Consider the following 115343-nt stretch of genomic DNA (forward strand, 5'->3'; position numbering starts at 1 on the left):
TGCAATATTTGCTCACAGCAGACTTAGGTCGAATTCATCATTTACTGCGTCATACTGAATCAGAATCTCTGGTATCCGATAAAGTACAAAAGACTGCTTTAAATGTGAAAACCGTAATGGCTACTTATTTAAAATCCTTACTGTATTTGAAAGATGATGGGGACATCTTTTCGATTCGCGACTGGATTTTGAATGAGCAGAATAATTCCTGTTTGTTTGTCAGTTCTGATGGGCGCAAACACCCAACCATCAGACCACTAATTTCGGCCTGGATTAATACTGCTACCAAAGAACTCTTAAGTTTAGCGCCTGATGATAACCGCCGTGTTTGGTTTATTTTGGATGAGCTGGCTACCTTGCATGCCTTACCTTTTTTAGCCGCAGTTAAATCAGAAAGTCGCAAATTTGGTGGTTGCTTCTTATTAGGTCATCACGGTGCATCCCAGTTGCGTACCATTTATGGTAACGATGGTGCCGCGTCCCTTTCAAATCTGTGTTCGACTCGATTGTTCCTACGCTTACCCGAACATACTGATGCGGAGCACGCCTCCCGCAATATTGGTACATACGAAATTGAAGAGGTGAATGAGTCCATCAGTTATGGGGCAAACACCATGCGTGATGGGATTTCAGTTTCTCGTCAAACTAAAGAAAAACAATTGGTTTTACCAACCCAAATTCAGGTAATCAATGATCTACAAGGATATTTGCGCGTCAAAGGGGAATTTCCTGCGGCAAAAATAAAGCTTAATTACGTTGATTATCCTCTCATTCATGAAGAATTTATTGCACGAGACATTGATCCTGATCCACTTCGTCAAAAAGTAGAGCAATTGGTGGACACCTACAGCGATCCCATCCTTGCCGCATCCCATGATGATGCTTTAGAGGCTGCAACTTCAACAAAAAAAGATATCACAAAACCAATTGCAAGAGAAAAAAAGCTTGAGGAAGAAAAAGAGCTTGTTGAGTTTTTATAAGAACAAATTGGGGGGTAAGCATGTTAAGTCTTCAGCCATTAGACAGTGCCGATGGAGCCGCAGCCTACTATCTAGATGTCGTCAATTATTATGAAAACGATTCTAAAAGTGTTCGTTGGTTAGGAGATGGAGCGAAAATTCTTGGGATCCACGGGCAAGCAGTAGAAAAAGAACAGATGATTGCCCTTCTGAAAGGCATATTACCTGATGGTACTCAACTCGGTCGAATCGATAAGGATGGTATTCATCATCGCCCCGGTTTTGATATGACCCTTACTGCCCCAAAGTCTTTTTCAATTTTACTTGAAAGTGGTGCTGATCCAAGGCTTGGAGAGGTGTTTGATAAGGCCGTAGAATGGTTCGTTGAAGAAATGGAAAAGGAGTTTGCACAAGCCAGGCAACTTGTTGACGGCAAAATTGAATATATTGATACCAGAAATTTAGTCATTGCAGCATTTCGTCAACCAAGCTCTCGTGCCAATGATCCTAATTCACATACGCACCTTGTAGTTCAAAATATGACCCACTGCCCAGATGGGAAGTGGCGCTCGCTTGCCAGTGACATGGATGGTCAAAAAGGCGTGGTTGAACAAATCATGAAGCACCATATCTATGGCGGGCTTAAATTTCGTAACAAATTAGCGAATTTAACCAAAGAACTTGGCTATCAGCTGGCATCTGATGGTGATGGTTTGTGGGAAATCCAGGGTGCACCTGAGCAGGTATTAACTCATTTTTCAAAAAGAAGGGAATCCATCGAAGCATTACTTGACGAAAAAGGCTGGAGTGGTGCTAAAGCATCCTCGATTGCGGCTCAAAAAACAAAATTGGATAAAGAAATCATTGATTATGAGAAATGGAAAGAAGACATCATCAAAGAATGCCAGGAAATGGGCTTTGATCCACATCAACTAGTGGCTTCATCGTATAAGCCTCAGAAAAATCTCTTTCAAACTTTAAAGGAAAACATTGTTGAGCGCTTTTATGGTAAGGATAACATCGAAATGACTCATGCCAGAGAGTCTGTGTATGTGGCCATTGAATCAATCAGTCAACAGCATGCGGTGTTTGAGGAAAGGGAACTTAAAAAAGAAGCGCTAAAATATGTAATCGCCAGCAATAAGATAATCGATGAAACCTTAATTAATAAAGCCATTGATGAAAACATTGCAAATCAAAACCTGTATACGGCAAGACACCCCTTCACACAAAAGCCTTTATTGACAACGCCCTGGCAACTAACACTTGAGAGCGAGGCCATCCAGCGTATTGAAAATGGTAAAGGTGCTGTTTCTGCTATTTGTTCGAAACAAAAAGTCAGTGAGTTTATAAAAGCAAAAGAACAGGAGATGGCATTTGCTTTATCCCCTTCACAGAAAAAAGCTATGACAACCTTCCTAACCTCAACAGACCGATTTATTGCCATTCAAGGGTATGCAGGAACTGGTAAAACCACGATGCTACGTTTGACTCGTGAATTAGCATCTCTTCAGGGCTATGAAATTCGTGGTATTACCGCAGGCTCGGCAGCCGCCAATGAACTGCGCCATAAAGGAGGGTTAAATGCTTCTACCTTTGCAAGAGAGTTAGGGAGATTGCAAAATCAGAAACAGGACTTAAGTAAAACCATATTTGTGGTGGACGAAGCCTCTATGTTATCTAATCCACAAGGACATAAAATCATCAAACTGGCAGAACAGTTTAATACCCAGTTAAAGATCATTGGCGATAAAGCCCAGCTTCCTTCCCCATCCAGCGGGAAATTATTCTCTGTCATTCAAGATTATGGGATTAAAACCGTTGCCATGACGGATAATCTTCGCCAGAAAGACTCAGAATTAAGGGAATCAGCAATTCATGCTGGTAGAGGTGAAATCTATGATGCCGTTGATAAGTTAACTCATGTGGAAACGCTTGATACTTATTTAAAACGGGTTGATTATATTTCAAGTAAATGGTTGTCATTAACACCAGAAGAACGCCAAAACACACTATGCTTTGCCCCAACGCACAGAAATCGCCAGGATATAACTCAGATTTTACGAAACGCTTTAATTCAAGAAGGGACACTAACCGGACAAGAGCATCTGCAACCCATATTAAAAGAACGCAATTTAACTGGAATTAAGCTCAGAAATGCAGCTTATTATAGTCAAAACGATATCATTCGTTTTAATCATACTATTCAGCGGTATAACATCAAAGCAGGAGATTATTTAACTGTTGGGCAGGTCACTAACAAAAACAAGCATAATAATACACTGATTCTTAAGCATGAAAATGGTCAAGCCATAAAATTTAAATTGTCCTCACTACCTGAATTTAGAACTGAAAACAAAGATTTGGAACGGCCTGTTGAAGTATATCGGCGAGAACAATTGAGTCTAATGGCCGGTGATCAAATTCAATGGAAACGTAATTCTGAACACAATGGTATTCGCAACTCTGAATTGGCAACCATCAGACAAATCAACAATGAGGGAATAACAATCATAACGGAAGACAATCAAACCCTACACTTACCTCACGGAGCAAAAGAACTACGACATCTTGATCATGGCTATGTACTCACGACCTATGCTACCCAGGGAAAAGATAAAAAAAGAGGTCTTGGCCTTATTGAAAGCCAAAACCGATTTGCATCAACCATCCAAAACTATTACGTGGAAACAACCCGTGGTATTTGGGAAATGATAGTAGTCACGGACGATAAAGATCATCTGGTTAAAGCCATTACCACCAATAACAGTGACAAGTACTCCTCAATGGATATGGTTGATTCAGATACTCTGAAAGCTCATGAAGCACGTTTTAAAGAGCACAAAAACAGCATAGTCTTACAAAATGCCATTGAAAAAAAATTATCGAAAGAACAGGACTGGAAGGGCTTGGAACAGACAGTAGAAACCTATGTTCAATGCAAACAACAAGGGGAAGATCGAAAAGCGGCAAAATTAGCATTTGCCATTGTGAATGATCCCAAATTGTATCGCCTTGCCAAAGAACGCTTGGGTTTTGGTGTTAGTACCTATCGGCGTGAAGCCCTGCGTTTCCAAACCTCGAAGTTATTACATTCACTACCCAAATCAGAAAGGCAGGATTTTTCTACTGTCAGGCAGTACGTGTTTTTAAACCAACAAATCCTTAAACGAAGTCAGCATATCAATGCCCAATCGTTGGATAATGGAATTTCAAATCAGAATAAACAAGCTCTGCAACAACAGTCCGCTAAACGCAATGCAGTAGCTTTTGTAATTAGTAGGGATCTGGAGCGTTATAAACCTTATTTGCAGCATTTTTCCATCGGAGAACTAAACCGAATTGGATTGCCACAGCATGAATATGGCAAGGAATTTAAAAAAGCACAGATGCGCCTGGAATCACTTGGCAAGCAGGCAACAAGGGACTTAATACGTACCAATATTTCGCTTTATTTAAACGCACAAGGCGAAGAGAAAGAAAGGCTTGCAGTCCAAATTAAAAGAGAATCCAAGTTATCACATTCTTTTGTTTTAACCCATGCAAAAGAATTGAATCAAAAGCCTGAATCATTATGGCAATCCATACATAAAGATGCGCGTTTGCATAGCGATAAATTGTTTCGAAATGGATTAAGTGCTGAGGGAAGATTGGCGTTCGATAACATCAAAGCCTATAAAGCATTACAGCTTGAGCTTAGAGAAAATTGGTCAGCAAGTTTAAAAGAAGCGGGAAACAGTGAAGGGAAGAGTAGTAATCCAAAATCTATTGAGTTACTCACCCGCCGCAATGAGTTAGCTCACGAATTGATGCAAAACAAAGCCATGCCTGAAATAGCCTCTTATTTCAAGCTGGATTTGGCAAAGTTAGCAGTACAAACAGAAAAACAGCAGTATCGGGAAAACATCAAGCAATTTACGGCAAGTAAGTCTAATTTCAAAACACGTCTTGCAGTAATTAATGAGATTAAAAATGATATCACTGGCCATTATCCCTTTATTAAAGAAGCAAATATTGAATCTAAAACCCTTAGTAAATATCTACGAGTTACCGACAGAAAGGAACGATTATCTAATATTTCTTCACCTGAGAAAAAAGACTATCAATGTTTCCTGACTTACAAAAAAGCCAGTATGCAAACTTACAGGCTTTGGCAGCAGGCGCACCTTAATAAAGCTGATGGCAATGTACAAAATAACAAGCTGATATCAGCAGCAATCAGTCAGTCATCAAAACGTGATGCATTGGCTCATCAATTAAAAGGCTCAAAGTACCTTGATTCAATTTTATCCTATGAAAAAGGCAACAAAGAAAAGCTGTTAGCCCAGGCTAGCAACCACCAAATAAAATTGCGTGAAATTAAGGAGCTAAATGAAGTCGTACACACACTATCAATGCAGTTCCCTAGCGTCACAAACTCTAATTCTGCAAAAGAAATATCAGCCTGGAAAAAGAACTGGTTATCTCTTTCCAGTCATATGAAGCAAATTGAAAAGGGCAGCGGTTATCAATTAGCTTTGCAAGAATATCCATTGAATGTGTCATCTGTAAATACAATTAATAAGGAATTAGAAAATAACTACGATTTTAAGCCAGAAACGATCACCCAAAAATCATTGCAATCAACCAATCCGGTCTTACAAAAAATCCAACAATCTGCACAATTTTTGGATGCCAGAATTATTAATGAAGCTCTGATGGCCGACCCAGAAACTACCTATAAAACAATCTGGGGTGAGCCAAAAACACAAAACTCCAGAGAGTTACGTTATTCTGGTGGCTTAATTGTAAGCTTGAAAGGCAAGGACAAAGGCTTATGGCATGATTTCAGTGACGGAATAGGAGGCGCGCCGATTCAAGCGATTATTGCTAGAGATAAGCTGTCCTTTAAAGAAGCACTCTCTCAAGCTGCGTCCATGGTAGGCATAAATCAATTAGAAAACCTTTCCATATTCATAAAAGCCCCCATTTCCAGTAAAAATGAATTACAAAAATTAAATGACCTTGAAAAGAAGAACAAAGTAATTTCTGCAAAAAGTATCTGGGATGGTTCTATTCTTGCAAAGGGAACATTGGCCGAAAAATATTTAAAACAACATCGGGGCATAGAATCCATTGATAAAATGGATATACGTTTCTGGCCCACTGGATCTCAATGGAAAAACTGCAATGAACAAGGATTATTGGAAGATAAAGTTAATAAAATCCCAGCATTAATCATTGCTGCAAGAAATGAAAAAAATGAACTAACAGGCGTTCAACGAATTTATCTGGACAAGCAAACAGCCAGTAAAAATAAATTCATGGACAACCCAAAGCTATCCAAAGGAATCATAGACGGCAGTTGTGGCGTTATTCAAAAAGGAATGCAAGGATCCCGCCTTTATATCGCCGAAGGTTTTGAAACAGGTGCTTCCATCGCTCTCGCGGACAGCAAAGCCACAGTTTTATGCTCCTTTGGCGTTTCAAACATGAAGAACTTAAGCCCAATCATCAAAAAATTCCATTCAAAAGAAGTTGTTATTGCAGGAGATAATGATGGAGAGTTCGCTAAATCACAACAAGCCATCGAAAAAACAATTAATGCCTTTAAACAAGATAACTTAAGTGCCAGAGCAGTATTTCCCGATGGGTTGCAGGGAAAAGCAAAAACAGACTGGAACGATATTCATTTAAGCAAAGGGATTGCAGAAATCCAAAAGCAACTAATGAGAAAGGATATAGGAGCCATTTCCTCAATCGTTGATAAGCCAATTGAACTACCAAAAACAATTGCCGATTTTGTACAAATAAAGTCCATGAAGTTAAGCGGCAGCCAAATCATTTCCATTAGAGACAATGCTGCAACCATTGACAATAAAAGAGACTTAAATCAATTAGTCGCAGCTTACAACAAAAGTCAACAAGCATTAGAAAAATCTGGCTCCTTCACTCCTGAAAAAACACTGCCCACAAAAACAAGGAGTGAAATAGAAATGGATCGTTAGATACACCAACCATAGCATAGCGTATGCTCACACTGAAAATATCTGCCATTGATACTAAATCAGGTGTTCATATTATTTTTCTGTTTTAAACACATAATCTTAGAGAACCCCCAAAGGATATTGGGACAATCAAGGGACATAACCACTTCGGTAATTCAGTGCCTCAGACTCAAAAAATACCCGTTTGAACTATAATTAAACACATCGGGTCTTATTTATAGAGGGCAAAGGATGGCCAAACTAAATCCAATTTCGTTTGAAGAAGCATTAGAGAATTCAACCAACAAAAATAGATCCATATTGTTGGGTAATGGCTTCAGTATTAGTTTATGTGAAAATTTTGATTATAAATATCTATACAAACAAGCACAAAAGTTAGCAGATGAAGGGGAGATATCCATAAGTAAGAGCATCAAAAATCTATTTGATGACATCAATACCTGCGATTTTGAGAAAGTGTTGGACCATTTAAATATAACTATAGAAACCATAAAACATTATCCTAAAGCGGAATTACTCAACAGAACTCTCAATAAGGATAAGGATAATCTAATTGCCGCTTTCTACAATACAATAAACTCTGTTCATCCCAAATTCCAAAGCGACATTTCTCCTGGTACTTTCATAGCATGTTTAAAAATATTATCAAACTTTAACAAAATATTTACTACAAACTATGATCTTTTACTGTATTGGATAATTATGAATAGGACTAATCAACATTTAGACCTGTTCAATTTACATGATTTTGACTTTTCATCATTACCACATGACGATGGATTTACGCGTGATATGAATACCAATGATTTTCCAAAATGGAATAATAATCTTTCAAGGGGTCCGCAAGATGTTTTTTACTTACATGGAAGCTTATTCATTATTAATGCTATAGAAAATTTTATTAAGATTAATAACGATAGCAAAGACGGGCGCATTTTAGAACAGATAGATAAATGGTTGAAGGATGACCAGCAACCATTAATTGTTTTAGAGGGTAATTATAAAGATAAGGCTAAAAAAATTTATAGACACTCATACCTTCGATGTTGTCTAAATGCTTTATCTACTTTAAAGGGTGATCTATTTTTAATCGGCTTTTCAATAAACGATGAAACGGACAAACACATCATTGAAAGCATTCAAGAATCTGTGATTGAAAGGGTTTATGTTGGGTACTATAAAGAATTAGATAAAGATTTTGAAAAAAGAATAAAACAATTATCGTATACAAATGACCCAAGCAGAGAAAGAGAACTATTTATTTTCAATACAAATGAAGCAATACAATGGAAAGCTATTAAGCTAGTTACTAAAGGTAAATAGTTATCTACAACTGTCCCATATGTGTCCCATAATCCGGATGGTGATTTTGAAAACAACCTATAACCATTGGTATACCTGGTGCCGCTGCGCGGAATCGAACCGCGAACCTTTTGAATATTAATCAGAAGAATTGAGTTCATATATATATGATAAAACTCAATATTTGAGTTTGTATTATATATTCAGGGGCAATTATGGGGTACTGCATTTTTGTCTGTAAGCAAAAACAAACTTATTTGTTTGATTTTTTGCCTCATTATTTTACTTTTAGCGAATCGAAATGGGTGGCGCAAATGCCTTTAGTAGAGTTTACCTACTAGGAGGTGACCGCCAGTAAGACCGAACATAAATGGGATCGCTGTATAGCTTTCTCCAATGTTGCCTTACAAAAACGGTTTTTTTGCTATGTAGCATCAAGTACTCCTTCAGTTACTTCCCTAGTAAATCCTAGGTTTTGAGCTTTATTGCCCTGTTCCAATAGCAATTTTCTCAAAGTGAAATAACATAAGGCGGAGCGCCACTGTTTAATTATAGAGCATAAATGAGTCCTAATTTTCTAAACTAGGCTAAAATTAGATAAAAAGGATAAATAATGATAAAAAATAGTGAAAAGGAATCAATAATCCGCATTAGACCATTTTTAAAATGGGCCGGCGGTAAGTTCCAGATAATAAATAAAATTCGTGCGAGCCTACCTAAAGGGGCTCGTTTGATTGAACCGTTTGTAGGTTCAGGAGCAGTTTTTTTAAATACGAACTATAACAAGTTTATACTCGCTGATATTAATGCTGATCTAATTAACTTGTTTGAACATTTGAAGTTTGAAAAGCATGATTTTATCCATTTTTGTAAGCAATTTTTTACTGCTGAATTTAATAAAAAATCAACCTTCCTATCATTGCGTACAGAATTTAATTCAACTACAGATAGCCACTTGAAGGCTGCACTATTTATTTATCTCAATCGTCATGCTTTTAATGGCCTCATGAGGTACAACAGTTCTGGCATGTTTAACACGGCTTTTGGGGATTATAAAAAACCTTATTTTCCAGAAAATGAAATGTTGGTTTTTATTCAAAAAGCGGAAAAAGCAGAATTTAAATGTGCTGATTATAGCGTAATTATGGGAGAAGCTATTAAAGGAGATGTAGTTTATTGCGACCCCCCATATGTTCCATTATCTGCATCAGCCAATTTTACAAAATATCATTCCACAGCTTTTGGACAAGAAGACCAGAGACGATTAGTTGAGTTAGCTAAAGAACTGGCTGCGAAGGGGATTCCTGTAATTTTATCTAATCATGATACGGCTTTTACTCAGAATTTATATCAAGGATCAAGCATTATCAGTTTTGAGGTGCAACGGAATATCAGTTGTAACGGGAGCACAAGGGGACGAGCACGTGAAATGCTTGCCCTATTTAATTAGGGGTGTTGCCATGAAGCAGGGTGGTTCATATGCAAATAGTAGCGGAAAGGTTCTTGAGGGATTAGTAGAGTTCGCTCTAACAAAAAAGGGCTTTACTGTAACTCGTTATAAGGATTGGAAATTAAACCCTTCGAATTTTGGCGAAGAGCTATTATTAAAAAATGTGCCATATGAAGGAATTTATAAACATGCCAGTACCACCGAGTTTGTCTTAATATCTAAGGCATATAACTTAAATACAAGAATTGAATGTAAATGGCAACAAGTTTCTGGGAGTGCTGATGAAAAACTACCTTATTTGTTTTTGAATTGTTCTGAAAAAATGTTTGAGCCCCATATTATTATTTTACTTGACGGGGGTGGTTCAAAGACTGGAGCAGTAAATTGGCTACGTGAGGAGTGTGATAAATTTAATTTAAGCCAGTCAAATGCTTCAAAACGGCAAATAGACTTAATGGATATGACCGATTTTGTTAAATGGGTTAATACAGTTTTTAAATAGAGATGAGAATATTGAATAAGAGAGTTTCCATGCAATATCAGCCAATTATGAAGCAAATAAGAGCGGCCATCTCCAAAAATGATGCTGATCAATTATTGAATATTACTTCAGCAGATTGGGTAATGGTTTATTTATATACAGATCATATTTTCCTAAACTCATTTACCGTTGAGCAAGAAAATTTTGATTTATATGATTCAGATGAGATTTTGTCCTTAGATTTTCCTTTAAAAGAGTCTTCGATTTCTTGCTTCAAGCATAGCGAAGATGATGGTTATAGTAGTTCAATGGAAGTTTCACACGAGTTTGGTTTAGATAATAGCTTAATGTGGCCACTTTTCTTCAGTCGTGCAAACTATAAAGATGGGAAATTAATTACCCAATATGAATTATTACAACATTTTGTTCATGCTAATGGTTTGTATTTGGATAATGAAAAGGGTACTTTCAATTTAATAAACGAGGATGGTGATGTAGAACCAAGGGCATTAATAATAGTTGAGCAGAATTTTAATTTAATACTTTTTGAAAGAAAAGCATTAGATTATTACTTGGGTTATGCAAATCATTTTTTAGTACGTTTTTTTGAGTTAAAAGAATTAGAGAGTCCTCTGCAATGGAGTATTAGTAGTTTACAAACTTCAAGAATCAAACGAAGAATTTATGAATATGAAGATATACCACGGTTTAAAGGTGCAGAGGTAATCCAAACAGTCTATTCAATTGAGCAGATTGAAAAAGGCGATCCTAAGAAATACGAGAATTTTATTATTACTGATTTTAAAAATAGTAAAATAGTCGAATGGTCTTGTGCTCCAGAAATGCTTGATAATTACTATAAAGATACTGGTAAACCTTTTCAGACAAGCCCAGCATTTTTTAATCCAGAAGTATTGTCTAAATATAAAAATAATCATGAGAAATATGAGGTCAGAGATCGGGGAATTCATTGCTATGGAAGTTGGAGTTTGAAGTCTTACTCAATAAATGATGAAGGACAGGTGCACGCTTATATTTATTGTTTAGGGCAATTACCCCATAAAGAACAGCTTCATTGGAAGCAGTATAATGAAGAGCCAAAAGCGGGGATTTCAAAAGTCGCTTATAACACGGATTTTTTAGCTGAATTCGATGAAGAAGAAAGTTCTCTTAGAGCGATAAAACAAAAATTAGCCAATTTTCCTCCTTATTCTTTAGATAAGGAAAAATTTGTATTATGGGCTCCTAAAGGGGGTGATATTGATATGCTATTAAAGCAGATTCACCCAGTTATTACTGATATCAAAAAAGAGTATTTAGATTATTTGTTGAATTTGACTATTTTAGTTATTGATGGATTACAGGAAAAGGTCATTCGTAGATTAGTAAATGCTGAAGAGAATAAGAGGAGCCTTGAGTGTTTGGAGATACTTTTGAAAAACTGGGGTTCTCCAAATGCAGATAAGATAATGAAAGCACTAAGGTGCTTGCAAGCTAAAAGAAGTAAATATGCTGGCCATGGTGGTGGTAAAATTGATTTTGATATTAAAGAGGATTCTTTGGCAATTACTTATGAAATTAATGAGGCTATACACTTGTTAAGTGAGGAAATTGATAAAAATAGCAGGTAAAGGAATTTATTTTAAATGCCCCATGTTATTGGGATGAGTTGCTATTTGTTATTTCTGAGTGCCCCATCAGTGCCCCTCAGACCGTTTCAGTTTTTACTACTCGTAACTACTTGATTTTATTGGTGGGCCCACTAGGACTTGAACCTAGGACCAACGGATTATGAGGAGTATGTTAAAAGTCTAAGGGCAAGATAAAGCTATAGTGATTCCTGTTGAATACCTTTTAATTTATTAAATTTGTTTAAGGTATCTTTGGTTATTTGAACGATTTTATCATCATCAAAATTAAATTTATCAACGGCAATTTCTTTGATGATGCCATTAATTTGAATAATGAGTTTTTGGCAATACTCTTCAATGTTTGTAGTCTTCTGCTCATCTTTATTATCAGACTTACTGTTCATCACCATCAGTCCAATTTCAACAAGCCGTGTTGTCGTATAAGAGAGTGAATCATTCTCCTTACCGGCTATTTTAATTATTTGTTTATGAAGATTGTCAGGTAAGGTCACGGTGATTCTAGCCATAATATAACCTCTTTTTCGATTGTGTTGGATGTCTGGCTGATGCATCCATGCACGCCACCCCTAATTACAATTAGATCATATTAGGCTATATATTTCAACTGGTTACGAGTGTCAGTATGCAGATCTGCATCAGATAAATCTGACAAAATATTTAAAAGTGATGCACATTTGCATACTGGTTTTTGATTGCTATTTAGCAAATATTTAGTGTTTCGTAGCCGATTCTTGCAAATATGATTTTATATTGAATAAATACAATGAGTTACACACACAGCAACCAGTTGCGAAAGGTGTGGTGCGACAAGATAAGTCGCTGTTTTGAGTTGTTAATCGGAAGGAATTTCGAAAACCATTTGTATCGTCAGATGAACCTACGGGAGTTAATAAAGCCTCCCTGACAATGTAGTGAAACTACAGCTGAAGGGCTGATAGTGAGATGTTAACATCCGAAAGGAAGTAAATCTACCTGATAGCCAAAATCGGGATAGCTACTAGGTAGCTGGTATGGTGAACATAAGTGAATCTGTGATAAAGGTCGTAACTCGCAACAAGCGCAATTGGCTGAATCGCTTGAACCAAAAGGTACGAAAGGTAGCTGGGGAAATCACACGAACCCCACACGATTACGAAACTTTCCGGCCGAGAGCAGACACCTAACCCGGCATTACTTGAACAGCGGAACTTGGAAACCCTATATTTCTCTTCGTAAGAAGACAGTAGCCTGCAAAGGCTGCCTATGGAAGTGTAGGCTTGGGATATCGGAAAAAGCGAAGGCCAATTTGTAATGAGTTGGATACGGGTTTCAATGTCACCCGGTCTGAAAAGAAGCCCACGTCCGATTGGTCTTTCATTGCGAAAGAATTTGCAGAATTTGTAGAAGTGAGGAAAGCAAATGACGGATAATTTATTATCTGGTGCGCCTGACGCATTCATCTTAAATACAAAGTGGGATCAGCTCGACTGGCCTAGTATTGAGAAAAATGTATACAGACTTCAAGTGCGTATCGCAAAGGCAGTGAGTAATAAACAGCACGGAAAAGTGAAGTCATTGCAATGGCTGCTGGTTAATTCCATCAGCGCAAAACTTCTTGCAGTGAGACGAGTAACGACAGCAAAAGGAAGCAAGACGCCTGGTATTGATGGTGTTGTTTGGACAACATCAGAAGAAAAATGCGAGGCGGTGCGCAACCTAAAAGCAAGAGGGTATAAGGCAACTCCGCTTCGAAGGATTTACATCCCGAAGAAGAATGGAAAAGAGCGTCCACTAAGCATACCCACTTTGAAAGATCGGGCAATGCAAGCACTCTATTTGTTAGCATTAGAACCCGTTGGAGAGACTACAGCTGATCTAAATTCCTATGGATTTAGACCAAAGCGAAGTACTCATGACGCGATATACCAGTGCTATGCAACCTTGGCACGGAAAAATTGCGCTCAATGGATTTTAGAAGGCGACATTAAGGCCTGTTTTGATGAAATTGATCATGGATGGCTCAAAAGTAATATCATAATAGATCAACGAGTGCTAACACAGTGGTTGCAGGCAGGCTACATGGAAAAGAATCAATTATTTGAAACAGCACGAGGTACTCCGCAAGGTGGTCCAGCCTCACCACTGCTCGCAAATATGGTTCTAGACGGACTTGAGAGGGAAATTCACTCCGGCTGTGGGCAAGGCAATAAAATAAATTATATTCGTTTTGCCGATGATTTCATCGTAACTGCAAACAGTCCTGATATCCTCAAAGAAAAAGTGATGCCGATAATTTCAAACTTTCTTGCACAACGAGGTCTTTCATTGTCACAGGAAAAAACCAAAATTGTGCATATCGAGGAAGGCTTTGATTTTCTCGGATTTAATGTCAGGAAATATAAGGGTAAGTTCTTAACTACGCCCTCAAAAGACAGCATTAAATCCGTACAAATGAAAATCAAAGAGACCGTCAAGAAAGGATATGGTTGGAAAGGCTCGGAGCTTATCTCAGCGCTGAATCCTATCATAAAAGGATGGGCTAACTATCATCGAAAAGTCGTCTCAAAAGCAACATTTTCCGAACTGGATAATTACATATATCAAGAAACATTCCGTTGGACGATGAGGAAGTTTAGTGGTCATAATCGCTATAAAGCAATGGATCGTTATTTTCGAAATCGTAGCCTTACAAGGCGCTGGATTTTTAGTGACGTGGTTAAGGCCAAGGACGGTACGAAGAAGTATGTTTGTATTAACAAAATGATGGATATAAAAATACAACGACACGTCAAAATTAGGTCGAGCGCCAACCCCTATCTACCCGAGTATGTTAAATACTTTGAAGATAGAAAAAAATGGGCTAAAGACTGCTCCTTTGTTCAACGAATAAAGGACAAACAATTGAATGTTATTGGTAGCGAATACCTGCTGGGTGAATAGCTTCAGAAAGGCTTGAGCGTAGTGCGGTGAAAGTCGCATGCTGCGTTCTTAGGCTTACTATTACCCATAACTAAGAAAGAGCAAGATTCCAACCTTCCGCAAGGTCGACTAATCTTTTCCATCCTCTCCACAATGTTATAGGACCAGGTTCCCCATCGTTTTTACGGGCTAAAAAGCCGCCTAGCTGAGCTATCCATTTCACGGCTTCTTTTATTGTGGGTGGTGTTTCAGGATAGTGTTTTGTATGATGTATTTTGGTATACAAGACGTTCCATTCCTCATTAGCCAATAAGAACGAACAAGGAAGATCGGGGCTTTCTCTAGCAACTAGTGTGATAAAAAAAATTCGCCATGCAATGACACTCATTATTGTAAGAAAGCGAACTAATCTATCGGCTGCACCGAGCCTGCATTCTTCAACTTTAAAACCAGATTTTAAGATTTTGTGAAAAATTTCTATCCTCCATCTTAAGCAATACCATTGTATTTTTTCTACTGCCTCTTCAAAATTATTAATGTCTATGTTGGTCAACAACATCCAATTCATAGGCTCTTCGCCCAGAGGAGGAGATTGTTCTATGACATACACTGCATTTAGTTTTAAATCAGGGAGTGTTCTGGTTTTACGTTTCACGTTATTTTTAGGAGGGTTCATCACAAAATGATCAAACCTTACTTCTAATGTTGCTGTTCTTTTAGGCTTATTATCTCGAGCAGGAATAGTGACTTGAATTTCCCCCCGACAAGGCGAACCACTCACCAAATCCCATAATTTTTCACCACTTTTTTTAGAGTAAATTGATGTCTTATTTACTGTTCTATCTTGACGTGCCCTCACTACAAAAGGACATTGATTTGTCGATGCTACTTCAAATAAATCATAAATATCTGCCTCTCTATCACAAACAGTAACCACCTTAGCATTTTTTAAATCCGGATAATTATTAGAGTGTTCGAGAGACTCGATCCAACGCATACTTTCTTTTTCCTCTATAGGAAGAGCGATATTATGACTTCTTTTTTTCAACTCCTTTACTGTCTCATCTAAAAGCGGTCTAGAACTAATTTTTTGATCCAGTAATCCTATAGGCAGGCCTTCTGTAGTTACTGCAAATGTGGTATGCATTACCAATCCATGAGTTTGAAAATTAGTTGTTTTAGAGCGAACTCTAGCTGCTATAATTCCTAATCCTTCAGTCTTTTTATGATTTTTATAAGAAATATAACTCGTATCCTGGATGGCTAAAATAGTTGGATAGTTCTTGGCTCTTTCAATAGTTTTAGTGATATGACTATCAAGGATTTTTCTTTCCGATACAGCATCATTTTGAAAAAATCTATAAGCTGCTTTACTTTGATGCCAATCGTCACATGCTCGATTTATTGAACATTCAGGGGAGTTGGCAAAGCTATCTGCTATTTTTAGAAGTCTTTTACTTAATCGTTTATCACCAAAATTAACTATTCCGAACTCACTCTCTGCCCATCCAGAAGATGAGTTATTTTGATTCCCTTTTATCATTTGCTCTCATTATCAGTCAAAATACTGCCCTTATTTATAACAGAGAGTTAAATTAAAGAAAAAGTTTTTCTTATAATTTATAGACTTATGGGTAATAGTAAGGTTCTTAGGGGACGGGATCGGGGCAACTCGATCCTGTTACCCGACCTGTCTTCTTTTTATAGGTTGATTTTATTCATTAATTTTGTACGGAAATTTATGCGAGCATGAAAATATTTTATCAAGCGCAGGACAATTGCGCGTTTGTGATTTTATGCTGAATCTACATTTCGGCTACCCAATTTACAAGTCATGCTCACCCAGCGTTAACCTACTCTGCTCTTTGCTTGTTTCCAGATAGACATCAACTCATCAAAAGTTTGTCCTTCCAAATTAATGAGTTTCATTTCATGAGCAATCATTTTGACAGCGCGGAGCCGCCGCTCAAATTTTTCCACGGTTTGTTGCAGTGTATCTTTGAGATCTAATTTACAAAATACACACAGTGAAAACACGGCATGCAATAGGTCACCTATTTCTTCCTGCAAAGCAGATGAGTTATCATTAATTCCTGCTTTTAAATGCTCATCGACTTCAATACACTCACTTTGGATTTGAGTCATAATCTGATCGGTCGTTTCCCACTGAAAACCAAATTCAGTAGCTTCATTTTCTAATGCTGCAATTTTTTCTAATAGATTCATTAATTATTTCCACGTTATTCTTGTCTACCACGTAAATATAAAACTTTTGTGTTCGATCCAGGATTGACTCGTTCTTCCGTTTCAAAAATCTCCGGTTTTCCCTTAACCAAATCACTCAGCTTTTTGAAACCATAAAGCCTGGAATCAAAGTCTGGTTTTAACTTAGTTAAATAGCCACCAAATGTTCCTATGTATGCCCAACCAGTATCATCGTATGAGTTATTTAATGCTTCTAGAATAAATTCTTTTGGAAATTCTTGTGCTGAGGGTTCATTAGCTTTTGCTTGTTTAACAGGCTGCTTTCTCTTTTTTGACTGGCTAATTAATTGATCAGGTGGTGCTACAGGGCGTAGTACTTCAGTGAAAATAAATTTATTGCAGGCATTACGAAATGCCTCTGGTGTTTTTTTTTCTCCAAATCCAAAAACTTGCAACCCTTCTTCACGAATACGGTTAGCAAGACTTGTAAAATCACTATCACTTGACACGATACAAAAACCACCAAAACGATGCGTATAAAGTAGATCCATAGCATCAATAATAAGTGCACTATCTGTTGCATTTTTTCCAGAAGTAAAAGCAAACTGCTGTACTGGTTTTATAGCGTATTTATGCAATACCTTTTTCCATTGTGCGCTAGATGGTAAGGTGAAATCGCCATAAATTCTCCTTACGATAGCATCTCCATAACCAGCAATCTCAGTTAAAAGACCATCAATAATAACTGCTCGAGCATTATCAGCATCAATAAGTACAGCTAATTTTAACGCGGCTTCATCTGTTGTAATTTTTGTCATGCTAATTGACCTGTTTTATAAATTATTTATTTTTGGAACGATAAAATTTACACTCAACACCATGACCAAGTTCATCTTTATAATATTCCATACCACACTTCTCCATTACTCGATGTGATGCACTATGTTTGAGTGGCGCAAAAGCAATAATATAATCAGAATTGATATTTATTTTACTCCATTCAAGAAGTGCCTCTAGTGCTTCAGATGCATAACCCATACCCCAAAATTTTCTTACAATAAGGTATCCAACTTCAATTTCCCCTGTTTCAATTGGCCCAAATCCACATCGTCCAATGAATTCATGAGTCACCTTATTGAATATAACAAAACCAGGCAATCCTTTATCTCCATAAAGGTTCATAATCTGTTTTATTCTTCGCTTAGTCTGCTCGCGATCTTGTGTTCCATCAGGAAAGAATTTTCTAACTTCTCGGTCTGCATGAAGCTGAGCAACTTGATCTAAGTCCTCATCCTTAATTAAACGCAAAAGCATCCTTGGTGTTTCAATTTTAATGGTCATATTGGTTCACTTATAATCCTATATTTTCTATATATTGAATTTCTTCTTGTGTAAGCTCAAAGTCATATATGTTTAAATCATTATCCATGTGTTGTTGATTTGTAGTGCCGGTTAAAGGCAATATCCCCACTTGGTTTGCAAAGCGAAATATAATTTGCGGGATGGTTTTATCATATTTTACAGCAAGTGATTGCATGTGAGGGTTTAATAAATACCGCTGATTCGCAGTGAGCAAAGAAAATCCTTGATAGATAATCTTGTTTTTTTGACTAAATGTCCTAACGTCTTGATCCCATTGTGTTATGGCGAAACATCTATTTTGTATAAACGACGGCTTTATAGAGACTTTTCTATATAGTTCTTCAACTTGTACCATATTAACGTTAGAAATGCCGAGAAACTTTACCTTTCTACTACACACCAGCTCTTCCATGGCCTGCCAAATTTCTAAATCTGCATCGATTATTCCATGAGATAGTGAAGGGCCATGAAGTATATAGGCGTCAATGTAGTCTGTCTGTAAATGTTCTAGTGAGCTTGCAAAGGATTGCTTGACCTGGTTGGTCAATGAATCAAATTCATCATAAGGTTTTCTATGATCTTGGCCATGTACAGAGGTAAATTTTGTTTGTAGAAATAAATCACTGCGTGTTTTTTGACTAGTTGTTAAAAATTGATCAATTGCATCACCCACGGCTTCTTCAAAATAATGCCTACGTTGATTGGCAGTATCAATCCCTCGAAATCCTGAGTTGAGTGCCTGGAGCACCAAACGTTTTGTGTCATCTTCTTTCCATGCTGTACCATATAAAATAGGGGGAGTGGTTGATGTGTCGTTTTGTTTTATATTCATAATGCCGCCTCCATTGGTGTCACAGCATAACCAAGCATTATCCTCCTCAAAATATAGAGGTATTTTTCGGAGGATAATGAGCTAAGGAACAAAGCCATTAATAGACCCTGTGTCAATTTTATTTTGACTTTGAGCTTTCCACAATTGAGCATAGGCACCATTTTGATTTAGTAGTTCATTGTGGGTACCTTGCTCAATAATCACACCTTTAGCGAGTACCAGAATATTATCTGCATGCGTTACTGTAGAAAGTCTATGTGCAATAATAAGTGTTGTTGTGTTGATCGATATCTGTTTGAGACAGGTCTGAATGTCTTTCTCTGTTTTCATATCCAGTGAAGATGTTGCTTCATCAAAAATAAAAATTTTAGGTTTTTTAAGCAGCATTCTAGCGATGGCCACTCGCTGTTTTTCGCCACCAGACAATTTTAATCCGCGCTCACCAACTCTGGTTTCTAACCCATCAGGCAGTTTTGCCACGAACCTGTCAAGATGTACTGCTTGTATTGCATCCGCCAATTCATCATGAGTGACATGCGGATTTCCATATATCAGGTTATTTCTTAAGGTATCATTGAATAAAGCAGTTTCCTGAGGAACAATACCGAGTATTGCTCTGAGTGATGCATGTTGGATATTGCTAATATTTTGCCCATCAATCTGAATACTCCCCGAATTCAAATCGTAAAGCCGAAAGATTAATCTTGCGAGAGTGGATTTGCCGGATCCTGAGGATCCAACGATTGCAGTAGTGGTACCGGGTTCAACTATAAAGCTAACGTCATCAAGAATTTTTCGATGTTCATTATAAGTAAAATGGACGTGATCAAATTGGATTTTTCCTTCTTTGTACTTAAGTGTTCTGGCATTGGGTTGGTCTTGAATATCGATAGGAATTTTCAGCAACTGAATCGCGGTTTGAAAACGAGCTAAATCATCTCGGGTAACACGAATTCGATAGCCTAGCATGGATAATGGCAGCATGAACATGAATAAATAGCCATGGACCAGTACAAAATCTCCGACATTCATGCTCCCTGCAATGACTCGGCTGCCAGCAAGTAAGAGCATAATAATAACACACATACCGACAATGACATTTTGCATAAGATGAATTTTTGCATCGGCATTTAATGCTCGAGTATCTGCACAGGCCTTTTCTTGTAATTTTTGAGCAGCTGTATTGATTTCATCCTGTTGGGTATTAAAATATTTCACGGTATCCGCATGCAACAGGCTTTCCACCAGATAGGCGTTTGCAGATGCATCTTCATTGTTTTGCTTCATTCTGCATTTTACAATCCATTGAGCGGTGTAATAGCTTAGCAAGATATAAGAAACCAGCATCAACAATAGAACCAATCCAAAAAAAAGATCATAAAAATAGCTCAAAAAAATCATAGCAAAAATTATTTCTATAAGAACCGGCAATATCATCACAATAGGTCGACCAATAAGATCAACAGCAGACGAGTGTGAACGTTCTATGATTGTAAGAATTTCGCCTGATTTACGTTCTCTATGAAATTTTGTGGAAAGCGCTTGTACGTGATCAAAAAGTTCTAAACAAAATTTTCTCGCCCCTTCTAATTCTACAGGAAAAGCTATTACTTGACTGAGGGTGATACAAGCTTTGGATGCACCCCAAACCGATGCATAAGTCAGAATGATGACTAAAGGGGTGCTGTTTAAAAATAGGGCATGTCCAGAGAGTGCATTAATGGCTTCTTTTAAAAAAATGGGGACACACAAATTTAGTGCAATGGAAATCAATATAAATAAGAGAGCCAAGACAACGTGAATTTTTCCTCTTAGGCTGTTCTTTGTCCAAACGCAAGGCCAAAGATAGTAGATAGTTTCTTTAATGCTGGGTAAACTTTCATTCATCATGATGCACTCTTTTGCTGCTGGCTATTCCACATGGAGTAATATAATCCCTTTTTCTCGATTAATTCTTGATGCGTTCCAGCTTCTACGATTTCTCCGTCTTGTAAAACAAGAATGTTGTCAGCATGAATAATCGTACTCAAACGATGTGCAATGACTATACTGGTGGTATGTTTTGTAACTTCCTCAATATTTTCCTGGATATTTTTTTCAGTCTGCGTGTCGAGCGATGCGGTTGCTTCATCAAATAACAAAATACTCGGGTTGCGTAATAAACATCTTGCTATTCCAATCCTCTGGCGTTCTCCTCCTGATAATTTAAAACCCCCTTCACCGATGTTGGTTTCAATTCCTTTGGGGAGGTTTTTTACCATCTCTTCCAAGTGCGCCAGTTGGATTACGTTATTGATTTCACGCTCGGAGATATTTAGAGCACCGTAGCAGAGATTAAACCTCAACGTATTGTTGAAGAGTAGAACTTCTTGTGGAACAATTCCGATTTGTTGGCGTAATGAATGCTTGCTCACAGCAGTAATATCCTGGTCATCTATGAGTATTTGTCCCTGAGTGACTTCAAATAATCCCAGCAATAATCGTGCAATCGTTGATTTACCCGATCCGCTGGGTCCCACAATAGCTGTCATCTTTGCGGGTGGAACTTCGAAGCTTACATTTTTTAAAATGGGGTGTTCTGGTTGGTAACCGAAAGTGACGTTTTTAAAGTGAACATGCGGGCCGGTAATGAATAAAGGTTTTGCATCAGGATGGTCTTGTTCAACTTCATCGGTTTGATCTAATAAATAGGCTGAATATTCTATTTTGGATAAATCATTTTTGGTATCTCGCCAACGCACACTAGCTTCGCTTAAAGGTTCAAATAACTGTAATAAATAGCCATTAATCAGGACAAAGTCACCAATTTTTAACTGTCCAATTAAAATTTGGTACCCTACTTTATAGGACAAAAAGGCAAGACCCCCCGCAATAATGAGTGTTTGTATCACCAAAAATGTACCGTTTCCACTAAATAATGCTGTATTTGCATGAACGCTTTCTTGTAAAAATTGGTCTATTTTTTTATGTTCTACGGTTTGACTGTTGTAGTATTTTACAGTTTCTGTGTTGAGTAGGCTGTCGGTAATTGCGGAACTTACATTTAATTCAGCAATGCTACAATTTTTTTGCAGGACTGTGGATTTTTTTTGAGTGAGTCCATTAAAAACAAGATAGATTCCCAAAATAATAATTAGATAGAGGCCATAGCTTAAGCCATAGAAGTGCCAAATGATTAAAAAAGCGAAGAGAATTTCTAAAAAAACAGGCACAATCCGAAACAATATGTTCGAGATAAGCATCGCGATTGCAAGCTGTGCGCGACTGATAGCGCTGGTTATTTTTCCGGTTTCCTTATCCAGATGAAATTTGTAATTTAAAGCATGAAGGTGTGCAAAGACATGAGTACTATAATCCGCAATTGTTGTACTTATGTTTACAAAAGAAAGCATCTCGCGAATTTTTTCACTGCATCTTGCCAGCATCCAGAGTAATCCATAACAGCAGATCAGCGAGATAATCATCATGCTCGATGTCCTTATCGTACCGGATAATGCAGTTACTATATCTTTAAAAAAAATGGGTACAATTAAATTTAAGGCGAGTGTTGTGAAAACCAAAAATAATGAAAATATGACCCGAAACTTTTTTTTAAAATTATTTTTCGGCCAAAAAAATGGAAAAAAATGGGATATTATCTGTAAACTCGTCAAATAGAGTCCTTATTGATTATTATCATATGATTGAGGAGGATAACATTAAATAATTTAGGAAGTAAAAAAACCGTAGACATTGAGGCAAGCGCAAAATAATTTGTGTTCAAAAAAACATACATTTGTGGAATAATATGAGTCAATCCGTAATGATATTCTATGCACGGACATGTTATTTGAAATAAAAGATTTCTTGATAATGATTGATTTTTGATAGGATAATGATTTAAATTTTTATAAAATAAATAGTGCAAAATTTTGATTGCCAAATTTTGGAGGGACTATGGAATTATTAGATGCAGTTGAGGCATTGGTGAAAAATCCACTCCTTGATACAGTGGCTTTAGAGGATTGGGTTTTAAGTAAAAGCTTGGTTGAATCATATAAAAACTCAGATACACATAAGATCAGGGAGTTAATCACTGATAAAAAGAATTTTTCGGATATGAGCCATGTGATCCCGTATCCGGATATGAGCCATGTTTTTCCAGTGACCAAATAAGGATTTAAGTGAAAGTTGTAGCGTTAGTTGGTACTGGAATTAAAACAATAGCTCATATTACAGAAGAAGCAAAAGGATATATTTCTACTTGTGATAAGGTAATCTACTTAGTTAATGAACCCTTGCTAGAGCGCTATATTCGTAAATTAGCGAAATCATCAGAGTCACTGGATGAAATATACTTTAACTCTAAATCAAGAGAAAGTGCTTATAATAATATTGCACAATATATTTATAGCGCGATAGAAGATGTACGATCATTATGTGTTGTTATATATGGTCATCCATGTGTGTTTGCTACTCCTGGCTTGCTCGCTTTGTCTATGCTTGATGATAGCATTAAAACAGTGGTGTGCCCTGGTATTTCAACTCAAGATTGTTTATATGCCGATCTTAGGTTTGATCCCGCATCTGGAGGTATCCAATCCTTTGATGCTACGGAATATCTTCTATATGATAAAGTAGTAGATCCTTCTTCTCATGTAGTAATTTACCAGATTGGTATGGTTGGAAATCTGGGTTTACCAACAAATAAAATCAATTTTGAGGCTCTTAATTTTATTAAAAAAAAATTAATCGAACTCTATAAAAAAGAAAAAAAAGCGGTTATTTACGAAGCCGCTCTTTATCCTGGTACTCATCCAAAGATATCTGAATTTGATTTAGAGCAACTTGATAGGCAAGAGTTAACAACACTGTCTACTTTGTATATTCCTCCCGATAAAATACAACGAATGCCGAGTTCTGATGCATTAAGGTTATTAAATCAAGTGGCATAGTTTAGTGGATGTATCTAATTTTTATTTAATGTGAGGGATTACAATGAGCTCAACAGTCAGCTCTTCTAAAGTAGGGTTCTCTTTTAGTGATTTACCAGTCACTTGTAAATTATTATTGGCTCTTTCTTTTATAGAGGCTATTGGAGGCGGCCTATCTTACCATATTGCGTATTTTTTTAGTGTAAGCACCAATTTTAATAAATTAAATATAGGCTTCTTAGGCTTTTCAATGGGGATTGGAGCTATTTTGGGCAGTATATGTGGTGGATACGTTACGGGAAAAGCACAAGCAAAGGGTATAATTGGGGCAAGTTTCTTACTCATGGGCGTCGCATTTGTTATTCTAGCAAAAGTGAGTTCTTTTCATTTATCTGTTGTCTTTGTATTGTTAATGGGATTTGGGATCAACTTGTTCATCACTTGCAGTAACTCATCTTTCTTGCAGATTTCAAAAAATACCAATCACAGTTTAACGATTGCCCAATCCTATAAAAATGCACTGGAAAATACTGGTGGTATTGTGGCAATGGTTTTGATAATGCTTTTAGCGCAAAATCATTTTAAATTAGCAATGACTTTGGTCGGCGTTACTTTGATATTGTTTTCAATAGTTATTTTTCTAAAATTAGAAATCAGTAATCAGGATGTGGCCGCAAAACCCAGTAATAAAGAAGAAATTGAGTCAGTCTATAGCTCGCTTATTCCAATGTTATTTTCAGTATTTTGCATCGGTTTAACTTATGGGATACAAAAAACAGTACTAGGCATTCACTTAAACGAAACAATAGGAAATTCTTTAATCATTGGATTTTTTTTCGCAACTGATCCCATTTTAATCGCATTATTTCAAGTAAAATTATCAAAAAGGATTGAGCGATTCAATAAACATATAGTTGCTTGTATCGGCTGTATTTTATTAGGGGTGTCAACGTTTGCTATGGGCCTGTCTTCTACAATACAAGGAATGTTTTGTTCGCTTTTAGTATTTACTCTTGGTGAAATGTTGTTTATGGCGTACTCCGTTGCATTATGTCATCAATATGGAAGCTCTAACCACAGTGGCCTAGGTATAGGGGCGTGGCGCAGCGCATATGCATTAGGCATGATGATTGGCCCTCTCATATCAGGAGTAGCAATGTATTATTTCAATGCCCAAAGTGCTTGGACAATATCTTCTTTGCTTTGTTTCATGAGTGCCTTCTTAGTATTTAATTCTAAAAGAGCACAGCGATTAGAAGCTGTTTATTGAGATGCATCCTTTAAAAAAAGGCGCATCTTGACAAAAAGTGTCATTGCTTAAATGATGCACTCCAGAATCATTTTTTAATAAATGATGAATGTCCGAAAGCCAATTTTTTTTATTCTCAAACCCATGGTAATAAACAAATTGAGCTTTTTTGGCTTTTTCTTCAAGAATTGTACCAGCCCATTCTTCATGATTAGAGGAAAATAGTTCTTTATATTTATTTGTAACGATTTTCATATTTTCAAGCTCAGAAATTAGAGTCGCTCTTTTTCTGGACAACCCTTGATATGGTCGAAAAATAGGATGTTGAAGCGAAAAATATACTGGATTTTTTTCAACATGTTTTTTAGGTATTAATATAGACGGTTCTGTTTTTAGCTTATAAATGTCTTTTAAAACGTAGCCTATCCATGATGCAGGCAAGAACTCATCGGTATTGGTAAACGAAAACCCATATTTTTCACCTATGAGAATTTCAAAGATATATTTAGCGGTATCTTGAATAAAAAAATCTCGTTCTAAATTTGACTTATCAAAAGCAACCCTAAAAATATGTTGATAATAGTCCCCATAGTAGGTGTAAGCATAATAATGTAGATAATACTTAAAGAAATATTTATTAATATTGATCCACTCAGGATTATTAACAATGTTATCTATCCATTTTTCAGAGAAGTAAACAATAGAGGCCCTCCATTTACTTTCAGCAGGGCAAGATTGGTAAATTCGTTTAAAAAATTCACTGTGATCATGGTATGAATTGGGGATGGTGCAATCAATTCCAGATCGAATAAGACGATTATGGCTTCTTTTGCATCCAATATTTTGTATTACAAGAGTGGTTTGTGCCCCAGCTTTTACAGACAGTATGCCATTAGGCAAGTATCGTTTAAGTGGTTTTATCTGGGTTACATGTCCAATGTTAAAAAAATCCCCTTTCTTATCTATGTAAACAGGATGCGTTTCATTTTCTGAATCACCTCTTAAGTACCATTCAAAGCACTTATCTAATACAAGACCTAATGGACAACTGTGAAATCCATAAAAGAGGTCTTTAGTAATTGGTTCTTGAGATGAAAAATTATTAAGAGTTTGAAGCTTTCCTTGGTGCGGAATATAAAAGGTTTCAGAATCACCAATTAAATCACCATATCCAAAGTTAAAAACATATAGTGGGAAATCTTTTCCTGGCGCAATTTCATCAACTAAGAAAAAAAACTCAGGATTAGAGCGTTTTACTTCCTCTCTAATTTCATCCCAACAAACTCTAGTAAAATTCCTACAAAATTCCATATTAGTCTTTTTGTTAATTAATTTGCTTTTTATTTTGAATTAAAATGCGTATTTGCCAAAGATTTTAGTGATATAAATGACAAACATATTATGCTCTAATCAAATCAAGCTTGTCAAATAAGTAAAGTACGTTGTTGTTGTCGTAATAAGGATTTTAATCATGAAGATTGTAAGTGAACAGGTTATTAATGGAGAGCGTATTGCGACTCAGGTTATTGATACAATCTTAAGCAGTACAGAACACAATCTTGTTACATTATCCGATATATTTGGGATATCTTTAAATAAGCTTGTTCTGAAAAAGGGGTTTTCAAATGATGAGATCTTAATGATTGTAAAGATAGGAAATTCTTTATTCATTAATTAATAAAATACTTTAGCCCCATTCTTTACCCAACCTATTATTTGAAACATTGATGCTGATTCAAATCGAATTTGTGGCCAGTCCGGATTGATAGGTGAGCATATAAACGTATTGTCTTCTGAGCTTATTTTTCTAAATAAGTTCTCTTCTGTAGCGTTAATATGAATCAGTACTAAATCGCAGTGGTTCTGTTTTTCTTTACAGAAAGTAACTAGGTCACCTGCATTATAAATAGGAGACATACTTTTATCGTGCACAATAAAAGCAAAATCATCATGCGTTATGTTGTCTTGAATTGATGAAGGTATTGGGAGGTAACCTTCAATTTTAGATGAGGCATTGATTATAGGGATCGTTTGGAAGGGATGATCCTTCATAGGTTTGTGGTCAATATCTAAAAATAATAACCATGTTGGAGAAACACCCAATGCACTACCGAGTATTTCTGCATCTTTAAACCTGGGCGTTCTTGTTCCTCGTTCCCAATTACTAATTCGTTGCGCTGAAAAACCAGTGACTTCAGCCAACTGCACTGCAGTGAATTTTTTGTTTTTTCGCGACTCTTTAATTCTTAACCCTATTTTTAATTTTATATCCATATAAATACCTTGCAAAATAAACATAATTGTTTATTATAAACGTTATCGTTTATATTTGTGTGTATTGTTTACCTAGCGTTTATTATACACATAAGTTGAATGAACAGTAACAAATAAACAAACCGATTTAGATAAAAAAATATGTTTAGGCGTTTTCTGTAGCTATCTACAGAATAAGTTGAAAAGGAGTATTCGTTGTGGAAAATAACTTTAGGCTACAAATCTGTAAGAACATCATTAATTATCTATTAGAGTCAACTAACTATACTCTAAAAGACATTGCTGCTTTACTAAATTGCTCAATAAGACAATTACGTTCTATTTATTTCGATGAGTTAATGCCAACTAATCTATATTGCGAACGGGATCTTGTGAGGCTTTATCATTTAATTCTTGAACTCAATACTAATAAATATGTGCACCAGGGTTATAAATGGGGTTGCTTATGAATACTTTTAATATTGAAGAGGCTTCAAAGTTTCTAGGCGCCCACAGGGAAACTATCCGACGAATGGCTGCATCAGGTGAACTACCTGGAGTAAAGATAGGGCGAGGTTGGCGTTTTATAGAACAAGATCTTGCGATGTATATGCGAAACAAGTACTCTACTTGCGATGCATCGTGGGGTGTCGATATAGGAGATAATAAATGGCACTCACGAAAAAAAATGGGTTTTGGTGGATCGACGTCACCTTCGGTGACAAGCGTATACGCAGAAGCACTAGGACTAAAGTAAAACAACAAGCGCAACAATTCCATGATAATTTTCTACAAGATCTATGGAGTAACAAGCATACCAAATTACCCCAACAGAAATCGTGGGTAGATGCTGTTGTGCGATGGTTAGAGGAATCAGCGCATAAACGAAGTTTAGTTACGGATAAATTTCATTTGGCCTTTCTGGACCCTTATCTTGGCCAGAAAACGTTAGATGAAATTAACGCCGAATTAATTGAATTTATTGCGCAAGAAAAAGAGCGGACTAATGTTACTCCAACGACGGTCAACCGAATGTTGGAAATTATACGTGCTATTTTAAACAAAGCTCATAAGGAATGGCAGTGGATAAACACCATGCCATTATTCAGAATGAGAAAAGTTGAAAATAAACGTATACGTTGGTTGAGTAGGGGACAGGCTAATAAATTGATTCAGGAGCTACCAAATCATTTGAAAGATATGGCAGCTTTTACTTTGGCAACTGGTTTACGCCAATCTAATGTTACTCAATTGCAGTGGAGTGAAGTGGATTTAATTAGAAAACATGCACTCATTCACCCTGATCAATCTAAAACAAAGAAGGCTATCCCTGTTCCTTTAAACTCTCAGGCAATTGTCATTATAGAAAAACAAGTGGGCTTACATCCCACATTTGTATTTACCTATTTTGGTAAGCCTGTTACGCGATGTAATAATCATGCTTGGCAAAAAGCGTTGATTCGGGCAGGAATCAAAGATTTTCGCTGGCATGACTTGCGTCACACTTGGGCAAGTTGGCATGTGCAAAATGGTACCTCATTGCAAGAATTACAGCAATTAGGTGGATGGTCAGAATATGAAATGGTGTTACGTTACGCGCATCTTTCAAGTGACCATTTAAAGGTGGCAGCGGAAAGAATTACAAAAAATTCTGGCACGTTTTCGTCACTGTAACTTGGTTTTTACGGCACGTTTCGATCCAGGCAACCGTTAACTACCTGATTTTAAAGGGTTTAAATGGTGCGCTCGGAGGGACTCGAACCCCCGACACCTTGGTTCGAAGCCAAGTACTCTATCCAGCTGAGCTACGAGCGCAATGGGGTGTGTCTGATCATTTTATATTTCTGGTCTTTTTATTCAGGAGGGAGACCAGAATGGTGGGCCGTATAGGATTCGAACCTATGACACAGAGGTTAAAAGCCTCCTGCTCTACCACCTGAGCTAACGGCCCTTTCAGGGTATAACCAGCAAAATACAATAGTTGATGGTATAGGTTTATTAAAAACTGGTGGGCCGTATAGGATTCGAACCTATGACACAGAGGTTAAAAGCCTCCTGCTCTACCACCTGAGCTAACGGCCCTAAAGAGGCTGAAATCATACCGGATTAGAGCAGAATTTCAAGTCTTTTTAGAGATTATTTTTTGTTTAACAAACAAGATGTGTTATTTATATACTTTTTTCAAACAAGGAATTATTATTCCTGACAGTTAGATTACCTTCAGTAGCTAAAATTAACCAGTTTCGATCTTGAACTTTATCTTTGAGAGATTGTAAGTCTCTTTTATCAGTAAGAATTAACAAAGTATCAGCCCCTAAAGCACCACAGCCTTTTATTGCCAAGGTTTCCGGATAAGATTTTATAGACTGAATAAGAGGCAGACTATGTTGACTCACCAGATTTAATTCTGTCAATTTTTGAGCATATAAGTTAATACATTGGATTAAATGGTGGCTATGAGCTAAATCAAAAGCTTCTTTTGCTTTGATAACCAAAGAGGCTAGGTAATCTATTTGAGATGGTAGGGCGACTTCTTGAAGATGATGATGCGTCGCCAATTTGTTGCCAGTGTGAATGATCAAGAAGGATAAATCTTTGAATGGCCAGGAGAACGAATTAACCTGATTTTTTTGTTTATCAATGTAAACACAACCTTGCTGTGACTGAGCAATCACATCATAACCACTGGGTCTTAAGCCCAACCCCGACCAGGACGATTGGTAATAAGCTTCAAGCATATGGTTTAATCGAGGGGTAATCTCTTGCAGTGAACAAGTTGCCAAATAACAGGCTAAAAATTGCGCGCTGGATGCGCCCAAACCGCCTTGGCCATGATAAGGGTCTTGCCAGGATAGACCAAAGGGATGGCATTGATTTTTTTGCCACCATAATCCAGCAGGTGACTCCGGATGAATTCCTTCTAATTTTGCATTTTCAGTTAATGTAAGAGTAAAGCAAGGGCTTGTCGTTAATAGGATAGCTGGTTCTCCCGCAATAGCAGCGTATTCTCCTAATAAAAATGTTTTAGCGGGAATTTGCCATTTCATACTGCAACAGGAGCTTGTCGGATTTCAGCTAATAGGTCATAAGCGTTATTCAAGCTGACTCGTTTGTTCATGTTAAGCCATTCTTGCAATTTTTCTTTGAGCACGGGCATTTCATTTTCATTAGCCCCTGCAACTAATAGCAAATTATCAATATGCAATTTCATATGGCCTTGAATGATCCCGTCAGTGCATAAAGCTTTGAGTGCGCCAAGATTTTGCACTAGTCCAACTGCTGCGATCACCTGGGAGAGTTGATTGGCAGAAGTGATATCCATCATTCGTAAACACATTTTAGCCGTGGGGTGTAAAGAGGTTACGCCTCCAACAGTACCTACTATGATAGGAGCAGTTAACTCTCCTGTGAGTATTTCATTTTGATACCGCCAGCGAGTAATCGCTTTGTATTGTCCCGAACGTGCCGCATAGGCGTGTATTCCAGCTTCCACAGCTCGCCAATCATTCCCTGTAGCAATTAAAACCGGATCAATTCCATTCATAACCCCTTTATTATGGGTAGCAGCGCGATAGGGATCTATTTCTGCAAAGAGTGAGGCCTCTTGCAATTTTTGACCTAGGATGGGGTCAATATTACGAATGATGACTTGAGCGGTCGTTAATTTTTGATCGTTTAAATTGGATAAAATACACATGGTGACTTCTTCACCAGTTATTTGTTCTATGGGTTGTTTTAAATATTCAAGTACTTGATTGATGATATTGGCACCCATAGCATCGCAGCTATTCATCGTTAAATGAATTACTGCCATATCTTGCCCATCTTCTCTCTTTAAATGACGTACTTGCAAATCGGTAACACCGCCGCCTCGTTTGACCATATTGGCGGCAACGTCTTTATTCGCTATTTCTATAAAATATTGACGATTTTTATTAAAGAGGTCAGAGAATCTTTGAAAGTCCTTTACTTTTGCCAGTTGAATTTGCCCAAGAATACATTCTCCGTGAACCCAGGTATTGATTTCACCATGCTGCCTAATCCATTTCGCTGATTTGGAAAGAGCAGCAATAATAGAGGTTTCTTCAACTGCCAAAGGTATTACATAATCACGTCCATCAATATTAAAATTAGTAGCTACGCCTAATGGAAGCTGAAAATATCCAATCACATTTTCAATCAATTTGTCGGCCAGATTTAAATCTTTAATACTGCCTTGTTTAAGAAATGTTATGTCTTCATGAGTCAAGGCACCTAAAGCGCATAATCTTTGAAAGCGCTCTTCACGTGATAATTTTGAGAATCCGAGAAATAATTCACCGGCATTAGCAGCTATGGACATGCCTTCTCCTTTAAATCATCAAGAACTCGGCTGCCAGTACAAAACATAGCAGTTTTCAATTCATATTCAATTGTATTCATTTGGGTCAGCACTTGCCCGGTTGAGTCCAAAGCCGCTTCAAGCATGGGTTTCGCGAAGCCGACTGTGCTTGCACCGAGTGCAAACAGTTTTGCAGCATCCAAGCCATTTCTTACGCCGCCAGAACCCCAAGTTTCGAAAGAGGGATTAAGACTAATGGCGTTACGAATGCTTTGTAAAGTATCTATGCCCCAATTTCGAAAAGTATCAGCAGTTCGGTGTCTTATCGGATCCTTATTTGCCCGATGTCCTTCAATTCGCCCCCAATGCGTCCCCCCCACACCACTGACGTCAACAGCGGCAACACCTATATTATTTAAGCGGAGCAGCGTATTTTTTGAAAAACCACAACCAGTTTCTTTTATTATAACTGGAGAAGTAATCTTTTTGACTAATGCCTCCAATGCCGCCCAGCATCCTTGAAAATTAGTTGTTCCTTCCGGTTGAATGCACTCCTGTAATGGATTGCAATGAATAATCAATGCTTCAGCTTGTAATGTATCAATTAAGCGCTCGATTGCAGAAATTGGAGTGTCAATTAACTGGGCGATTCCCAGATTACTGAACAGGCTGACCATGGGGAAATCACGACGGAGTGGCGCCCACTCAAATGCGGCTTGTTTATCGGTTAATTCTCTGCGTTGTGAGCCAACGCCCATTGCCCATTTTGTTTTTGAGCACGCTTCCATTAATCGATAGTTAATTTCTAAAGCGTTGGAATGGCCTGCTGTCATTGAACTGATAATAAATGGTTTTTCAACCGGTTTTTTAAACCGGATGCTTTGTATAGAAATGTCTTTAAAATCAAGGTCAGGTAAGGCTTCATGCACCAAAGAAAAATGATCAAAGGGATTTAATTCGCTGCTTTGATTGGCTGGCATTAAGGCCAGTTCTATGTGATCGCGCTTACGCTGTTCAAATTGGCTGTATTCGTTTTGCATGCCTGAATTTACCTTTGAAAAATAGCGTAGATTTTAGCATAAAATCATGAAATAGACCATTGCGTTTCTTTTCGACATAGTGATTTATTTAGTATCATTGATTTAACCATGAGTTAAGTAATTTTTTCGTTTAGTTGGCTTCTTGGTAACAAATTAAGGTAATTATCATGAAATCCAAACTTGAATACCATTTCTCTGCAAATGCGGATGGCGATGAATCCTGTATTGAAGATGTTGATGGAAATAAATTTACTCCAAATGGTTCACCATCACATGGATGGACTGCATGGACTAGATTTTTTGGCCATCAAAACCAGTCTCCTAAATATGTTGTTAAACAACCTAGACCAGATAAAGTCCGTTCCTCTTCAGATCTTAGAGATAAAAAACTTAATAATGAATGGAACAGAACACGCTATCAGCATGAACTAGATATATGGAATTTGGTTTATCCAGATAATAAAGCCTATTTGTTTACAGATAACGGAATTCGATTGGTTCTCCCTTATTTACCCGGTAAAACTCTATTTTCTTTTACTAGTAGGGAAGAAGATCAGTTAACCTGGTGTCAACTAAACCATGCAGTATTTTGTGAGTTTAAGCGCTTTACTGAACTTGGATTGAAGCACTGCGATTTAAAATATGACAATTTTTTGATAGAAAGAAAGCAAGATGGTACCTTTAAAGCCTACATAATTGATCTCGATTCAGTGGGTACACTAAAGCCTAATGATCAGGATTATGATTGGAATATTGTCCTGGCATCTCTATTCGACGATACCGGACTAAAAAGTCCAGATGTTTGCCCACCCGGCTATATTGCTTTGAAATCAATCGATATTCCAGCAGAAAATGAGAATGAAGCACGATCAAAACTGGATGGAATAAAAAAAGAACTATCCCTCAAAAAACCTACCTTGATAAGAATCAAGAATTGTCTGAAAAATGAGTTGGATTATTATTTTGTATACGGATGCTTGTATAATGGGCAATGGGGCTTTACTAAACTCGATGGAAGTATCATTAGTTCAGTGAATCTATCTAATTTTTCCGGTGTTTTAGTCGAACCCGTAGCTGCTGCTGCTATTGGCAATCATATTAAATCAAAACAAGGTCATATTAGTTACAGACTTGACCTTCATATCAATTGCCTGAATGAGAAAATAACGGAACTCACTCTACTCAAATCTCAAAGCGCATCTAAGCAGCAATATATCCAATTATAAATGTATCCTGTTGCTATCATGGCGGTATTGATGCCTACAGCTTTGTCTGTACGACTGTAAGCCTATGATGATAGGCTTACAGAATATTATCACTTACCAGCGATAATAGTAATAAGGTCTGTAATAAGGTCGATAATAAGGTCTATAATAAGGATAACCCCAACGATAGTAATATGGTCTGTAATAGTACCCTCTGTAACCAGGACCCCAATATCTATAGCGTACCCAGTAAGCGATTTGAGTCGGATTCGCTTTATTAATTATCGGATTGATATCTCTGTTAACAGCTTTTGCATTTGCAGGAGTGACTAAAATTAAAGCTCCAATCAAAAGAGTAAAAGCCAGCACCAGTTTTAGTAAAGAGGTCCCTTTAAAGATAAAACGTTCCATTATTTTACTCCTTAAAGCGTATTCTCTTTAAGTATAGACTACAAGGGTTTTTTTGGTTGCTTTTTGAACACAATTACTACTGGAAATGAGCATAAATTTTATTGAGGCAGTAAGTGATTTATCAGGACTAATGATTAAAAAAATGCCCGAGCCTTTTGGCCGCAGCTCGTTCCTCAAGGCGCTCGATCTTATTGCGTTCCAAGGTTGTTTTGAATAGTCGTTGCGATTCCGGATGAAAGTTCATATTGCGAATAACGTGTTCTGGTTTAAGCAAGGTATCAGGTAATTGATAACTCAATTGATTCTTTTTCTGTAACTGTTGATAAAGAGAGTTGCTTAAGCCTAAGCCATGTTGTAGTGCCTGGTAGAATCGGGATATGGGCCCTTGCAATCCGGCAATATGGTCATAAACTATGCCTGGTTGCGGAGCTCCGGCAATGTTTTCAAGAGCCAGCTTTAATTCATCAAGTTTTGCCATAAATAATTTTTGTTTATTCAAAACCTTAACTAGGGTATCTATCGGTTTGAATTGCTTGGTCTGTTGCAGTGATTTCTTTTTGTCCTGAGACTCTTTAAGTTGCTTTTGGGCAATAACACGTAACAACGAATCTACCAAATGATTAAGCATAGCCAGAATTTGTTTTAATTCGTCTGTTCCCAAAGCAAAGGCCAATCGCTCAATATTGAACTCAAAAGAATGCTTGGCTTCTATCCCCAATAACTGAAGCAGGTATTGTTGTAAATGACCTAACTGGCTTAAGGCATTTTGTGTATCCAGCCTGTATTGCAAAACCAGAATGAGGGATTTGAGTGAGTCCAGCTCATCCGACTCGAATTCTTCGGGTAGTTCTTCTTTCTGTTGTAAAGACTCCAGCAGCTGATTAGATTGAGTGAGTTCTGCTTCAGCTTGTTTGATGAGGTTAGATTGGGTTTCAATTAACTTTTCATTCATGAAGATAACCTGGATATAAAAGAGCACTATCTATATTATTATGATACCATGAATCGTAAATTTTTGCGGTCTTGTGGTATTTTGTATTATTCTAGGAAAATTCAATAAAAAGAAATAAATATGGAACAGACTAGCGCACAGATTGTTTTCGAACAAAAGAATGCAACATACCAGTGTTGTGGTTCCTGGTCTGTTTTGAGCCTTGATGGATTACCTAAAAAATTTAGCACAAGTCCATTACCTGATTCACAACAAATAACCATAAGCGGTGAAAAAATCAGTGCTTTTGATAGTGCCGGGGCTCTGGCATTAAAGAAATGCATAGATGAGCTTAAAAAAAGAAATAACCAGATTGAATTAGTCAATTTTTCTGATAGCCAACATCAAATGCTGGAGCTCATAGAGTCCAAACAAGATATTCTTTCCTATCAATTACCTGCTGTTTCCAAAGAAGGTGTTCTTTATCAGATTGGTAAAGAGTCAGAAAATAAATTGCATCAGGTTGATGGTTTGATTATTTTGATAGGAGATTTAAGCACAAGGCTTTTCGAAGCGTTTGCATATTGGCGGCGATTTCATTTGCCCAGCATTGTTTCTGTTATAGATTCTGCCGGGCTAAAAGCGTTACCTATCATTGGCTTGCTGTCTTTTTTGATAGGGGTCGTTTTAGCTTATCAAATGGGTTTGCAATTAGAAACTTATGGTGCCAATATTTTTATTGCCTATTTATCTGGCATGGCAATTTTTCGTGAATTTGGACCTTTAATTACAGCAATCATTGTAGCGGGGCGCACCAGCTCATCATTCACAGCTCAGATTGGCAGCATGAAGATTAATGAAGAGGTAGATGCCATCTTGACCATGGGCCTTTCTCCCACTGAATTATTAGTTTTACCCAAAGTCTTGGGTTTATTAATAGTGTTCCCTTTGTTAATTTTTTGGGCAGATGTCTTTAGCATTTGGGGGGCAATGATCATGTCCAAAAATATGTTAAACATTGGTTTCGAAGATTTTTTAAGCCGCTTGAGAGATTCCGTAGGACTTAACCAAATGATGCTGGGTTTGTATAAAGCCCCTGCCTTCTCGATATTAATTGCTTTAGTGGGTTGTTTTCAGGGGTTTAGAGTAGAATCAAGTGCTGATAGTATAGGAAGCCAAACAACCAAAAGTGTTGTGCAAGCTTTATTTTTAATTATTATTGCTGACGCTGCTTTCTCCATAGCTTATAGCTGGATGAGTTTGTAAATGAGTGAACCAGTTATTGAAATCAAGGGAATGAAAAATTGTCTTGGCGGTCAATGGGTGCACACCGATGTTAATCTCACCGTAGAAAGGGGAGAAATCCTGGCTATTATAGGGGGCTCTGGAAGTGGTAAAACGACCATATTACGCAGTTTGCTGATGTTATTGAAACCTTCTACGGGTAGTATTAAAGTATTCGGTGAAGAAATTTATAATCTTGATACGGAGCAAGCTTTCAGGCTTAGGCGCCGATGGGGCATGTTATTTCAGCACAGTGCTTTATTTTCAGCTATGACCGTTCTGGAGAATGTGATGTTTCCAATGAGGGAATTCACTACTTTAGATCAGGAGTTTATGCAAGAACTGGCACTTTTAAAAATAACTTTGGTAGGCTTATCTAAGGAAGCAGCTGTGAAATATCCCTCCGAGTTAAGTGGGGGAATGCAAAGAAGAGCTGCCGCGGCAAGAGCCATTGCAATGGATCCAGAGCTATTATTTCTGGATGAACCAACAACAGGATTGGATCCTAGGGGAGCCAGGCTTTTTGATGATTTGGTTGTTTTTTTAAGAGATGCGTTAAATTTAACCATAGTCATGGTTAGTCATGATATAGAGTCCTTAAAAAGAACAACAGATCGTGTTGCATTTGTAGGTGATGGGAAAATTCTCAGTGTTGAGCCCATTAATGAATTGATGAAAAATAAAAACCCGCTAATCGCTGAATACTTTAGCAAATTCTAAGAAACACTATAACAGAGGGGATAACTTACTTGGAATCTAAAACCAACTACACCATAGTAGGCCTCATCGTACTTATTCTGACAGCTGGCCTATTATCTGCCGGTTTATGGCTCTCTGTCGGGTTTAACCAGAAAGAGTATACTTCTTATACTGTGTATCTCAAGGAGTCTGTTTCTGGTCTCAGTGTCGAATCGCCTGTTAAATTCAATGGGGTGCAGGTTGGTTATGTCAAGGAAATTAAACTAAATAAAAATGATCCCAGGCAAGTGGAATTATTGTTAAATATCGAAAAGAGTACGCCAATAACAACCAGTACTTCCGCAACCTTAATTACACAGGGTATTACAGGAGTTACTTATGTTGGGTTATCTGCTGGATCTTCCGAGCTGACTCCTTTACGAAAAATGCCGGGGGAGCCCTATCCTGTAATTCCTTCCAAACCATCTCTTCTGAATCAGTTGGATGCTGTTTTAAAAGAGGTTGCTGAGAATGTAGGTGCGGTGAGTGAAAAGGCTCAACTTATCTTTAATGAAGAAAACGCTGATAATGTAAGAAAATCATTGGCTAATATAGAGCGTATTACAGAAATAATCGCTGATAAAGGTCAAACAATTGATAGTTCTTTAAATAATATTGACGTGTTTGTAGCCAATATGGCGAAGGCAAGCAAACAATTTCCTCAGTTGATAAAAGATTTAAAAACAGGTATTTCAAAATTCAAATCTTTAGCTGACAATATGAGTGCTGCGGGTAAGGATGTTTCAAAAACGATGATAGCGGGCAAGAATACTATCAATCAAATTTCCCAACAGGCTATACCTCCAGCAGTCATTTTATTGCGACGCTTGAATGCCATTTCAGCAAACCTTGAAAAGGTCAGCAATGAAATGAGGCAAAATCCTTCTGTGATTATTCGAGGTACGAAAGCACCTAAACTTGGGCCAGGGGAATAAAATATGAGAGTTCTCAGTAGTGTTTGTTTTATACTAGGAATATTAACACTGATGAGTTGTTCACCTGTTAAAGTCTCAGTGACCAACGAATATCAATTAACAGCATACAGTACCAAACAATTGACCAGGAAGCCCAGGCCCATAACAATACAAGTTACAGTGCCTGAAGCGGTAGCAGGATATCAGACCGAAGAAATGCTTTACATGAAGAAACCTTTTAAATTGGAACCATTTGTAAAAAACGCCTGGACCTCACCTCCCGCGGATATGCTTTTTCCTTTATTAGTACAAAGCCTGCAGAGTTCAGGGTATTTTTATGCCGTCACATCGAGTCCCTATAGTGAAGAAGCAGATTATCGATTGGATACTCAATTATTGAAATTAGAGCAAAATTTTATCAAGAAACCTAGTGTTCTTGTATTTTCTGCAAAAATAGTACTAACCCATATTAGTGATAATCAAATTATAGGCTCGCGAATTGTTAGTTTACAAATACCTTGTTCACAAGATACTCCTTATGGCGGAGTTATGGCGGCAAATCAGGCTACGTTTCGATTTACTGCAACAGCAACAGACTTTGTTGTATCGCATATTAAACGTGATTAGGAATAGCCAAAAAATAAAAAGAATTGTACAATGGCTCTCCATGATTATCATGTGTAGTTTCTAAAAAATAATAAGAAGAGTTTAAGGAGATTGTGGAATGAAAGCCGGATCGTTTTATAAACTGGGACTGCTTGTAGCAAGCGCTGTATTGGTTGCAGCCTGTTCTAAAACCCCAGGCAGTGCAGATGGTGGGGCTGCGGTAGGTGATGGTGATGCTACTGCCCAAGGTTTGGGGCAAATGACTCACTTTGCTGGACAAGAGCCTGGTGAGTCCTATACAACGCAGGCACCGCATAATCAATTGTATTTGTTTGCTTATGATGACACCACTTTGGCATCAAAATATTTACCTTCAGTTAACGCGCAGGCTGAATATTTAAAAACCCACCCAGGTGCTCGAGTGATGATAGCTGGACATACTGATGAACGTGGTAGTCGTGAATATAACGTTGCTCTTGGCGAACGCCGTGCTGATACTGTAGCTGAAATTCTGCGTATGGCAGGTGTTAGCAGACAACAAATTCGAGTAGTTAGCTACGGCAAAGAGCGCCCGGCTAATTATGGCCATGATGAAGCGTCGCATGCGCAGAATCGACGCGTAGAGTTTATTTATGAGGCAACAAGATGATTAATTGCAAAAAATCCATTATCACCCTATGTGTTGTAATGATGCTTCCTTTCGCCTCATGGGCAGAAGCGCCAGTAATAGATGATAGTGAAAATTTTGCAATGATTGACAGGCAAGAGGAGTATGATGCTCCTCTTGTCAATCCCAAGTACGATGAACCTCAAATTGAGAATGCTGAGTTGGATGGGTCTCAAAATGATAACTACTCAACCGATACCTCTCAATCCTATGATGAACCCGCACTTGTCAAAGAAGACCGAAGTACTATCAGTGACAATGCAAAGTTAATTGATAAAATTCAGCAGCTTCAAAAGGAAATACAAGAGTTACGAGGCCAGCTTGAAGTACAGGCACACGATTTGAAATTATTACAGCAGCAGCAAGTCGCTTTCTACAAGGATCTGGATTCTCGATTATCCAATTCTTCAACTTCAGCAAAAACTGTTCAAAATGATAAACCAGCAACAGATATTTCATTGGGATCTAATTCGCCAGAGACTTTAAAAGTAGCTTCTCCTCAAATCAAAGCAGGATCATCTAATAGTAAACCTCAGCCTGTTGTTGCTGTTTCAAGGGCTAATCCTGCTGATGAACAAATAAGCTACCTGGCTGCATACGAGTTAGTTAAAAATAAACGCTATGATGAAGCGATTAAGTCTATGCAGATTTTTGTGCAAAAATATCCCAGAGGTGGTTACACCGCGAATGCAGAGTACTGGCTAGGTGAATTATATCTTGTTAAAAAAGACTATTCTAAAGCAATAGAACATTTTGAGATTGTTTTACAGCAATATCCTTCATCAAGCAAGGCTGCAGCCAGTTTGTTAAAATCTGGTTATGCTTATGCCGAGAAAGGTGACAAGCAAGAAGCTAAAAAGCGTTTTCAACAAGTTGTTAAAACATATCCTGATACACCAACAGCACAACTGGCCAGCTCTAAATTGGAAGCAATTAATGCTTTATGAAACGATTTAATGAACAATTAAGAATTACGGAGATTTTTCATTCATTGCAAGGAGAATCAGTAACTGTAGGCTTGCCTACTGTATTTGTTCGCCTGACAGGCTGCCCATTGCGATGTCAGTATTGTGATACGGCTTATGCTTTTTCAGGTGGTGAAGTTGTTGAAATAGATGATATTTTGAATAAAGTAGCTTCATATCAATGTCTGCATGTTTGTGTTACTGGTGGAGAACCACTTGCTCAACCTGGCTGTGTTCCTTTATTAAGCAAACTTTGTGATGCAGGGTACTCTGTCTCTTTGGAAACCAGTGGCGCCAGAGATATAGCCTCCGTGGATCAACGAGTTATGATCGTTATGGATTTAAAAACTCCTGATTCCAGGGAAGCAGATAAAAACTTGCTGTCCAATTTGAGTTTTCTGAAGCCCACTGATCAGATTAAATTTGTACTATGCAGCCGAAATGATTATGAATGGGCATGTAGTATGCTAAGTGAATATCAGTTGGCTGAACGGGTACAACTCTTATTTTCTCCGAGTTGGAATCAGCTAAATCCCACTGTTCTTGCAAATTGGATAATTCAGGATAAATTACCAGTTCGCTTTCAACTACAATTACATAAAATTTTATGGAATGATGCACCTGGCCATTGACCTCAAGGAGACTAACTATGCATTGGTTTGCTCAGGCACCTGCTAATATTGCTTTGATCAAATATATGGGTAAAAAGGATGAAAATTCCAATTTACCTGATAATTCTTCTCTATCTTACACCTTGAGTAATTTATTAAGTTCCGTGAAATTAGAGAAGTTGCCGACTAAAAAAGACATTTGGGAGCCACTTAGTATTCCTGGAGCACCAGAATTTAACCTGTCAGTTGAAGCGCAAAAACGGTTTATTGATCATTTAGTACGATTGAAAGAGTACTTTGGATATGTCGGTGGGTTTTTAATTCAATCCAGTAATAATTTCCCTCATAGCAGCGGTTTAGCGAGTTCTGCCTCCAGCTTTGCTGCCTTGACAAAGTGTGCATCAATTGCATTAAGTGAACTCACTCAAAAACCTTTGCCTTCTATTGATGAGCAAGCACAACTGAGTCGATTAGGTTCAGGTTCATCATGCCGTTCTTTTTACGCACCATGGGCATTATGGACGGGCGATAAAGTCTCTGCAATCGATTTGCCTTATAAAGATCTATTACACCAAGTCATAGTAATTAGCAGTCAGGAAAAAGAAATACCATCAAGGGTAGCGCATAAGCTGGTTAAAACAAGTCCTTTTTATGAAACGCGAAGCGAAAGGGCCGAGGCAAATTTGAAGTTGTTACTGAACGCTTTTGAAAACAAAGATTGGACGAGTATATACCAAATTTGCTGGCATGAATTTCTCGACATGCATCAATTATTTAAAACCTGTGAAAAACCATTTTCTTACATTACAGATAATACTTTGCATATATTGAGCGTTATTGAAAAATTTTGGAACGAGAAAGGTGACGGCCCCATAGTTACTATGGATGCTGGTCCTAATGTTCATTTGCTTTATAGATCAGATCAAACAGATCTCGCACGACAATTTAAATCGGATCATTTGGTAGGAAACTATGATGTTTTATGATTTTGAAACCACCACTTTCGGCAAGTGGATTTTAGCAGGTGAACACGCGGTAGTAAGGGGACATGAAGCTTTAGTATTTCCTATTAAAGAAAGGCAATTAACTTTGAAATATAACCCTTCCTCACCGTCCTTGAGCGCAGAATTTCAAGGCATTAATGGTTCTGATATGCATTTATTATTTTGGAGCGTATTAGAGCGTGGAATGCATTTGTTGGGGCGTTCACTGAATGAATTAGGCGGTCATTTTTATTTGGAAACCAATATTCCCGTTGGGGTTGGCATGGGTGCTTCGGCAGCGCTTTGTGTTGCCATGAGTCGGTGGTACTGTGCGCAGCAAATGGTACAAGATAGTCAATGCGGTGAATTTGCCAAACAGTTAGAACATCTGTTTCATGGTAAAAGTAGTGGTTTGGATGTAGCTGGTGTGGCCTCTGATACCGGAGTATATTTTAAGTCCGGGCTTTGCACTCCCATAAGACAATCCATCTATCCCTATTGGTATTTATCCTCTTGTAACCAAATTGGTATTACTTCTCGTTGTATACAGCAAGTAGAATATTTATGGGATAAGAATCCAGTACTTGCCGATCATGTAGATAAGCAAATGGTCGAGGCGGTTCAGGAATCAAAGGCTGCCTTGGAAGAAGGTGGTGTTGATGCTTTAGATCGCTTGGCAAAAGCGATAAATAAAGCAGCAGATTGTTTTTTACAATGGGGCTTGGTTAGTGAAAGTTTACAACAACATATGAATCATTTGTTCGCTGATGGTGCAATAGCAGTTAAGCCAACTGGTTCAGGAGGTGGAGGGTTTGTATTAAGCTTATGGGACAAGATTCCTTCATCACACCCAGAGTTGATTCCGGTCTAACTTCTTCAAATCTAATCGTAAAAGGTCAGCCCCTATAAATTTTGAATGAAAATTTATAGGTGTAATCATAAAATTCAATCTAAATAGAAAAAATCAGCAAAAGATCAAATGCCCATAAGAAATATCTGATCGAGTACAACACAAAAAGACCTTAAGATAGTAAGCAAATAGGTTAAAATAAACATAGTTAAATGAGTATCCAATTACCTGAAACGATAGACGGCTCTCATGAGCTGATAAAACGGCTTGTAGAAATAACAGATACTTTAGTTGTTCGTATAGAAGAATTAGAGCAAGAAAATAGAGAGCTCAAAGAGCGCTTAAATAATAACTCATCAAACTCCTCAAAACCGCCATCTCAAGATTTTAAAAAGAAGAAACCAAAGAAGCCGAATCCAAATAAAGGAGGAGGTGTTAAAGGGTATCAAGGTCACTTTCGTAAATTATTGAACATAGAAGAAGTGAATGAAATAGTATCTTGTAAATTACCAGGCACCTGTTTTTGTGGGTGGCAAATCACAGTACAAGAAGATGTATTAAGACATCAAGTTGATGAATTACCTCGAATAAAGCTGCATGTTACAGAATATCAATTAGAAAAAAGAACATGTAACTGCTGTGGTAAGAAGCAAATAGCATCGTTACCTGAAGGGATTAGATGCGGAATTACAGGTCCTCGTTTAACAGGCCTGATGTCACACTGTCTACAAGAAGAAAATATACAAAGGAATTTAAATTGGATGCGATTAGTTTAGTAACTGAGCAAGGATACACATGTCCAGAAGCAGCAAGAAGTTTGGGAATTAATTCGAATATTTTGAGTCGCTGGATTCGAGAAGCAGGGGAGAATAATGAAAATGTTTTTCGTGGAAATGGAAAATTGAGGTAAGAGCAGCCTTTTTTTAAGATTTCCTTTTCCATTTTCAAGCGTTTATTTTCTCCATTTAAGTACATTATCTCTTAACTGGGGTGTCAAAATCTATTAGACCACGTCAGTTTTTTGTGGTAGCCGCTTGCAGTATAGAGCTCATTTAATATCGTGCTCTTTTCTTTCCAGGTAGCAGCATGATAACGCCTAATGTTATTGTCTAAATAAAGATCTATTGAAAGCTTCCCCCATTTCGATGTCTTTTTTTCTTTGGTAACATTATTTATGAGGTAATTCGAAATTTTTTGTACACATTGTAAACAATATGTACAAAATGCTATAATGAAATAAATATATAAACTTGGATTATAATGAGCACAGGAAAGATAGAGTTAATAACACCGCCAAAAGACAAGTACAGCATTGAGCTAGCAAAAATAATTATTGCGTGTCATGAAAAAAAAGCAATATTTACAGGACAACCAGACTCAGATCTTACTCATTTAATCAGTAAAAAAGATGCAAATGGTTTGGCTTATTGGCTGCATTTTAACTCATTTATCAAGTATCAATTGCTCAAAAAAATTAAATCAAACAACAATAATGCTAACAATAGCGAAGACTCTGTTGACGAATTTATTATCAACGTACATCTTGTTTTAACTAAATACTTAAGAGAACTGCAAAACAAGAAAAAAACAGCAGGCTATCAATCAAGTGATTTTTTAATCGATGAATACATGTCATTAAAAAAGGTTTATGATTCCGTGAGGTACAAAAAAAACCAAGGAGCTATGGAAGCCGAAGACTTAGCACCCATATTAAGTGCCAAAAATCGTCGCATGCGTGAAATGGGGCGCTTTGGCCAAATAATCCCCATTCGCTGTACTGATTATGCCTCACGCTCCACTGCAAGAAAACTAGCCAAAGCCATTGCAGGCTTGGGTTTGGGAGATAGAAAACAGTATCTGTACAACCATCTCAATGGCAAGCATACGATTGGTTTTGATGTAGAAAGAGACTGCTCAGGAGTCTATAAAATATTTTGCTTTGAATCGGCTGGCGATCCTAACCAGATGGAGGCACTGGATTTATTGTATAAAGAGCTGACTAAACAAGGATTAAAATTCGAAATCAAATCCTGCCAGTCTAAACTGCAAAAAGACAACTACAACTGCTCAGTATACACTTTAGCGACTCTTAGCGAGCTCAGTAAATACGAGCATGTTTTTGATTATTTGCCTGAACAATCAGAGGAAGAGTTATCACTAAAGGCAAAAAAAGAAATTGAGATAGAGGAAAGCTACGTAAAAAAGAGAAAAGTGAAACTGGAAAACATCAATAAAATCACTTGGGTGAAGCTATCTGATATGCCCACCAAAGTGATTGCGATGAGTCAATCTTATGAAGCCATGAAAGAGAATCTGACGGCATGCAAAGACTTTGACCTTGACCCTGCTGTTTTTATTCAATTACATAAAGAGAAATACCATTTCGACCAGTCTCAAGAACAATCAACCAAATACGTTAATCAACGACGAAAACACATAATAGATAGACTGGATGCCTCAATAAAACCAATGCTTGAAAAATCCCACTCGAAACTTTTAAAAGAATTACCATTGTTGGGTTTAATCGATGAGGGTACGGTTCCTGATTTTCATAAAGAAATCACTGAAAACAAGGCCATGACACTTGATGAAAAAATGGCTTATATTGAAAAATTATTTTTTGTCATCACTGATAAATATAAAATTGGTAGAACTTTTAATTCTTTTGAGGAGATTGCAAAGGTACCATCTCATTATTTAAAGTCGTTACTTTTACTACGAAATGAGTATTTAATTCTTTTAGCATCACAAGGAGCAGACAAATACGAGAAGTTTTTTAAAAATAAACTTAAAGAATCACTCTTAGGCTACATGCTTGAAGAGCATTGCAGAAAAATTACCTCTGTAAGAGGTGTGCAATCATTATCGAGTCTCTTTAGAGAAGTTTTCCCTAAAAATTTTTTGGAGCAGTTTTATAAGGCTCATCCTTCAGAAGTAAGGGATCTAGAAATAGAAAACCCGCTTACCGAGTTTTTTCAAGCGAATACTCCCCTTAACTCCAAAGAAATCAGTAAAAGATTAACTGCCCTTGAAAAAGAATATGGAGGCAGTGATGATTTAAATTTATTTATTCACTCTAAAATCATTGATTTTCTACAGGAAGGAATACGTCGCTCAGTTTACCGTATGCCTGATATTCGATTAATGAAAGTCAAATCAGGAATTGATGAAGAAACCTTGCTTGGACTGATTGAGTCAAAGAGTAGAGCATCCTGTGCTTACGTTTTTTCTGAAGACAATAAATTTTATTTTTACCATGAAGACGATGAGCCAAAACTCAAAGAAGTTCCTATCGACAAAAACGCGATTAAAAAAATCTTAGACATTGCCATACTTAACATAGAAAAAAGGGAATGTGATGATGTGCTCTTTGTGGGTGGCTGCAAATTGCATTTGATGAATGACTTTCCCAAGGACATTTCAACATACGAAGACAGCTATGTATTTACTCTAGAGAAGGGTACTAGAAGACTGCACTACATTAAGCCGGGTGCATCAATCGAGTGTTACCTCTATTCGATGTCTCAATTACCAAAAAGTCTTGAACGATACAAAAACAGTTATATACTTATCGAAGTGAACAATGCTCAGGAACTTTATTATATTAAGCCTGACGGGGAATCTGAAAAAGTAAAAATCGATGATGTCAATTTATTTAAGAAAAAAATAAACGACCTTAATAAACGGAATTTAAAGATTTTACATCTCAGTGAGAAGCAAATTGAAGAAATTGTAACATCAAACGGAGGCCATACCCCCGAAAAAAAATATGAAGAAGTGAAAATTCTTGATTTCAATACGTTCGAAAATCAAATAGATAACCTCCGTTCTAAGGGTGAAACTGAGTTTAATCTCAGTGAAGAGCAAATTAGAAATATTATAACATCAAACGGTGGTCACACCCCTTTTCCACTGGGTGGAAAAAAAATTAGTCAAGTCAGGAGTGAGCTGACAAAGTCTGAATTGAAGTCGATTTACACGCTTTCTGAGCATGCGCCTTATTCATCAAAAGAGTTAAGAGATAAATCCAATTTGCTTGTTTTAAGGAATTTTTTTTTAGAGTATTTGTCTAAGATTCAATCTCAAGATAAAACTTTGGTCAAAAAACCGTGGGGCGAGTGGCGAAGAGTTATATTGAGTATTTTAGATGGTGGACAAAAAGAAATCCCTCTATCTTCTGAAGAACAAGAGGCAATAAACAGACTTGATGCTGCTGTAGAGCATCAAGTTAAGACTTCTACACACGCTCAAAAACTCTCGAGTGCTCCAACTAGTATTTTAAAGGGTATCTATTCATTTTTTAAATCAGCCAATCTCCAAGAGATTGTTAGTGCTTACTTTTCAAAAGAGCCTGAAGAGCAAGACAAAGGGACTTATGCGCAAGAAAATCATAACGCCCTTGGTTTTAAACTGTCAATGTTTCACTTTCTCAGTGGAGCAAGTGACCGTTGGATACGATACGAGCGAACTAAACCTCCCATCAATGAAATTGATGAGTTTGACTGGAAATTTAACTTATCCATTCATAAAGACGACGTATCAAGAGCCTTTCCTATTATTGCAGAAGTGGCAAACCAAATGAATCTTGGTCTATTTAAAATCATGTGTCAAGCGCAGGCCAATCGGGTGCAAAATAATGACTTAAAAACCATGATAGGCCGAGAGCTTGTGATTTATCGTAACGCAAACCCTGAGCTCAGTGCCGCACAATGGATAGACATCCTTATTAAGATTGAAGAACGCTTCAAAGAAGCAGGTATTAGAACCTCTACTGACACATGTCCAGCTTCCAATAGAAAACTTGGTAAGTACGTAAGCTATACTCACGGCGCCTGGACAGATGGAAGAATGGATGTCCCATTTGCTGAGGGAATTAAGGAAACTGCCCTAGAAGATGAGGACCTTTTCGCTGACTATGGATACGATGAGGCCACGAAAGCCCCTACAAAAAAGTCGTATCCCAAAAAACCGCGTTAATGAGATCAAATATATCGCAGTATTACCGACATGAGGAAATTGAATACTATTGATTTGATATGATAAGCTTGCTCAATCTTTTTTATCGTTCGTTTATATTGCTGCCACCGCCCTTTGGTTAAAATGAATGTCGACAGAGCCTAATCAAATTATCTCTTAACTGGAGTGTCTAAATCAATTGAACCAGATCATTTATTTTTAACGAAAATATAGAGCTGACCAATAATCATGCTGAACAATGCTTAAGACCAGCTGTTATTTGGAGGAAAAAATATTTTGGAACTCGGGCGGATTATGGTTTTCACTTCATTGCCAGAACCATGTCTCTTATTACTTCTTGCAGATCACATTCCATGAGTACTTTCGAAGCTATTTCTCAAATCTTAACTTCACATTTTTCTGAGCAAAAATCTTTGATTTTTTGCTAATCCCACCTGGCCTTTTACATCTAATCTACAAATTGATAATATACTTCATTTTGCTTAATCATGCCGAGTTCATATCGAGCTTGTTCTTCAAGAGCCTGATCACCACTTTTTAACTCTTTGATATCTGCTTCCAACGCTTTATTTCTGGCAGCTAATTTATCGTTTTGATTTTTATGAGCCTCCAATTTTTTTTCGAGTTTAATCCATTGGATGATATTTCCATCACCTAGCCATAGCTTATGTTGTAAAGCAACTAAAGCGACAATTAAGATAATGAATATGGGGCGCATAGAATTTTCTATTGAAGAATGTATCTAATTACTATTGTAGTATCTTATTACCACGAGGGGCAATATGTGTCCAGGGTATATAGTATTAAATTTTTTATCGAACTGATTTTAAATTGTATTTTATTTATATTCCCTTTGATTTAAATTAGAGCTGATGCTCAGTTTTACTCAGCACTCAACATCACCCCAACTTAAACATTAATAGTGCTGAAAGCTTGAACTCATCTCTTTAGAATGTTTTTTCCAGCATAGGGTAAAGACGCCAATTCATTGATTCTTAGTAGTTGATTATATTTCGCAGTCCTGTCTGTTCGACACAAAGATCCGGTTTTTATTTGGCCACAACCACTGGCCACTGCAAGATCAGCAATGAAGGTATCTTCTGTTTCTCCTGAACGATGGGACATGACACATCGGTATCCATTGTCGTATGCGAGTTTTATAGCTTGCCTGGTTTCGCTTAAAGTACCTATTTGATTGACTTTAATTAATATGGCATTAGCAATTCCCTGAGCAATTCCTTCTCGCAGAATTTTCGGATTAGTTACAAATAAATCATCTCCAACGAGCTGAACTTTATTTCCCAAATGGGTGGTTAATTGCTTCCATCCTGACCAGTCTTTTTCGTCCAGCCCATCTTCAATACTGACTATGGGATAACTGGAAATAAGATTTGCATAATATTCTATGAGTTGGTGAGAATCAAATTTTTGATTTTCAGAATACATATGATAAAAGCCCTCATTAAAAAGCTCAGAAGCCGCAACATCCAGGGCAAATACAATGTCTTCCCCTAATCGAAAGCCTGCTTTTTCAATTGCTTCGCTAAGGAGATCCAGCGCTTGGCGATTGGATTGAATGTTAGGAGCAAAACCACCTTCATCACCAACAGCGGTATTTAATCCTTGCTTTTTTAACACAGATTTCAGTACATGAAAAATTTCAGTTCCCATTTGCAATGCAACTGGAAAATCAGGAGCTCCGATTGGCATGATCATAAATTCTTGAATATCGACATTATTATCAGCATGAGCGCCTCCATTCAGAATATTCATCATAGGAACAGGCATGGTCATCATATCACCCTGATTAAGGATCATATACAATGGCTGATTAAGAGACAATGCTCTTGCTCTGGCACATGCCAGAGAAGTAGCGAGGATAGCATTAGCTCCCAGATGGGATTTGTTTTCTGTATTATCCAATTGGCATAAAATGCGATCCAAGTTCTCCTGATCCTCAACCGACAATCCTTGTAATGCCTGATCTATCTCGTTATTAACGTGTTTAACTGCTTTTTGTACACCCTTGCCAGCGTATCGTTTTGGATCATTGTCTCTAAGTTCACAAGCTTCCCTGCTTCCTGTGGAAGCACCTGAAGGAACGCTGGCTCTTCCAATAATGCCAGTTGTGAGAATAACGTCTGCCTCAATAGTTGGATTACCGCGAGAATCTAATATTTCACGTGCCTGAATTTTATGTATGTGCATGGTCTTTCCTAATCTTTTTATATTTATTAACCTAAATACCTACCACCTTAAGGTTTACAAGCGCATTAACTAATGGCATTAGTGGCAAACCAAGAATAGTATCTTCGCTTCCTTGTACTTCCTTAAATAACCACTTGCCTAGACCTTCATATTGATAAGCACCACAACTCTGATAAGGTTTTTCCGCTTGTAAATAGGCTTCAATTGTTTTTTCACTTAGATGATGCAGAGTCAGTGTGGCTGTTTCATAGTATTGCCAAAGTATTTTGCTCTCTTTAACAATGCACAGGCAAGCAATTTGTTGATGTTGCTTCCCGCTTAACTCTCTCAAATGGCTTACAGCTGTTTGATGATTCAGTGGTTTGTTAAATACTCTTTTATCAGCGACGCATAATTGATCTGCTGCAATGATATAATGCTCTGGATAATGTTGGCTTACATCCAACGCTTTAATTTGAGCCAGGGTAATCCCTAACTCAACTAGTTCGTCGGAGTTATGCCTTGTTTTAATTTCCTCTTCATTACAATTCGACGGTACAACTAGGAAATCCAAGCCAAGTGATTTCATGAGTTTATGTCTTATAGTCGAAGAGGAGGCGAGAATAATCGGTTTTTGTTGTAAAAATTTAGACATAGATGGCCACCGATGCCATGAGTAAAAAGCCTATGATTACAAAGCTGAAATCACTTAAATTACAACAACGTTCTACCATGACACAGCGCTCCAGTCCGTGTAAAGTTCCCAAATAGAGAAATGTACCCGCAGATGCCGCGATTAATATAGGGTCGAATAAAGAGTGAGTTTCTACTCCATGACCAAAATACCAACCAAAATAAATGCCTAAAGGTGTCATAAGGCTAAAAAAGAAAAAAAATACCATACTTTTTCGAGTGCTCATCGAGCTTTTATTTAATTGAATTGCTATAGCCAAACTTTCCGCCCACTTATGAGTGATGATCGCTAAAAATAGCATAATGATCATGGAATTGTATTGGGTAAAACCTAAAGCAGCTCCAAGCATAAGCGAGTGGACAGAAAGCATGGCCCAGGCGAGTATTGCGAAAGCAGGATGTTCTGCATCGTGATGGTGGTATAGTTCCTTTCCCAAATGTTCAAACCACAAGAAAATAAGGAATACTACTCCGGTAATAATAAACGCAAACGGATAGTTATAACCCATTTCTTTAAATAAGGTGTTTGATTCAGGTAACATGTGAAGAAGTGCTGCACCCAGAAAAACACCTGTAGCCAAAGTTTCACCTATGGGAAAATCAATGTGTTTATCGTCTTTAAGTCGCTTTTTAAATGGGTACCAGCCTGCAATGAGAATGACTATAAATATCGAAACAGCAAAAATGATTTTTAAACTGGTTGCGGACAACATGAAGTCTTCCTACTTTAAAAATGCGTATATATTATCCTGAAATGATTAATCGAATCTACAGGGCACAGCAGTATTACATTGTTAAAATTTAGCAATTCTTGCATGCCTTCTGAATCTTAGTTTGATGGATGATGCATCTCTTCATGCAAGCCAAAGAGACGCACTTCTTTTATATCGATTTGTGATTTCAGGGTTGATATTACTCGATTATGCAATTTTTTCCATTGATTAAAATCATTTGAGCAAAAAATATCCAAACTCATTTTTCCATTTAAATAATGTATATTCCAAAATAAAATCTGGGGAAAATCATGGCAAATGTCATTAAAAACTTTTTCCTGGAGTATTGCCCTGTTTGGTAAATGCAAGGAGGGACATGAAATTTCATCGTCTTCAGGGTCAACATGGACAATCACATCTTTGACGCAATCAATTTCTTTTACCAGAGTATGATGCACATGTTGGGCGATATAGTGCCCCTCGGAAACGGATATTTTGGGTGAAACCAGAATATGGACATCAATAAGCACATCACTACCCATAAACCGGCTTCTCAATTGATGAATACGCTTTACTCCATCAATGCTTTGTATAACTCGTTCAATTTGAGAAAATAATTCTGCATCAACAGCTGTGTCTACCAACTCTTTGACACTGTTCCAGCCATAGCTCCAGCCCATTTTGATAATCATCAGGCTTACGATGACGGCGGCAATGGCATCCAGGTAAACAAGTCCTGCCAAGCTGCCAATTAATCCAATCAGCACAACTATGGATGAAGCAGCATCTGATCGATGATGCCAGGCATTGGCGGTGATTAATTGGGAGCTAATTTTTTTTCCTACATGGCGGGTGTAGTGAAATAATGCTTCGTTTGCAATGATTGAGAAGCATACTATAGGAATCGATAACCAGTTTGGCATAGTATGGTCTGATTTAAGCAATTCATCAAGTGCATCCCAGGCAATCCCACAGCCTGCGAGGATTAGTAAAAGGGAAAGCAATAAAGTTGCTGCCGTTTCAATTCTTTGATGGCCATATGGATGAGAGTCATCAGCGCTAACGCTCCCATATTTTGAAGCAAATACAACCATCACATCAGTAATTAAATCAGAAATGGAGTGGACTCCATCCGCGATGAGAGCATGAGAATGATATAAAAAACCACCAATCATTTTGACAACACCAAGTAAGGCATTAATAAAAGCACCGATGAGGGTTACTTTTTTGGCTTGCCAATACCTGTCATAGGGGTACATTGTTGTTCCTTTTTCAATCACAAAAATAATTTGGATTTTTGTAAATAAAAATTAGAGTGGAAACTATAGCATGTTATATCGTGAGTTCCTATTTATCTTGGGTTATCACCAGGGCAAGATCATACCTTTTTGACCAGTAATTATCATTTAGTATGATTTTTCAGTGATTTGTGATCAAATACTCATTTTTTGGATGACAAGAAATGAGTTTTGTAGAAAATTTTTCCATACTTAAAGATCCTCGTAGCGAAATAAATCAGCGCCATAATCTGCTAGATATCTTATTTTTAGCAGGTACTGCGGTGATGTCTGGAGCTGAGGGATGGAAAGACATAAAGGATTTTGGAGAAGAAAAGCTTGATTGGCTAAGACAATATCGGGATTTTAAGCATGGGATACCAGCCGATGATACCATAGCTCGTGTAATTAGTGCTCTTGATTCAGAGCAGTTCACGTTGTGTTTTGTAAATTGGGTGAATGAACTTCGTTCGAAAGATGGTCGAGAACAAATAGCAATAGATGGAAAAACTCTACGCCGCTCATATACAGGTGACCGCACCACAGCCTTACATAGCATTACTGCATGGAGTAAACGAAATGGGTTGATATTAGCTCAAATGCGCTCTAATGGAAAAGCAAACGAAAAAGCCAGTGTGTTAGAAATGCTAGACCTCTTGGAGCTTAAGGGAGCAATTGTTACTGCCGATGCTATGAATACAGAAAAGAAGATAGCTAAAAAAATACATGATAAAGGCGGAGACTATGTGCTTTGTGTTAAAAACAACCATAAAAAACTATTGAATGAAATTAAGGATTATTTTCATATCATGGAAAGAGACCATCGAGAAATCTGGTCACAAAATTACTTCGAAGAAGTGGACGCAGGCCATGGACGCATAGAAACAAGAACATGCCGGCAAATCGTAATTAGTCCATGGATTGAAGGTTACGCCGACTGGCAAGGATTACAAACCGTAATTGAAGTAACGCGAACACGTGAAATAAAAGAAAAAACCGGCACTGAAGTACAATACTATATCAGTTCCTTGCCCTTAGAGCCTAAACAAATTGCAGATGCTATCAGAGAGCATTGGGCAGTCGAAAACAAAGCTCACTGGGTGTTGGATGTGACCTACAAAGAAGATGACTCAAGAATACGCAGAGACAATGCAGCAGAAAATCTAGCCTTGCTTCGTAGGTTTGCACTCAATCTGGCTCGACTTCATCCTCAGAAAAATAGCATGAAGGGAAAATTAAAAAAGGCTATGTGGTCTGATAAATTTAGAAGTGAACTCTTGATTGGGCAAATTCAGGGCAAAGTATGATTTTGCCCTGGGGTTATCACCAGGGCAAGAATCAAAAAGTTTGCAATGGATTTAAAATTACTGTTATTATAAGTGACAAAAACTACACAGGAAGTATATTAAATGATGAGGTTTTTCAAAAAAAACAATGCAATAATTATTAAAAAAGTTGAAAAAAACGTATTATACCAATCAATAGAATCATCCTTGGATGAGATGAAAAGTAATGATAGAAATTCAACCTTACTCAAACAAGGCCAAAAGGTAGTTGGTTTTACCAAACATAGAATCCCCAAAAACGAAAATGATTCCGTCAGTGTTTATACACCAAATATTCTCTACTCCCAAAAAATGGAAGATATTCGGGAGGAAATGAGGGAGCGGGGCTGTGGTTTTGGTTTATTCAAGGTACAAAAACAATTAACTTGCCCATCTATAGATATATCAGAATTAAATGACTCACCCGAAGCCAAAAAAATTTTAGAACATAAGATAGATTATCACCTTTTAGAGCCCATCAAATTACTTGAGGATACTCCTCCGCCCAATCTAATGTCGAAATTTTATTAAAATTCATATTTGCATCTCAATATAACACTACCTTAACTGTCAAATTTAAGTAGAATTTTAGTAAGTAGTTCGTTCTTAACAACGGCAACAGCAGAATTTAGTCACGCTATGGATAAATTCTGCTATTCGAGTAAACACTTGTGCTAGCTATTACGAATTTTTATTATCAATTATCCTCTAAAAACAGGGTAAGCTTCACCATTAGGAGTCACTTCTATAGTAGAGTGGGCTTTTTTAATGTCTCCACCTAAATCAATGATAAATCCTTCTTCACCAGCTTGACCATTATGACCCTTAAACTTAAACTCAACAATTACACCGTCATCATTACGACCCGCTGTTTTAATGCCATGCTGATTATTTGTTTGATAAATAATTTTGGTAACATTTTGGTGCAAAATCCCCATAATCTCGGGACTTACATATACTTGTATTACCCCACCACAACCAATATCAAATTCTTTGTCAGTACCATTGGTAAGAGTCATTGTGTGCTTGGAGTTTGCCTTGACCTCAGAAACTGCTAATGGAATTTCATCTAACCAATCTGGGATTTTAAAAAGTCCTGTAGTTTCTCTTAGATTTCGTTTAATATCCCCAGTATGTAGGCATCTAGTAGGCGCTACTTGGGTAAAGTGACCATAGTGTTTCCATTCTTTATTGGATAAATATTCTGGATGGATCAGCCCTGTTTTAAGTGAGTTAGGTGATGCAAAATATAAACTCGCTCCTTTAGGGAATTGACCATTCATATATAAAATGCCGAGATAGTGCAAATCGTGAACTGTGATCTCATTTAGTGGCTTATTTAGCGCGGTAATTAAGCTATTAGAACCATTTACTAAAGATTGCACAACAATATTAATTCCATTTTTCTTAAAAATTTGTCCAAAGGTGGCCATGCCCCAGTCATCAGGCTTATATCCACCATCTTTCTGTTGTTTAGCTACTTGCTTATCTAAATCTTTTGATTTGGTATGAAGATAATCAATAACTTCCTGTTTTGGCTTGTGCGATTTATGACTCGTATGGTATTGACGAGTTCCCGCTACAGTTTTAGATTCTGGTCTTTTGTGTTCGGTATAATTCTTATTGAAAAATTGATTGGGGTTAGGCATATTATTATCAAGGGTTTCAACAGCCTTAATTGGTTTTGGTTTCGTCTTCTCTTCTTTGTTTTTTTTTGTTTTTTTATGTATTAATTGGCTCATCGATGTATCATAATTTTTTAAGCAGGCTCCGATTGTATTTTTTATTTTACCCTTTATTTTATTATAAGATTTCTTTTCATGTTTAGACTTCATCTGCATCACCTATAGTTTCACGGAACAAATTGAGAGCAAATGATACCAGATGATTATTAATAAAACATTAAATGTCCTAAACAATCTTAAACCTCCGAATGTATCTCTGAGTAATTGTTCATGACGAGGGTAAAATAATAATGAAAGGCTTTAATATTCTGTTAAATTCTTCTTTGCCCTTATTGGATAGACTATGTCAAATATCTGTTGAACTGTCTTCGTATGTGAAGGCTTTTTTGAGTAGCCTGGCAGGGAATGTGAGGTTTTTGAGATAGATACTACTACAATCACTTTCCTTCCAGTCAATGTTGATGTTTTGCATGAGAATAATGCCAGCAATTCACTGTATTTTCATCGGTGTAGGCTTTCTCGGAAATCGTATCATCAAAAGCAATACCCATCTAGTAGCTTGCTCGTGACGACGTATATCTTCTTTTAAATAATGCCATAGTGTCTTTGAATCATGATCATCCGCGCCAAAAAACCACTGACCTGATCATGGCTTATTTCTTCTTTTAAAAGAGACGATAATCCTGTGGCCGTTACATGACTTCCCTAGCTGATAAATAATCGCTATAAATGTCTAAGAGTTCCTTATTTATCCTTTGTCCTTTTCTTAAATTTGCGGACAAAAACCATCTCTTTCTAGAAACAAATCAAGGATTTTACTGCGTAAGGGGAGTATATTAGTTTTAGGGTTCACAGGATTAAATCCGATAGAATAATGAGAAAGATATTTGTTGATTTCACCCGGGAGCAAATTGGAAAGTTCTGAATCAGTTAGAAAATAGACTGATTTTACAAGGTGTTTTGCATTCTGTGCACAGGATTATCCACAGATTTTGTGGATAAATATATTTGAGTGAATTAAAGCAAAAAGCGGGATAACCTATGCATGGAAAGGATTATAGAAATTTCAACAGTAGAATTAGAAAGAGTTTGTGCAATTAATTTTAAAGGTTATCCACAGGAATAAGAGGAAATGAATTTTATTATTGCCTTTTTTATGCTAGCAAAGAAAAAAATAAAAAACAGTCTTGACTTCAATAATTTTAATTATTTTTTTAACTTTGCAAAAAATGTTCAAAATTGCCCAGCCATCGTTGTGTAATTTGTCTGGCGATTGCTGTTTTTTCCAGCACCAGCTGTTTTGCAATTGGACGTAAAATAGCGAAGAGGGTTTTATCGCGTTGTAAGTTAGCTATTTTAAATTGTCTAAAGCCAGTCTGTCTGGTTCCTAATATTTCTCCTGAGCCTCTTAACTCCAAATCCTTTTCGGAGATTAGAAAACCGTCTGTTGTTGAACGCATGATCTTGAGACGTTCAGCACCTTGCTGTGATAGAGGAGATTGATAAAGTAATAGACAATGAGATTGATTATTACCTCTGCCGACGCGCCCGCGTAATTGATGCAACTGCGACAAGCCAAGTCGCTCCGCATTTTCAATGATCATTAAACTGGCATTAGGAACATCTACACCAACTTCAATAACTGTAGTTGCCACCAATAAATCAATCTCGCCTTGTTTAAAGGCCGCCATAGTAGCTTCTTTTTCAAGCGCTTTCATTCTACCATGAACAAGACCAACACGCGCGAAAGAGAGCTGTTCTTGTAATTTTTTTGAGGTATCTGTTGCTGCTATGCATTGTAATTTTTCAGATTCTTCTATAAGGGTACAGACCCAGTAAGCTTGTTTGCCATTGGCGATTGCTGCTTGCAAACGTTCGATAATAAGTTCACGCTTATCCTGGTTCAATACCGCTGTTGTAATTGGCATACGGCCAGGTGGTAGTTCATCGATGACCGATATATCCAAATGAGCAAAATGAGACATTGACAGGGTTCTTGGAATAGGGGTGGCTGTCATTAATAACTGATGAGGAATTAATTGGTTTAATTGCCCTTTTTGTTGCAGAAGGAGCCGTTGTTCTACTCCAAATCGGTGTTGTTCGTCAATAATGACCAAACCCAAACGAGCGAATTCGACTTGCTCCTGAAATAAGGCATGAGTTCCAACAATGAGCTGACAGCTATTGTCCTGCAGGGCTGCAAGCGCATTTTTTCGTTCTGTGGTTTTCATTTTACCGCTCAGTCTTAATACATTAATACCGATAGGCTCTAACCATTTACTGAGGCTATTTGTATGTTGTTCACTTAATAAATCGGTTGGTGCCATAAAAGCAACCTGAAATCCTTGTGAAATAGCTTGAAGGGCGGCTAGTGCCGCGATAATGGTTTTACCTGCCCCAACATCTCCTTGCAGCAAACGAAGCATGGGTTTGCTTTGAGCCAGATCAACGCTGATTTCTTTAAAAACCCGTTGTTGTGCGCTTGTAAGACTGAATGGCAATGATTCGATAAAACGTTTATGAATTGCATTATCGAAAAGTATAGCGGGAGCTTGGAGTTTGCTACGTGACTGTCTGGCAAATTGCATACTGAGCTGTTGTGCCAGTAATTCATCAAATATTAACCGCTTGAGAGCCGGATGTTCGCCGGCTTCGAGGTTGGAGAGGGAGATATCTGGCGGAGGGTTATGTAGTAATTTAATGGCTTCGCCCAAATCATAAAAATTGTTTTCCTGTAATTGTTTTTCACTCATCCATTCCAGTTGATGAAGTTCGTGTTCAGATTGTTCCAGGGCTATTTTAACTAACTGCCTTAATCGGGTTTGAGTCAAGCCTTGAGTCGATGGATAAATTGGCGTAAGCGTTTCTTCCACGTGGAAATCTGATTCTTGGTCAATTAATTGATATTCTGGATGAATAATCTCCAACTGGTTGTTAAATCCGCGGACTTCGCCAAAAGCTCGAATCAAGGTGCTATTATTCAAAGCCTGAATTTGCTGCTTATTGAAATGAAAAAAACGAAGGTTAACTACTCCTGTTTTATCTTCCACATAACAATTCAACATCATCCTTTTGCCGTATTTTATTTCAGTTTTGCATACATGCCCCGCGATAACGCACCATTCATTGGAGCGCAAATCCTGAATTGGTGTTATCCTGGTTCTGTCTTGATATTTATAAGGCAGGTGGAAAAGCAAGTCTTGTATCGTGAAAATTCCACATTTAGCAAGTTTTGCTGCAATGGTTGGGCCGACGCCAGTTAAATATTCACAAGAGTTACTCAGCACGGTATTATTTAAGATTAAAAATTTAATAATAACAGGAAAATATATTCGTTGCGACTTGAGTCATCATTCTGGCAATTTTGCCCAAATCATTACTAAGTTACTTGTTGCTTGCGAGTATCTATTCATCAAAGATGGAGTGTAATTGGATGAATCGTATTATAACGTTCACAGCGGGTTTGATACTGGTTTGGATAACAGGTTATTTATTAATCGCAGGAAGAGGACTATTAATTCCAATTGTTATATCCATTTTTGTCTGGCACCTGTTGAATACCATTAATAGCGGTGTTCAGAAAATTCCTTTCATCGGCACACATCTCCCATCCTGGATAAGGATGATTTTATCTTTGTTTGTTGTTGTGTGCCTCGTAATGGTTCTTATTAACATCATTACCAATAATGTCAGTGATGTGATAGCCGCTTCTCCCAGGTATCAGGAAAATTTACTGCACATATTTAACAGCCTGGATCAACGATTTCATGTTAAGGGTATTTTTGATTTCGACAGTTTAATTCAAGGGTTAAGCATTCAGAGTATGCTTGTTAATATTTATGGGGTTTTTACGACAATAACCAGTTCCGCTGTACTGATTTCCTTATATGTTGTGTTTCTGTTTGTCGAGCAGCATTATTTTACTCAAAAGATGGATGCCTTTTTCCCTCAGGCAGAGCACAGGAAGCTGGTTAAAAACATTATCTCCCATATTACAAAAGATACTCAAACTTATCTGGGTATTAAAACTTTGTTGAGCCTACTCACTGCCACGTTGAGTTGGTTTATTATGAAATGGGTTGGATTGGATTTTGCCGAGTTTTGGGCATTATTAATTTTCTTTTTAAATTATATCCCCAATATAGGAGCTATTGTAGCAACAGCTTTTCCAGCTGCGCTTGCTTTGATCCAATTTGAAAGCTGGTGGCCGTTTTTGGAAGTGACTTCCGGGATAGTGGCTATACAGTTTTTCGTGGGTAATTTTCTAGAGCCTCGTCTCTTAGGTAAATCACTAAACTTAAGTCCCTTAGTGATATTGTTTGCCTTAGCGCTATGGGGTGCCATTTGGGGGGTACTAGGCATGTTTTTATCTGTGCCTATCACTGTAATGATGATGATTATTTTTGCGCACTTTGATGTGACAAGACCCATAGCAATTCTGCTGTCTCAAGATGGATATATTCACAAATCCTATGAATCTCTTGAAAATTAATGAGCTATTGCTGTTTCTATTGTTGTAGTGATGGTGCTTCTGGGTTGAGAGCCTTTCCATATGGTATGAAAAAGAGCATAATATCGGTATTTTTGACGGATAAATGAGAAGTATGAAAGCTATAATCGAATATCTTTTGAAACAGGCATTAATTAATCTGCAACAATCAGGCGAAATGCCAATTGACTTGGAGATTGAAATAAAAGTTGAGAATGCCAAAGATCCAGCTCATGGTGATTATGCGACTAATTTGGCACTGGTATTAGCTAAACCATGCCGACAAGCACCTAAAGTATTAGCCGAGCGATTGGTTGCAGTAATCCCCGCAGATCCGTCTGTAGAGAAAATTGAGATAGCTGGCGCAGGATTTATTAATTTTTTCATGCGCAGCACGGCACGCTCGCTCATCATTTCTGAAATTTTGAATAAAGGCAAGGAGTTTGGCCGAGGTAATTTAGGACAGAGTCAAAAAGTATTGATTGAATTTGTTTCTGCTAATCCAACAGGGCCTTTACATGTAGGACATGGAAGAGGAGCTGCTTTCGGAGCAACTTTGGGTAATGTTTTAAAAGCTGCTGGTTACGATGTGACTTTGGAATATTATGTCAATGATGCGGGCAGGCAAATGAATATTCTCGCTGTGAGTGTGTGGCTGCGCTACCTAGAATTGGCAGGTGAGCCAATTGTTTTTCCGACGAATGGCTATAAAGGTCAATATGTTTATGAGATTGCACAAGAGATGTGGTCAGAGCAGGGTAATCAATTCGTGCATCCATGGATTTCGGTAGTAGACAATTTACCTGCTGATGAACCCGAAGGTGGAGATAAAGAGACTTATATCGATGCGATCATCGCGCGAGCGCAATCCTTACTAGGCAAGGATGGGTTTGCTAACTTCCATCAACATGCTTTAAAAACGGTATTGGATGATATAAAAGATGATTTGCAGGCGTTTGGTGTTCGTTTTGACAGTTGGTTTTCTGAGCAATCGTTATTTGAAGATGGTTCTATTGAGAAAGGTATTCAGGCCTTGAAAGATAGAGGCCACACTTATGAAAGAGAAGGCGCTTTATGGTTTAGGGCAACTGATTTTGGTGATGAAAAAGATAGAGTATTAGTCCGGGCTAATGGGCAAACAACATATTTCGCTTCTGATGTTGCTTATCACTGGAATAAATATGATAGAGGTTTTGATCGAGTCATTGATATTTTTGGTGCTGATCATCATGGTTATGTCACGAGAATTAAAACAGCTGTTAAGGCATTAGGACATGATGAAAGTGCATTGGATATCATTTTGGTGCAGTTTGCCATTCTGTATCGAGGTGGTGACAGGGTGCAAATGTCTACTCGCAGTGGTTCATTTGTTACTTTGAGAGAGCTAAGAGAAGAAGTAGGAAATGATGCGGCTCGTTATTTTTATGTGGCAAGAAAACCTGAACAACACATGGATTTTGACCTGGACCTGGCAAAGTCCGAATCTAGTGACAATCCTGTGTATTATATTCAATATGCACATGCCCGTATCTGCAGTGTATTGAGACAGTTAAAAGAAAGGGGGTTGAAGTGGGATAAGGATATGGGACTTAAAAACCTTGATTTATTGGAGCAACAACATGAGACTGCATTAATTTCTCTGATTGCCCGATATCCCGAAGTCATTCAATCTGCCGCCGCTTCTTGCGAGCCGCATCAGCTTGCTTACTATTTAAGAGAGCTAGCCAATGGGTTACACAGTTATTATAATGCGATTCAGCTATTATGCGAACAAGAACAATTGCGATGTGCCCGTTTGTGTTTGCTGGAGTCGGTTCGACAGGTTTTAAATAATGGTTTGGCTATATTAGGCGTATCAGCTCCTGAGAGTATGTGATGGCAAAAGATTATGGAAATAGGCGTGCTGCACGTCGCAACAGAGGACCGCACCAGTTTTTGGTTATTATTGTGACTTTTTTGTTTGGATATATAACCGCTTCGTTTCTCGATGTACAAACGATAAGTCAATGGGTGAATACACAGGTTTTAGCTCAACATGATGATGAAAAAGCGCCAACTAAAGTGGCGCAAGAACATAAACAAGTGCCTCCTAAGCCTAAATTTGAGTTTTATACATTATTAGCGAATGAAAGGGGGCCGGCATCTCAGGCACCTAGTCAGCAAAATACAGACAATCATGCGGCAGATAAGACATCAACTCCAATACAAAAGACTGCAAATACTGTCACTGCTGCTGTAAATAACTCAGTGAAATCAACGATAGCTAATCCAACACAGCAAATCCCAGTGAAGGTAGCGGAGGCAAAACCAACAACTATGCAACAACCTAGTAAAGGAGCATATTTGGTTCAAGTAGCATCTTTTAAAGCGCGTCAGGATGCAGAACAAATGAAAGGGATGCTAATCCTTAAGGGTTTTGATGTCAGCGTGGTTCCAGTCACCCAAGCACAGGGAAATTGGTTCAGGGTAGTGGTGGGCCCCTATCCAAATAAGGCCTTGGCTCAAAAAGCTCAAATGAACCTTGCCAAAACAGAGCACCTGAACGGCATGGTGCGCAGCGTTGGCGGATAAGGAGTAATCATTTAATCAAAGAAGATTGTTTCTTTCAGATTATCTGTTTACAACTACTTGGATTCCCGCAGCGTTTTTTACAGCATGGGGTTTTGTAACAGCGACGGAAACCTTACTAACAGGATACTTTTGCTTGATTAATTGTGCAATTTGTTCCGCTACCGTTTCAATTAATTGAAACGAAGTTGACTCTACAAATTGGGTTACTGTCTGGCACAAATCAGCGTAATCCAGTGTATTAGACAAATTATCCTTGCAATCTTTAAAGTCAAAGGGAATAGATATATCAATTAATAATCGTTGATTAATACGCTGCTCCCACCCATAAACACCAATTTTTGTTTCAACACTGAGAGCTGTAATATTTAAAGTATCCATTTGATATCCATTAATAATTTATCAGGGCTTACGAAAAATCCTTAATCTTTTTGTTTAAAATTTTTTAACTCAGTCATTTAATTTATCTAAATTTTCTCATGAAAACATTGTTTGCCTTGAGCTTGGAGTTTTTCGTGTGTCCTGTTTATATTGTTAAGTATCGATTGCTATTTATACCACTGTATTGATTACCTTAACATGATACTATAAACACTTTTTATTGTGATAGTGATTAAATGATGTTTGATTTGAACCAATCCCTTTTTCTTCGAGCTTTGAGACGACAACCTGTGGAGAGAACTCCAATCTGGATTATGCGCCAGGCTGGGCGTTATTTGCCTGAATATAGAAAAGTAAGAGAGCATGCTGGTGATTTTTTAAATCTTTGCAAGAATCCGGAACTCGCCTGTGAAGTAACCTTGCAACCGTTGCGTCGCTATGCTTTGGATGCAGCTATTTTATTTTCCGATATTTTAACAATACCTGATGCTATGGGGCTAGGGCTCTATTTTGCTGAAGGAGAAGGGCCTTGTTTCACAAATCCTTTACACGATACCAAGGCAATTCATGCCCTGAAAATTCCTTCCATTCTTGAATCTTTATCCTATGTCTTTGATGCTGCGCGCTTAATCCGCCAGGAAATGCCTAAAGAATTGCCTTTGATTGGATTTTCTGGTAGCCCATGGACTTTAGCTTGTTACATGGTTGAGGGCAGGAGCAGTAGAGATTTTAAGCGAATTTTAAATTTAATATACACTGAAAAAGAAGCAGCGCACCTGTTATTAAATAAATTGGCTATCTCTGTGACTGCCTATTTAATTGAGCAAATAAAGGCGGGGGTTAATGCAGTTATGATCTTTGATACGTGGGGGGGAGTTTTAACTCCACAAAATTATAAGGATTTTTCTTTGGCATATATGCATCAAATTGTTCAGCAATTGAAAAAAGAATACCCTGATATCCCTGTAATTTTATTTACCAAGAATGGTGGGCAATGGTTAGAATGGATGGCAGAAACTGGTTGTGATGCATTAGGAATTGACTGGACGTGTGATTTGGCTTCTGCGCGCAAGAGAGTAGGCGGAAAGGTTGCTTTACAAGGAAATCTGGATCCTGCTGTTTTACTAACTACAAAAAATTGCATACGAAGAGAGGTTGGGAGTGTACTGGCATCATATGGTTATGGAGCAGGGCATATCTTTAATTTGGGCCATGGCATTACTCCGGATGTACCCCCTGAGAATGTTGCAATAATGATTGAGGCGGTGCATGAAATAAGTCCTCAATATCATTTGTAGCCTGTGCGAGGCAAATTATTGTTTCAAAATAGTGAAATGCCTCAAGAATAAGACAATCGTAACTGTACACGGGGTATGCAAGTTTTTCTGTTTATAAGCCTATTTATTTGAGTTGTCTTTCCCGCGCAGGCGGGAATCTATCCATAAAGCTAGCACATAGATTGATTTTTAGTTAGATTCCCGCCTGCGCGGGAAAGACAGAGCGCTTAATATTCCTTAATTACATACCCTGTGAAGAGTTACAGACAATCGGCTTTTGGCGTAGATACTGGCCTTCATTCAAGACGTTATGAGTTTCATTAAGGTTCACTTCTGAATTGATGGCTTAATTGGATGGCCATTTCCAGAGATTGTTCATAGTTTAATCTTGGATCAACCAGGCTGTGATAAGCAGTTTTGAGGTCATGAGGAGCTAATCCACGAGCGCCCCCGATACACTCTGTTACATTGTCACCAGTTAGCTCAAAATGGACACCTCCGAGGTAGCTACCCATGCTGCGATGAATTTCCAAAGCTTGTTTTAATTCCGATAAAATGTTATCGAAGTGACGTGTTTTAGTTCCGTCTTCTGTTGTTTCGGTATTGCCATGCATAGGGTCACATGACCACGTGACTGGAATTTTGCTTTTCCTTACTGTGTCAATCAGTGGAGGTAACAACCGGTCGATAAGTTTTGCTCCCAGGCGAGTATAAAGTAAAACTCGTCCTTCTTCTTTTTGCGGATTGGCTACGCTTAATACCTCCGATAACCATTCTGGTGTAGCTGCTGGGCCTATCTTAATGCCTATGGGATTTTGTACCCCTCGTAGAAACTCAAGATGTGCACTGTCCGCTTGTGCCGTACGCATTCCAATCCAGGGTAAATGAGTTGAAAGATTGTACCATTTTCCATCTTTCAACTGTCTTGTTAATGCTTGCTCATAATGTAAATGCAACGCTTCGTGAGAGGTGTAAAAATCAACTTTACTTATGCTACTAGAATGTATTCCATCTATGGCATTCAAAAAATCGAGGGCGTCTTCAATAGAGTCTACAATATGTTGGTATTCATTCTTCTGAGGGGAGTGTTCAACAAAACCTAAATCCCAGCGTTGAGGGTGATGCAGATCAGCAAAACCACCATCCAGCAGCGCACGGATAAAATTTAAAGTCATGGCAGAACAACTGTATGCCTGAAGTAATAATTTAGGATTAGGCTCCCTGGCAGAGGCAGTAAATTCAGGTGAATTAACGATATCTCCACGATAACTGGGTAAAGTAACTCCATTTATGGTTTCGTAATCTGAGGAGCGTGGTTTTGCATATTGTCCAGCTATTCTTCCGATACGAATAATTGGTTTACGCAAGCCATATAATAAGATTAGGCTCATTTGAAGAATGATTTTTAATTTGTTGCTTATGACTTCTGAACGACAGTCATTAAAAGATTCAGCACAATCACCACCCTGCAGAATAAAAGCATTACCCCGGCCAGCTTGGGCAATTTCATTTTTTAAATGTTTGATTTCACCGCTGGTAACCAATGGGGGTAGCAAACTTAATTGTTCTACCACTTTATTTAATTGCTCTTCATCAGCGTATGAAGCTGCCTGCAAATACGAATATTTCTGCCATGTAGTTGGCGACCATTCTTGCATAATTTACCCAAGTTTTTTTTGCTTTAGTTGTCGTTTAGACTTAATTTAACTCAAAGGATTATTAAATACTTTGTTTTTTTACCTAAATGAGAATTAAGACAGATTTTTTAGCTACCTAAGTATGGAATAAATGGACAATTACTGCAAGCCATGATTTGAGAAGTTTCAATCAGTTAATGACCTGAATTTTAAACCAAGATTTAAAATCCTAACAGGGGCTTGAAAATTGCAAATACAATCCCCATTTGTAGGAATCGAGTTAGTCAGGAGCGATTTTGATGAGTAAACAAAATAAAAAAGATTGGAAAAAATTTAAAGACGAACACAAAGAAGAACACAAGGTAGAAAATGAAATTCTGGAAGAAGAAACTGATGCAGAATCACAACATCAAGAACCTGCTTTAGGACATCCCACCTATACTGCCTTGGAAGAGCAACTGACATTGGCGGAACAAAAAGCACATGAAAATTGGGAAAAATCTGTACGAGCCCTTGCAGAATTGGATAACGTTCGTCGTCGTATGGAACGAGAAGTTGCCAATGCTCATAAATATGGCGTAGAAAAACTGATTTCAGCTTTATTGCCAGTAGTAGACAGTCTTGAGCAAGCATTGCAATTAGCAGATAAGAACAGTGATCCATCTATGCATGAAGGGCTTGAGTTAACCATGAAACTCTTTCTTGACGCATTACAGAAGTTTGATGTGGAACAAATTGATCCTCTTGGACACACATTTGACCCTCAACAACATGAGGCCATGTCAATGCAACCTGCTCCAGGAGCGCCACCCAATTCTGTAATTACTGTATTCCAAAAAGGTTATAAATTGAGCGATCGAGTAATTCGACCGGCTCGGGTGATAGTTTCCACCAAGTAATCCGGTGTTTCAATTGAGGTGTTTTTAAACAAATTTTTAGTTGCAGTGTATTCAGCTTTTTTTAGGGTGGTGGCTTGAAATCATCATGATACACCCCATATGTGGAATATTGCATGAGAAAATATTAATTTGGAGCAAAATAGAATGGCTAAAATTATAGGTATAGACCTGGGTACTACAAACTCTTGTGTGGCTGTCATGGAAGGTGACAAACCGAAGGTAATTGAAAATAGTGAAGGTCACAGAACAACTCCTTCTATCGTAGCATTTACCGATGACAATGAAATATTGGTAGGCCAATCAGCCAAGCGTCAATCCGTGACTAACCCAGAGAAAACACTGTTCGCGATTAAACGATTAATTGGGCGTCGATTTGATGATCCTATTGTGCAAAAAGATATTAAGATGGTTCCCTACAAAATTATGAAAGCGGACAATGGCGATGCTTGGGTTAGAGTCAAGGATCAAGATAAGGCACCACCACAAATTTCTGCTGAAGTGCTAAGAAAAATGAAAAAAACAGCAGAAGATTATTTGGGTGAAGAAGTAAAAGAAGCAGTGATTACTGTACCTGCCTATTTCAACGATTCGCAACGCCAGGCAACCAAAGATGCTGGCCGTATTGCTGGCCTGGAAGTAAAACGAATCATTAATGAGCCTACCGCTGCTGCACTGGCTTATGGTATGGATAAAAAACGAGGTGATTCGGTTATTGCGGTATATGATTTAGGGGGAGGAACTTTTGATATTTCAATTATCGAAATTGCCGAAGTAGACGGAGAACATCAATTTGAAGTACTTGCAACCAATGGTGATACCTTCCTTGGTGGAGAAGATTTTGATTTGGCTTTAATTGAGTATTTAGCTTCCGAGTTCAAGAAAGACACTGGTATTGATTTGCATAATGATCCTCTGGCACTGCAACGCTTGAAAGAGGCTGCCGAGAAAGCAAAAATTGAATTGTCATCTGCACAACAAACTGATGTCAATTTGCCTTACATTACAGCAGATGCTTCTGGACCAAAACATTTAAATATCAAATTGACTCGCGCAAAACTGGAATCTTTAGTGGAGAAACTGGTTGAGAGAACTATTGAGCCATGTAAAACAGCTTTAAAAGATGCAGGGCTTACTGTCTCACAAATCAACGAAGTTATTCTGGTCGGTGGGCAAACTCGTATGCCTCTGGTACAAAAGACCGTGGAAGAATTCTTTGGCAAAGAACCTCGTAAGGATGTAAACCCTGATGAGGCTGTGGCAGTAGGTGCTGCAATTCAGGCAGCAGTATTGTCCGGTGAAGTGAAAGACATTCTTTTACTCGATGTCACTCCTTTGTCTCTCGGTATAGAAACCATGGGTGGTGTAATGACCAAACTCATTGAAAAAAACACAACTATTCCTACAAAGGCTACACAAGTGTTTTCAACAGCCGATGATAATCAGACAGCAGTGACTGTGCATGTATTGCAGGGTGAAAGAGAACAGGCTTCAGCAAACAAATCACTCGGCCGGTTTGATTTGCGTGATATCCCGCCTGCTCCTCGTGGTGTTCCGCAAATTGAAGTAACTTTTGATATCGATGCCAATGGTATCTTGAATGTTTCTGCTAAAGACAAGGCAACTGGCAAGGCACAATCGATTGTCATCAAAGCGTCCAGCGGTTTAAGTGAAGAAGAGGTTGCTGCTATGGTGAAAGATGCCCAATCGCATGCTGAAGAAGATAAGAAATTCAAAGAAATGGCAGAACTGCGCAATCAGGCAGATAGTTTGATCCATAGCTGTGAAAAATCCATGAAAGATTTGGCAGATGAGTTGTCTGAAGATGAGAAAAAAGGCATCGAAACAGCAATTTCTGAGCTGAAAGAGGCGGTGCAAGGAACTGACAAAGCTCGTATTGAAGACAAGCTGAAAGTATTGACAGATGCTTCCGCAAAAATGGCTGAACGTATTTATGCTAAAAAATCGTCTGAAGGTCAGGCAGCTCAGGGGCAAACACAATCTCAGGAATCTACAAAACGCGCGGAAGAGGGAGTTGTTGATGCTGAGTTTGAAGAAGTTAAAGAAGAGGATAAAAAGTAATTTAATATTACTCTGGCCCTCTGATTTAAGAGGGCGGAAGAAGGATTCATCGGGTTATAATAAATAAATTTTGGGTCGGGGCGACATTATCGTCCCGTTTGTCTATTGAATAGCACTTAAGATAATTTAGAGTCTTCATACGACTGAGAGAATTATAATTAAGTGATTGTTATAAATTGTGAGCAGTTATGGAACAGCGGGATTATTATGAACTTTTAGAAGTAAGTCGAAATGCGAGTGATGCAGAGATTAAAAAAGCATATCGCAGGCTGGCAATGAAATACCATCCCGATCGGAATCCAGGTGATACCTCTGCCGAAGAAAAATTTAAAGAAATTCAAAAAGCCTATAATATCTTGTCCGATAAGCAAAAACGCGCCGCTTATGATCAATTCGGCCATGCCGGAGTCGATCCTTCAATGAGTGGCGGCCCAGGTGGTTTTGGCGGATTTGGAGGATTTGGTGACGTTTTTGAAGATATTTTTGAGAATATTTTTTCAGGGGGGCGTGGGCATGGGCGTCAATCACGTGGACAAAGAGGCGCTGATTTGCAATTTAATGTGCAATTGACCCTTGAAGAAGCGGCTATAGGAAAAGAAGTTGAAATTACCGTTCCAAGACATGGTACTTGTACTGTTTGTGAGGGATCGGGGGCCAAAAAAGGCACAAGCCCAAAAACTTGTGAAACATGCCAGGGCATGGGGCAAGTCAGAATTCAACAAGGTTTTTTTTCCATACAACAAACCTGCCCCACTTGTCATGGTGAGGGAAAAATAATTTCTGATCCTTGTGCCAGTTGTCATGGTCAAGGAAGAGTTAGAGAAAGTAAAAAAATAAATGTCAAAATCCCGGCTGGAGTCGATAATGGTGATCGGGTCCGTTTAAGCGGAGAAGGTGAAGCAGGGGTGCATGGTGGTGGTTCAGGAGATTTATATGTTCAAATTAGCTTGAAAAAACATGCTATTTTTGAGCGCCATGAAAATGATTTGCATTGTGAAGTACCTATTAGTTTTGCAACTGCGGCGTTAGGAGGCTCAATCGAGGTACCCACTTTGGAAGGCCGGGTCACTTTAAAAATTCCAGCGGAAACTCAAACAGGCAAACTGTTCCGTTTGAGAAGTAAAGGGATGAAATCTGTCAGAGGATATGGACAAGGTGATTTGCTATGCAAGGTAGTTGTAGAAACACCAGTCAATTTATCTCGAGAGCAAAAAGAACTGTTAAATAAGTTACAGGATTCATTAGAGAATGCCAAGGGAACGCACTCACCTAAAACAAGCTCCTGGTTTGCTGGTGTGAAAAAATTCTTCGAAGACATGAAATTTTGACTTAATTAAGTTACAATTGGAAGATTTGTCGTTTTCAGCATGGATTGCCTATTTTACGCTGGATAAGCATACTTTGAACATAATTGAGTATATTCATGATTAATAAATCAGCAATTTTAGTTTTAGCTGATGGCACTGTTTATGAGGGCCTGTCAGTAGGGGCCACTGGTGATTCTGTTGGTGAGTTGGTTTTTAACACGTCAATGACTGGCTATCAGGAAATGCTTACTGATCCTTCGTATGCCAGACAAATAATTACCTTAACTACTGCTCATGTGGGAAATACGGGTTGTAACATGGAGGACATGGAGTCCACAAAAGTCTGGGCAGCCGGCCTCGTCATGAGAAACTGCACCGCAACCCCTAGCAATTACAGAGCTGAACAATCCTTCCCAGACTGGTTAAGTAAAAATGGAGTAGTTGCAATTTCTGGCATTGATACGCGCGCGCTTACACTGAAATTGCGTGAGAAGGGTTCTATCGGAGCTTGTATTAGCACCAATGTGGAGAAACCTGAAATTGCTGTGGCAAAGGCTAAATCCTTTGCTGGGCTTCAGGGTGCGGATTTGGCTTTAGAGGTTACGAGACAAACGATAGAGCGTTGGCATGAAGGTCGGGGAATGTGGAGTCTAGACAAACAGCCTCAACAGCTTCATGTTGTTGCCTATGATTTTGGTGTGAAACATAATATTTTACGTATCTTACATGATAAGGGATGCCATATTACTATAGTCCCTGCCAAAACTTCAGCAGAAGAGGTTTTAGCCATGAATCCTAATGGTGTCTTTTTATCCAATGGACCGGGTGATCCCCAAGCATGCGATTATGCCATCAAAGCAACACAGTTATTTTTAGACAATAATATTCCTCTATTTGGTATATGCCTTGGGTTTCAGATTTTGGCTTTGGCATGTGGTGGTATTACTAAAAAAATGAAATTTGGACATCATGGTTCCAATCATCCTGTAGTTGAAACAACTGGCAAAAAACGTGTTTTTATAACAAGCCAAAATCATGGTTTTGCTGTAGATGAGGATTCATTGCCCAATTGCCTGGAAGTTACGCATCGTTCACTATTTGATAACAGTTTACAGGGAATAAGGCACAAAACAAAACCGGCATTTGGTTTTCAAGGCCATCCAGAAGCAAGCCCTGGGCCACATGATATAGATATTTTATTTAATGAATTTGTAAATCTGATGAAATAGATTTTTAGCTTCAGAATTATTATTTTGGTAAGTGTGGCTTGTTTTAAGCCTGCTTACAATGATTGTAATACCCCTAAATGCTATCCATGGCTATTAAAGATTAGTAAAATGACATGGATTTACCAAAACAATGACTTTAACTTGTTTTGTGTACCAAGAAGAGATAAAGATTAGGGATACTAAAAAATAGAAAATACAGAGGGTATATAATGAATGAAGTCTATGTTTTTACCTCAGAGTCTGTTTCCGAGGGCCATCCTGATAAGATAGCTGATCAAATTTCAGATGCCATTTTGGATGCTATTTTAGCACAAGACCCAAAAGCACGAGTGGCTTGTGAGGTATTGGTTAAAACCGGTATGGTTTTAGTTGGTGGAGAAATTACGACGAAGGCTTGGGTTGATGTTGAAGAAATAACTCGTCATGTTATCAAGGACATTGGCTATAATAGTTCCCAGATGGGGTTTGATTGGGAATCTTGTGCAGTGCTTTCAGCGATTGGCAAACAATCACCAGACATAGCTCAAGGTGTCGATAATCAGCAAACTAAAACTCTGGGTGCCGGCGATCAGGGACTTATGTTTGGTTATGCCAGCCGTGAAACAGATGTTTTTATGCCTGCCCCTATTGCCTATGCGCATCGTTTGATGGAGAAATTAGCTAAAGCTCGTAAATCAGGCCAATTGCCCTGGTTAAGACCTGATGCAAAGTGTCAACTTACTTTGAAATATGAACAAGGGATACCGGTTGAAGTGGATACTGTTGTTTTTTCTACGCAGCATTCACCTGATATTGAGCATAAAGATTTGGTTGAGGCGATCCGTGAAGAAATTATTAAATCAGTTCTTCCTGCTGAATGGCTCAATAATAAGACCCGGTATTTCATTAATCCAACAGGACGCTTCGTAATTGGTGGTCCTTTGGGCGATTGTGGCTTAACCGGCCGTAAAATCATTGTTGATACTTATGGTGGTATGGCAAGACACGGCGGAGGCTGTTTTTCAGGTAAAGATCCTTCGAAGGTAGATCGCTCCGCAGCATACGCCGCAAGACATGTTGCCAAGAATATTGTGGCGGCTGGTTTGGCGGATAAATGCGAGTTACAGATTTCCTATGCTATTGGTGTTGCTGAACCTACATCTATTTTTGTTGATACTTTTGGTACTGGACGACTAAAAAACAGCGAAATAATTGATTTAATTCATACGCATTTTGATTTAACACCGCAAGGTATTATTAATCAACACGATTTGCTTCGTCCTATTTATAGGCAGACGGCAACTTATGGGCACTATGGCAGGGAGAATTTTCCATGGGAGCGATTGGACAAAGTAGCTGAATTAAGCAAGGCATTATAATTTTTTAAGGATAATCTAATGGAACTGGTAGAAGAAGGAGTACAGAAAATCAATACATTACAAGATTATAAAGTAGCAGATATTTCATTAGCGGACTGGGGGCGAAAAGAAATAGCGATAGCTGAAACCGAAATGCCGGGTTTAATAGCTTTACGCGAGGAATTTTCTGCGAGAAAACCACTTCAAGGCGCTCGGATTGCAGGTTGTCTGCATATGACGATTCAAACCGCAGTATTGATTGAGACCCTGGTTGCATTGGGTGCTGAAGTACGCTGGTCTTCCTGCAATATTTTTTCTACTCAGGATCATGCAGCTTCCGCTATTGCTACAAAAGGAATCCCTGTCTTTGCCTGGAAGGGCGAAACAGAAGAAGAATATTGGTGGTGTGTTGAGCAAACTTTAAGTGGCCCCAATGGTTGGACACCTAATTTATTATTAGATGATGGTGGGGATCTGACACAAGTTGTTCACCAGAAACATCCTAAATTACTGACTGCAATTAAGGGAGTATCTGAGGAAACCACTACAGGTGTAGCCAGGTTGTACGAAATGGCGAAACATGGACAATTAAAAATTCCAGCCATTAACGTTAATAATGCGGTGACCAAATCGAAATTTGATAATTTGTATGGATGTCGGGAATCCTTGCTTGATGGGTTAAAACGTGCAACAGATGTTATGATAGCTGGTAAGGTTGCCTTGATTCTAGGCTACGGTGACGTAGGGAAAGGTTGCGCCCAGGCCTTGCGTGGACAGGGAGCCACAGTACTTGTCGCAGAAATTGATCCTATTTGCGCACTTCAGGCAGCAATGGAAGGCTACAGAGTCGTCACTCTGGATGATGTTGCTGAACAAGTGGATATTGTAGTTACAGCTACTGGCAATTACCACGTTGTAACTCACGATCACATGAAACGTATGCGTAATCAGGCGATATTGTGCAACATAGGCCATTTTGATTCGGAAATTGATATTCAAAGCTTAAAACAGTATCAATGGGAAAATATCAAGCCGCAGGTTGATCATGTGATTTTTCCTGATGGAAAGCGGATTATTATCCTGGCTGAAGGGCGTTTAGTGAATTTGGGCTGCGCTACAGGCCATCCAAGTTTTGTTATGTCTGCTTCCTTTACCAATCAAGTATTGGCGCAGATCGAGCTCTTCCAAAACTCTAGCCAATACCAGAATCAAGTATATGTACTTCCAAAAGTTTTGGATGAAAAAGTAGCCCGTTTGCATTTGGGGCGTATTGGTGCAAAGTTAACTCAATTAAGTAATGAGCAGGCTAATTATATCGGCGTCGATAAAAATGGACCTTACAAGCCGGATCATTATCGTTATTAAACTAATTTTATTCAAGATTTAGTCAAGACAACTAAATCTTGAATTTTTTTACATTATTGGATCTTATACTCTAATATAGATTAGAATTAATTCACTTCTCACTTAAAAAAGAAAAGCCTGTTGATGGATCTGGTTATAGCGGCAAATTATCTTTCTACTCTGGAAAAATGTCTTGAACAATTTGGGATTAACCATTTTTTAGAAAAAATTGGCTTTGATCTGATAAGAGTACATGATCCTGATGCCTACTTAACTCAGGATGAATTTAACCAGGTTATTTTGGAAGCTTATAAATTAAGCAATTGCCCAGAATTGGGTTTGGTTTTTGGTCAAAACTTATCTATAGTCAATCACGGTTTTCTTGGGTATGCAGCAATGAGTAGTCCTACATTTGGAACTGCTATACAGACTATGCTCAGTTACCTTAATATACGAACCAATTTGTTGTCTCTGGAGTTACGCCAGTTTAATAATGAAAACAGTGCTTATATCAAGTTATTACCACACACAAAAGAAATGGTTTTATCACGTTTTATAACTGAATTGGCAATTACTCATCTTATTAAAATGAGAAATTTTTTGATTAGTTGTAATGGCCCGTTGCTCAAGATTGAGTTAAATTACGATGAACCTCCTTATGCAAAATATTATCAAACAATTTTTCAGACTAAAATTGTTTTTAATACAGAGGCTACTCGCGTTTGGTTTAAAGCGGAGGAACTGAATTATCCCATCCATTTTGCTGACGATGTCAGTTATCAGCTGGCAAAAAGGCAATTGCAAGAACTTGAAAAAAAAATGTCATTAAAAGAGGATATGGCAAGCAAGATTAAATCTATTTTAATCAATCAGAATTTAAATCATGTCAGCATGGATGAGATAGCCAGCCAATTATGTATGACTTCTCGTACTCTAAGACGTCATTTGCAGAGATTGGATGTGACTTATCAAGAGTTGCTTGATGAGGTAAGAGAGCAAAAGGCGAAGACGTTTTTGCTCAATAATAATATTTCTATGACTGAGATCAGTTTTTTATTGGGCTTTCATGATACATCCAATTTTTCAAAAGCATTCAAGCGATGGACAGGAATTACTCCCACAGAATATAGGGAAAAACATGGAATTCATTGATTGCTATGTCTTAATTTAACTCCATGGCTTGTTGATTCTTGAGTTGATATATATTCTCCTGCATACTGAGGAAGTTTTTTCATTTTAAAAAATTGGTCAAGGTTACCGATTGACTTTAAAAAGGAGATTGAAGTATGGGTTTGAAATCAGGAATATTCGGATTAAGTCTTTTATCGCTTGCTTGTGGCAGTTTTGCTATGACTGAAACTGAAACAATCAGGGTTATCATTAAATATAAACAGCAACCCGCCACTATTGCTTCACTAAAATCACAGGTCATTAAATCTGTTCAAATACCCGTTAAAGAAATGAAGCCTATGGCCAATGGCGCTTATTCGCTTATTTTTGATACATCGAATTCCGATGCTATTGTCAAGGTTAAAGAAGAAGATGTTACAGCCAAAGTTTTAGAACGTTTGCGCAAAAATCCTAATGTACTTTATGCAGTTAAAGACAGAATAGGACATTTTAAGCCTCTACCTGATCCAGTAATAAACCAGGACTTAAGTCAATTGTTATCCCATGAGAGTCAATGGGATGAATTCGAAAGGCCAGCGGGAATTCGTCTGGAATCCAAGCCTGGTTTAAGAGATGGTGCATGGGCATATACTACAGGAAAGTCCAGGAAGCCGATAGTTGTTGCGGTTTTAGATACTGGGATTGCATTGAATGACAGTTTGGTGAATAACCTTGTAAAAGATAATGAAGGTAATGTATTTGGATGGAATTTTGCCGGGAATAATAATGATTTATCTGATGAAACCAGATCCTACCATGGCACCCATGTTGCCGGTACCATTGCCGGTTATGGCGATGTCATGAACGGAGTTGGTGAGGATTTAAAAATTCTGACTGTTAAAATTCCTGCCGAGAATGGTATGTTTTATGAAAGCGCCGTGGTGAATAGTATCTATTGGGCTGTTGGAGGTGATGTTCCGGGAGTTCCTAAAAATATACATCCAGCCAAGGTATTAAATATGAGTTTTGGTGTCGATTTAGAGCCTGGGAAAGAAATTGATTATTGTGACGAAGCTTTGCAAGAGGCTTTATTCTTTGCTCGCAAAAAAGGGGCTGTAGTCGCGGTTGCTGCCGGAAATGATAATGTTTGGGAACATTATAATGCGCCTGCTGTGTGCAATGGAGCGATCAAGGTTGCATCCACCGGACCCGAAGGCTTGCGTTCATATTTTTCAAATTATGGGCCCAGTATAACCCTTGCAGCACCGGGAGGTGATAAGCGTTATGGCACTTCGGGAGGTATTTTATCTACCGTAAACCCGGGAGGTGGCTACAATTCATCAGGTTTTGATTTTTATCAAGGGACGAGCATGGCTTCGCCTCATGTAGCCGGGGTAGCAGGTTTAATTTTTGCTGTCAGTAATAAGATTTTGAAACCTGAACAAGTAGAACAAATTTTATATGTTACTACGCATGAATTTGGACAAAGCAATGACGCCAATAAATCTTGTGTCGGCAAAAAACCTTGTGGGCATGGAATATTGGATGCGGATAATGCTGTGCAGGCAGCATTAAATAGTTATGATGTCTTATTCTCAGCGCCTAAAATGACTGATCTGGCAATGCATGAATGTGGCGAGAATAGATTAAAACCTGGTAAAAATATCATTAATGACAGTAGTGCGACCTGGATTCAAGCTAAGTCAAGCTGTGAAACTGGTGCAAGCTACCAGAGTCCGCGTATTGAAAAAGCCAAGGATGGAAAGATTTATGCTTATTATGGATCCGTAAGCTATGAATTGGATCAATCAGCTTATAGAGAATGTCGTGTCGTTGGATATGATGGTGTAGGCTGTTATTTGTAATATCAAATGAAAATCGATTCTCAGTGTTATAGAGTTTTTGATGAGTGAAGTATTCAGAGCCAATTTACTGGTTATTTATGGAATCCTTCTCTCATCAAATGAAAAACTACGCATTCGCTCAGGCATTAAAGTATTAATAAAGATATCTGAAAATTACTCAAGCCAATTATTTAATATGTCAACAATTTTTTTGGCTTGTTCAGTACTCGAAATATTGAATTTGGATTTTTGCCAATATTGATTGTTACGTTTCTGATAACGCCGTATAGAGTATTTTACAGGACCGTAATCATTTTTTGTGTTATCCCAATCCTGGTATTTAAACATAATAGTAGTCCATGCTCCTTTGGATAGGATTTGTTTATCGAGTTCCCTGGTTGTTTCCACTCCATTTTCGTTAAAAGCAATTGTTATATCATCTATGGTTTCAGCCATTTGTTATACTTCCTCAATTATTTCCGATGGATTGTAATTTGCCGTCGACAAAAGTCAAGGAAAAGGCTGGTTGATATGGCCCTGGTTTATAAATCCAGATTTGTGGTTTTGTGGCTGTAGGAACCACTTGATTAATGTAAGTATTATTGACCAGATTTGGACTACCGCAAGCACCATAAACTTTAGTGGCAGGATCTCCGATTTGAATGCTTGCGTCGCCACACAAGGAAAAAGCGTTAGTATTACCGCCATTCACTCGAATATCCTGGACTTTATTATTGAGAATATCAACTTCCAATTGCACTCCACTACTACCTGTAGGTATATTCCATACGTCATAAAAAGCGGTACCTTGCGGTATATTTAATGATCCTGAATACAGGCCATCTGAGTTTCCCAGATTATTATAAATTAGTTGCTGCACAGGGATTTTTTGCAAAATAGGTTGATCAGATTCTTGTTTACTTAGCGGTTGTCCGCATGCAGCAATCACTTGCTCCATGCTCATACCAATATTGATATAACCATGATTCTGAGGGCAATACAAAGATTGTGCGCTCATTAAACGGAATGGCATAATTAGCAATAATAAACTCATAAGTAATATCGATTTCATAGCTTTTTCCATTAATCCGTATCAACTAATAGTATAGTTCTGTTTGTTTATTTTTGCTTTTATAATAACTTCCAGGGCAAAGAAGCGCTTAGGAACAGGGTAATAATTTTTAATATCACCATGATAATAAAGGGTGAGAAATCAAAACCTGAAATGTCCGGGACTATAATTCTGCCTAGTCGTAAAATTGGTGTTGTTATTACGCGCAAGAAATCACCAAGCGGATGTTGCCATTTGGGATTAACATAACTCATTATTACTCGAATCAGAACAGCAAAAAATAATATTTCGCAAGGTTGAATTATCAAATCAACAAGTATGTAGAGAAAAATAAAGAGAAATGGAATGATTGCATGATACATCAGTAAACTCAGTGAAATTATTTTAAAAAATTCCACCAGGATTAAAACCCCAAATGCTATCCAGTCGTATTTTTGTCCTGGTTGCAATGGATTTTTTATAATCCAATACAAGGGTTTCACTAGAGGATCAGTAATGGCATGGATTAATTGAGAGAATGGATTAATAGCACTGATACGAAAAAATCGTATAGCAATTCTAAGCCACAAACTGAAAATAACGATAGTAAATAATAAGGATAATAAAAAATACCCGACAGCAGTTAAACCAGCCATTGTTTTACCTCTTTAGATTGTATTCATTAATAAAGCCAGCAAATTTATTCATATGGTTTAGAAATGAATTGCTTAAGCAGTTTATTAACCTTCTATCATAACTCGAGCAAACCTTGTTCCACAATGATTGTTTGCTTGAACAGTTCAAGAATTAATACTAACGGAATGTGCCCAATATCTTCCTTAAAAAGTATTTTTAATTCAGTCGTTTAGTTTATCTTAATTCCCTCATTAAAAACATTTTTTGCCTTGACCTTGGGGTTTTTGTAAATCCTGACTGACATTAAAATAAAAGAAATCAATAGAGGACTTCTTGCGATAGAATTTTTCTTAACTCAAAAGAGTTATTCAACTTTTCCTAATTCATGAGCTTTCTGTTTCGCAGCTTTCATAGCAGAATAAATCAGTTCATCGAAATCTCCATGCAGGACTTGCAGAGCTGCGGCTGTTGTACCCCCGGGAGAAGTTACTTTTTTTCTCAGTTCGGTCAAACTTAACTGGCTATGTTGAGCTAATTGAAGTGATCCTGCAAATGTCTGTACGGCAAAGTGTTTGGCAGTCCTTTCTTCCAGGCCCAATTGGACCCCTGCATTAATCATCGCTTCAAGAAACAAAAATACGTAAGCAGGGCCACTGCCAGAAAGGGCTGTCAGAGTGTCCATGTCTTCTTCATCTTTAACCCAATCAGTAATCCCGATGCTTGAAAATAATTGTTCTGCCCATTTTTTTTGTTTCTTGTTTACAAATTCATTTGCAATCATTGATGTTGCTGCAAATCCAACTATAGCCGGGGTATTAGGCATGGTTCTTACGACCGCTTGTCCTTTTTTACAATATTTGGCAAACCAGGTCAGGGACAATCCCGCTGCCACTGAGATTAGAAGGCAACCTGATGAAATAAAAGGGTTAATCTCATTGACTACCTCACGCATTTGTGTGGGTTTTACTGCCAATATAATGACGTCTGCGTCTTTAGCCACTTCTTTATTATCGTAATGGGTGCGAATATTTTCTTTACTAATGCCTGCGGATAAGGATGGTGAGGCAGCTGACAAAGCGTATTTATTTTGCTTTTGTAAGTTGCGGGCAATTGCTTTCGCCATATTCCCATAGCCAATAAAACTGATATTCATCATAATTTACCTTTTCGTTCGCCAAAAATTGCTCGTCCAATTCGAACTATGGTCGAACCTGCTTTAATTGCCGGAACCAAATCATCACTCATACCCATTGATAACGTATCCATTTTTAAATGAAGTGTCTTATTGATGGATTCCTTGAGTTGATTGAGTTTAAGGAATAAATCGTACTGTGTTTGCATGTTGTTTTGCTGAGGAGGGATTGTCATCAGTCCCCTTAGTTGCAAATTAGGCAATTGCTTTACTTCGAGAGCAAGGTCGATGGCATGTTCTGGAGGAATGCCTGATTTTGTAGTTTCTCCAGCCAAATTAATTTGTAAACAGACATTGAGCGGTGGTAGTTGCTCAGATCTGAACTGGTTAAGAAGTTTGGCTGTTTTATTGCGGTCAATGCTGTGGACCCAATTAAAATATTTCGCTATTCCTTTGGTTTTATTACTTTGAATAGGTCCTATATAATGCCAAGAGATAGGCAGATCTTTTAATGCCAATATTTTTTCATGGGCCTCCTGAAAATAGTTTTCTCCAAAGTGTCTTATCCCTTGTTGGAATGCCTCTCTAATTAATTCGGGGCTTTGTTCCTTACTAACGGCCAATAATAAGACGCTGTTTGGTTGCCTGTTACTGGATAACTCTGTCTGGGTTATCAGTTCTCTTACTTTTTTTATGTTCTGACTAATACTCATATTAATCCTGGCTAATCAAAAGATGAGGCGTTTTGTTTTATTATAAAAAGAAGTATTAATTATGCATGAAGTGTAATGGTACTACAAAAAGATATCCATCATTGCTGGTAATCATTTCATGAGTTAATCTACAATATATAATGAAAAAATTGGCAGGGATTGTAGATTATGGATATTGCGGAATTGTTGGCATTTTCAGTTAAAAACAAGTCATCAGATTTGCATATTTCAGCTGGCATGCCTCCTATGATTCGTGTTGATGGCGATTTACGCAAAATTAATTTACCTCCATTAGAGCATAAAGACGTCATAAAGATTATTTATGACATAATGAATGACAGGCAAAGAAAAGAATATGAAGAATTTCTTGAAACAGATTTTTCCTTTGAAATAGCCAATCTGGCACGGTTCAGGGTTAATGCTTTCAATCAATCGCGCGGTGCCGCTGCTGTTTTCAGAACTATTCCTTCTGAAATTCTTAGCATGGAGGATTTAGGATTACCCCCAATTTTTAAAGAAATGGCCAGTTTTTCCAGGGGTCTGGTTCTGGTTACTGGCCCAACTGGATCAGGAAAAAGTACCACGCTTGCAGCAGTCATCGATTATATTAATTCAAGTCGTTATGAGCATATTTTGACAGTTGAAGATCCCATTGAGTTTGTTCATCAAAGCAAAAAATGTCTGGTCAACCAACGCGAAGTACACAAAGACACATTGAGCTTTAATGCCGCTTTGAGATCAGCGTTACGTGAAGATCCGGATATTATATTGGTGGGTGAATTACGCGATTTGGAAACTATACGCTTGGCAATGACTGCAGCAGAAACCGGGCATTTGGTTTTTGGAACATTGCATACCAATTCTGCAACAAAAACAATAAACAGGATAATTGATGTATTTCCCGCTGAAGAAAAATCGATGGTACGCTCCATGCTTTCTGAATCATTGCAAGCTGTCGTTGCTCAAAGTTTATTAAAAAAGAATAAAGGTGGTCGCGTTGCGGCGCTTGAAATTATGATGTGTACCGGGGCTATTCGTAATTTAATTCGTGAGGATAAGATAGCGCAAATGTATTCGTCAATTCAAACTGGTCAAGCCAAAGGAATGCAAACATTGGATCAACATTTGACTGAATTGGTTAGTAAAAATATTATTTCGAAACACACCGCTCATGAGGCTGCCCTCAACAAGTCATTATTTTAAATAGACTAGGCTCGCGAAAAAACCAAGGCCGAGACAGAAAATATTTTGGATAAGAAAGTTTAGATAAACTAAATGACCAAATTTAAGACATTATTTAACAAAGAGATTAGGGCGCAAGTCCAGATAGATTTCACTACAGTGTTCGTATTTACAGGAATTGAGCACAGGCAAGTTCCAGAACTGCTCAAAAACTTTGAAGATAGCAGTGCTAATAACTGCAATGAGATCTCTTCAGTTAGCTCAAAGCATTCCTGCAGAGATCTTTTGTTCAGGTTTGAAGTATTAATTTCTATAGCGAGCAACTGTTTATGCCAGGCTATTGTCAGGCATTTTTTTGGATTTCAATCAATTGAGGAATACCAATTTCAGCCAATGACAACATGCTGTTCAGTTGTTCTCGGTTAAAGGAGTTATCTTCAGCAGTGCCTTGAACTTCAATAAAATGTCCTTGTTCATTCATAACCACATTCATATCTGTTTCAGCAAGTACATCTTCTGCATAATCCAAATCCAGCACGGGTTGACCCCTATAAATACCTACAGATACGGCAGCTACATAATTAAAAGTTGGCATCTTCTTTATTTTTTCACGTTGAACCATCCAGTGAATGGCATCTCGCATAGCCACACAGCTGCCAGTTATAGCTGCTGTTCTGGTTCCCCCATCCGCTTGAATAACATCACAATCAAGAGTAATAGTATTTTCGCTCAATACCTTTAAATCGATACATGCTCTCAATGAGCGGCCTATGAGGCGTTGAATTTCCAATGTTCTGCCGCCTTGCTTACCTTTACTGGCTTCTCTTTCGGTACGGCTATGAGTTGCACGTGGGAGCATGCCATATTCAGCTGTTATCCACCCTTGGTTTTTACCTTTTAAAAACCGGGGAACTCCTTCGACGATTGATGCGTTACAAATCACTTTTGTCTGACCAAATTCGACTAATACAGAGCCTTCGGCATAATTGGTAAAATTACGTGTTATTGTAACGGGACGAAGTTGATCATGTTCACGATTACTGGGACGCATTAGAGATACTCCTCTGTAAAATGCCCAAGTATAACTCTTTAATACTTGAGTTGCACCCTAAATACATACGCTATTTGTACATTCTTTTCTCTTTTTTGTTAAATAATATTTTTAATCAAACCATTCGAACTGTTGCCATTCTTTGCGTTAGAAACAGTTGTTTTAAGTTTCAAGTTTGGTTTAAGGCCTGACTTTCAGGGACTGATGAGCAAGTTGTAGAGATTAATTGATGAGCAATACCTGTGCAATTCTTTTAATTTCAGGTATATTCGCGCAAGGTTAAAAAGTAGGTATTCTTTATGATTCATAGTATGACGGCTTTTTCTCGAATACAAAAGCAGTTTGATGTAGGTGATTTTTGTTGGGAAATCAGGTCTGTTAACCATCGCTATCTCGATGTCTCTTTTCGTTTGCCGGAGTCTTTTCGATTTCTTGAAGCAGAATTAAGATCCTTGCTTAGGGATAAGATACATCGGGGTAAACTGGAGTGCCATCTAAAGTACAAGGATACAAGTTGTGATAATCGGTCTATGCTTATAAATATAGGTACGATTAATGCATTAGTTGATTTAAGCAGTAAATTATCTGCCTCTCATCATCTGGCTAATGATATGACTGTCAGTCAAGTGCTTTCATGGCCAGGCGTTGTGGAGGCTAATCCGCTGGATATGGAGGAATTGTCTCAAATTGCTTTGGAGTTATTTCAGAAAAGTATCGATAAATTGTGTGAAGTCAGAGCTGGGGAAGGCAGGTCATTACAGGCATATGTTGAAGACCGATTGCAGGCTTTGCGCCAAGAAGTAATGAAATCCAAAAGCATTGTGGTTTCAATGAGTGCCAAGACTAAAGATAAATTACTTACGCGTTTGCATGAATTGAAAATGGACGTTCCAGAGACACGTATAGAGCAAGAAATGGCCTTGCTATTAGCCAAACTTGATGTGAGTGAAGAGTTGGACAGGTTAGAGACTCATATAGCGGAAGTAAGCCGCACTTTGAATGCAGAAAAGGTGACGGGTAGAAGACTGGATTTTTTAATGCAAGAATTAAATAGAGAGGCTAATACCCTAAGCTCAAAATCGGATTCAGCAGAGCTAACTTTATGTGCTGTTGAAATGAAAGTATTGATTGAGCAGATGCGTGAACAAATTCAGAATTTTGAGTAAATGATATGGTTAGTGATAATTCAGGAAATTTATACATTGTTGCAGCACCCTCCGGAGGAGGGAAAACAAGTTTGGTGAAAAAACTCATTGAAATGGTGGGGGAGATTGAAGTGTCAGTTTCTCATACGACCAGACCTATGAGACCTGGAGAACAAGAAGGAGTCGATTATTTTTTCGTTGATGAAGAACAATTTGTTTCTATGGTGAATGAAGGGGCGTTTATTGAGCATGCCAAAGTATTTAATCATTGGTATGGTACCTCAGTTGCTCAAATTAACAAACGGTTACAATTTGGAATTGACGTCGTTCTTGATATTGATTGGCAAGGAGCGGAACAAATTAGACATGCCTATCCGGACGCAGTAAGTGTTTTTATCATTCCTCCTTCTTTGGATGCATTAAAAGAACGCTTGATGAACAGGCGACAAGATAAGGATAATGTGATTAGTGAGAGAATGACCAAAGCACAGGATGAACTTGGTCATTATCCTGAATTTGATTATCTGATTGTTAATGATGATTTTGAAAAGGCAGCAATGGAATTACGGTCGATAGTAATTGCCAATAGGCTTCGAATTGAAAAACAGGTAAATAAACAAGCCAAATTGCTTTCTTTCCTGTTGTCATCGCAGTAAAATAAAAGATTTGAGCTAGTATTTGTTCTAATAACCCAGAGGTGGATTTTATGGCACGAGTAACAGTTGAAGATTGTTTGGAACATGTTAAAAACCGGTTTGAGCTGGTTATGGTTGCTACCAAACGAGCAAGGCAAATTGCAGTTCGAGGTGATCAACCCATGGTTGAATGGGAAAATGATAAACCTACTGTAGTTGCGCTAAGGGAAATTGCGGAAGGTTATGTTACAGCGGATATTTTGGATGAAGATTAAAATTAGTTATTGACTTTGCCTTGGGAATATTAGTCATTCTATAAAAATATACCTCTTGTTAATCAAGTTATGGTATTTAAGCAAAGCAAAGGGAACTAGGGCGAGGCATAAAACCGTATTTTGAGTTATGAGGTATAAATAGCCATGTTGGATACTAGGGAGTACTGCGTGAGCTACTTTAAAGAGCTCGATGAAGAGCTTAAATGCTATCTTGAGCAGGCGCAAATTGAAAAATGTTATCAAGCTTATTTGGTGGCTGAAAAAGCACATCATGGTCAAATGCGTCGTTCAGGTGAGCCTTATATTACGCACCCTGTAGCAGCTGCCCTCATTCTGGCAAGAATGAGGCTGGATTATCAAACTATCATGGCCACCCTGCTTCATGATGTCGTCGAAGATACCTCCATCAGTAAAGAAGAGTTAGTCAAACAATTTGGCGAAGAAGTCACTGCCCTTGTTGATGGCGTCACCAAGCTGACCAAAATTAAATTTGAATCAAAGGCTGAAGCTCAAGCGGAAAATTTTCGCAAGATGGTTTTGGCTATGGTTAAGGACATTCGCGTTATTATCGTTAAGTTGGCTGATCGCTTACATAATATGCGCACTTTAGGAGCAATGCCTGCAGGCAAGCGCAGACGAATTGCAATTGAAACGCTCGAGATTTATGCCCCTATTGCTAATCGTTTGGGTATGCATTCTATTTACATCGGCCTTGAGGATTTGGGTTTTCAAGCTTTATATCCTATGCGTTACAGGGCAATTAAGTCTGCTGTTGAAAAATCTCGGGGAAATCGAAGAGAGTTGACACAGACTATAGAGAAAGATTTGCAACACGCCTTATCGCAATTGAACATTCCCTATGAACAAGTATTTGGCAGGCAAAAGCATTTATACAGTATTTATAGAAAAATGAAGCAGAAAAAAGCATCCTTTACAGAAATTACGGATGTGTTCGCATTTCGCATCATTACAGAAGACATTGACTCCTGTTATAGAATTTTGGGAGCTTTGCACTGTACTTATAAACCTGTCCCACAACGATTTAAAGATTATATCGGAATTCCCAAAGCCAATGGTTATCAGTCATTGCATACCACTTTGTTTGGGCCTTTTGGTGTTCCTCTTGAGGTTCAAATACGCACAAGAGAAATGGATAAAGTAGCTGATAATGGTGTAGCAGCGCACTGGATCTATAAATCTTCCGGATTGGAAGTCAATGAAGCCCAACTTCGTGCCAGAGAGTGGGTTCAAAGTTTGCTAGAAATGCAAAGGAGCACAGGCAGTTCTCTTGAATTTATCGAAAACGTTAAAATAGATTTATTTCCTGATGAAGTATATGTTTTTACTCCTAAAGGGCACATTATGGAGTTGCCGAAAGGAGCCACTCCGGTAGATTTTGCTTACACCGTACACTCCGGGGTAGGAAACAGTTGTGTTGCAGCGAAAGTGAACAGGCGTTTGGTCCCTTTAAGCATTCCTTTATCCAATGGTCAAACCGTAGAGATTATTACAGCCCCGGGAGCACACCCTAACCCGGCTTGGCTGAATTTTGTTGTGACTGGAAAGGCAAGATCAAATATTCGTCATTTTCTGAAAAGCCAACAACACGCTGAGTCTATTGTTTTAGGCAAACGATTATTGGAGCAATCCCTTGCTGAATTATCCAGTGATTACGCAAAAGTACCTCCGGAAACATTGCAGGCATTGCTCAGCGATTTACACTATAAAACGGTTGATGACTTATTGTATGCGATAGGAATAGGCAATCAGATGGCAATGGTTATTGCCAAGCGGTTGGTGGTTTCGCAAGATGCCAATGAATCGGATAAGGGCAATAAAAAGCCTTTGGCCATTAAAGGCACTGAAGGAATGGTTGTGCATTTTGGTGAATGCTGCCAACCAATACCTGGAGATAATATAGTTGGTAAATTTCAACAAGGCAGAGGCATTATTGTTCATGCCAGTGACTGCACTACACTAAAAACAACTCGTAGTAATCCGGAACAGTTTATTGCTTTGCGTTGGGATGAGCAGGTTCAGGGTGAATATTGGGTAGACATTACTGTAGATGTAGCCAACGAAAGAGGTGTATTGGCTGCTTTAGCAACCGCTATTTCAGAAGCAGACTCTAATATAGGGAATATTAATGTGGATCCCAGAGATGGCCGTCATAATGCGGTCACTTTTTCCATCAGTGTTCGTGACAGAACCCATTTGGCTCGAGTCATGCGTCGATTAAGGGCAAATAAAGTAGTTATGCGGTTATATCGAAAAAAACAAGGGGAGATTTAATGCAACCAATCAATACAAAATTGGCGCCAAAAGCGATAGGCACGTACAGTCAAGCGATAAAAAGTGGTGAGATCGTTTTTCTTTCAGGGCAGATCCCATTAGATCCTGAAACAATGCAAATCTGCAGCGATGATATTAAATTACAAATTACTCAAGTCCTGGAAAATTTATCAGCTGTATGTGAAGAGGCTGGTGGTAGTCTGGCCAATATTGTCAAATTAAACGTCTATCTCACTGATTTAACTCATTTTCCCTTAATTAACGAAGCGATGAGTCGATATTTTTCAGAGCCTTATCCTGCAAGAGCGGCAATCGAAGTCTCCGCATTACCTAAGGGTGCCAAGGTTGAAATGGATGGGATTCTGGTTTTGTCTGCATCCGCATAATCATGAGTGATGATCAATACGCTCGCACAGGGCGTCTGATGTTCTTATTTGTTTGGATTATATTTTTTATAGGGATGTTTTTATTCTTTTACTATTACGATAAACAAGAAAGTACCATTTTTGTAGCTAGTCGTACTGAGTATGTATTAAGCGCTGATAATAAAGGACATTATTGGATAAAAGGCAAGATTAATGAATATCCTGTAGAGTTTTTAGTGGATACTGGCGCTACTTTGGTAGCAATACCGCAAGGACTGGCTAAGGATTTAAAAATTACCGGTCGATATCCTGTTACCATAGAAACCGCCAATGGAAAGGTAACTGGATTTTTAACTCGTTTGCAACATTTGTCATTTGGAGAGTTTCACTTACAGAATGTCAAAGCGGTCATAATCCCTGAAAATGATGATAATACGGTGTTATTAGGAATGAATGTCTTATCACAATTTCATATGATTCAGCAGAGCAAACAATTGATATTAAAAAGACAGTAAACTGACAGTATGTTTTCAATAAAATGAGATCAAACAGATTTATTTAAATAGAGAGTTTTGATGAGTATAGTTTCCCTTAACGGTGCGTCTTTAATCTTGGCCGGCAATTGTATTCTGGACCGTGCAGATTTACAGATTCAGCCGCAGGATAGAATTGCTCTTGTTGGACGCAATGGCGCTGGAAAATCAACATTGCTGAAGATACTACAAGGGGAGTTGGTGCTTGATAGTGGACAAATTCAACGCTCATCCGGTTTGCGTATTTCTGGTTTAGTTCAGGAAGTCCCAGGTGCTGAGGGAGAGTCAGTGTACCATTTTCTTGTTAAAAGCTTAGGTGAAACAGGGGAAGTATTGTCCCAGTTTCATGAGTTTACGAAACAAGGAGATATGGATAAATTGGCCAAGTGTCAGCAGCGAATGGACAACTTGAATGCATGGCATTTATTACCTGAAATTGAAACAATGGCAAGCCGATTGGGAATAGATATTCATGAGCAGATGTCTAATCTCTCAGGCGGTATGAAACGACGCGTATTATTAGGTGCGGCACTGCTTGCGAAACCTGATTTATTGTTACTGGATGAACCTACCAACCACTTGGATGTCGAAGCAATTGAATGGCTAGAGAATTATTTAAAATCCTTTTCTGGCGCTGTAATGGTAGTAACTCACGACAGGGAATTCTTAAGCCAGATAGCGACAATCATCCTTGAAATCGATCGTGGAAAATTGTATCTACACCATTGCAATTATGAAATTTACCTTGACAGGCGTGAATCGATAAGGCTTAGAGAACAAAAACAAAATGATTTGTTTGACAAACGGCTTGCAGAAGAAGAAGCCTGGATACGTACAGGTATCAAGGCAAGACGCACTCGTAATGAGGGCAGAGTCAGGGCATTAAAGGCAATGAGAGAGCAGTACAAAGCACGTCGTAATCAGTTAGGAACAGTGAAATCCTTAAATTTGGATGTAAGCCGTTCTGGTGCTCTTGTAGTAGAAGCAGACAAAGTGAGTTATGCAATTAACGACAAACCCATTATAAAAGATTTTTCTTTATTAATGACAAGAGGAGACAAGCTTGGGATTATCGGCCCCAATGGTTGTGGCAAAACTACTTTAGTTCGATTAATGCTGGGAGAAATTAAACCTGATGCTGGAACTATAAAATTAGGGACAGGGCTTCAGGTAGCCTATTTTGATCAGTTACGCCGACATTTGCTTGAAGATCAAACAGTCATGTTTAATGTGGGGGAAGGGGCTGATTATGTAACAATTAATGGTAAGCAAAAACATGTTGCCAGTTATTTGAAAGAGTTTTTATTTTCCTCTGATCGATTTAATCAGCCAGTATCTTCCTTGTCTGGAGGGGAAAGAAACAGATTATTACTGGCAAAACTTTTTGCCAAACCGGTTAATTTACTCGTAATGGATGAACCAACTAATGATTTGGATATAGAAACTCTGGAACTTCTTGAAGCTGTATTAGCTGATTATCCTGGTACTTTAATACTAATCAGTCATGATAGAGCGTTTATTAATCAAGTAGTTACCAGTGTGTTGGTTTATGAAGGAAATGGTAAGTTTAATGAATTTGTTGGTGGTTATGACGATTATAAAAAACATCAATTAACACGAAATGAGCAGCAAACGAAATCCCCAGTTTCAAAACGGAGTAGCCCAGAGAAAGCCAAAAATTTATCTTTTAATGAACAACGTGAGTTATCGAAGTTGCCGCAACAGATTGAAACCGTAGAGAAAAAAATTGAAGCACTGCATTCACAAATGGCCTCACCTGAATTTTATCAGCAAGATGCCAAGATTATTTCAGAGGTAACTCAGCTGCTAGCCAAGGAAGAGGCATTGTTAAATCGATATTTTGCTCGTTGGGAAGAGCTGGAAGAGAAAAAATAAAAAAGTATTTGGTTAATTGATAAGTTTAAGTGAAAAACAATAAAAAGATATCTTTAAATAAAATTAAAAATAGGATTTAAAATGCTTTTAACCTTGGCTTTGGTTATTTTATTTGCAACAATTATGGTTTTCTTCTCTCAAGAATTCATTAGAACCTTTAAAAAAATTTTGGCAATCAGAGGGGCTAAATTACTCGTTCCTTTAGGCATCGCTTCTTGGCTAATTTATAATTTTGATTATTTATTTATCTGGGTAATTTATTATATTCGAGAAGTATTGCAAGCTGTGTTAGCTTTTTTGACGCGGATTATGCCTTTTAAGCCATATTCCACATCGATAGCACTCATTATACTACTCACTACTGTTTCAGTGGGACCTGTATTATTACTGGACCTGATCTATCGCAAACGAACTTACAAGGGTTATGCTTATCCCTATTTAACAAGTACCCTGATTTTAATTTTCTGTACGCTGATCTTGCTCGTAGTCTCTTAAACAGATAATAAAACGAATGATGTTAATTTTCTAAGAAAATGAATAAATTCCTGATAATTGATTTTAAGACTAAAGTTCGGTGTATAATTGCACCAATTTGTTTTTAGGTTGTTTTATGAATAAGCAAGATTTTTATTTTGATTTGCCTTCCGAATTAATAGCCCAATATCCTCTAGCGAATAGAAGTGATTCACGGCTTTTAATTTATAATCGACAGACAGAAGAATATGGCCATTATCAATTCCGGGAAATTGCAGATTTCTTACAACCAGGGGACTTATTGGTAATGAATGACAGTAAAGTGATACCTGCACGCTTATACGGCCACAAAGCCACTGGCGGCAAGGTTGAACTGTTAGTAGAGAGGATAACTGGCGATTTTACCTTCCTGGTCCATATCAAAGCAAGCAAATCATTAAAATCAAATGATCTCATTTATCTTAATGCTGGTAAGCGGCTTGAAGTATTACAGAAGCAGGATGATTTATTTCTTTGTAAGGCGAGCGAAAATATTTTAGATCTTTTAAATGATCTCGGACATATTCCTTTACCACCTTATATTGCCAGAGAAGATGAATCACTGGATAAGGAGAGATATCAAACCGTCTATGCGAAGTGCGCGGGGTCTGTTGCTGCGCCTACAGCAGGATTGCATTTTGATGATGCTGTTTTATCCAGTATTAGAGCGCGAGGAGTTAATATTGCTTATGTCACTCTTCATGTAGGGGCAGGAACATTCAGGCCGGTTCGCTGTGAACGCATTCAGGATCATAAAATGCATAGTGAGTGGTTTACGGTTAGTCCTGATCTGTGTGCTGCAGTGAAGGCTGCCAAATCTATGGGAAATAGAGTAATTGCTGTTGGAACTACTGCATTACGCAGCCTTGAAAGCGCTGCTATGGGAGGAGAGCTAATTCCATGTAGTCGTGATACCGATATTTTCATTTATCCTGGCTATCAGTTTAAAGTTTGTGATGGATTAATAACTAATTTTCATTTGCCGGAATCAACTCTGGTGATGCTGGTGTCGGCTTTTATTGGACACCAGGAGTGTATGGCTCTTTATCAAGAAGCAATCGATAAGAGGTATCGTTTTTTTAGTTATGGAGATGCCAGTTTATTGTTATAAAGTTTTCTGGAATGTAATAATGGTGGCTACAGTTAGAGGGTAGCGGATGTTGAGCACAAATCAAAATTTTGTTCCTGTTTTAAATACTGAAGCAGGACTATGTCTTACTGCGGCCAATTGGCAAGAAATTAAGATTACAATTGCATCTTGTTATCTGGATTTATTGTTATTAAAGCCAGGATATTCATTATTGAAGAATATTACTGATTTCACCAAATATCTAGGGTGGTCAGGTCATCTCATCCTCAATGCGAGCCGACTTGTATCAGATAAAAACGGGATGGTGATATTAATTTCACCTTATGACGGAAGTCGAATCAAATTAACTAACACAGAGTTAGTGCATTTGATTTTGCATATTAAGCCCGCCGCAGTGCTTTTACCTGAAACGCTTATGAGTCGTTTTTCCGGGCTATGGGAGCAATGGGATGATACTATATTGCCTTTTTTGTCAACGAGGCAACTTGAAACCTTGCAGGTGCCTAGAAAACATGGTTTGTATTTCAATTTCAGTGAAGCAAAATATCATGATGATTTCTTGAGTCAATTGCAAAAATGGTCTGAATTACCTCTTTATGTCTCTGGTCCTATCGGTCCTGATTTAATCGAGGATTTAAACAGGAAGAAATCGATTTTAATCGAATCGGATGAGCCTGCAAAAAATGCCATGCGGGGCATTGTTTACGGCCGCCAAGGGAATGTTGATTTAACGGATGAAAGCCAGGCTTTCAATTTTCAGCTGATTGATGAGAATTGCTCATGTCCTACTTGTTCAGCACAGTTGACAAGAGCTTATCTGCATCATTTGTTAGCTAATACCCCATTACTATGTCAGAGATTCTTGACTCAACATAATGCGTATTACGTTCAAGGTAATTAACTATTCATTTACCTTCGAGTAAATTCGCTATATGATGTCACGCTGGTAATCCATACAAGAGTTCTTAGAACTATCTTTTGAAATTGGTTTATCGACCATCTTCGAAAGAAAACCAGGAAATTAATACCCGATTTGAGGAGATTTTATGAGTTTTTTTATTAGTGATGCATTAGCTGCAGCAGGAAATGCGCCAGCTGCTCAAACTGATGGAACTTTTTCACTGATTATGATCGTTGCGATTTTTGTCTTGTTTTATTTTATGATAATAAGGCCGCAAAGCAAAAGAGCCAAAGAGCATAGAGAATTGATAAATCGCTTAAAAAAGGGGGATGAAATAGTAACATCCGGAGGGATTTTGGCAAAAGTTGTGAGCCTGGATGATCAATACATCAAAGTAAGCCCAGCAGAAGGTATAGAAATTAATTTGCAAAAAGGCGCAGTTACTGCAGTATTACCAAAAGGCACTATCAAATCACTTTAAGTTAGGCATAGGGAATCAGAAATGCAAAATAAATATCCTCTATGGAAAAATCTAATGCTGATAGTGATTGCAGTCATTGGATTTATTTACGCTATACCGAATTTGTATACGGAAAATCCCGTTGTTCAAATTTCTGCGGGTACAGATGAAGATACAGAGACAATAAAAAATCAGGTAGAGTCCATATTAAAAAATGCCAATATGGATTATAAATCCCTGGTTGTGGAGAGGGATGGGGTGGAGGTAGTGTTTTCTTCTACTGATTCTCAATTATTAGCTCGTGATGCTATCAAGAATAGCCTGGGATCTGATTACACAGTGGCTTTGAATTTAGCGCCTTCCACACCGGCTTGGCTTGAAGCAATTCATGCTGACCCTATGAAGCAAGGGTTGGACTTAAGAGGCGGTGTTCATTTTCTTCTTGAAGTGGATGTCGAGAGTGTTATAAGTCGGCGTTATGAAGGAATAATGAAAAATATTGGCCAAGAATTACGTGAAGCAGGTATTCGTTATTCAGGCATACGTTCTTTATCAGATAAAGGAATTGAATTGCGTTTCAGAGATTCTGACTCAATGGAAAATGCTTTAGTTGAGTTAAGACAAAAAATATCTGATGTGGTTTTTGTTAAAACTAAAACACAAAATTCAATTTTAGGCGCCATTTCCCCAGCAGAATTAAATTCCATAAGACAAAATACTATTGAGCAGACAATGAGTATCTTGAGAAATCGTGTCAACGAGCTCGGAGTTGGTGAAGCTGTCGTACAACAACAAGGGGCAACTCGAGTCGCCGTTGATTTGCCAGGCATTCAAGACGCGGCGAGAGCAAAACAAATACTTGGTGGTACTGCTACTTTGGAATTTCATTTGGTTGATCAGGAAAATGACCCTTTCATTGCAAAGCAAACCGGCGTAGTTCCTGTCAATGATAAGCTGTATATGATGGATGGTCATCCTATCTTATTAAAGAGACAGGTGGTTTTAAGTGGTGACTCTATTACGTCAGCAGTGTCCAGTTTTGATCAACAAACGGCTTCTCCATCTGTTCAAATTCAATTGGGTGGTGGGGGCGAGAGCTTGTTTACTAAAGTTACGCGTGAAAATATCGGTAAGCGCATGGCGATCGTTTTTGTGGAAACCAAAACGACTACACAAACAATTAATGGCGAGGAAAAACGAGTAACAAAGAAAGAAGAGCGAGTTATTAGTGCGCCAGTGATTCAAAATGCTTTAGGCAGCAATTTCCAGATTACCGGACTGACTGATAGCAAAGAAGCAAGCAATCTGGCTTTATTATTAAGAGCTGGTGCTTTACCTGCTGCAATCTATCCTGTTGAAGAGCGTACCGTTGGCCCAACTCTTGGAAAGGAAAATATTCGCCGAGGACTTATTTCCCTGGAAGTTGGTATGGGTTTAATTTTGGTACTAATGCTCGTGTATTACCATTTTTTTGGTTTAATTGCTGATATTGCATTGATGCTGAATTTAGTTTTTCTTTGCGCATTGTTATCCATAATTGATGCGACCCTGACTTTACCGGGAATTGCGGGGATTGTTTTGACCGTGGGCATGGCTGTTGATGCCAATGTCTTGATTTATGAGCGGATTAGAGAGGAGTTGCGCAATGGACTGTCTCCTCAAGCTGCTATTCATGCAGGATATGAGCGAGCATTTTCAACTATATTGGATGCCAACGTGACTACTTTAATTGTAGCTATCATTTTATTCGCGGTGGGCACAGGACCGGTGCGCGGGTTTGCGGTTGTCCTTTCTCTAGGTTTGTTAACTTCTATGTTAACTGGTATTACTTACACCAGAGCTATTGTGAATTGGTATTATGGTGGGCGTAATGTCAAAAAATTATCTATAGGCATATAAGGCGAGACTCAGATGGAATTTTTTAATCCAAATTCAAAAATAGATTTTATGGGCGCGCGCCGTTGGACTGCATTGTTTTCTATATTAATTTTTGTAGTGTCTATTGGCGCATTGATGATTAATGGTTTGAAATGGGGATTGGATTTTACTGGTGGAACGCAAATTGAAATCAGTTATTCCAAAGCGGCTGATTTACCTTTAATTAGAGAAAATCTGAATAAAGCGGGTTTTAAAGAAGCTCAAGTGGTTAGTTATGGTACATCAAAAGATGTACTTATCAGCATTGCACCGAGAGCGGATAAACAGCAGAGCATGCTGGTAGACCAGGTGATGGAAGTGTTGCCTGGGGCAGTAAAACAACGAGTTGATTTTGTTGGCCCGCAAGTTGGACAAGAATTAGCAACGAAAGGGGCTCTTGCGATTATTGTGTCCTTATTAGCTACGATGATCTATATCGCTATGCGGTTTGAATATAAACTCGCTGTAAGTTCAGCAGTGGCTTTGATTCATGATCCGGTGTTAATTCTGGGTGTGTTTGCCTTGTTCGGAATTGAATTTGATCTGAAGGCTCTTGCTGGATTGTTGGCCGTTATTGGTTATTCCTTGAATGATACCATTGTTGTCTTTGATCGTGTTCGAGAAAATTTTGTAAAAATTCGCCGAACAAGTCCAATAGATATTATGAATATTTCAATCAATCAAACTCTCTCAAGAACGATCATGACATCTGTGTTGACGCTGTTTGTTGTGGTTGCGCTTTTTGTCTATGGGGGTGAGGCGATATATGGGTTTTCATTGGCATTGATTATAGGAATAGTAATAGGTACTTACTCTTCAATTTATGTTGCTGGCGCTTTAGCAGTAGCCATGGGTTTGGATAACAAGGATTTTCTACCCAGTCATCGCAGGGAGGTGGATGATAGACCTTGAGGTGGGGAGCTTATTTTCCATGCATTATCCGCTCCCTGACGGTCGCGGCTCGGTTTCGTCCATAATCCGATGTGATTCGGAGTAAACTATGATCCGAGCCGCGACCGTCAGGGAGCGGATAATAAACAATTACAAAATTTTGTTAAAATGTATCTTCTTAAAAAGAGTCAATAATTTTTTAATCAACCAGTAACTTATCTATTTTTGCTGCACAAATAAAATCATTATGAGTTAAACCATTAAGTGCATGCGTCATAAATTGAACACGGCAATAATTGTAGCCGACTTCTAAATCAGGGTGATGATTTTCAATATTTGCTATCCAGGCAATCGCATTGACAAAAGCCATCGTTTCATAAAAATTTTTAAATGAAAAAGCACGCTTGATAATTCGGTTGTCCTCTGTTACTTCCCATTTTATGTTTAATTGAGGTAGTAAATTTTTGATTTGCTCGGAGTTGAGCGCAGCGCCAATTCCCTCGCAAGATTCACAATGCTTACTACTTAAATCACTAGTCATTTTGATTCCTTAATTTTATTTTTAATTTAAAAAGAGTTACAAATAAAAATTTTTCAGTGCTGTTAGAAATCTGGAATTTTGTTCTTTGGTCCCAATAGTTACCCTGATGAAATTATTCATCTTATAAGCATGCAGAGGTCTTACTATTATGCCATTATCCAATAGATCATTATAAAGAGTCATACTATCCTCTTCGCAGTCAAAAGTAAGGAAATTACAGGAAGAGGGTAAGTATTTTATGTTTAATTCATTAAAGCCTGCCTGTAGCTGCGACATCCCTTCATTAGTCATTTTGAGGCTAGACTGGATGAAGTCATCATCATCGATGGCAGCATAGGCTGCTGCAAGAGCAACTTGATTGACTATAAATGGCAATTGTACTCGTTTTAAAATATTAATAATGGATGGGTTGGCAATAGCATAACCTAAACGCAAACCTGCCATACCATAGATTTTTGAAAACGTACGAGTAACAACCAAATTAGGATGTTCTTCAAGCCAATCCAAACTATTGACAGTCAATTGGCTAGCAGCAAATTCATAATAGGCTTCATCTAAAACTAACAAAGTACTTTTCGGAATTTGTTCCAATAAATATTTAATTTCTTCTTGTTGGATTAGCACCCCAGTTGGATTATTTGGGTTAGCTATAAAAATAATTCCTGTTTGTTGATTGCAAGCATTAACGATATCAGTGATATTAACCTCCCAGTTGTGACCAATAGGCACACTATTTATTGGTATTTGCAGGGAATTGGCTTGGATGGCATAAGTGCTAAAAGCGTAATCATGAGTAAGGATATGTCTGTCGGTATGAAGAGCGAAACAATTTAATAAAATATTAAACAGGTAATCAGACCCATTGCTTAGAAACAATTGCTCAGGTTTTACTTTTAAGTAACTTGCAAGTTTGGACATTAAAGGATGGTTCCAGGGCGATGGGTAGGTTGCTATGTAATGCGATGACATAGTCTGAATGGCGGAAAGGGCTAATGGGCTGCATCCCAATGGGTTTTCATTACTAGCCAGCTTGATAATATCAGTTATTCCCTTTTCTTTTGCCAATTCTTCGATGGATTTACCTGGTACATAAGGAATTAAAGAACGTATTCCGGCATGAGGTAATTGTTGAAAATCAATAGACATAACTCTATTCCTAGACAGAAAAATGTTTTTATATTACCTAAGCATATGCCAGCTGTCACGAATGAATTTATTTTTTAGAATTTATAAATCGTTATATTGAATTTATATAAACGAACAGTTAACCTTCATGGGCAGTCCAACCTCAGGAAGAGATTTATTATGAGCAAGCACCAGGGTTTCACTCTAATGGAAGTACTTGTGTCATTAATGCTAATGACAACGGTAGTTCTGATGTTAGTGGAACAACAGCTGAAAACCAGAGATATAATCAATCATCTTATTTGGCGAATTCAAGGTTCCCAATATCTAGATCAAGTAGATGAAGCATTATATATTAGTGAGAATAAACTCCCTCTGCCGCCTTCAAATTATCATTTTGATATCAGGCGATCTCAAAAGAAAATCATTTTGAATGTTACGTGGTTTAAAAAAAGCCAGTCAATTATTCGCTCCTATGATCTGGATGCTAATTGAAATGGGAAGACAAACAGGATTTAGTTTATCTGAGATGCTAATTAGTCTTTTTCTGGCAAGTATTATAACGATAACCCTTACCCAGTTTTATACAAGAAGCAAGCCTCAATACCTAAAGGCACAAGAACGGTTAGAAATTAATTTTGATTTGCTGTGGATTGGTGATTTACTAAGCGACAGTATTAGAAAGGCTGGATTTACTCCATGCGTAAGTGTCGAAAAATTAAAAACTTTTGATTCTCGACATGCAGAGAGGAAAATAATTAATTTTCAAATTGAAAATATGCCACAAGTCCAACTTCGTATTAACAGAATGAGTGATGTTTATACCGAAGTGGCAAATTTTATGAGCCCAACACAAATAGTGATTGAAGAGTCAGTAATATCAAATATAAAACACCCATTAATTATTTCTGATTGCCGGCAAGGAGAAGTACATACAGTTTCAAAAATAGATAAACTAAGCAATGGATATAAAATTACTTTAAAAAAACCACTGCAGTTCCGGTACGACGAAATTGCTTACTTGGGAGAGTGGCTTGAAGAAACATGGTTTACTAAACAAAATGAAAAGGGTGAAAAGACATTACATTACAAACTGTTTCAAACAGAAGAATTAAGTCCATTCATTCATGAATTTTATGTTACCAGACGCCTTATCAAACAGAGGTCAGTATTGGATTTTTCAATTGGTAGCGATAAGGAAACGCTACGTAAAATCAGTGTTTCGGTACGAAATTTATGAAAAAAACCGACTCTGGTTTCATTCTTTTAATGACGCTTTGTATAACTTTCTTGATGAGCTTATTGGTTTTGGCAAGCCTCCAACAGATATTCTTGCAATACAAAGCACTCAATTCACAGGAGACATTTCATCAAAATTTCTATCAGTTGGAACATTGGATGATGCGACTCGCTCGTTCACCGTTATTGTATGCAGGTATGGATTGTTATGTGCAAAAGGATTATGGAGCTAATAAAATAGCAAACGAGTTGGTTAACAATAAAGGATGTTTGCTCATATTAAATCAGAAAAAATACAGATATTTTATTGAGGACCTGAACGAATTTTCTTGTTTGGTTCTTAATAAGGATGGGCAAAAATATGCTTCTCACCATTTTAGATTCACCGTATTACAAGACGAGGAGCATGGCGAATTTTCTATCATGCAATTAAGGTTTATCAAATTGGGTAGCAATTTGTCCTCTTGTCCAGAGGAGGAAATACAGGTGAAGGAAGGGGTAATCAGCTGGAGATACTTGCCAGATTATAAAAATTTTAAAATATTAACTGGTTGAAATTATTGGAAAAAAGCTATTATAACCGGATGTTTTTTGTAGTAAGATGGACTAATAGCAATAACTTTTAGTTGCATTTTTCTCCATCACGTGTAAAAATTGACCTTCTATGAAATCGAAATTAATTTATCTGACAGTAGCCTTGGCTGCAATTATCTTAAGCGCAGCAGTATGGTGGTGGTTGCAATCTCCCAAGCCAACTTTCAGGCAGGTAAGCTTTAAACATTTACCTGGGTGGGAGAATGCACAACTTAAAAAATCGTTAGAAACTTTTCAAACATCTTGTCGAGCCTTTCTAAAACAAAATCCTGAACGTGTTGTGGGCACAGAGGAGATTGATTTACAGGCAAAAGATTGGCATCCAACCTGTCGTGCTGCTTTAAAAATAAATCCTGTTGATGAACAATCAGCAAAATTATTTTTTGAGAAGTGGTTTGCCCCTGTGGAGTTCTATGATGATAAACCAGTGAAAGGTTTATTTACGGGCTATTATATGCCTTTAATTAAAGGCAGTTATACTAAATCAGATGAATTTAGTGTTCCTATTTATGAATTACCCAGTAACTTAGTGACTGTTGACTTGGGTTTATTTCTTCCTAATTTAAAAAATAAGAAAATTATTGGACGAATTGCGGGTAATAAAGTTGTACCATTTTATACTCGAGAGGAAATTAACAAAGGAGCAATTAAAAACACAGCACGTGTTTTGGTGTGGATCCATAGCCCTGTGGACAGGTTGTTTTTAGAAATTCAGGGCTCAGGAATCATTGAGCTTGAAGATGGCAAACGAATTTTTATAGGCTATGACGGTCAAAATGGTGCCCCCTATACTGCCATTGCTGGAGTACTAATTAAAAAGGGTATTATGACCAAGCACAATGCTTCCATGCAAAGGATTAAAAAGTATCTGGAAGCTCATCCCAAGCAAATGGATAAAATAATCAATCAAAATAAATCATTTGTTTTTTTCCGCAAGTTGTCATTAGAAGCGGCTTTGGGTTCACAGGGAGTGGCATTAACACCCGGTTATTCTCTTGCTATTGATAAACAATGGATACCAATGGGAGCGCCTCTGTGGTTAAACACTACAAGACCAGATAGTAAAAATCCTGACGTCAATAAACCTATGCAACGTTTGATGATAGCTCAGGACACTGGTGGGGCTATCCGTGGTAAAGTAAGAGGTGATGTATTTTGGGGCGGTGGTGACAAAGCCACTTTGATTGCTGGACATATGAAGAACGAGGGTCATTATTGGCTTCTTCTGCCGGCACATGCATTATCGCGCTTGGCGCAGTTGAAGTAGGGGCGAAAGTCCTGTCTTTGCAATTTTTTATTTGGCTATTGGGATTCACCAGTCCTGTGACAATGAATGCCCGATAGCATTGTAAATCATTTGTTTCAAGAAATAACTCTATACTTTTTAAGATTGAGGCTCATTAATTTCTTTCTTTTCGGTTTCCGATTTCAAAGCTTCAGTTGGTGATGAATCATTAATTGGAGTCGCTGTATTCCCTTTTAGAGCCTCTTGCAGAGTAATGAATTTATAACCGTTGCTTCTATACATTTCAATGATATCAGCTAAACACAAACTATTAATCAGATTCGCATGGATGAGTAAAATATGTTTAACAGGCTGTCCTTCTACTTTCTTGACTTTTTTTTCTGCTCTCAGGGTCTGTTGCCAGATAAAAGCAAGATAGCGTTTTTTAAATTGAGCTAAACGTTGTGGTCTTTGTCTATATGGTATTCTATAAAATTGTGCATTGAATTCATAATCTTTGCTATCTATAGTGACAGGAGCAATCGTGTATTGATGGGCAGCCAGCCACTCATGCACTTTTTGCTTCTTTTCTCCACTGCCTTCAGCAAGATAAGGATAACGGAAATATTTTGGCTCAGTCATGACAGGGGATAGAACGGTATCCGCTTTTTCGATATCAGCAATATAATTTTCTGCAGTCATTGAATTTAAACTTCGATGCTTATAGGTATGGTTGCCAATTGAAAAACCTTGATTACGAAAAATTTCCAGAAGCTCCCATTCATTTTTCGCTATAGCCCCTCCTATTGCAAAACCTGTGGCAGGAACCTGATTGTCAACCAAAGTGTTCACTATGGCCATAAATCTTTCCTGGGTTCGCTTCAGATTTCCTGGAGTGCTTGTTCCAGAGCCCACAAAAGGTAAGTCGTCAATAGTAATGGCAATTTCATGATCTTCAGCGAAGCATTGATGGTTCAATATTAAAAATAATGATGCTACACCGAGTAGATGTTTTAACATATTTTCTCCTCTTTTCAATTTGGAAAAATTCTTATTATTTTAGGCATTTAATTTAACTATAGACGATAAATTAAATTTCTACCTGTTTGGAAATATGTATGTATTTTGGGAGGGTTTAGGTACAATCTGATAAATTGAAAGGATACTATCTTACCCGGAATTTTGTTAAACAGGAGTTAATAATGACAAAAGAAAAATCTGAATCAGGAAATTCACCATCAAATTCAGAAGAACATGGTACTTTAGGCCCAGATGTTTATGAGAATGCAAGAAAGCTAAATATTCAATTGGCAACAAGAGGGCCTGCCATACTGTATGCATTAGGTAAAGCCAGTGAGCAAGTAACTAATGGAAATGTTGTAACGGCGGTTGGTGGCATGGTTATTGGGGCGATAGGTTTTTTTGGTAATCGTTTTTATCGAAACAAGGGTGATGATTCCGCGTATACTTATATGGGACAAATTGTTGGTGCGGTGCAATTTACTGCCGGATTTACACTGTTGGCATTACAGGCATTTGAGGCGTATACAGATACTGGAGAGACAAGTCCTTTACTCAATGTTGTTAAACTAAGCGGGGTTGCGTTAACATTAACCGAGAGCGCTTTAATTTTAATCAACTCGTATTTATATGGGGATGGATCAGCCAAAACAACATCAATAACAAGCCCTAAGATTGATTGAATACAATAAAAAGGCTAGTAGGGTTGAGGTATAAGGCAGCTCAAATCAATGACTTTGATTTTACAATAAGGGACTATTTATGACTTATTCTTTTTCCAAACCAGTGTCTTGGGTGTTTTTGTTTACCGCAGTCATTTATTTGGTCAGTCTCTCGTTTATCCAATATCCTGCTACTACTGTTTTAAAACCTATTCCAATAGTTTGTCTAATTGTTGGGGTATTCAGAACTTTTCTCCCCTCATTGGTTAAAATTTTCCTAATCTTGGCACTTGTATTTTCCTTGGCAGGGGATGTGGTATTGACTTTACCTGTTGCATTACAATTAGAATTAGGGATAGGTTGCTTCTTGTTAGCGCATTGTTTTTATATCGCTTTGTTTTTAAAATCATTTCAATTTAATAAATTACATTTTTTCTATTATATTCTCATTCTTCTATTAATGGGGTTTATAGCATTTACCATAATCCCGTATCTTGGTGATTTATTAATTCCAGTGATGATTTACTTCTGTGTTCTGATGCTTATGGTATTTAGTGCTTTCCAAGTAAAAAAGGAAACTTTAACGATTGGGAGTGGCGCTTTGTTCTTTTTAATTTCTGATTTAACCCTGGCACTTAACTTGTTTGTTTATACCCAAGCTGATGTAAGAATTTTTGTTATGTTTACTTATTATGTTGCTCAATTCTTATTAACTTTTGGGCTCGTCAGATTATATGAAAAGGAGGGTTGATGAATTTATTATTCAGATAACATAAAAAAGTGTTCATCAAGTTAAATACTTTTTTACTACTCTTGTAGTCTTTATTAAAAGAATCACTTATGAATTATATAAACCAATTTGCTAAATAAAATAATTGCTTTAAACAATCAAATTGAAAAATTAAGTGCCAATCTGTTGTTTGTATTATATTATTAGGGCATTTTTAATTCTTTAAAGTTTGGGGTTTTAGTGGCTTACACAAAATTTTTTGCTATCAATCCGCATGATAAGAAAAGTATGAGTATTTACCAATCGGTTAAGAAAGAATTCGAGAAGGATTTAAACCATATCGAGTCCTCTTATAGTGAACTACTCAAAAATAAAGATTTCAATTCGGCGTTGCTAGTAGAAATGAAAGAACTGGAGATCAGGTTAAAGTATGTCCTTTTTAATTGGTTCTTCTTATTCAAAAAGGATAAGCAAGATTTGAGCAAGCAAATTTGTCAGTTAAAAGTAGATGTATTGAGATTAAAAACAAAATTTATGATAAGCCATCTTCTGTTGAATCATGATAAATACAACCTTGAGTACTACAAATTTGTGGTTAAGCATTTACATAATTACCTGGAAGATCTCAATGATAAGATAGGCCTGATTAAACGTATTGACGTTGATATTTACAACGATCTGTTCAGCGAGATGTATGAATGGTTTGAGCAAGTTTATTCTCTATTAAACAATCGATATGATGAGTTTAAAGAGGAGTTTTCTATAGGCGATAAATGGGATGATTGGAGCTATGACAATAGTAGTAGCGAGGATGATTGGGACGATAATGAGCCCCTGGTTTTCTTAAACAATATGATTCCTTAATGAATTAATATGTCGTGATGCGGCTCAATGAGAATTATTCAGTAGGGTAAGGCTTCTGTAGCAGGCGTAAGTCAATATGTATTTGATGAGTATCTCCATTGTTTCATCCGCACATTATAGGGGCAAATCGCCAAAAACCTAAAATCATATAAATTATTATATAACGATATATAGTATCGTCGCTTTACTTACATTAAAAATCGCTAAAATTCCCATGATAATGAACGTTGTTGCAACCGAATAAATGCGAAATTTAAATTGTTTTTTTGCTTCTTTTTTGATTAAACCATAAGCATGTCCCAAGCGTGCCAGAATTAGAGCAAACATTAAAACAGTTAATAATAAAGGGGGGATTTGGAGTATAATAGACATCCCCATAAGGATTAAGGTGAGCGGAACGTATTCAGCAAAGTTGGCATGCGCGCGAAAGCGGGCAATAAATGCGTTATCATCATTGGTTAAATAGAGCACATGATATTTACGACGTTGGATAATCACTAGGTAACTTAAATAAAGATAAATAAAGAATAAAATGCTGCTGCCCCAAGCATAGATCAAATAGCGAATGTCCATTTCTTATCCTGTTACTGGTAAATTGGCACTATACCATCATAACATAGCAATTGCATGCTACATTACAATTACAGAGTAAATAGGACTAAAGTATCTGGCTATTCACCAATCTGGTATTTAATTTGGACAAAGCCGCCTGGATAGCTAGTAGTTAACCGCTGTGTGAGTTTGATATCATTCTTAAGAGAGCCAAATAAAGAGCGGCCTGAACCAATCAAAACGGGTATTACTGTAATGGTCATCTCATTAATAAGATTATTTTGAAGAAATCCCTGGATAGCAATACCTCCATCCAAGTATACATGCTGAATGCCATGGAGGGATAATTCGCTAACTAAATCAGGAGGACTTTGGTTAGACACTGTAATGATATGCTGCAAGTGTTCTGGTATCTGTATGGGTTTTGAGCTCATTACTATTACCGGTATGGAACCATATGGCCATTCATCAAATGTAATAACTTTTTCATAGGAATATCGACCCATAATTATCGTATCTATGGTAGCAATAAATGATCGATATCCACAATCCTCTCCTGGAGAGGCGAGAGAATTTGCTTCTATAAGCCAATCTATTGAGCCATCCTTTCTTGCAATATAACCGTCGAGACTTGTTGCAATAAATACTGAAATTTTAGGTTTCATTACAAGCTTTTCTTATCTGTTATTTCAAATGAGTCTACACTTTAATAAATTAGCTAATGAATTAAAAGGGTGAGATGAAAATTTATCTTGTTCAACATGGTGACAGTTTGGATAAAGATATTGATCCTGAAAGACCTTTGAGTGATCAGGGTCAGAAAGATATTCAATTGTTAAGCAACTTCCTTGCCCCGCTTAAAATCGAAGTGTCCTGTGTATACCACAGTGGAAAATTAAGAGCACAACAAACAGCAGAGAGTTTGTCTAGTCATGTTTTGAGCAAAAATGGCGTTGAGTCCAGAGCAGGGCTTGAGCCGTTTGATGATGTCATACCATTGGCAAAAGAGATTAATCAATTAAAACAAAACATGATGTTTGTAGGGCATTTGCCGTTTATGAATAAACTGGTCAGCCAACTTGTTGCGGAAGAGGAACATCACATTTTGGTTTCATTTAAACCTGGCAGTCTTGTTTGCCTCGATAAAGCAGATGGGATTGATTGGTGTATTGCCTGGATGATTTGTCCTGAATTATTAAGAGAATGAAGAATACTGTTCTCATCTTCATAGCTCGCTGCCTATGTTTTATCCATGATTTACATCAGAGACAATTATAATTTGATATAAGATAAGTCACTTCTATTTTTTACCAGCAATTGCAAATCATTTGATTGATTTATATTCATTTTGTGTTGTTTTTTAATATTTCCTTAAGCTAAATATGCCAAAATTTTCACTTCATCAGGACTTACGAAAAATCCCAATCTCTATGTTAAAAAATGTTTTTAATTCGGTCATTTAGTTTATCTAAACTCCCTCATTAAAAACATTTTCTGCCTCGACCTTGGGTTTTTCCGTAAGTCCTGTTCATTTAAGTGAGGTGATAGGTATGGGCAAGACAACAACTCCAGAAATTAATCAATTGAATAAATATATTACTGATAAAAAAAGCATTAAATTAGCCAATGATTTATGGATAAGAAGCGTACCTTTAAAAGACACCCCTGCTGAAAAGTATATCGTAGGAACTCGAAAAATCCCGATAGACGTGGCCGAAAAATTACAGATACGAAGCTTAAAAGGCCCTATTGGTATTCCAGAGTTTGATAAAAATAAACCTTATAAAGATTATGTGGTTGTCCCTGTTTACAATCTGGATGATGAACTTGTTGGTCTGCAGATAATACAAATTGACACTGCTGGTAACAAAGCGACAAATCCTGAAAATTCAGATTTTTTTTGCAAGAAATATTTAGGACCGACTAAACCTCTGCGAGAAGGTAATGCCGCTGTTATTAATAAAACAGATAATGTCAATGTTGTTTTTATTGCCGAAGGAGTTGAAACAGCGGCAAGTGTGGCTAGTTTGCATGAGGTCAGAAATAACTATTCTGTGTTAGCATCAATGGGCGTATCTGAACTGCCTGCTAGCTTGGCCTATGTCAAAACTCACTATCCCCCTGGAGCAACGGTTGTTTTACTAAAAGATCATGACGATCCTGTGGAGAATCCTTTCGCTAATTCAGAATTTGGCAAGGCTAAGAAAGCATTCGTTGACGCCGGTTATCGCGTCATTGTCAAAGAACCTCCAACTGTCAAGGAGGATTGGAATGACGTTTTAGCCAAAAGGGGAGTAAATGAACTGGAGCGCCAGCTCAATCTTAATGACCCGATTTTGTGTTTACCGGATATTCCTGCCAGAAATAGCAAGGTATCACCTCATTTCAAATCCTTATACGTTGATCTTTTAAAGAATGAAAAATTGGCAGAAGAACAAGCGATTTGTGGTCTTTTGGATAAAGTAATTGGGCAGTTGATTGATAAATTGGAGAAAACTCAATCGAGCGATGATTTGCACAAGACCATTAAAGAGATTGATGAAGTGGTTAGAATAACAGGAGTAATTCGTGCGCTTTTATCTAGACCTGACAACAACATACCTAAAATCCCGTGCCAATTGAGAGGGTTGCGCAGGGCACTAAAAGAACTCAAATTACTTGAGGACAGACGTCGCGATAGTTTACGGGATAATGAAGATATTGATTTCTCGACTGATCCGCAAACCAATAGTAATGGTGATTTATTTAAAGCCTATTCTTATGTTATGAGTCATTATCTTAAGCACCTTGGAACTTTAAAACCAAGCGATGTTTTTGATTTGGAAAAGCATAGCCAAATCCTAGGGTTTTATGAGAAAAGATTGAAAGCTATTGATAATGAAATCAAAAGAATTCCGCAGCTAATTTCTGAATTTGACAGTAATGACGAAATCGTAATTAAGCAACTGAAAAATAAACTTAAAAGTCTGAAACTAGAAAGAAAACTTTACGCCCAGGAATTTCATGAAATGAAACAACAACTCCGTCTTCTGAGGGGCGCACATCCGAAAGGCAATACTCCTTATGTAAACTATTATGAACAGTTTGTTGAGGAAGTGAACTCTATCATGATGAAAGGCAAGACCCAAACAAAGGTTATTAGGGAGGAACTAACAGGTATCTGGGCTAACAGAAAGCAGGAGCTACAAGAGTACTATAAAAAACGAATCGAAGCAGCCAGGCAGAATTTTGCCAGCGAAAGAAAAAGGACAATTCCACCCTTGATTGAATATCTGGAAGGATTAAGAGCCATTGTGAAAAAGAGAAGTGAGGAAATAGACAAAAAAGCCCTGCTTCCCGAATCTCGTAATTATCAAGTGCGATATTTACAAGCTATGGAAGATTTGAGTCAATCTGAAGGAGTGGATAAAATATTGCAAGACTGGTTGAATAGTCTTGAAAATTTCAAGACTGTATCTCCATTGATTTATTATTCTCCTAAAGAGGGTGAAATCGTAGATGGGGTGGAGTTGATTGACTATGATTCTGATGGAGAAGAAACCTTACAGGAATTGTACAGGGAAATCTTTGACGATAAGGAGCGTTTATTAGAAACGCCAATGAATGATCGTGACAAAGGAAAGGAAAAATGGGAAGGAAAAGAAGGTGATTCTGATCCTGAGGCGCCTGTTAGCACAGAGGTTTTAAGTGGTTCAAGTCACCTTGCTGAGGGTTTGGTGCAATCTATTCAACCTTCTAGCCTGAAAACCAGCGATCCGCAGTTGTATTTGACTATCAAGGATTTTTCCGAGCGGTTGGCAGTGAGTCTTTACAAATCCTTTGAGGTTATTTCTCCAAAAAGTGGTGAAAGACAGGAATTTGATGGTCTTGCTTTACGGAAAAAACGACTAACCATTATTGAGCGTAAAACAAATGATGGTACAGGTCCAGGGCTCTTTCAACGCAATTTTTGTCAGCAAAAAATTGTCTCCAAGCATGATTATGTCTTGAAAAATATTTTTGCGGAATTACAAGAGCAATCTCACCCTGAAAAATTTATTGATATAGATGTGCCAGAACTTTTGGATTGGTACAGTGAGAATTTTACTCCCGAAATGCAAGAGCGATTGGTTAATGCTGCCAAATCAACAGTTATTAAAGCATTGCAGAGCTTGACTTTTGAATTCAATGTCAATAGACCTAAAGCCTACTCAACAACAGATTACTGCGGATTGTTCTTTAATCGCGGTTTAATCCCGGGTGGCGTTTCACTGCGTTTTTCCAGCCTTGGCAAAGGAAATGAAGAGGTAGCTCATGAGCATATGGACAAAATTTCAAAAGAAAGAACAGCTGCGCGAGAAAGCGAGATTTATTTTATATGAGAGTTAAATAAAAACTCATTGCTTCAATAACTCAAGTTGTTAATCTTACAAAAGAGCTCTCTCTTACCCAAGTGGAAAAGAAAGAGCTCTTTTTACTATGATATTTTTTAGCCCAAATTTCAGTTAGTCCAAGAGGTTGTCTATACTTTTTGATAGTAAGAAATAAATCTCAGGATATGAATTGAATAGCATTCCTCATCTAATTTTAGGGGATATTATCACTCCTACGCAAACTGGCCAAAGTCTTCTTATCAAGAAAGGTTATGTCTTGATCGATGGTGATAGCATTATTGAGGTGGGTGAGCAGGCCCATTTAAATCAAGAAATATCATATACAGTGTCAAATTATCCTGATCATTTAATCCTCCCAGGCCTAATTGATACACATAGCCATCTTTCCCAGTACGCTATTAGTGGATCTGGTGATTTGCCATTGATGGATTGGTTAAATGCTTTGGTTTTTCCTGCAGAAGCAGCTTTCGCAAATGACCTGAAAAGATGTCAACGCCACGCGGAGCTTTTTATGCATACTTGTTTGGGTTCTGGCACAACGACTATCAACACTATGGTAACCAGCAATCGAGAAGCAACAGAAGTAGTTTGCGATGTGGCTGCGCGCATGGGTATCAGAGCGTTTATTGGATTGGTGTTGATGGATAGAAATGCACCTGATAGTTTACTGGTTGATAGTGATCAAGCATTTAAAGATCTGACCTTTTTAAAAGACAATTACCATGGTAAAAATAATATAGATATCACTGTTTCTCCCCGGTTTGCAGTGACTTGTTCTGCGGCTATGTTGAAGCAGGCAGGTGAGTTCGCCCGTGCAAACAAGCTGATATTGCATACACATCTTGACAAGGATGAGGGGTTTGATGAATTGATTCAAAGCTTGTTTAGCACAGCTCATGATTATTTTGACGTATTTGAATCCACACAATGTATTGCTGATAAGACTGTGTTTGCACATGGCACTTTGTTATCACTTCACGAAATGAAACGCATGGGTGACTATGCTGGGCAAGTTGGAATTAGCCATTGTCCCTCCAGTAATTTTTCTTTTGCTATGGGAATGGCGCCGGTTTCTTTTTTTAAAGACTTGGGGATTGAGGTTGGATTGGGCTCAGACAGTGGTGGAGGGGACAGTCTTTCTCTTTTTGATGAAATGCGTTTAGCGAGTTTTACTAATAAAGCATTATGGAGGCTTGATAATAAGACGGCTCTGATTGATGCAAAAAGCTGGCTATATCATGCCACTCTTGGCGGAGCGAAATTGCTGGGGTTAGAGAAGCAAATTGGCAGCATTGAAGCAGGTAAAAAGGCGGATTTGATTATCCTGGATGACAGGAATAACTATCCTCTAGCAGAGCTTTCTTCTTTGTCACAAGAGTTAGCCCTTGATGAACTTCAATATCGTCTGGCAAGAGTGATTGCTAGATCCCGCGAAAACAAATTAGTTGCTGTTTATATTGATGGAAAGAAAGTTTATCAGTAACCACTAGGCATAATGAGATTTGAGATAAAATCAAAATGATTAATTCTCCAAAATTTTTGAATACGTTTTTATCGTGGAAGTATCGGGTGACCGATAAACATATTTGCTTTGGGAAATTTTGGAGTCTACCAGAAATTTTGCAAAATAAATTCCTGTAGGCAGGGGCTCAATAATGGTGATGTGTAAGCCTTTTTCCTCTAAACCTTTTTGAATAACTTCACGATAACCAATCAAGCGCCCTGACCCGAAAATAAGTGTATCAGCATGCTTTTTTATCACGGCATCCGCACATTGCTCAACTAAGCCATGGATTGTTTTTTCTGAGCGATAATCGTCATGCGGATCCAATTGTATGCCTTGGATACATGCCAACCGATCATATAACCCGTAACTACGGACCAAATTTTCCTGAATGGGCGTCAGTTCATCTGTTGTATTGATAATCGCAAAATTATTGCCCATCATGGCTGCAACATGTGTTGCTGTTTCAGCAAGACTGACGACAGGAATTGTCACTGCCTCGCGCAGTGCACGCATTGCCACATCTGCCATCATATCAATCACTATGGCATGAACCTTTTCTTGCTCGGCTTTTATTACTTTTTTTATGAGATAAGGTGCTATCAAGGCAATATCAAATTCTCGCCTTACCGCATCAACCGCAATGTCAGCATAATCAACACTTAACTCCAAGTCAGGGCTTTCAAATAGTTTCAACATGTCCTTGTTTAAAACTTTAGTATTGTACCCGGGTAGTATTACACGTATATGAGTCATCCTTAATCACTCCAGAAAATTAGTCCAGTAAGGCCATCATGCGACGGGCGTTGTTATACACTTTTGCTATGTTACGAGCTTCAAGCTTTTCAAAAGGTATTTGTGGAAAAACACGCTGTATTAAATAATCGTATAAAGCATATTGAAATCCGAGTCGCCATTGTGTTGCATCAATCGCCTGTTTTGTTGTTTCGCCAAGTTTTATTCGGTGTCTCTCTATATAATTACCTAATACCTTACTATCGAAATTTTCAGGTAAGACATAAGACAAAAACTCAACAATATCGCGCTGTGGTATATGAATAGTTGCAATTTCCCAATCATAAACCAAAACTTTTTTTGTCCCATTTTGATTACATAATGCAATATTTTTCGGTACACAGTCATTTTGTACCAATGTTTTAGCCATAGTATCAATTTTGATATGCCATTGCGGTATAGTTTCAATAAGATGGATATGGAATAAATAATCTTCCTTTGTAAGAAAAGGCAAGTTTGATGTTTTAACCGCCTTTGCCAAGGCATTCCAATAGGGCATCAAGCGTTGCATTTGGTCGATATTTAATGGATTTTTGAAGCCTTTGATCTCGGCAATCGCTTTCTCTTTTCTATACCAGACGGCGTGCACTGAGGCAATTGCATCAATCAATGCTTCAATTGCTGTTTGATCCCATTTCGAGGTATCATAAGGATCAAGGGATAGCCATTCTTCATCAAGGCATTCTAAAATTAATACACAAATTTCTTCTTGCTCGTCTAAATAAGACCCATAGCATAATGGCATAGCATGTCGAAAGGCATCAAACGAATCTTGCATATAGTAAATAGTGATTTCTTTCCTGTTTAAATTGGAAAATTCCAGTTGCGACAAATAATCAGACATGGGTATTTCCGTTTGAATACCACATTTTGCAAAAGCATTCGATATAATCTGGAGATATTGCTTATCGCTAATTTTAGATTTGGCGATGACATGACGGGTTTGTATTTTACCGTTTTTTTTAAAGCTTATTTTGTAGCGCTGGACTCCTATGGGATGATCCCACTGTTTAGGGTGTTTGACAGACCACGCCATTTTATCACTGGCAGAAGGAGAATATTCTGCTGATAAAACTTCTAATGCAGGATCAGAAAAATATTTTTTTAAATTATCTTCGAAAAAAAGCTCTGAAAATCCTAATCCATAGGGTGTTGTTTTAATATATCCCTTATTTAGCATTTTCACTCCCTCCATCAATCCTATTTTAATTAAGAATAGCAGCATTGAGCTTTATTGAAAATTTATTGGGGAAGAGAGTCATAATGATCAGGCTTGTTCATTGTCAGATAGATTTTTATCCATTAATGACCAAGCCAGGCATTTTTATAATGTTACCAATTTAAAGCTAAATAAATTCGATTTTATTGACTTCTTCTTGTGGGGGAGGAAGTTTTTTCTCGATATTTACAATTTTGGTCTGAATCTGCTTAACAAAAGCCGCATTATTCACACCTGAGTTTTCCTTTATTAGCTCATATGTTTCTTTCAGATCTTTCAATGCCTCATCCAGCTCTTTTCTTTGTGTCTTGACATCAAAAACATTACTTAGTTCAACGAGGGCTGAGGCTTTTCGGAATAATAATTTGAAAAGCATGTCTTTATCCTCTATTTTTATTTCCGCATAAGCCTTGATGCCTTCATTTGCCAGATTTATGCATTGTCCATACTCTTTTAACTTCAGGCAGGTTTGGCAGGCATTGGAATGCAATGTCACAAAATCCATTGTTAGCGGCATGGCTTTCTCAAAGGATTGATACAAATGGATGGCAGTAAGATAGCATTCCAAAGCACTTTCATAATTAGGTTTCTTGAAAAGCTCATTGCCTAAAAGCTTTAGTTCGCTAGCAATGGTGGCAACATCTTCGATTTCTTTAACTGACCCGCAAGCGGAGCAAAAAATTTTCTTTGCTTGTTCAAGTGAAGAGCCATTAATGTTATCTACTCTTTCCAGATAAAACTGTTCGATCAGTTTGCCATGATAACCTACATATCTGGCTACTTGTTGGTAATAATTATCAAACAGGAACTCCAGTCCTTTGCTTGTAAGTTGAGCAGTATCAAATAGAAAATTGGCACGTTTAATTCCACTCTCTATGCCAATTCCTTTACGATAATCGGGTTCAATTTGACAATCCCCGCCCGCAAGAACAGCAGGTGCTCCTTCCCCCAGATAAAATGGCTTATCGACATACTTGGGGCAAACAGGGAAGTGTCCAAACGAATGAATTGTAAAATCAATATTTTCAAAACCGTATTTCAATTTGAGTAAATCTTTAAGAAATTCAATTTGTACAATCGTGTCTTTCCCTTTCAAATTATCGGGTACTTCATAATAAATAAAATAATTAACGCCACCTTCTTCATTTTTTGCAGAGCGTATGTCGACCACTGGAAATGAAAAATTTGGCCAATCATATTTCTGTCGTAATTTGCATAGTTGTTTCGCCTGGAGCAAGGGATCTATTTCGTCTGGGATGAGTAGTTTCTTTGCTTCTTCAGTACTTAATGACATATAGCAAGAAAAATGATTGGTATGTGGGTTTTTTCCCAATGTCTTGATTTCAAATACTTCTTTTCCCAATAAGCGATTAGTTTCTTTGAGAACCATACGATTAGAACCAGAACAATCAACTACCATGTCACATTTAACTGTAAGGATGTTTTCCTTAGTATCTATATACGAAACCAAATTGTCGCTCAGGCCGGAGAATGTCCCTTTTTTAAATTTTACACCCTTACTTTCGCAATATTTGTATAGTGATTTTTCAAAGTCCCTGATATACATGGCCTCACTTGGGATCCCTTTGCCGGACGGCATGCTAATTGAGAATTGAGAGCTTATCGATTTGATTGCTTCATTGGATACTATCCTTTCTCGATTGTAATTGCCAGCCCTAGGGTCGATAACTACGATATTGATAGGTAATTGCCAACTTTCTTTTATTTGTGCAAGTCTTGCAGCCCAATATAAGCCTATTGGCCCAGCCCCAACAATGACAAAATCTTTCATTTGATATCCTCACTCAAAGGTTATATTGAGTAATTATAATGTAAGAATATTAATCAAACCTTAAGAGGATAATTTGATTGCTTTGTGAGCATTGCTTTGGGCTATTTTATTTTATAAATGATGCTGTCTGTTTGAAATCGAGATCGTTCATTCAAACTATTTGCAACTCCCAGATAGCGTTGGTTGTTCACTGAAAAAACGGCTGCATCAACTCCTCCTGATGTAGTGATGTTTTGAACCACCTTAAATTTACCATTTATCCTTTGATACAGTTGGGATGACAGTTTTGTTTTCGGTTTTATTCGTGAACCAGTAATAAAATTGATTCGGAGCAGATAATGTTTACCATGGCTGGAAAAATAGACAAAATTTCGTCCTCCCAATCCCTCTAAAGGTTGATATTCCATGAATTGGTTACCTGCCCACTGATAAATATTAGAAGGGTTAAGGAGATTGGCATAAGCCAGGTAAAATTTTCCATCTATAGTAAAATGTGAAAATGCACGCCCGCCAGTTTTTGAAAAGCTCTGGAATAAAATAAATTTTTTCCATAAAAAGCGGCCCCTTCGTTACCATGCCCCAGGATTTTTTGATATAAATGGAACTTCCCATTAACCCACCTAAAAATGAGTACATCAACTTTGGCTTTGCCGCTGTTGATATTAGCAGGAGTATCAGACTCATCTTTCGACAACGGAGGTATAGCAAGGTATTGAGCCCCATCGAGCGTAAAAGGTGTTATATCTCGTGCTCCCGATGTTTTTAAATATTGATAGGGGACAAGTACCATTTTGGATTGTCCTAAAATAGGAAATATGAGCAATAAAATGGCACTTGCGAGTAATTTTTTTATCATCGCTGAATTACAGGATTATTGTTCGGATAGGTGGATATGCCTTGTGGGAAACCAGTAGTAATACCCGGGATGCTGATTTTATTGTAATTCCATTTTTTTTCGGCAAGTTCACCAGCCATCCAAAACCCAACAGTATTGGATAACATC

Annotated in this window: 106 protein-coding genes, 3 tRNA genes and 1 pseudogene (2 of these 110 running past the window's edge); 66 read left to right on the top strand and 44 right to left on the bottom strand. The window is 37.8% G+C overall.

Going from position 1 to position 115343, the window contains the following annotated elements; translation table 11 throughout:
- The 7 genes from traD to OQI99_RS02140 all read left to right on the top strand — a co-directional run.
- On the top strand, positions 1-980 hold the 3' portion of the coding sequence (gene traD, locus OQI99_RS02110) for a type IV conjugative transfer system coupling protein TraD (RefSeq protein ID WP_015444246.1). Its footprint begins 910 nt before the window's first position; the window shows 980 of its 1890 coding nt (coding positions 911-1890); its start codon lies beyond the left edge, outside the window; the stop codon is at positions 978-980.
- Between the two features lie 20 nt (positions 981-1000).
- Positions 1001-6946 carry a conjugative transfer relaxase/helicase TraI gene (traI, locus tag OQI99_RS02115; RefSeq protein ID WP_010947790.1) on the top strand — a complete coding sequence of 1982 codons (5946 nt, stop codon included), beginning with the start codon at positions 1001-1003 and terminating at the stop codon, positions 6944-6946.
- 231 nt (positions 6947-7177) lie between these two features.
- On the top strand, positions 7178-8269 hold the full coding sequence (locus tag OQI99_RS02120) for a DUF4917 family protein (protein WP_010947789.1): 1092 nt from the start codon (positions 7178-7180) through the stop codon (positions 8267-8269).
- A gap of 194 nt (positions 8270-8463) precedes the next feature.
- Positions 8464-8589 (top strand): hypothetical protein, encoded by a 126-nt coding sequence (locus OQI99_RS02125; protein ID WP_015444247.1) that lies wholly within the window; start codon positions 8464-8466, stop codon positions 8587-8589.
- 272 nt (positions 8590-8861) lie between these two features.
- On the top strand, positions 8862-9698 hold the full coding sequence (locus tag OQI99_RS02130) for a Dam family site-specific DNA-(adenine-N6)-methyltransferase (protein ID WP_010947788.1): 837 nt from the start codon (positions 8862-8864) through the stop codon (positions 9696-9698).
- Positions 9699-9708: 10 nt separating this feature from the next.
- Positions 9709-10200, top strand: coding sequence for a PD-(D/E)XK nuclease superfamily protein (locus OQI99_RS02135; RefSeq protein ID WP_015444248.1), 492 nt, complete (start codon positions 9709-9711; stop codon positions 10198-10200).
- 29 nt (positions 10201-10229) lie between these two features.
- Positions 10230-11810 (top strand): hypothetical protein, encoded by a 1581-nt coding sequence (locus OQI99_RS02140; protein ID WP_015444249.1) that lies wholly within the window; start codon positions 10230-10232, stop codon positions 11808-11810.
- A 197-nt stretch (positions 11811-12007) separates the two neighbouring features.
- Here the strand turns inward: OQI99_RS02140 and OQI99_RS02145 are convergent, their stop codons facing one another.
- Complete coding sequence (locus OQI99_RS02145) at positions 12008-12337, bottom strand: hypothetical protein (protein ID WP_223499473.1); 330 nt, start codon at positions 12335-12337, stop codon at positions 12008-12010.
- A gap of 892 nt (positions 12338-13229) precedes the next feature.
- On the opposite strand from OQI99_RS02145, the gene ltrA reads away from it, so the two are divergent.
- A complete protein-coding gene (gene ltrA, locus OQI99_RS02150) occupies positions 13230-14750 on the top strand; it encodes a group II intron reverse transcriptase/maturase (RefSeq protein ID WP_010947783.1) in 1521 nt (506 codons plus the stop codon).
- A gap of 70 nt (positions 14751-14820) precedes the next feature.
- On the opposite strand, the gene OQI99_RS02155 is transcribed toward ltrA, so the two are convergent.
- The 7 genes from OQI99_RS02155 to OQI99_RS02185 form a co-directional block, all read right to left on the bottom strand.
- The gene (locus OQI99_RS02155; protein ID WP_010947782.1) at positions 14821-16272 is read right to left on the bottom strand and encodes an IS4-like element ISLpn5 family transposase; all 1452 of its coding nucleotides are present in this window, start codon (positions 16270-16272) and stop codon (positions 14821-14823) included.
- A 305-nt stretch (positions 16273-16577) separates the two neighbouring features.
- Positions 16578-16955 (bottom strand): MazG nucleotide pyrophosphohydrolase domain-containing protein, encoded by a 378-nt coding sequence (locus OQI99_RS02160; RefSeq protein WP_010947781.1) that lies wholly within the window; start codon positions 16953-16955, stop codon positions 16578-16580.
- Between the two features lie 14 nt (positions 16956-16969).
- Positions 16970-17752 carry an NYN domain-containing protein gene (locus OQI99_RS02165; protein WP_010947780.1) on the bottom strand — a complete coding sequence of 261 codons (783 nt, stop codon included), beginning with the start codon at positions 17750-17752 and terminating at the stop codon, positions 16970-16972.
- 22 nt (positions 17753-17774) lie between these two features.
- Entirely contained in the window at positions 17775-18275 is a 501-nt protein-coding gene (locus OQI99_RS02170) for a GNAT family N-acetyltransferase (protein ID WP_010947779.1), read from the bottom strand.
- A gap of 10 nt (positions 18276-18285) precedes the next feature.
- Positions 18286-19128: an aldo/keto reductase family protein gene (locus OQI99_RS02175; protein WP_010947778.1), complete on the bottom strand. Its 843-nt coding sequence runs from the start codon at positions 19126-19128 to the stop codon at positions 18286-18288.
- Between the two features lie 81 nt (positions 19129-19209).
- Positions 19210-21018 carry an ABCB family ABC transporter ATP-binding protein/permease gene (locus OQI99_RS02180; protein WP_010947777.1) on the bottom strand — a complete coding sequence of 603 codons (1809 nt, stop codon included), beginning with the start codon at positions 21016-21018 and terminating at the stop codon, positions 19210-19212.
- A complete protein-coding gene (locus tag OQI99_RS02185; protein WP_010947776.1) occupies positions 21015-22781 on the bottom strand; it encodes an ABCB family ABC transporter ATP-binding protein/permease in 1767 nt (588 codons plus the stop codon). Before OQI99_RS02185 ends, OQI99_RS02180 begins: the two co-directional genes overlap by 4 nt.
- Before the next feature lie 283 nt (positions 22782-23064).
- Here OQI99_RS02185 and OQI99_RS02190 point away from each other — a divergent pair, with 283 nt between their 5' ends.
- From OQI99_RS02190 to OQI99_RS02200, 3 genes are read left to right on the top strand one after another with little or no spacing between them, the layout of a single operon-like run.
- On the top strand, positions 23065-23283 hold the full coding sequence (locus tag OQI99_RS02190) for a hypothetical protein (protein WP_015444251.1): 219 nt from the start codon (positions 23065-23067) through the stop codon (positions 23281-23283).
- Positions 23284-23291: 8 nt separating this feature from the next.
- A complete protein-coding gene (locus tag OQI99_RS02195) occupies positions 23292-24062 on the top strand; it encodes an SAM-dependent methyltransferase (RefSeq protein ID WP_010947775.1) in 771 nt (256 codons plus the stop codon).
- Positions 24063-24105: 43 nt separating this feature from the next.
- On the top strand, positions 24106-25311 hold the full coding sequence (locus OQI99_RS02200; protein WP_010947774.1) for an MFS transporter: 1206 nt from the start codon (positions 24106-24108) through the stop codon (positions 25309-25311).
- Here OQI99_RS02200 and OQI99_RS02205 read toward each other — a convergent pair.
- The gene (locus OQI99_RS02205) at positions 25294-26601 is read right to left on the bottom strand and encodes a hypothetical protein (protein ID WP_010947773.1); all 1308 of its coding nucleotides are present in this window, start codon (positions 26599-26601) and stop codon (positions 25294-25296) included. The genes OQI99_RS02200 and OQI99_RS02205 overlap by 18 nt on opposite strands.
- A gap of 160 nt (positions 26602-26761) precedes the next feature.
- On the opposite strand from OQI99_RS02205, the gene OQI99_RS02210 reads away from it, so the two are divergent.
- Entirely contained in the window at positions 26762-26968 is a 207-nt protein-coding gene (locus OQI99_RS02210) for a hypothetical protein (RefSeq protein ID WP_021436844.1), read from the top strand.
- Here OQI99_RS02210 and OQI99_RS02215 read toward each other — a convergent pair.
- Complete coding sequence (locus OQI99_RS02215) at positions 26965-27564, bottom strand: helix-turn-helix domain-containing protein (protein ID WP_015444252.1); 600 nt, start codon at positions 27562-27564, stop codon at positions 26965-26967. The genes OQI99_RS02210 and OQI99_RS02215 overlap by 4 nt on opposite strands.
- A gap of 197 nt (positions 27565-27761) precedes the next feature.
- Between OQI99_RS02215 and OQI99_RS02220 the strand changes: the two genes are divergently transcribed.
- The 3 genes from OQI99_RS02220 to OQI99_RS02230 are packed head-to-tail and all read left to right on the top strand — an operon-like array spanning position 27762 to position 29217.
- Positions 27762-28013: a hypothetical protein gene (locus OQI99_RS02220; RefSeq protein ID WP_021436843.1), complete on the top strand. Its 252-nt coding sequence runs from the start codon at positions 27762-27764 to the stop codon at positions 28011-28013.
- Positions 28010-28300 (top strand): helix-turn-helix domain-containing protein, encoded by a 291-nt coding sequence (locus OQI99_RS02225; protein ID WP_025862379.1) that lies wholly within the window; start codon positions 28010-28012, stop codon positions 28298-28300. The genes OQI99_RS02220 and OQI99_RS02225 overlap by 4 nt, the downstream gene beginning before the upstream one ends.
- Positions 28213-29217, top strand: coding sequence for a tyrosine-type recombinase/integrase (locus OQI99_RS02230; RefSeq protein WP_010947770.1), 1005 nt, complete (start codon positions 28213-28215; stop codon positions 29215-29217). Before OQI99_RS02225 ends, OQI99_RS02230 begins: the two co-directional genes overlap by 88 nt.
- 64 nt (positions 29218-29281) lie before the next feature.
- On the opposite strand, the gene OQI99_RS02235 is transcribed toward OQI99_RS02230, so the two are convergent.
- From OQI99_RS02235 to fni, 6 genes are all read right to left on the bottom strand, one after another.
- Positions 29282-29358 (bottom strand) — tRNA-Arg (locus tag OQI99_RS02235).
- 60 nt (positions 29359-29418) lie between these two features.
- A tRNA-Lys gene (locus OQI99_RS02240) sits at positions 29419-29494 on the bottom strand.
- A gap of 55 nt (positions 29495-29549) precedes the next feature.
- Positions 29550-29625: transfer RNA gene (locus OQI99_RS02245), tRNA-Lys, on the bottom strand.
- 86 nt (positions 29626-29711) lie between these two features.
- On the bottom strand, positions 29712-30590 hold the full coding sequence (locus tag OQI99_RS02250) for a mevalonate kinase (RefSeq protein WP_265731239.1): 879 nt from the start codon (positions 30588-30590) through the stop codon (positions 29712-29714).
- On the bottom strand, positions 30587-31885 hold the full coding sequence (locus tag OQI99_RS02255; protein ID WP_265731240.1) for a hydroxymethylglutaryl-CoA reductase, degradative: 1299 nt from the start codon (positions 31883-31885) through the stop codon (positions 30587-30589). Before OQI99_RS02255 ends, OQI99_RS02250 begins: the two co-directional genes overlap by 4 nt.
- The gene (gene fni, locus OQI99_RS02260; protein WP_265731241.1) at positions 31876-32904 is read right to left on the bottom strand and encodes a type 2 isopentenyl-diphosphate Delta-isomerase; all 1029 of its coding nucleotides are present in this window, start codon (positions 32902-32904) and stop codon (positions 31876-31878) included. Before fni ends, OQI99_RS02255 begins: the two co-directional genes overlap by 10 nt.
- A 167-nt stretch (positions 32905-33071) precedes the next feature.
- Here fni and OQI99_RS02265 point away from each other — a divergent pair, with 167 nt between their 5' ends.
- Positions 33072-34130, top strand: a complete 1059-nt coding sequence (locus OQI99_RS02265; RefSeq protein WP_265731242.1) for a hypothetical protein — start codon at positions 33072-33074, stop codon at positions 34128-34130.
- 93 nt (positions 34131-34223) lie between these two features.
- Here the strand turns inward: OQI99_RS02265 and OQI99_RS02270 are convergent, their stop codons facing one another.
- Both OQI99_RS02270 and OQI99_RS02275 read right to left on the bottom strand, forming a co-directional pair.
- A complete protein-coding gene (locus OQI99_RS02270; RefSeq protein ID WP_265731243.1) occupies positions 34224-34520 on the bottom strand; it encodes a hypothetical protein in 297 nt (98 codons plus the stop codon).
- Between the two features lie 127 nt (positions 34521-34647).
- The gene (locus OQI99_RS02275) at positions 34648-35472 is read right to left on the bottom strand and encodes a hypothetical protein (protein WP_265731244.1); all 825 of its coding nucleotides are present in this window, start codon (positions 35470-35472) and stop codon (positions 34648-34650) included.
- Between the two features lie 120 nt (positions 35473-35592).
- On the opposite strand from OQI99_RS02275, the gene OQI99_RS02280 reads away from it, so the two are divergent.
- The 12 genes and pseudogenes from OQI99_RS02280 (at position 35593) to OQI99_RS02335 (ending at position 48046) form a co-directional block, all read left to right on the top strand.
- Entirely contained in the window at positions 35593-36717 is a 1125-nt protein-coding gene (locus OQI99_RS02280; protein WP_265731245.1) for an MlaE family ABC transporter permease, read from the top strand.
- Positions 36718-37455 carry an ABC transporter ATP-binding protein gene (locus tag OQI99_RS02285; RefSeq protein WP_061512819.1) on the top strand — a complete coding sequence of 246 codons (738 nt, stop codon included), beginning with the start codon at positions 36718-36720 and terminating at the stop codon, positions 37453-37455.
- A 29-nt stretch (positions 37456-37484) separates the two neighbouring features.
- The gene (locus OQI99_RS02290; RefSeq protein ID WP_265731246.1) at positions 37485-38408 is read left to right on the top strand and encodes an MlaD family protein; all 924 of its coding nucleotides are present in this window, start codon (positions 37485-37487) and stop codon (positions 38406-38408) included.
- A gap of 3 nt (positions 38409-38411) precedes the next feature.
- On the top strand, positions 38412-39014 hold the full coding sequence (locus tag OQI99_RS02295) for an ABC-type transport auxiliary lipoprotein family protein (RefSeq protein WP_265731247.1): 603 nt from the start codon (positions 38412-38414) through the stop codon (positions 39012-39014).
- 97 nt (positions 39015-39111) lie between these two features.
- Complete coding sequence (pal, locus tag OQI99_RS02300) at positions 39112-39642, top strand: peptidoglycan-associated lipoprotein Pal (RefSeq protein WP_265731248.1); 531 nt, start codon at positions 39112-39114, stop codon at positions 39640-39642.
- On the top strand, positions 39639-40607 hold the full coding sequence (gene ybgF / locus OQI99_RS02305) for a tol-pal system protein YbgF (protein WP_265731249.1): 969 nt from the start codon (positions 39639-39641) through the stop codon (positions 40605-40607). Before pal ends, ybgF begins: the two co-directional genes overlap by 4 nt.
- On the top strand, positions 40604-41257 hold the full coding sequence (gene queE / locus OQI99_RS02310; RefSeq protein ID WP_061512823.1) for a 7-carboxy-7-deazaguanine synthase QueE: 654 nt from the start codon (positions 40604-40606) through the stop codon (positions 41255-41257). The genes ybgF and queE overlap by 4 nt, the downstream gene beginning before the upstream one ends.
- A gap of 17 nt (positions 41258-41274) precedes the next feature.
- Positions 41275-42222 carry a diphosphomevalonate/mevalonate 3,5-bisphosphate decarboxylase family protein gene (locus OQI99_RS02315; protein WP_027224826.1) on the top strand — a complete coding sequence of 316 codons (948 nt, stop codon included), beginning with the start codon at positions 41275-41277 and terminating at the stop codon, positions 42220-42222.
- The gene (locus OQI99_RS02320) at positions 42212-43090 is read left to right on the top strand and encodes a mevalonate kinase (protein ID WP_265732340.1); all 879 of its coding nucleotides are present in this window, start codon (positions 42212-42214) and stop codon (positions 43088-43090) included. The genes OQI99_RS02315 and OQI99_RS02320 overlap by 11 nt, the downstream gene beginning before the upstream one ends.
- Positions 43091-43281: 191 nt before the next feature.
- Positions 43282-43845 (top strand): DUF6444 domain-containing protein, encoded by a 564-nt coding sequence (locus OQI99_RS02325; protein ID WP_265731250.1) that lies wholly within the window; start codon positions 43282-43284, stop codon positions 43843-43845.
- Positions 43791-43973, top strand: a pseudogene (locus OQI99_RS02330) (transposase); the annotation flags it as partial. The gene OQI99_RS02325 and the pseudogene OQI99_RS02330, both read left to right, overlap by 55 nt.
- A 356-nt stretch (positions 43974-44329) precedes the next feature.
- On the top strand, positions 44330-48046 hold the full coding sequence (locus tag OQI99_RS02335; protein WP_265731251.1) for a hypothetical protein: 3717 nt from the start codon (positions 44330-44332) through the stop codon (positions 48044-48046).
- 448 nt (positions 48047-48494) lie between these two features.
- On the opposite strand, the gene ftsB is transcribed toward OQI99_RS02335, so the two are convergent.
- The 5 genes from ftsB to OQI99_RS02360 all read right to left on the bottom strand — a co-directional run bounded on the left by ftsB (position 48495) and on the right by OQI99_RS02360 (position 52898).
- Positions 48495-48764: a cell division protein FtsB gene (gene ftsB, locus OQI99_RS02340; protein WP_061514395.1), complete on the bottom strand. Its 270-nt coding sequence runs from the start codon at positions 48762-48764 to the stop codon at positions 48495-48497.
- Between the two features lie 221 nt (positions 48765-48985).
- Positions 48986-50254: a phosphopyruvate hydratase gene (gene eno, locus OQI99_RS02345; RefSeq protein WP_265731252.1), complete on the bottom strand. Its 1269-nt coding sequence runs from the start codon at positions 50252-50254 to the stop codon at positions 48986-48988.
- A gap of 31 nt (positions 50255-50285) precedes the next feature.
- Positions 50286-50888: a Maf family protein gene (locus OQI99_RS02350; protein WP_061514393.1), complete on the bottom strand. Its 603-nt coding sequence runs from the start codon at positions 50886-50888 to the stop codon at positions 50286-50288.
- Entirely contained in the window at positions 50881-51639 is a 759-nt protein-coding gene (locus OQI99_RS02355) for a ZIP family metal transporter (RefSeq protein ID WP_011946934.1), read from the bottom strand. Before OQI99_RS02355 ends, OQI99_RS02350 begins: the two co-directional genes overlap by 8 nt.
- 116 nt (positions 51640-51755) lie before the next feature.
- Positions 51756-52898: a cation diffusion facilitator family transporter gene (locus OQI99_RS02360; protein WP_265731253.1), complete on the bottom strand. Its 1143-nt coding sequence runs from the start codon at positions 52896-52898 to the stop codon at positions 51756-51758.
- 203 nt (positions 52899-53101) lie between these two features.
- Here OQI99_RS02360 and OQI99_RS02365 point away from each other — a divergent pair, with 203 nt between their 5' ends.
- Positions 53102-54223 (top strand): ISAs1 family transposase, encoded by a 1122-nt coding sequence (locus OQI99_RS02365; RefSeq protein WP_061514717.1) that lies wholly within the window; start codon positions 53102-53104, stop codon positions 54221-54223.
- A gap of 102 nt (positions 54224-54325) precedes the next feature.
- On the top strand, positions 54326-54772 hold the full coding sequence (locus OQI99_RS02370) for a hypothetical protein (protein ID WP_265731254.1): 447 nt from the start codon (positions 54326-54328) through the stop codon (positions 54770-54772).
- Between the two features lie 170 nt (positions 54773-54942).
- On the opposite strand, the gene OQI99_RS02375 is transcribed toward OQI99_RS02370, so the two are convergent.
- Together OQI99_RS02375 and recG are read right to left on the bottom strand one after the other, a co-directional pair.
- The gene (locus OQI99_RS02375; protein ID WP_265731255.1) at positions 54943-56076 is read right to left on the bottom strand and encodes a hypothetical protein; all 1134 of its coding nucleotides are present in this window, start codon (positions 56074-56076) and stop codon (positions 54943-54945) included.
- Positions 56077-57140: 1064 nt separating this feature from the next.
- Positions 57141-59213 (bottom strand): ATP-dependent DNA helicase RecG, encoded by a 2073-nt coding sequence (gene recG, locus OQI99_RS02380; protein ID WP_265731256.1) that lies wholly within the window; start codon positions 59211-59213, stop codon positions 57141-57143.
- Positions 59214-59359: 146 nt separating this feature from the next.
- On the opposite strand from recG, the gene OQI99_RS02385 reads away from it, so the two are divergent.
- The 3 genes from OQI99_RS02385 to OQI99_RS02395 all read left to right on the top strand — a co-directional run bounded on the left by OQI99_RS02385 (position 59360) and on the right by OQI99_RS02395 (position 62986).
- On the top strand, positions 59360-60418 hold the full coding sequence (locus OQI99_RS02385; protein ID WP_011214278.1) for an AI-2E family transporter: 1059 nt from the start codon (positions 59360-59362) through the stop codon (positions 60416-60418).
- 103 nt (positions 60419-60521) lie between these two features.
- On the top strand, positions 60522-62291 hold the full coding sequence (gene argS, locus OQI99_RS02390; protein WP_265731257.1) for an arginine--tRNA ligase: 1770 nt from the start codon (positions 60522-60524) through the stop codon (positions 62289-62291).
- A complete protein-coding gene (locus OQI99_RS02395; protein WP_061514389.1) occupies positions 62291-62986 on the top strand; it encodes an SPOR domain-containing protein in 696 nt (231 codons plus the stop codon). The genes argS and OQI99_RS02395 overlap by 1 nt, the downstream gene beginning before the upstream one ends.
- A 39-nt stretch (positions 62987-63025) precedes the next feature.
- Here the strand turns inward: OQI99_RS02395 and folB are convergent, their stop codons facing one another.
- Positions 63026-63364, bottom strand: coding sequence for a dihydroneopterin aldolase (gene folB / locus OQI99_RS02400; RefSeq protein ID WP_011214275.1), 339 nt, complete (start codon positions 63362-63364; stop codon positions 63026-63028).
- Positions 63365-63603: 239 nt separating this feature from the next.
- Here folB and hemE point away from each other — a divergent pair, with 239 nt between their 5' ends.
- A complete protein-coding gene (hemE, locus tag OQI99_RS02405; protein ID WP_061514388.1) occupies positions 63604-64662 on the top strand; it encodes a uroporphyrinogen decarboxylase in 1059 nt (352 codons plus the stop codon).
- Between the two features lie 299 nt (positions 64663-64961).
- Here hemE and OQI99_RS02410 read toward each other — a convergent pair whose 3' ends face one another.
- Positions 64962-66299, bottom strand: coding sequence for a 3-deoxy-7-phosphoheptulonate synthase class II (locus OQI99_RS02410; RefSeq protein ID WP_265731258.1), 1338 nt, complete (start codon positions 66297-66299; stop codon positions 64962-64964).
- A gap of 278 nt (positions 66300-66577) precedes the next feature.
- On the opposite strand from OQI99_RS02410, the gene grpE reads away from it, so the two are divergent.
- From grpE to OQI99_RS02450, 8 genes are all read left to right on the top strand, one after another.
- On the top strand, positions 66578-67177 hold the full coding sequence (grpE, locus tag OQI99_RS02415; protein WP_061514386.1) for a nucleotide exchange factor GrpE: 600 nt from the start codon (positions 66578-66580) through the stop codon (positions 67175-67177).
- Positions 67178-67321: 144 nt separating this feature from the next.
- Positions 67322-69256, top strand: a complete 1935-nt coding sequence (gene dnaK, locus OQI99_RS02420; RefSeq protein WP_061514385.1) for a molecular chaperone DnaK — start codon at positions 67322-67324, stop codon at positions 69254-69256.
- Between the two features lie 188 nt (positions 69257-69444).
- The gene (dnaJ, locus tag OQI99_RS02425; protein WP_265731259.1) at positions 69445-70584 is read left to right on the top strand and encodes a molecular chaperone DnaJ; all 1140 of its coding nucleotides are present in this window, start codon (positions 69445-69447) and stop codon (positions 70582-70584) included.
- Positions 70585-70679: 95 nt separating this feature from the next.
- Complete coding sequence (carA, locus tag OQI99_RS02430; RefSeq protein ID WP_265731260.1) at positions 70680-71792, top strand: glutamine-hydrolyzing carbamoyl-phosphate synthase small subunit; 1113 nt, start codon at positions 70680-70682, stop codon at positions 71790-71792.
- A gap of 209 nt (positions 71793-72001) precedes the next feature.
- Positions 72002-73150, top strand: coding sequence for a methionine adenosyltransferase (metK, locus tag OQI99_RS02435; RefSeq protein WP_265731261.1), 1149 nt, complete (start codon positions 72002-72004; stop codon positions 73148-73150).
- Between the two features lie 18 nt (positions 73151-73168).
- The gene (gene ahcY, locus OQI99_RS02440; protein ID WP_061514381.1) at positions 73169-74494 is read left to right on the top strand and encodes an adenosylhomocysteinase; all 1326 of its coding nucleotides are present in this window, start codon (positions 73169-73171) and stop codon (positions 74492-74494) included.
- Positions 74495-74617: 123 nt separating this feature from the next.
- Positions 74618-75625, top strand: a complete 1008-nt coding sequence (locus OQI99_RS02445) for an AraC family transcriptional regulator (RefSeq protein WP_061514380.1) — start codon at positions 74618-74620, stop codon at positions 75623-75625.
- A gap of 134 nt (positions 75626-75759) precedes the next feature.
- Positions 75760-77448, top strand: coding sequence for a S8 family peptidase (locus tag OQI99_RS02450; RefSeq protein ID WP_265731262.1), 1689 nt, complete (start codon positions 75760-75762; stop codon positions 77446-77448).
- 153 nt (positions 77449-77601) lie between these two features.
- On the opposite strand, the gene OQI99_RS02455 is transcribed toward OQI99_RS02450, so the two are convergent.
- The 5 genes from OQI99_RS02455 to OQI99_RS02475 form a co-directional block, all read right to left on the bottom strand.
- The gene (locus tag OQI99_RS02455; RefSeq protein WP_010947734.1) at positions 77602-77883 is read right to left on the bottom strand and encodes a hypothetical protein; all 282 of its coding nucleotides are present in this window, start codon (positions 77881-77883) and stop codon (positions 77602-77604) included.
- A 13-nt stretch (positions 77884-77896) separates the two neighbouring features.
- On the bottom strand, positions 77897-78499 hold the full coding sequence (locus OQI99_RS02460) for a DUF2845 domain-containing protein (RefSeq protein WP_061514378.1): 603 nt from the start codon (positions 78497-78499) through the stop codon (positions 77897-77899).
- A gap of 59 nt (positions 78500-78558) precedes the next feature.
- Complete coding sequence (locus OQI99_RS02465; protein ID WP_061514377.1) at positions 78559-79134, bottom strand: YggT family protein; 576 nt, start codon at positions 79132-79134, stop codon at positions 78559-78561.
- A gap of 344 nt (positions 79135-79478) precedes the next feature.
- Positions 79479-80267, bottom strand: a complete 789-nt coding sequence (gene proC / locus OQI99_RS02470) for a pyrroline-5-carboxylate reductase (protein WP_322783711.1) — start codon at positions 80265-80267, stop codon at positions 79479-79481.
- The gene (locus tag OQI99_RS02475; RefSeq protein WP_061514375.1) at positions 80267-80959 is read right to left on the bottom strand and encodes a YggS family pyridoxal phosphate-dependent enzyme; all 693 of its coding nucleotides are present in this window, start codon (positions 80957-80959) and stop codon (positions 80267-80269) included. Before OQI99_RS02475 ends, proC begins: the two co-directional genes overlap by 1 nt.
- A gap of 168 nt (positions 80960-81127) precedes the next feature.
- On the opposite strand from OQI99_RS02475, the gene OQI99_RS02480 reads away from it, so the two are divergent.
- Complete coding sequence (locus tag OQI99_RS02480) at positions 81128-82162, top strand: type IV pilus twitching motility protein PilT (RefSeq protein ID WP_061514374.1); 1035 nt, start codon at positions 81128-81130, stop codon at positions 82160-82162.
- A gap of 322 nt (positions 82163-82484) precedes the next feature.
- Here the strand turns inward: OQI99_RS02480 and rph are convergent, their stop codons facing one another.
- Entirely contained in the window at positions 82485-83192 is a 708-nt protein-coding gene (rph, locus tag OQI99_RS02485) for a ribonuclease PH (protein ID WP_265731264.1), read from the bottom strand.
- A 299-nt stretch (positions 83193-83491) separates the two neighbouring features.
- Between rph and OQI99_RS02490 the strand changes: the two genes are divergently transcribed.
- The 13 genes from OQI99_RS02490 (at position 83492) to secF (ending at position 96126) form a co-directional block, all read left to right on the top strand.
- Positions 83492-84358, top strand: coding sequence for a YicC/YloC family endoribonuclease (locus OQI99_RS02490; protein WP_265731265.1), 867 nt, complete (start codon positions 83492-83494; stop codon positions 84356-84358).
- Between the two features lie 5 nt (positions 84359-84363).
- Positions 84364-84993: a guanylate kinase gene (gene gmk, locus OQI99_RS02495; protein ID WP_061514371.1), complete on the top strand. Its 630-nt coding sequence runs from the start codon at positions 84364-84366 to the stop codon at positions 84991-84993.
- A gap of 50 nt (positions 84994-85043) precedes the next feature.
- A complete protein-coding gene (gene rpoZ / locus OQI99_RS02500; protein WP_011214258.1) occupies positions 85044-85247 on the top strand; it encodes a DNA-directed RNA polymerase subunit omega in 204 nt (67 codons plus the stop codon).
- Positions 85248-85391: 144 nt separating this feature from the next.
- Positions 85392-87539 carry a bifunctional GTP diphosphokinase/guanosine-3',5'-bis pyrophosphate 3'-pyrophosphohydrolase gene (spoT, locus tag OQI99_RS02505; RefSeq protein WP_080447547.1) on the top strand — a complete coding sequence of 716 codons (2148 nt, stop codon included), beginning with the start codon at positions 85392-85394 and terminating at the stop codon, positions 87537-87539.
- Positions 87539-87925 (top strand): RidA family protein, encoded by a 387-nt coding sequence (locus OQI99_RS02510; protein WP_061514369.1) that lies wholly within the window; start codon positions 87539-87541, stop codon positions 87923-87925. Before spoT ends, OQI99_RS02510 begins: the two co-directional genes overlap by 1 nt.
- A gap of 2 nt (positions 87926-87927) precedes the next feature.
- On the top strand, positions 87928-88419 hold the full coding sequence (locus OQI99_RS02515; protein ID WP_061514368.1) for a retropepsin-like aspartic protease family protein: 492 nt from the start codon (positions 87928-87930) through the stop codon (positions 88417-88419).
- 60 nt (positions 88420-88479) lie between these two features.
- The gene (locus OQI99_RS02520; protein ID WP_265731266.1) at positions 88480-90333 is read left to right on the top strand and encodes an ATP-binding cassette domain-containing protein; all 1854 of its coding nucleotides are present in this window, start codon (positions 88480-88482) and stop codon (positions 90331-90333) included.
- Between the two features lie 81 nt (positions 90334-90414).
- Positions 90415-90828 (top strand): hypothetical protein, encoded by a 414-nt coding sequence (locus OQI99_RS02525; RefSeq protein ID WP_014844293.1) that lies wholly within the window; start codon positions 90415-90417, stop codon positions 90826-90828.
- 115 nt (positions 90829-90943) lie between these two features.
- Positions 90944-91957 carry a tRNA preQ1(34) S-adenosylmethionine ribosyltransferase-isomerase QueA gene (queA, locus tag OQI99_RS02530; RefSeq protein ID WP_265731267.1) on the top strand — a complete coding sequence of 338 codons (1014 nt, stop codon included), beginning with the start codon at positions 90944-90946 and terminating at the stop codon, positions 91955-91957.
- A gap of 46 nt (positions 91958-92003) precedes the next feature.
- Complete coding sequence (locus OQI99_RS02535) at positions 92004-92837, top strand: queuine tRNA-ribosyltransferase (RefSeq protein ID WP_265731268.1); 834 nt, start codon at positions 92004-92006, stop codon at positions 92835-92837.
- A gap of 145 nt (positions 92838-92982) precedes the next feature.
- Positions 92983-93318: a preprotein translocase subunit YajC gene (gene yajC / locus OQI99_RS02540; protein WP_010947718.1), complete on the top strand. Its 336-nt coding sequence runs from the start codon at positions 92983-92985 to the stop codon at positions 93316-93318.
- A gap of 21 nt (positions 93319-93339) precedes the next feature.
- The gene (secD, locus tag OQI99_RS02545; RefSeq protein ID WP_265731269.1) at positions 93340-95196 is read left to right on the top strand and encodes a protein translocase subunit SecD; all 1857 of its coding nucleotides are present in this window, start codon (positions 93340-93342) and stop codon (positions 95194-95196) included.
- Between the two features lie 12 nt (positions 95197-95208).
- Positions 95209-96126, top strand: coding sequence for a protein translocase subunit SecF (secF, locus tag OQI99_RS02550; RefSeq protein ID WP_010947716.1), 918 nt, complete (start codon positions 95209-95211; stop codon positions 96124-96126).
- A 178-nt stretch (positions 96127-96304) separates the two neighbouring features.
- Here the strand turns inward: secF and OQI99_RS02555 are convergent, their stop codons facing one another.
- Both OQI99_RS02555 and hisC read right to left on the bottom strand, forming a co-directional pair.
- A complete protein-coding gene (locus OQI99_RS02555; RefSeq protein WP_265731270.1) occupies positions 96305-96646 on the bottom strand; it encodes a 4a-hydroxytetrahydrobiopterin dehydratase in 342 nt (113 codons plus the stop codon).
- Positions 96647-96682: 36 nt separating this feature from the next.
- Complete coding sequence (hisC, locus tag OQI99_RS02560; RefSeq protein ID WP_265731271.1) at positions 96683-97792, bottom strand: histidinol-phosphate transaminase; 1110 nt, start codon at positions 97790-97792, stop codon at positions 96683-96685.
- A 159-nt stretch (positions 97793-97951) separates the two neighbouring features.
- On the opposite strand from hisC, the gene OQI99_RS02565 reads away from it, so the two are divergent.
- From OQI99_RS02565 to OQI99_RS02580, 4 genes are all read left to right on the top strand, one after another.
- Entirely contained in the window at positions 97952-98266 is a 315-nt protein-coding gene (locus OQI99_RS02565; protein WP_265731272.1) for a type IV pilus modification PilV family protein, read from the top strand.
- Complete coding sequence (locus OQI99_RS02570) at positions 98205-99011, top strand: hypothetical protein (protein ID WP_322783690.1); 807 nt, start codon at positions 98205-98207, stop codon at positions 99009-99011. Before OQI99_RS02565 ends, OQI99_RS02570 begins: the two co-directional genes overlap by 62 nt.
- Positions 99008-99565, top strand: coding sequence for a hypothetical protein (locus OQI99_RS02575; RefSeq protein ID WP_265731274.1), 558 nt, complete (start codon positions 99008-99010; stop codon positions 99563-99565). Before OQI99_RS02570 ends, OQI99_RS02575 begins: the two co-directional genes overlap by 4 nt.
- A gap of 109 nt (positions 99566-99674) precedes the next feature.
- The gene (locus tag OQI99_RS02580; protein ID WP_265731275.1) at positions 99675-100871 is read left to right on the top strand and encodes a murein transglycosylase A; all 1197 of its coding nucleotides are present in this window, start codon (positions 99675-99677) and stop codon (positions 100869-100871) included.
- A gap of 117 nt (positions 100872-100988) precedes the next feature.
- On the opposite strand, the gene OQI99_RS02585 is transcribed toward OQI99_RS02580, so the two are convergent.
- Positions 100989-101849: a polysaccharide deacetylase family protein gene (locus OQI99_RS02585; protein ID WP_265731276.1), complete on the bottom strand. Its 861-nt coding sequence runs from the start codon at positions 101847-101849 to the stop codon at positions 100989-100991.
- A gap of 182 nt (positions 101850-102031) precedes the next feature.
- Between OQI99_RS02585 and OQI99_RS02590 the strand changes: the two genes are divergently transcribed.
- The 3 genes from OQI99_RS02590 to OQI99_RS02600 all read left to right on the top strand — a co-directional run bounded on the left by OQI99_RS02590 (position 102032) and on the right by OQI99_RS02600 (position 104105).
- A complete protein-coding gene (locus OQI99_RS02590) occupies positions 102032-102532 on the top strand; it encodes a hypothetical protein (RefSeq protein WP_265731277.1) in 501 nt (166 codons plus the stop codon).
- Positions 102533-102611: 79 nt separating this feature from the next.
- Positions 102612-103262: a lysoplasmalogenase gene (locus tag OQI99_RS02595; RefSeq protein ID WP_265731278.1), complete on the top strand. Its 651-nt coding sequence runs from the start codon at positions 102612-102614 to the stop codon at positions 103260-103262.
- Between the two features lie 219 nt (positions 103263-103481).
- A complete protein-coding gene (locus OQI99_RS02600) occupies positions 103482-104105 on the top strand; it encodes a hypothetical protein (protein ID WP_265731279.1) in 624 nt (207 codons plus the stop codon).
- 156 nt (positions 104106-104261) lie between these two features.
- On the opposite strand, the gene OQI99_RS02605 is transcribed toward OQI99_RS02600, so the two are convergent.
- Positions 104262-104678 (bottom strand): MAPEG family protein, encoded by a 417-nt coding sequence (locus tag OQI99_RS02605; RefSeq protein ID WP_265731280.1) that lies wholly within the window; start codon positions 104676-104678, stop codon positions 104262-104264.
- A gap of 98 nt (positions 104679-104776) precedes the next feature.
- Positions 104777-105322 carry a dihydrofolate reductase family protein gene (locus tag OQI99_RS02610; RefSeq protein WP_265731281.1) on the bottom strand — a complete coding sequence of 182 codons (546 nt, stop codon included), beginning with the start codon at positions 105320-105322 and terminating at the stop codon, positions 104777-104779.
- 74 nt (positions 105323-105396) lie between these two features.
- Between OQI99_RS02610 and sixA the strand changes: the two genes are divergently transcribed.
- The 3 genes from sixA (at position 105397) to OQI99_RS02625 (ending at position 110513) form a co-directional block, all read left to right on the top strand.
- Positions 105397-105864, top strand: a complete 468-nt coding sequence (gene sixA, locus OQI99_RS02615; RefSeq protein WP_265731282.1) for a phosphohistidine phosphatase SixA — start codon at positions 105397-105399, stop codon at positions 105862-105864.
- A gap of 343 nt (positions 105865-106207) precedes the next feature.
- Positions 106208-109018, top strand: coding sequence for a toprim domain-containing protein (locus tag OQI99_RS02620; protein WP_265731283.1), 2811 nt, complete (start codon positions 106208-106210; stop codon positions 109016-109018).
- 181 nt (positions 109019-109199) lie between these two features.
- A complete protein-coding gene (locus OQI99_RS02625; RefSeq protein WP_265731284.1) occupies positions 109200-110513 on the top strand; it encodes an amidohydrolase family protein in 1314 nt (437 codons plus the stop codon).
- Between the two features lie 39 nt (positions 110514-110552).
- On the opposite strand, the gene OQI99_RS02630 is transcribed toward OQI99_RS02625, so the two are convergent.
- The 6 genes from OQI99_RS02630 to OQI99_RS02655 all read right to left on the bottom strand — a co-directional run.
- Positions 110553-111290, bottom strand: a complete 738-nt coding sequence (locus OQI99_RS02630) for an aspartate/glutamate racemase family protein (RefSeq protein ID WP_061514348.1) — start codon at positions 111288-111290, stop codon at positions 110553-110555.
- A gap of 19 nt (positions 111291-111309) precedes the next feature.
- Positions 111310-112509, bottom strand: a complete 1200-nt coding sequence (locus OQI99_RS02635) for a 3-hydroxy-3-methylglutaryl-CoA reductase (RefSeq protein ID WP_265731285.1) — start codon at positions 112507-112509, stop codon at positions 111310-111312.
- 166 nt (positions 112510-112675) lie between these two features.
- A complete protein-coding gene (locus tag OQI99_RS02640; RefSeq protein WP_265731286.1) occupies positions 112676-114340 on the bottom strand; it encodes a hypothetical protein in 1665 nt (554 codons plus the stop codon).
- 101 nt (positions 114341-114441) lie between these two features.
- The gene (locus OQI99_RS02645; RefSeq protein WP_416209985.1) at positions 114442-114879 is read right to left on the bottom strand and encodes a hypothetical protein; all 438 of its coding nucleotides are present in this window, start codon (positions 114877-114879) and stop codon (positions 114442-114444) included.
- Entirely contained in the window at positions 114822-115196 is a 375-nt protein-coding gene (locus OQI99_RS02650) for a hypothetical protein (protein ID WP_265731288.1), read from the bottom strand. The genes OQI99_RS02645 and OQI99_RS02650 overlap by 58 nt, the downstream gene beginning before the upstream one ends.
- Positions 115193-115343: the final stretch of a DUF5624 domain-containing protein gene (locus tag OQI99_RS02655; RefSeq protein ID WP_265731289.1), read on the bottom strand. It continues 1217 nt past the right edge of the window; only the last 151 of its 1368 coding nucleotides appear in the window; its start codon lies beyond the right edge, outside the window; the stop codon is at positions 115193-115195. Before OQI99_RS02655 ends, OQI99_RS02650 begins: the two co-directional genes overlap by 4 nt.

It is taken from the genome of Legionella sp. PATHC039, from assembly GCF_026191275.1.
Lineage (GTDB): Bacteria > Pseudomonadota > Gammaproteobacteria > Legionellales > Legionellaceae > Legionella > Legionella pneumophila.

Excerpts from the sequence above, each read along its gene's own strand:
- OQI99_RS02575 (WP_265731274.1), top strand. The coding sequence starts at position 99,008 with ATGAAAAAAACCGACTCTGGTTTCATTCTTTTAATGACGCTTTGTATA.
- OQI99_RS02395 (WP_061514389.1), top strand. The coding sequence starts at position 62,291 with ATGGCAAAAGATTATGGAAATAGGCGTGCTGCACGTCGCAACAGAGGA.
- OQI99_RS02215 (WP_015444252.1), bottom strand. The coding sequence starts at position 27,564 with ATGGATATAAAATTAAAAATAGGGTTAAGAATTAAAGAGTCGCGAAAA.
- OQI99_RS02140 (WP_015444249.1), top strand. The coding sequence starts at position 10,230 with ATGCAATATCAGCCAATTATGAAGCAAATAAGAGCGGCCATCTCCAAA.
- OQI99_RS02225 (WP_025862379.1), top strand. The coding sequence starts at position 28,010 with ATGAATACTTTTAATATTGAAGAGGCTTCAAAGTTTCTAGGCGCCCAC.
- OQI99_RS02135 (WP_015444248.1), top strand. The coding sequence starts at position 9,709 with ATGAAGCAGGGTGGTTCATATGCAAATAGTAGCGGAAAGGTTCTTGAG.
- ftsB (WP_061514395.1), bottom strand. The coding sequence starts at position 48,764 with ATGCGCCCCATATTCATTATCTTAATTGTCGCTTTAGTTGCTTTACAA.
- OQI99_RS02635 (WP_265731285.1), bottom strand. The coding sequence starts at position 112,509 with ATGCTAAATAAGGGATATATTAAAACAACACCCTATGGATTAGGATTT.
- gmk (WP_061514371.1), top strand. The coding sequence starts at position 84,364 with ATGGTTAGTGATAATTCAGGAAATTTATACATTGTTGCAGCACCCTCC.
- OQI99_RS02520 (WP_265731266.1), top strand. The coding sequence starts at position 88,480 with ATGAGTATAGTTTCCCTTAACGGTGCGTCTTTAATCTTGGCCGGCAAT.
- ahcY (WP_061514381.1), top strand. The coding sequence starts at position 73,169 with ATGGAACTGGTAGAAGAAGGAGTACAGAAAATCAATACATTACAAGAT.
- OQI99_RS02585 (WP_265731276.1), bottom strand. The coding sequence starts at position 101,849 with ATGTTAAAACATCTACTCGGTGTAGCATCATTATTTTTAATATTGAAC.
- OQI99_RS02450 (WP_265731262.1), top strand. The coding sequence starts at position 75,760 with ATGGGTTTGAAATCAGGAATATTCGGATTAAGTCTTTTATCGCTTGCT.
- metK (WP_265731261.1), top strand. The coding sequence starts at position 72,002 with ATGAATGAAGTCTATGTTTTTACCTCAGAGTCTGTTTCCGAGGGCCAT.
- fni (WP_265731241.1), bottom strand. The coding sequence starts at position 32,904 with ATGCAAAACGAATACAGCCAATTTGAACAGCGTAAGCGCGATCACATA.
- OQI99_RS02355 (WP_011946934.1), bottom strand. The coding sequence starts at position 51,639 with ATGTTGTCCGCAACCAGTTTAAAAATCATTTTTGCTGTTTCGATATTT.
- dnaK (WP_061514385.1), top strand. The coding sequence starts at position 67,322 with ATGGCTAAAATTATAGGTATAGACCTGGGTACTACAAACTCTTGTGTG.
- grpE (WP_061514386.1), top strand. The coding sequence starts at position 66,578 with ATGAGTAAACAAAATAAAAAAGATTGGAAAAAATTTAAAGACGAACAC.
- dnaJ (WP_265731259.1), top strand. The coding sequence starts at position 69,445 with ATGGAACAGCGGGATTATTATGAACTTTTAGAAGTAAGTCGAAATGCG.
- OQI99_RS02385 (WP_011214278.1), top strand. The coding sequence starts at position 59,360 with ATGAATCGTATTATAACGTTCACAGCGGGTTTGATACTGGTTTGGATA.
- OQI99_RS02320 (WP_265732340.1), top strand. The coding sequence starts at position 42,212 with ATGTTTTATGATTTTGAAACCACCACTTTCGGCAAGTGGATTTTAGCA.
- OQI99_RS02365 (WP_061514717.1), top strand. The coding sequence starts at position 53,102 with ATGAGTTTTGTAGAAAATTTTTCCATACTTAAAGATCCTCGTAGCGAA.
- OQI99_RS02490 (WP_265731265.1), top strand. The coding sequence starts at position 83,492 with ATGATTCATAGTATGACGGCTTTTTCTCGAATACAAAAGCAGTTTGAT.
- OQI99_RS02285 (WP_061512819.1), top strand. The coding sequence starts at position 36,718 with ATGAGTGAACCAGTTATTGAAATCAAGGGAATGAAAAATTGTCTTGGC.
- OQI99_RS02410 (WP_265731258.1), bottom strand. The coding sequence starts at position 66,299 with ATGCAAGAATGGTCGCCAACTACATGGCAGAAATATTCGTATTTGCAG.
- OQI99_RS02610 (WP_265731281.1), bottom strand. The coding sequence starts at position 105,322 with ATGAAACCTAAAATTTCAGTATTTATTGCAACAAGTCTCGACGGTTAT.
- spoT (WP_080447547.1), top strand. The coding sequence starts at position 85,392 with ATGTTGGATACTAGGGAGTACTGCGTGAGCTACTTTAAAGAGCTCGAT.
- OQI99_RS02180 (WP_010947777.1), bottom strand. The coding sequence starts at position 21,018 with ATGATGAATGAAAGTTTACCCAGCATTAAAGAAACTATCTACTATCTT.
- OQI99_RS02175 (WP_010947778.1), bottom strand. The coding sequence starts at position 19,128 with ATGAATATAAAACAAAACGACACATCAACCACTCCCCCTATTTTATAT.
- OQI99_RS02155 (WP_010947782.1), bottom strand. The coding sequence starts at position 16,272 with ATGATAAAAGGGAATCAAAATAACTCATCTTCTGGATGGGCAGAGAGT.
- OQI99_RS02250 (WP_265731239.1), bottom strand. The coding sequence starts at position 30,590 with ATGAAATGGCAAATTCCCGCTAAAACATTTTTATTAGGAGAATACGCT.
- OQI99_RS02335 (WP_265731251.1), top strand. The coding sequence starts at position 44,330 with ATGAGCACAGGAAAGATAGAGTTAATAACACCGCCAAAAGACAAGTAC.
- OQI99_RS02555 (WP_265731270.1), bottom strand. The coding sequence starts at position 96,646 with ATGACTAGTGATTTAAGTAGTAAGCATTGTGAATCTTGCGAGGGAATT.
- OQI99_RS02590 (WP_265731277.1), top strand. The coding sequence starts at position 102,032 with ATGACAAAAGAAAAATCTGAATCAGGAAATTCACCATCAAATTCAGAA.
- OQI99_RS02630 (WP_061514348.1), bottom strand. The coding sequence starts at position 111,290 with ATGACTCATATACGTGTAATACTACCCGGGTACAATACTAAAGTTTTA.
- ltrA (WP_010947783.1), top strand. The coding sequence starts at position 13,230 with ATGACGGATAATTTATTATCTGGTGCGCCTGACGCATTCATCTTAAAT.
- OQI99_RS02145 (WP_223499473.1), bottom strand. The coding sequence starts at position 12,337 with ATGGCTAGAATCACCGTGACCTTACCTGACAATCTTCATAAACAAATA.
- OQI99_RS02350 (WP_061514393.1), bottom strand. The coding sequence starts at position 50,888 with ATGTCTAAATTTTTACAACAAAAACCGATTATTCTCGCCTCCTCTTCG.
- proC (WP_322783711.1), bottom strand. The coding sequence starts at position 80,267 with ATGAATATCAGTTTTATTGGCTATGGGAATATGGCGAAAGCAATTGCC.
- secD (WP_265731269.1), top strand. The coding sequence starts at position 93,340 with ATGCAAAATAAATATCCTCTATGGAAAAATCTAATGCTGATAGTGATT.
- rph (WP_265731264.1), bottom strand. The coding sequence starts at position 83,192 with ATGCGTCCCAGTAATCGTGAACATGATCAACTTCGTCCCGTTACAATA.
- secF (WP_010947716.1), top strand. The coding sequence starts at position 95,209 with ATGGAATTTTTTAATCCAAATTCAAAAATAGATTTTATGGGCGCGCGC.
- queA (WP_265731267.1), top strand. The coding sequence starts at position 90,944 with ATGAATAAGCAAGATTTTTATTTTGATTTGCCTTCCGAATTAATAGCC.
- OQI99_RS02170 (WP_010947779.1), bottom strand. The coding sequence starts at position 18,275 with ATGACCATTAAAATTGAAACACCAAGGATGCTTTTGCGTTTAATTAAG.
- ybgF (WP_265731249.1), top strand. The coding sequence starts at position 39,639 with ATGATTAATTGCAAAAAATCCATTATCACCCTATGTGTTGTAATGATG.
- OQI99_RS02510 (WP_061514369.1), top strand. The coding sequence starts at position 87,539 with ATGCAACCAATCAATACAAAATTGGCGCCAAAAGCGATAGGCACGTAC.
- hemE (WP_061514388.1), top strand. The coding sequence starts at position 63,604 with ATGTTTGATTTGAACCAATCCCTTTTTCTTCGAGCTTTGAGACGACAA.
- OQI99_RS02210 (WP_021436844.1), top strand. The coding sequence starts at position 26,762 with ATGAAGATTGTAAGTGAACAGGTTATTAATGGAGAGCGTATTGCGACT.
- pal (WP_265731248.1), top strand. The coding sequence starts at position 39,112 with ATGAAAGCCGGATCGTTTTATAAACTGGGACTGCTTGTAGCAAGCGCT.
- argS (WP_265731257.1), top strand. The coding sequence starts at position 60,522 with ATGAGAAGTATGAAAGCTATAATCGAATATCTTTTGAAACAGGCATTA.
- OQI99_RS02280 (WP_265731245.1), top strand. The coding sequence starts at position 35,593 with ATGGAACAGACTAGCGCACAGATTGTTTTCGAACAAAAGAATGCAACA.
- OQI99_RS02275 (WP_265731244.1), bottom strand. The coding sequence starts at position 35,472 with ATGAATGAAAAGTTAATTGAAACCCAATCTAACCTCATCAAACAAGCT.
- yajC (WP_010947718.1), top strand. The coding sequence starts at position 92,983 with ATGAGTTTTTTTATTAGTGATGCATTAGCTGCAGCAGGAAATGCGCCA.
- OQI99_RS02165 (WP_010947780.1), bottom strand. The coding sequence starts at position 17,752 with ATGACAAAAATTACAACAGATGAAGCCGCGTTAAAATTAGCTGTACTT.
- traI (WP_010947790.1), top strand. The coding sequence starts at position 1,001 with ATGTTAAGTCTTCAGCCATTAGACAGTGCCGATGGAGCCGCAGCCTAC.
- OQI99_RS02460 (WP_061514378.1), bottom strand. The coding sequence starts at position 78,499 with ATGAAATCGATATTACTTATGAGTTTATTATTGCTAATTATGCCATTC.
- OQI99_RS02360 (WP_265731253.1), bottom strand. The coding sequence starts at position 52,898 with ATGTACCCCTATGACAGGTATTGGCAAGCCAAAAAAGTAACCCTCATC.
- OQI99_RS02605 (WP_265731280.1), bottom strand. The coding sequence starts at position 104,678 with ATGGACATTCGCTATTTGATCTATGCTTGGGGCAGCAGCATTTTATTC.
- OQI99_RS02315 (WP_027224826.1), top strand. The coding sequence starts at position 41,275 with ATGCATTGGTTTGCTCAGGCACCTGCTAATATTGCTTTGATCAAATAT.
- OQI99_RS02535 (WP_265731268.1), top strand. The coding sequence starts at position 92,004 with ATGTTGAGCACAAATCAAAATTTTGTTCCTGTTTTAAATACTGAAGCA.
- OQI99_RS02580 (WP_265731275.1), top strand. The coding sequence starts at position 99,675 with ATGAAATCGAAATTAATTTATCTGACAGTAGCCTTGGCTGCAATTATC.
- OQI99_RS02570 (WP_322783690.1), top strand. The coding sequence starts at position 98,205 with ATGTTACGTGGTTTAAAAAAAGCCAGTCAATTATTCGCTCCTATGATC.
- OQI99_RS02190 (WP_015444251.1), top strand. The coding sequence starts at position 23,065 with ATGGAATTATTAGATGCAGTTGAGGCATTGGTGAAAAATCCACTCCTT.
- sixA (WP_265731282.1), top strand. The coding sequence starts at position 105,397 with ATGAAAATTTATCTTGTTCAACATGGTGACAGTTTGGATAAAGATATT.
- OQI99_RS02515 (WP_061514368.1), top strand. The coding sequence starts at position 87,928 with ATGAGTGATGATCAATACGCTCGCACAGGGCGTCTGATGTTCTTATTT.
- OQI99_RS02455 (WP_010947734.1), bottom strand. The coding sequence starts at position 77,883 with ATGGCTGAAACCATAGATGATATAACAATTGCTTTTAACGAAAATGGA.
- OQI99_RS02375 (WP_265731255.1), bottom strand. The coding sequence starts at position 56,076 with ATGAAGTCTAAACATGAAAAGAAATCTTATAATAAAATAAAGGGTAAA.
- OQI99_RS02325 (WP_265731250.1), top strand. The coding sequence starts at position 43,282 with ATGAGTATCCAATTACCTGAAACGATAGACGGCTCTCATGAGCTGATA.
- OQI99_RS02445 (WP_061514380.1), top strand. The coding sequence starts at position 74,618 with ATGGATCTGGTTATAGCGGCAAATTATCTTTCTACTCTGGAAAAATGT.
- OQI99_RS02270 (WP_265731243.1), bottom strand. The coding sequence starts at position 34,520 with ATGGAACGTTTTATCTTTAAAGGGACCTCTTTACTAAAACTGGTGCTG.
- eno (WP_265731252.1), bottom strand. The coding sequence starts at position 50,254 with ATGCACATACATAAAATTCAGGCACGTGAAATATTAGATTCTCGCGGT.
- OQI99_RS02525 (WP_014844293.1), top strand. The coding sequence starts at position 90,415 with ATGCTTTTAACCTTGGCTTTGGTTATTTTATTTGCAACAATTATGGTT.
- OQI99_RS02120 (WP_010947789.1), top strand. The coding sequence starts at position 7,178 with ATGGCCAAACTAAATCCAATTTCGTTTGAAGAAGCATTAGAGAATTCA.
- rpoZ (WP_011214258.1), top strand. The coding sequence starts at position 85,044 with ATGGCACGAGTAACAGTTGAAGATTGTTTGGAACATGTTAAAAACCGG.
- OQI99_RS02205 (WP_010947773.1), bottom strand. The coding sequence starts at position 26,601 with ATGGAATTTTGTAGGAATTTTACTAGAGTTTGTTGGGATGAAATTAGA.
- OQI99_RS02475 (WP_061514375.1), bottom strand. The coding sequence starts at position 80,959 with ATGAGTATTAGTCAGAACATAAAAAAAGTAAGAGAACTGATAACCCAG.
- OQI99_RS02160 (WP_010947781.1), bottom strand. The coding sequence starts at position 16,955 with ATGAATCTATTAGAAAAAATTGCAGCATTAGAAAATGAAGCTACTGAA.
- OQI99_RS02650 (WP_265731288.1), bottom strand. The coding sequence starts at position 115,196 with ATGATAAAAAAATTACTCGCAAGTGCCATTTTATTGCTCATATTTCCT.
- OQI99_RS02200 (WP_010947774.1), top strand. The coding sequence starts at position 24,106 with ATGAGCTCAACAGTCAGCTCTTCTAAAGTAGGGTTCTCTTTTAGTGAT.
- OQI99_RS02130 (WP_010947788.1), top strand. The coding sequence starts at position 8,862 with ATGATAAAAAATAGTGAAAAGGAATCAATAATCCGCATTAGACCATTT.
- OQI99_RS02370 (WP_265731254.1), top strand. The coding sequence starts at position 54,326 with ATGATGAGGTTTTTCAAAAAAAACAATGCAATAATTATTAAAAAAGTT.
- OQI99_RS02255 (WP_265731240.1), bottom strand. The coding sequence starts at position 31,885 with ATGTCCATAGCTGCTAATGCCGGTGAATTATTTCTCGGATTCTCAAAA.
- OQI99_RS02265 (WP_265731242.1), top strand. The coding sequence starts at position 33,072 with ATGAAATCCAAACTTGAATACCATTTCTCTGCAAATGCGGATGGCGAT.
- OQI99_RS02295 (WP_265731247.1), top strand. The coding sequence starts at position 38,412 with ATGAGAGTTCTCAGTAGTGTTTGTTTTATACTAGGAATATTAACACTG.
- OQI99_RS02230 (WP_010947770.1), top strand. The coding sequence starts at position 28,213 with ATGGCACTCACGAAAAAAAATGGGTTTTGGTGGATCGACGTCACCTTC.
- OQI99_RS02480 (WP_061514374.1), top strand. The coding sequence starts at position 81,128 with ATGGATATTGCGGAATTGTTGGCATTTTCAGTTAAAAACAAGTCATCA.
- carA (WP_265731260.1), top strand. The coding sequence starts at position 70,680 with ATGATTAATAAATCAGCAATTTTAGTTTTAGCTGATGGCACTGTTTAT.
- OQI99_RS02620 (WP_265731283.1), top strand. The coding sequence starts at position 106,208 with ATGGGCAAGACAACAACTCCAGAAATTAATCAATTGAATAAATATATT.
- OQI99_RS02465 (WP_061514377.1), bottom strand. The coding sequence starts at position 79,134 with ATGGCTGGTTTAACTGCTGTCGGGTATTTTTTATTATCCTTATTATTT.
- folB (WP_011214275.1), bottom strand. The coding sequence starts at position 63,364 with ATGGATACTTTAAATATTACAGCTCTCAGTGTTGAAACAAAAATTGGT.
- hisC (WP_265731271.1), bottom strand. The coding sequence starts at position 97,792 with ATGTCTATTGATTTTCAACAATTACCTCATGCCGGAATACGTTCTTTA.
- OQI99_RS02565 (WP_265731272.1), top strand. The coding sequence starts at position 97,952 with ATGAGCAAGCACCAGGGTTTCACTCTAATGGAAGTACTTGTGTCATTA.
- OQI99_RS02595 (WP_265731278.1), top strand. The coding sequence starts at position 102,612 with ATGACTTATTCTTTTTCCAAACCAGTGTCTTGGGTGTTTTTGTTTACC.
- OQI99_RS02640 (WP_265731286.1), bottom strand. The coding sequence starts at position 114,340 with ATGAAAGATTTTGTCATTGTTGGGGCTGGGCCAATAGGCTTATATTGG.
- queE (WP_061512823.1), top strand. The coding sequence starts at position 40,604 with ATGAAACGATTTAATGAACAATTAAGAATTACGGAGATTTTTCATTCA.
- OQI99_RS02125 (WP_015444247.1), top strand. The coding sequence starts at position 8,464 with ATGGGGTACTGCATTTTTGTCTGTAAGCAAAAACAAACTTATTTGTTT.